This is a genomic window from Microbacterium sp. AC026 (assembly GCF_979258475.1).
Window position 1 is genome coordinate 1,711,223 of the sequence record NZ_OZ409857.1, and the last position, 115,343, is coordinate 1,826,565.

A 115,343-nucleotide genomic window follows, 5' to 3' on the forward strand; every position below is an offset into this window, starting at 1 on the left:
CCCGGCACGCGGCGCGGCGGCGCAGGGTGTGCACGACGGAGAGCTGCTCACTCTCGTCCGCGGCGGCCTCATGCAGGAGCCGCGCGTCTACGACGACGTCGTCGAAGCGGTGATCGATGCGACGGCAGAGCAGCACGGCTCCTGGACGCCCGCGGACAGCTCGCGCACAGCGCTCTTCGTCAGCCTCACCTTCCTCGCCCTCTGCGCGCTGCTGCTCGTCGCCACACCGCCGACGTCCCTCCTGCCCGCAATCATCGCGGGCTCGGGAGCCATCGTCCTCAGCGTCGCGGCCGCCGTGCTCATGCGTCTCCGTCAGCCGGAAGCCGGACACGCCCTGGGACTCACCGCCGCAGCCTACGGAGGGCTCGCGGGTTTCCTCGCCGTTCCCGTGCAGAGCATCTGGGGCTGGCCGCTCGCGGCCATGGGACTGGGTCTCGTCATCGTCGGCGGCCTCGGCCTCGCCGTCACCCAGGAGAAGCCCGAGATCCATCTCGTGCCGATCGCGCTCGGCGCCTCGATCGGCATCACCGCGACGACTGCCGCGATCTTCGGCGATGCGCTCGCTCCCTACGCGATCATGCTCGCCACGACCGCACTGCTCGCGAACGGCATCCCGTGGCTCGCTCTCAGCTCGACGCGCATCAGAGTCATCTCCCCTCAGAGCGACGCCGACATGTTCGCCGCACCCGAGCCCATCGATGCCGACGAGGTCAAGCGCCGCGCCGCCGCGGGGACGCGCACTCTCATCGCACTGCGCGCTGCGCTGGGCCTCGCGGCGCTGATCGCGACGCCTCTGGTCGCCGGGAGCGGCGTCTTCGGCGCTCTGCTCTGCGTGCTCGCGTTCGTGGGCATGATGTTCCAGTCGCGTCAGATCCACGCGCGCCTCGGCGTGCTCGTCCTCATGGCCATCGGCGCGATCGGGCTCGCCGTCACCGGTGTGACGGTGGCACTCGCTCTGCCCGACGTCCGCACCTGGATGCTTCTCATCCTCGTCGTGGCCACCGTGATCCTGGTCGGTCTCACGCTGCTCACGCCGAAAGCGCGTCTGCGGCTCACGAGGCTGGGCGACACGGTCGAGGTCATCGCACTCGCTCTGCTGCTGCCGCTCGGCGTCACGACGGCCGGACTCATCTGACCCATGGCGACCAAGAAGGATCTGATCGAGGCCCAGGGCTTCAGCAGGCGCCGCCTCCTCTCGGCGTTCACCGGCGGAGCCCCCGGGGGCAAAGAGCTCGACCCCGCGAAGCCCCTGCGCGCGGTCGTCGCCGGAGTCGCACTCACGGTCGGCGTGATCCTCGTCGGGGTGTTCTGGGGAATCATGCAGCCCGGGCTCCCCGGCGACTGGCAGAACAACCGCCTGATCGTCGCCACCGACACCGGTGCCCGCTACGTCTCCGTCGAGGGCACGCTGTACCCGGTGATCAACACGGCCAGCGCGCGGCTTCTGATCCCCGCCGGAGAGTTCAAGGTGGTGCGCACGGATCAGGCGGCGCTCGACGGGATCCCGGTCGGCCCCTCGATCGGCATCCTCGGTGCGCCCGATGATCTGCCCGCGCCCGCGGCACTGATCAACTCCTCCTGGACAGCGTGCATCGACGACACGGCCGGCGCCGCCGTGTCACTGTCGAGCGCGCCGATCGCCGAGGTGTCGACGGGAACCGGTGCCGTCGTCCAGCGCGGCGACGAGCTGTTCGTGATCGCAGACGGCAAACGCCACGCAGTGCCCGCCGACGATGCCAACGCCGTGCTCCGCGCCGTCGGACTCGGCACCAGCGACGTCCTCGAGGTCGACGGACGATGGCTCAACCTCTTCGAGTCCGGTGACGAGCTCGAGCCGATCCGCATCAACGGCGTCGGCGCATCGGTCCCCGGAACGGATCTGAGAGCCGGCACGATCGTGCACACACAGGGCAGCCCTGCCGACGAGCGCTACGTGGCGCTCGGCACCGGCGAGCTCGCCAGACTCAGTCCCCTCGCGTATCAGCTCTACCTCCTCGGCAGCGGCCAGGAGGTCGGTGCTCAGCAGGAGGTCTCCCCCGCCGAGGTCGCCGACGTGGAGACCCGCCCGTACATCGGGGGCGAGGACTGGCCGACGCTGCCGTTGACCACGCTCGCCGCCGGCGAGACGCCCTGCGCGATGCTCACCGATGACGCGCACACGGTGCTCGCGGCGACGACCACCGAGTTGCCCGAGCAGCGCTCCGGCGTCGATGTGAAGGTCGGTGGCGGCGCCCTCGTCGAGGTCACGGGTGGGTCCGAGGACGCGGCGGGTCTGGCCGTGCTCATCGACGAATCCGGCACCGCGTTCGCGATCCCCGGTGCTGCAGTAGCGCAGAGCGCCGAGGAGTCCGCAAGCGGCCCCATCGCTCAGCTCGGGTACTCCCCGATGACGTCGGACAGGTGTCGGACGCGTGGATCGAGTTCTTCGCCGCCGGCCCCGCGCTGACCTCCGATGCTGCGAGAGAGTCGCCCGGCTCGGGGACCGACTGATGCGCGGCCGCACAGCCGCTCTCACGGCCGTCGTCCTCGGCGCCACGCTGCTCGGCGCACCGGCATCCGCTCTGGCATCGCCTGCCGTCCCGACGTCGATCGCATCGATGGCGACGTCCGGCGATGCCTGCACACCCGGCAACGTGGTGTTCACGCCCGAGGTGCCGCCCGCCCTGGCACTGCTCGGTGCTGACGAGGCCCACCGCGTCGCCACGGGCCGAGGGGTCGTCGTCGCCGTCGTCGACTCGGGCATCGATGCCGGCAATCCGCATCTCGCCGGAGCCGTGATCGGCGGTGTCGATCTCGTCGGCGACGGCGAGCGGGCTGATGGTCTGACCGACACGACCGGGCATGGCACGGCGATCGCCGGGCAGATCGCCGCACAACCGGTCGCGGACTCCGGCGTCGTCGGACTCGCGCCCGACGCCCGGCTGCTCTCCGTGCGAGTGTTCCGCAGCGAGCAGCAGCAGGACAAGGACAAGGGGTACGGGCCCACCTCGCAGCGCATCGCGGACGGCATCCACTGGGCGGCCGATAACGGCGCGGACATCATCAACGTCTCGATCTCGCAGACAGCCGACTCCCCCGATCTCCGGGCGGCGGTCGAACACGCGTCCGCCGTCGGCGCCCTGGTCGTGGCGAGCGCCGGGAACAGGGCGTCAGATCCGGACGCGGAAGACGGCGCTCGCTACCCCGCGGCCTATGAGCAGGTTCTCGGGGTCAGCGCGGCCGACGCCACCGGACGCGCGACCGATGACTCGATCCACGGACCCCAGGTCGGCGTGACAGCCCCCGGAAGCACGGTGCTGAGCGCAGCGGTGGGCGGGGGCGACTGCGTCTTCGCCGCCGATGCCCCTGCCTCGAGCTTCGCGACCGGATACGCGAGCGCGGCTGCCGCACTGGTGGCGCAAGCGCACCCCGAGGATCCGCCCGCCGGCTGGGCGTATCGGCTCACCGCCACCGCCCTGCGAGCCGACGCCGACAATCGGGACGATATCGACGGCTGGGGCTTCATCCAGCCGCTCGCCGCCATCGAGCTGCTCCCGGATGAGACGACGCGCGGGCCCGTGAGCCCATACTTCGACACCTCGGAGAGCGCCGTGCGACCGCCCGCAGCCACCGCCGACCCCGACCATGGAGCGTCGCCGTTCCTGCTCACACGGGAGGCCGCGCTGTTCACCGCGATCGGCGGAGCGACTCTGCTCGGTGTGCTCGGCATCCTCATCGTGCTGCGTCGCCGCAGAGAGCAGCCGGTCGTGGATCCGGTCGAGGTCGAACGCGAAGGCGGACTGCTCAACATCCCCGGTCCGGCATCGGGTGACCCGAGCACGTTTCACTGAGACGCGCGGCGCGATGGTCCGCAGCGACACGGCGCGGCCGCTTCAGGGCACCCAGGCGGCCCGACGGCCGGTGGGAGTGCGCGGACGCTGAGCACGGCTCCGTCAGGGTGAGGGCGTCACCCGAAGACGAAGAAGCCCAGACCCACCAGACCCGCGACGGAGACGACGCAGGCTGCTGCGAACGTGATGAGGGCCGCCCGGCTCCAGCGCAGTCCCTGCTTCGCGACCGACGGGAGATCCGGGTCCACCGTGCGCGTGGGCGCCGCGGCGCCGATCACGACGGGCGGGGCAGAAGGGCCGAGCGGGGCCGGACGCGGCCGGTAGATCTCCGGTGCCGGCGCATCCGTCGGCGCCTCGAACGAGGCGGGCACGTCAGCCTCTGCGCGGTCGGCAGAGTCGTCGCTGTCGGCGGGCTGTTCCGATCTCTTGCGTCGCACACGACGCGGCGTCCGGGAGACGAGCACCGTCGACTCGTCGACAGGGTCGTCCTCCCGATCGGCACCTGGCTCCTCAGCCTCCGCGGGTCTCCGGTCGACGACGACCGTCGCCTCGTCCACGTCATCCGCTGGCTCAGCGGGTTCGGCGACTTCGGCGGGCTCGGCAGGCTCGACGGGCTCAGCGGGTTCGGCGACTTCGGCAGACTCGGCAGGCTCGACGCGCTCAGCGGGCTCGGCGACTTCGCCGGGCTCGGCGACCGATCTCCCCGGCGCCGATCGCGTCGGGTCAGCATGACGGTCTCTTCGACCTCGGTCTCGTCGTCCGTCATCTGGCTCGAACCGGGATCGTCGTGCCCTCGAGCATCGAATCGGTCAGCGAGGCGGATGCGGCATCGCGGCCCGCAGTGAGGTCGTCCGGGCGCCCGTTCGCGCCTCCCGAGATCACGTCGATCACGACGACCGACACGTTGTCGCGACCACCCGCTTTGAGCGCCCGGCTCACGAGAGCCGCTGCCGCGGTCTCCGGTCGCCCGTTCATCGTCAGGGTCGCTCGGATCGCCTCGTCGCTCACCTCGCCGCTCAGGCCGTCGGAGCAGATCAGCAGTCGCTCGCCGTCGACCACGGGCAGCAGCCAGCTGTCCGCGGTGCTGTCGGGAGCACCGATCGCCCTCGTGATGACGTTGCGCTGCGAGAACGTCGAGAGATCCTCGGCGCGGAGCTCACCGGCATCCACCAGTTCCTGCCCCAGCGAATGATCGATCGTCAGCTGTGTCAGCTCGTTGCCGTGGTGCCGGTAGACACGGGAATCGCCGACGTTGAAGACGAGCCAGTGCGGCACGCCGTCGTGATCGACGAGAGCGACACCGGTCACGGTGCTTCCTGCGCCGCGCTTGTGCTCGGCGGAGATGTCATCGACCACAGCCGAAGCGCGACTCAATGCCTGTCCGATGTCGGCGACGTCGACCGTCGCCCCGCGAAGCGGCTCGAACGCCTCCACCACCGCAGCGCTCGCACGATCCCCCGCCTCATGCCCGCCCATGCCGTCCGCGACGAGGAAGACCGGAGACGCCACCAGCACCGAGTCCTCATTCGCCGAGCGCGTGAGACCGGTGTCGGTGAGTGACGCGACGCTGAGGACGACCGAGGAGAGCGTCATGAATCGCGCTCCGCGATCACATGCATCCCCACTTCACCGAGGATGAAGCGGCCGTTGCCGGTGACGCTCTCTCCGGGATCGAGCAGGGTCTCGGTGCCGTTCTCCTCGACCACGACGACGCCGTTCGTGGCGTGCAGATCGGTGAGACGCCACTCGTCGTCGTGCACGACGAGACGAGCGTGCGTCTTCGACAGCGTGCGGGTCGTATCGGAGATGGCGAGTCGCTGCTCGCCCGGCTCGCCGATCGGATTGCGGCCGATCACGACGCTCGCGCCGGACAGCGAGAACTTCCGTCCGTCATCGAGCACGAGCGATCGGCGGACTCCGCGCTTGCGGGCGACGACGACGGTGGCGTCGAGGTCCTCGTCGACATCGTGCGTCGGACGCGGTGTGACGACCGTCTTGTCGACGTCGGCCGCGAGGCCTCCGAACGGCATCGCGAGGGGCGCCGGGACGGGTTCCTCGACCGCGGGTGCGGGCGCTGCATCGGCCGGGGGCACCACGGCGGCCGCAGGCACATCCGCGGTGGTCCCCGCAGCCGCCGGGGACGACGGGACAGGACGGATCACCGGCGCCTGCGGCTGTTCATCCGAGAAGCCGCCATCCCGGAACGAGGGCGGAGCGGGCCGCACCATCCGCTGCGCCTCTTCGGCGGGCGCCGCGGCAGGCGCGTTCTCCGTCGGCCGCTCGAACTCGGGCACTGAAGCGGATGCCGCGGCCGGCGCCGGTGTCGGTGTCTGTGCCGGTTGCTGAGGCACGACGTCGTCGGATACCGGTACCGGCGGCGCGGGTGGCTGCGGCGCCGCCGGAGCCACAGGCGCGCCACCCATTGCGGCCATGATGCCGGTGGTCGGGTGCGCCTCGGTCGGAGCCGGCGGGTTCGCGGCGGGTGCCCGCTCCGCTGCAGGGGGCTCAGGTGCGCGCACCGGCGCGGGCGGCGCAGGAGGCTGCAAAGCCGGCGCCTGAGGAGCAGGAGGCTGAGGCGCAGGAGGCTGAGGAGCAGGAGGCTGCTGCGCGAAGGACGAGGTGGGCGGCTGCGGCGGAGCGAATGATGCCGCCGGCGCACCCTGCATCGGGGGCTGTCCGGCGACGGGAACCGGCGGGGCGCCCGGGACGGGAGGCGCGCCCCACCCTGAACCCGCGGGACCACCGCTCGCCGCGGCTGCGGTCGCATTCCGGTCGGGCTGCACGGCCGGACGGCTCGGTGCGGCGTAGTCGGGGAACACGGGCGCGGGGGCGTCAGGCTGGCTCTGGGTATGCGGAGCCAGGGACGGGATCGTGTATCCCGATGCGTCCCTCGCCGGGGTGGCCGTGGGCTGCGAGCTTCGGCGCGGGCCGGGCTGCAGAGCGGCCAGCCGTTCGCCCTCGGGATACGGCGGGGCGCCCCAGGCGAGAACCGTCGCCCAGACCGGAGGTAGAAGGATCGCGAGCACCGTCATTCCCGCACCGCGACCGAACCTCCGATTGATGCGGTGGGTCGCGACGACCTTGAGGTAGATGCCGTACAGCTGCACGATCGGGATGAAGTAGAACACCACCGACCACGCCGCCACTCCGCCGCGCGCCAGGATCTCCGCCTCGTTGAGGATGGGGACCCAGCCCTTCCACCCCTCTCCGTCGATGCGCGGGAAGAGGCGCGACAGCGCCAGCGCGTACCAGACGTAGACGGCGAGGCCGATGAGCACGCCGACGCCGCCGACGATGGCGAGCATCGTGACGTAGCCGGTATCCACGGGCGCGATCATGAGTTCCCCTTCTTCCGGTCGCCGGGCGACCAGGTCAATCCGAGCGTAGCGAGCACAGGCACGGCGGCCGTGAATCCACGACCGTTCGCGCCCCGTATGCGACCGACGAACGACGTCGGTCGCACGCGCATGACGATGCGATGCCACCATCTGCCTGCCGCTGCGAGCTCCGTCCGCTCGGCGTCGACGATCTCCCAGGCGGCGCGCGCATCCTCGTCCGTCGGAGGATGCTCGGCGAACACGGCGCGATCGACGATCTCTGCCAGGCGGTCCGCTGCCTCTCGGTCGGTCGAGAGCGCGCGCTGGATGCGGGTGCCTTCGGCATCCATCGGCACATCGTGGTCGGCATACACGTCGACCAGCTCCTCCCACGCCCCGGCGAGACGCACCTCGGGATCTTCGGCGGTTCGGCGGGCCCTGGCTCGCTGCCGTTTGGCCAGCAGCAGCACGAGGAAGGGCAGCGCGAGCAATGCCAGCGCGAGCATGCCGAGCCCCACAGCGCGGAGGATCGGCAGCAGGACGGCGAGCACCTCTGACTGCGGCGACTCGAGCGGAGGCGCGTCATTGTTGGAATCGCTCTGCGCCTGAGGCGGATCCAACGCCTCCGACCGGGGCTGCTCGGGCACCGTGGGATGCTCGGGCAGCTGCTCGCCCTCGGTGATGGAACTCGGAAGCATCGCGTACTGCGGTGTGGTGTCGACCGGCATCCACTCGCCGCCCGATCCTCTCACCTCGACCCAGGCGCTCATGTTCGCGCCCGTGCAGGTCTCCGTGCAGGCGGGAATGCCGGGCACCTCTTCTGCGGCCGCAAGGCGCGCACCGATCACGACTCGGGACTCGAGCCCCCAGTGCTCGGCGAGAAGCGCCGCTGCCACTGAGAACTGCTCATCGTCGCCGACCGCCGACACGAGCAGCTCGGGCGCGGCATCCGAGCCTGCCCTGCGCTCCTGTTCGAGCAGGTCGGTGAACAGCTCCTCGATGCGGGCCGCGGAGTGTCCCGCATAGCTGGGTGCGAAAGCGTATCCCTCGGACTCCTTCAACGAGGCGATCCATCCCGCCGCCGCCTCATCGTCGATCAGCGCGTGGCTGAGGTAACCGCGGGAGCGCAGGCGGTCGATGATCTCGAGATACCCGGCCCCGGTGCGGGGCTGCTCCTGCATCTCGGCCCACTCGGTGAGCGCGGGATACAGGTCGGTGTCGAGGTTCGAGGCACCGCCCTGCACGGCGGTGATGTCGCCGGGGCTCGCCGGGGCGTCCACGAGCACTCTGTAGCGATCGCCCGGAACGAGCCCTTCTCCCCCGCCGGGCGCCTCTGCCACGGTGATCGCCGTGTCGCCGCCCGAGTTGACGTGGAACCCGTCGGCGAGCGCTTCGGCGCGCGCACCCGAGAAGTCCGGCGCCTCGGCGAGACCGGCCGGCGAGGGGACCCAGATGCCTCGATAGGCGTCGCCGATCGTGATCCCGAGCGACACGCGGCCCTCGCCGGGCATCGCACTGCGGGGCAGCCGGCTGAACCGGTCGTCCGGCGCGATGTGGAAGTCCTCGCCGTCGTACGAGTCGAGGGTGACGAGCCGGAGGCGCTCCAGCGCTCCAGGATCGCCCTCCACCTGCACGACCGTGTCATCGAGAGTGCTGCCGGCGAACCACGATCGGTAGGCGCTGAGGGGGCTCGCCTGCTGCTGCACGACGATCATCGGCTCGACCTCGTCGCGCAGAACGGAGCGGTCGCTCCACCCTGCCGCGGCGGGAGCCACCGCGAAACCGGCGACGAGGGCGATCACCGCGAGACCGGCCGACAGGAGATGCCGACGGATCGTGAGCCACACCGGGGCCGCCCGGCGCGAGATGTTCGCCGCCGCGACGGTGCGCAGCGCCTGTGCCCGCTGAAGCCGCGAGCGTCCGACCAACCAGACGAGAGAGACCACGAAGAGCGCGACGCCGATCAGCCATTCCCGAGGAGCGGGAAGCGCGACGCCGAGCACCGAGACCGGAGCCGTCGTGCCGCTCACACCGAAGGCGATGCCGAAGACGCTCATCGCGGTCACGACGGGAACCGCTATGGTCGCCCGACGTCCGCCTTCGAGCACGAGCAGAGTGGCGATGAAGGAACCGAACAGCATGACCACGAGGAGCGGGATCAGCACTGCCTGGTACTCACCGAGGGGCGGGTTCAGCGTCAGCATCTGCTTCCAGCCGAGCACCACCCCCAGCACCGCGTCGCGGATTCCGCCCAGGAATGCGGGAAGCGACGAGAGCGCCGAGGGGATGGCGAGCGGAACCGAGACGACCAGATAGACGCCGGTCACCGCGAGAGCACCGATCAGCAGCCCCCACCGCAGCAGCCGGGTCAGCACGGCGACGACCATGCCCAGCAGGCCGCCGATCAGGCCGACCGCCAGCGCCCGGGGGGACTCGTACACCGGCCATGCAGCCGCCGTGGCGAGACCGATGCCGACCAGCACATATCCGAGAGACCAGAGGGTCAGAGCCGAGAGCGCGAACGTCCGGCGCGACCTCGCGACGCCGCGCCGCGGACCCGCGGCGCTCATCGCAGTGCTCCGCGGGCGAGCATCTGCGGAAGGTCGCCGAGTGCGCCCAGTGTCATCACGGCGAGTTCGCGCGCCGTGCGCAGGGTGGGCTGCTCGCCGAGTTCGCTGCGCACCGCGACCGCCTCGACCGCCGCCGGCAGCGTGATGGCGGCGTGGCGCAGACGCTCGAGCGGCATGCGCGAGCCCGTCATCAGGAATCCGATCGACAGGTCGGGGTAGGACTGGGCGGTGAGCGCGGCGACCGCCTCGAGCCGCATCACGCGGTCGGCCGGATCGATGGTCGAGGTGGCATCGAGGAGGGCCTTGGGAGTCACCGTGGGAAGAGTGCGTATCGACAGCAACTCGGCGCGGCTGTGCTCGGGGATCTCGTTGCTCACCGAGAAGAGCACGTCACGACCGTCGCGCACACCCTGCAGGGCGAGGGATGCGGCGGCGCTGACCGTGTTCTCGAACTCGTCGTCGCTCTCGTACGACTCGCTGTCGAGGTCGAGGATGATGGCGATGCGAGCGTGCCGCGACTCCTCGTACTGACGCACCATGAGCTTGCCGGTCTTGGCGGTCGACTTCCAGTGCACGTGCCGCTGCGAATCGCCCACGACGTACTCGCGCACCGCGTGGAACGAGAGGTCGGCATCGACGAGGGTCGAACTCGGCGTGCCCTCGAGATCGCGGATGAGACCGGCGCTGGTGCTGGGCAGGCGCACCGTGACCGGATGCACGTGGATGCGCTGGACATCGGGCCAGCGCAGCTCACGGCGGAGGATGCCGATCGGATCACCGCGGGTGATGGTCATGGGGCCGACGTCGATGACACCGCGGCGGTGGGCGGCGATCGTCAGCTGCTCGCGATGGTGGGCGGCGGGGCGCAACAGGGGGACGTGCGCTTCGACGAGCCCCTCCCCCACGGGAACGTCGACGATGCCGGGCAGCGACAGACGCTCGCTGTTGTTGCGCACGTCGAGCGTCGCACCGATCTCGGCACCGGCGACCACGCGGTCGCGGTCGAGGGTCAGCTCGATGCGATAGTCGTGGGTGCCGAGGATGAAGGGGATGCAGGCGATCAGCAGCACGAGCGCGATCGCCGCCACCGCCCACGCCTCGACCCAGCCGAACAGCAGCCCGGCGGTGACGCACAGGACCAGCGCCGCGACGACCAGCATCCCGGCGGATGTGACCGTCTCACGCACCCACGCGACAGCCGCTCGGGTTGCGCGCTCCGTGCTGCGAGCGGCCCGACGCACGCCGAAGACGGCGCCGCGGACGGGGCCGCGGCGCGTGCGGTCGTAGCGCGTGACCGTCGACGTGCGCGTCGACGTGCTGGTGCCCGCCGTGGTTCGCGTCAGACGGGACTCGGTGCTGAAGCTCACGCAGTGCCGTTCTCGCGCGGCGGCTCGACGTCGAGCAGGATCTGCCCCACCACGGCGACCGCGGTGACGCCGTCGAACTCGGCCTCCGGCTCGAGCACCAGGCGGTGCGCGAGGGCGACGACGGCGAGCTCTCGGACGTCGTCGGGGGTGACGAAGGTGCGACCGTTCTTGGCAGCCCACGTCATCACGAGACGTGACAGGGCGAGGGCTCCTCGCACACTGGCACCGAGGCGGACCTCGGACGCTCGACGCGTCGCATCGACGATGCGCATGATGTAGTCGGAGACCAGCGGGTTCACGTACACGCCGCGGGTCATCTCGGCCATCGTGAGGATGGTGTCGACGCCGACGATGCCGTCGAGCACGTGCTTCGGCTGGGCTGCTCCCTGGAGGATGCGCATGGTCGCGGCTTCGTCGGGGTATCCGATCGACGTCTTGATCATGAAGCGGTCGAGCTGCGCCTCGGGCAGACGGTAGGTGCCGCCCTGCTCGATCGGGTTCTGCGTCGCCATCACGAGGAACGGCGATCCGACCGGCCGCGTGACGCCGTCGACCGTGACCGTGCCCTCTTCCATGACCTCCAGCAGCGCCGACTGCGTCTTCGGGCTCGCCCGGTTGATCTCGTCGGCGAGCACGATGTTCGCGAAGACGGGACCGGCGTGGAACTCGAAGGCGCCCTCCTTCTGGTCGTAGACGGTGATGCCCGTGACATCGCCGGGGAGCAGGTCGGGCGTGAACTGGATCCGGGTGCTCGTTCCCGTCACGGTCTGCGCGATCGCCCGCGCGAGAGCCGTCTTGCCTGTGCCGGGGAAGTCCTCGAGCAGCACGTGGCCGCCGCTGACCGCGGCGGCGAGCACGAGCTCGATCACGTGCCGCTTGCCGAGGATCGCCTGTTCGACGTTGGCGGTGAGGATCGAGAACGTCTCGGCGAACCAGGCGGCCTGTTCGGCGGCGATGGTCACGGGAGCAGCGGAGGGAGCAGGCATAGGGCAACCGTATTCGTCTCTGGCACCTGCGCTGTGCAGGGCGGTGGGGAGGAGGGAGTCGTCATCGCGGCGGGTTCATCCGGCAGGATCGGCGGGGTCGGCGGGCTTGTCGGAGTCCTTCGGATCCTCCGGCTCCGGCTCCGGTTGGGTGCACAGCGTCACGCGGTGCGTGATCGGCTTGAGCGAACTGAAAGCGCCCGTCCACGTGATCTTCATGTCGACCATGGAGATGCCGTCGACGATCCTCGGAGTCACGGCGAGGGAGTACGACCCGCGGGCGGCAGGGCTGACGACGAACGCGTCATCCGGGTTGGCGGGCACGCACTCGCGGAACTCGACCGCCACCGTCGTCGGCGCCGTCCGGGGCGAGATCTCGACCGAATCGGAGCAGTACTCCCGCAGCACCGCGTGGCAGGAGCGCGCCCCGACCGGCAACGGTGATGAGTCGGTGCTCAGCTGGAAGTCCGACCGCCAGGACCCGTACATGTAGTACTGCGGAACGAAGCCGTCTCGCACGGCGATGTCGGGCGCCGACTCGAGCCGGTAGGAATAGCGGTTGTCCTGGACCGACGGCTGGGTGGCGATCGTGTAGCTCGTGTTGCCCTTCGGGCCTTCCACGAAGGTGAACGTGAAGACCTGGGTGGTCGCCGACTCGGCGACGCCGAAGCCGTTCGATGCGCACGCCTTCACGTTGTAGGTCGAGTACTCGGCGAGCTTGGTGAGGGTGGGTGACGACGACTGCGCCTCCGCACCCGAGACCTGCAGACGACCGTCGCCGTCAGCGGTGCAGCTCGCGTTGCCCGATCGCCAGGCGAGGTACACGACGTCGATGCCGAGGGCGCTGCCGTTCGGCTGCGCTGCCACTCCCGAGACGTCGATCGAGGTGTTCGACGTCGCGGTCGCGCGTGCTCCGGAGGGGTCGAAGTAGACGGTTCCCGCAGCGGTGACGGACGTGCGGAAGGCTCCGCCCTCGTTTCCACCATCGCCCGTCGGCGGCTGGAACTGGCTGATCGGGACGATCGTGATGTTCTGCGGGCCCGGCGCCAGCGCGATGTCGGCCGTCGTCGTCGCGCCGGTGCGGTTGATGACCTGCCCGGTCTCCTCGATGCGGAACGCGAGGGAGTCGTCCGACGCATCGACCGCGAGAGCGACGATGCCGCGCCCGCGCTCCGTGCTGCCGGGGCGATAGACGGGTGTGGCGTTCGCCTTCGACACCACAGGGGCGGCGTACGCCCAGCTGGTGTGCGGTGACGTCGCAGCCGATGTGCCGACCGCGTTGACGGCCGCCGCGGTGAAGACGTGCGGCGCTCCGTTGACGAGTCCGTTCACCGTGCACCGGTAGGCACCTGCCGCCGGGCTGCACGACGCGTTCGCCGGCGCTCCGTCCTGCAGGATCTCGACCCCCGTGACGCCGGGGTGCGCGCGACCGGCCTCGCCGAGGGGCACGTCGAGCACCACGGTCGAGCGGGTGAATCCGACCGTCGTGACGCTGGCGGGTGCCTGCGGGAAGCCCTGCAGATCGAGGGTCAGGGTTCCGGTGCCGGTGCGCCCCTGCGCATCCTGCACGACGAAGGGGATGATGCACTGTCCACCCGGTGCCTGCCCTCCGCCGGGCCAGCTCGCCGTGATCGCCTTGCTTCCCGAAGTCGAGATCGACGCGACATCGCATCGTGTGCCCCCGCCGAGGGACATCAGTCGGAGGCCCGATCCGGGCTTCCCGGCGAACGGGTCGTACTCGCCGGCGACGTCGACGACGTCGATGGTGCAGCTGGGGTTCGTCACGATGCACTGCTTCGTGAAGGTCGCGCCGCGCGGCGCATCCGGTGGCGCGGCTCCGACGACGAGGCGGACGGATGCCGACGGCTCGCCGTACTGGGGCACCGTGACGCTGACGTTCTCGGCGTTGCCGGGTCGCGCGTCTGCGCGTGCCTCGATGGTCAGCTGAGGCCCGTTTCGGGTGACGATGAAGGCCGAGCCCGAATAGACGATCCGGTACTCGAGGGATCCCGCGTCACCCTCACGTCCGCCCTCCCACGCGGCCATGTTCGCGTACATGTCGACCGTCTCGGTGGTTCCGGGGGCGATCGTGTGCGAGATCGACGACAGCAGCAGCTGCGGCTCGGCAGGACGGATGCTGATCGGCACGTCGATGAACGACCAGCGCTCCTGCCCCTGCAACCGCACCTGGACCAGGCAGGTGTCCGACCATGGCGCTTCACGGCCGGCGCGATACGTCACGCTGCCTGAGCCCTCGGCGGAGCACGATGCGGCCGCCCGCTGCGCGGTGAACTGCCCGGATCCCACTTCGAGGGCATCTGAGGAGGTCAGGTCGACATAGTCGGCCGCATCGAACGAGACCGAGGCGTCCTCGTCGACCACGACAGGAGTCGAGCCAGGCTTGAGCTGGACCTGCATGTCGTCGAAGGCGGGTATGCGCAGGAACCCGTAGGCGACCACTGCTCTGCCGCCCGATCCCTCGCCCTTCAGCTGGAACGGAACGAGCGCGCCGTCTTCGGGGGCGGCGCCCACGATGCGGTTCCCCTGAACAGTGAACCCGGGCTGGTCGCCCCACAGGCTCAAGGTGAGGGAGGAGGCGTCACCCGAGGGCCAGCTGACACGATCGGTCACGACGTCGATGCCGCGATCCGGGAGCTCCTCCCGATCGCGCGCAGTGAGCACCGTGTCGGCGACGCTCGGCTGGTCGGCGACCGCACCGTCGGTCACGGTCACGACGATGAGACCCTGCGACGTGCTGGATGTGCGAGTGGACCTGACCGTGTAGAAGTAGGAGTTCGTGCCGGCGGTGTCTCCCGCGCGGAGCACGACACGGCCGTCTTCGAGAGAGGTGTCGGGATCGATCAGCGCGTTCAGGCGGTCGTAGAGCGGATTCCCCTTGACCGGTGGCGCGTTCGGGACGAGTTCGGTGATCTCGAGCTCGCTCTGCGCCGGATCGAGGTCGTTGAGACGCGGGTCGAGGACGATCGGTGTCGTCGACCCGGCCTCGACGCGCACGTAATCGCTGAAGGTCACGGGCGCTGCGTCGTCGATGTCCGCGTCGAGCACGCCGACGCGGACGGTGCCCGTCCCCTGCTCGCCCTGCGGGTCGCGCACCGTGTATCCGAAGCTGACCTGACCGCCGTCGACACCGCCCGCGGGTGCCCGGTAGACGATCGCGTCGCCGTCGGCCGAGATCGTCGCCGTGCCCGCACCCTTCTGGGGCTGGTCGACGCCCGCGAGCACGACTCGATCGCCGTCGCTGTCCATGCCGGTCGAAGGCACGGGCAGCGACACGGTCTGACCGCTGAGGACTCGGCCGGTCACGGTCGACGGCGTCGGGGCACGGTTGGTGCCCGGAGGCACGACCGTGACCGTCACGACACCGTTGTCGGCGAGAGCGGGGTTGCGCTCGAGTGACACCGAGTACGACAGACGGTAGGTGCCGGGCGTCGTGGGTGCGAGGTAGCGCAGCGCGTTGCGGTCGGCGAAGACGAGCTCACCCGATTCGCCCGAGCCGGTCACCTCGGGAAGAACGACCAGAGGCTCCCCTCGCGGCGCCACGTCGTTGGCCGTGACAGCGATGCGCGTGAGCGAACCTGCGCGCACGGTGATCGCGTCGGGGAAGACGATCGGACGCGTCACCGTCGACGGCGGCGTGAGGAAGACCGTGACGGTTCCCTGCACTGCGGCGCCGGTGCCGTCGGCGATCGTCACGGTGGCCTTGCCGATCACCCCGGGCTCGCCGTCCTCCGTGGTGCCGTTCACCCGGATGCTCTCGTTGCCGACCACACGCACGCCGAGCTGCGGCGTCGAGCTCACCGCATCGGCCAGCATCAGCACCCGACCACTGGTGTTCTGCACGGCGCGGATGACGTCGACCGTCGTGTCCTCGCCCTCGCGGACGAACGCGGTCAGCGGTGCCATCGCGAGGCCCGCGGATCCGTCGACCGCGGTGATGCGGATGACGGCCGACTGCTCGGCCTGGGTGGTGACGTCCTGAGCCGTGTAGGTGACGACGTACTGCCCCGGTTCGGCCACCGTCATCTCGACGGTGCCGGATGCCGCGTTCGGGTTGACCTCGAGTCCCTGCGCGGTCGCCGCAGTCTGCACGGCGTCGACGAGACGATACGAACCGGAGCCGCCGGACAGATGATCTGAGATGCGCACCGATTGGAGCTCCCCGACACGCGCGGTCAGCGCGACCGGCGAGGCGACGAGAGCGGGGCTCCCTGTGACCTGCACATCGAGGGTCTTCTCCGCGGTCGCACCGTGCACGTCCTCGACCACCACGGTGACCGAGATCACGGCATCCGCGGCATTCGGGTCGGTGTGGCGGATGGCCACCCGCCCGTCGGCCATCGGCACGACCATGACGGGCGACGAGGAATCGGTCTCGTAGGCATCGCTGAGCACGAACGGATCGCCCTCGGGATCGACCCAGCCCGACAACGCCGAGACGACCGTGCTGCCGCCCGGAAGGAGCTGGGGCGTCGGCCACTCCTGCTGGCAGGCGTCGACTCCGCACCACACGGGCGCGGAGTTCGCTCCCGGATCGACGACGGTCAGGGTCACGGTCGCCGGAGCCGACACCGCGGCGCCGTCGGTGACCGCATATGTGAAGCTCGCCTGCCCCGAGCCCGCCTTGACGTCGACCACCAGCGACTGCCCGTTCGCGACGAGGGTCAGGTCACCGAACGCCGGGTCGCCGAGCCCGCCCGAGACCGATTCGGGATCGATCGACAGCACGTCCTTCTTGTTCGGATCGTGGTCGTTGAGGAGCACCGGCAGGATCACCTGCTCGCCCGCACGGACACCGAATGCGTCGTCGACGGCGACGGGCGGCATCTGCTCGGCCACGTCCTCGACGATGATCGTGCCCTCCTGCTGCTCGGTGTCGTCTTCGATCGCCCACTGCTCGAGCGGGATGAGCACGCCGTCGGGGGCCGTCCAGATGAGTCCGGTGCCGATCTCGCTCAGCACCGCTCGATCGCCGTTCTCCTGGAAGACCGGTTCGATCGTCGAAGAGTCGAGGGCCTCGTCCGGAACACGCAGCGGAACGGTCTCGCCACCTGCCCACAGAGTGCCCGCACCCGTGTCGAGCCAGGCGGCATAGACCTCGCCGTCGACGACGACCGGCGTCGCCGGCACGCCCGACGCGTCAGCGACCCGCTCCGACTCTCCGGAATCCAGATCGACCGACACGAGTCCGTCGGAGTCGGCGATCGACACGTTCTCGCCCGACTCAGCGCCCTCCTGGAGACGCGCGTCCTCAGCGACGTCCAGCTCCACGGGTTCGTCGCGCCCCTGCAGCCACAGCTCGCCGGTGCCCGCCTGGAGCATCGCCCAGCGGTCGCCCACGACCGTGACGAGGAGGCCCTCTGCGGCATCCGGAGCCTGCGAGACGGACTCAGGATCGCCGAGGAAGCGGTGCTCGTCGATGTCGAACCGGCGGATCGCGCCCTCGTCTGCGGAGAAGAGCACCAGCAGGCCCGCGGGAGACAGCCCGATCGCATCCGCCGTGTACGTCGGAGGGTCCTCGCCCTCCTCGACCTCGACGCCCGCGAACGGGTCGACGAGAGCAGTGGCGGCACCCGCCTCGAGAGTGGTGACCGATACCTGGCCGGTGTCGGTGCGATACGCCACATAGCCACCGGCCGACAGGATCTCCCGCGTGCCCGCCGGCGTCGGCTCGGAAGCGATCGGCGTGCCTTCATCCGACGCGTCGGAGAGCAGGTCGGCGGGATTCGCGGGGTCGAGATCCCACCGCTGCCTGTTGCCCTGGGCGTAGATGACGGCCGCCGAGCCGCTCTGCCAGACGGCCTCGGGATCGTCGACGTTGCGCACGGTGTCGATCTCGGCGAGCTCGGTGTTCACGCGGGCGTACTGGCCGCTGTCGCGCATGACCCAGACGGACGACTCGAGGCGGGGCACCTCCTGCGACTGGTATCCCTGGGCCGTGATGGCGAGCGTGAGCACCACCGCCAGGGCGGCGACACCCGAGATCGCCGCGATCAGGCGTCCGCGCGATCGGGGTTCGCCTCCGCGCGAGCGCGGTCGCCGATGGCCATCACAGGACCCCGGTCAGGTAGAGCACGCCGACGCCGACGCCACCGAGGACTGCCGCTCCGATCAACGCGCCGATCACGCCGGCGACGAGGGGCGAGCGGGTCTTCGCACGCGCGGCGGGCAGTTCGTCGCGGTCGCGCGGCATCGCCTGCTGCTTCGCGGCGCGCACTGCACGTCGCGAGTCGGGGGCGACGGTGGTGATCACCGGGCCGCGGGCGCTGGAGTCGGAGAAGCTGACGGGCGCTGCTGCGGCCCATTCAGCGGACGCCGCCTCGAAGGCCGTCGGGTGCAGACCCAGCTCGAACTGCGCCCAGCGCAGGCGTTCCGCGAAGTCGGCCATGCTCGCGAACCGTCTGGCCGGATCACGGTGCATCGCGGTCGCGAAGATCTCGTCGATGATCGGCGGGATGCCGGGTATCGGCACCGCGGTATAGCGCGCCTTGATGATGCGCTCGGTGAGCTGGTCGCGGGAGTTGGAGCCTCGGTCGGCGCGTTCGAACGGGCTTCTTCCCGCGAGGAGCGTGTACAGGGTGGCTCCGAGGCTCCAGATCTCGCTCGGGACGGATCCGGAGACGCGCTCCTGCAGCACCTCCGGCGAGCTCCACGGCACCGACATCGCGATGGTCTCTCCGTCGCCCTCGTCGATCACGGCGGCCGCGATGCCGAAGTCGGCCAGCACGGGGGCGCCGAGGGAGTTGATGAGCACGTTGGACGGCTTGATGTCGCGATGCAGGAGTCCGGCCCTGTGCACGGTCTCGAGGGCGCCTGCCATGCGCACGCCCGTGTCGAGCACCTCGGCGAGCGCCAGCGGCGCCTTCTTGTACCGGGCGCTCATGGTGTCGGGGCAGTACTCCATCGCGAAGTACGGCCGACCGTCTGCAGAGATGGACGCCTGATAGATGGTGACGATCGAGGGGTGGGCGCTGAGCCGCGCGGAGATGTCGGCCTCGACGTTGAAGGTGCGGAGAACCTCGCGGTTCACGGCATCCGCCAGCAGCACCTTCACAGCGGCGACGCGTCGCGGCATGTCCTGTTCGTAGAGGAAGACATCTGCGAACCCGCCGGATCCGAGCGGACGCACATAGCTGTACCCCGCCAGCGTCGGCGGTGTCGATGCCATGCGCGTGGCCACCCATGCTCCTCACGGTCGGTCGGGAGACCGCGCTCTGCATGATCCCTGCGCGCCGCGCTGGGCGATCCCCCCGACCACGAGTATATCGAGGGTGTGGACGATCCCGAAGGCGGGCGGTCGCCCCTGCACTCGCCCCGACACGGCGGGCGCGCCCAGCACACCTCGGCGGTCAGGCGCGCCAGCACCCGACGACGTGATCGTCGACCATGCCCGCGGACTGCATGAGCGCGTACATCGTCGTCGGACCCACGAATCGGAAGCCGCGACGACGCAGTTCCTTGCTCATCGCCGTAGACTCCGGCGTCACCGCCGGAACATCCGCGAACGATGCGGGCCGCGGTCCCGATGCCGGCGCGAACGACCACATCAGCTCATCCAGCTCGCCGTCTGCCATCGAGCGCACGATTCGGGCGTTGCCGATGGTGGCCTCGATCTTCGCCCGGTTGCGGATGATCCCCGCATCCGCCATGAGCCGCTCGACGTCGGATCGGTCGAACTCGGCGACCCGCTCGGGCTCGAAGCCGGCGAAGACCTCGCGGAACCGGGGGCGCTTGCGCAGGATGGTGATCCACGAGAGCCCCGCCTGAAACCCCTCGAGGGCCATCTTCTCGAACAGCGCCCGGTCGCCGTGGAGCGGGGTGCCCCATTCCTCGTCGTGATACCGGCGGTATTCGGCGTCGTCGCCCACCCACCCGCATCGGTCGCGGAGGTCGGGGCCGGCGATCAGAGACGTCATGAGCCCACGCTAGCCGCCGCCACCGACACGGCGGGTGATCCCGGCTCTCCTGCCGGGACTACGCAGCGGCCTCTGCGGGGCCGGATCCGAGCGCGTCGATGAACGACGTCGAGAACCCGTCGAGAGCTTCGCGCGCCGCGGCAGCATCCTGTCGTTCGATGGCGGCGAGGGCGGCGGAGAGGAGACGGCGGCGGGAGGCCCGATCCGTGTCGAGATCGATGCCGTGGTGGCGGGCCGTCTGCGGATCCACGAACAGCCGCAGCGGGTCGATGTGGTCGCGGGCGAGGCGGGGGCCCAGACGGCCGAGCTCCCGCGAGATGAGGATCTCGGAGAGCTCGAGGTAGCCGAGCAGCTCGCAGGTCTCGTCCGCCAGTCGCGTCGACTGCTGGTGCGTGCGCACGGGCGGGCCGATGCAGCTCTTCTCGACGATCAGGCGACCGACGACGTGGGCGCGCTCGATCATGTCAGCGCGCGACCACTCCGCCACACGAGTTCCGGCGCTCGGAGACACCTGGACGAACCGCATCTCGACAAGCCGTTGCAGCGCCTCGCGCACCGGCGTCCGGGAGACGGCCCACGCGTGGGCGAGCAGATCGAGCCGCAGTCGCTGGCCGGGCGGGATGCGGCCGCTCACGATCTCGGCGAGCAGGCGCTCGTATGCGAGACCGCTGAGAAGCTGCGGGCGCAGTTGGTCCTCGAGGGAGCCCATGGGCATGATCACATCGCTCTCATCAACTAACATATTGGATGATTAGAGGATGACATAAGTTAGCCGCGGACACAAATCATCTGATATTTCAATGCTCGGGCACCCTGCCTGAAGTCGTCGCCTCATCCACCGAGAGCCAGGGCATGGGTATATATTGCGGGCGATTGATATATCAGGTACCCAGATGATTCCGACTAGCATTGACCCATGCCTGTGCCCAAGACCCCGGCGCAAATGCCCCGAAAGCTGCTGCGCGACCAGATCTTCGACACGCTTCTGGATGCCATCGTCGCCGGTGACCTGGCCGCAGGGGAGCCGATCTCCGACAAGCAGCTCGAGAGCTGGTTGGGCGCCTCGCGCACGCCGATCCGGGAGGCGGTGAACCGGCTCGCCGGCATGGGGCTGATCGAAGTGCTTCCGCAGCGGGGCACCCGCATCGCACCTCTCGATCCCACGAGGTTCGCAGAGGAGATGGAGATGCTCGGCGTCGTGTACTCGGCGACGGTGCGCGAGGCTGTCCCGCTCCTCACCGACGCGGACCGGACGCAGATCGCCGACCTGCACACGACGGTGAGCCGGACCTCGAACGCCCTCGAACGCGCACGGATCGTGAACAACCTGATGAACGTGTTCGTCGACCGCTACCGCAACACCCTCGTTCAGCGCATCCGCGAGAAGTCGGTGCCGCACGTCACCCGGATGATCACCGCTCGACCCGGCGCACTCGACGCGACCGACACATCGGCCGCGCTCGACGCACTTGCCTCCGCCGCCGCCGCAGGGAACGCGGATGCCGCAGCCCTGGCCGCACAGGCGTACTTCACTGCAGGGGCCGCAAGCGTGCAGGCACGAGATGCGGCCGAATCGAGCCCGCAGGTCGCTGCTGGCGCCGATACAGCTGAGCCGCGCGGAAGCGAGGACGCGTGATGCCCACGAGGGACACACCTCCGCCGCGACGGCTGCTTCGCGACGAGGTCTACGACACGATCCTCGGCGCGATCCTCGACGGGACGCTGGAACCCGGGGAAGTTCTCCACGACGAGGAGCTCATGACGTGGCTCGGGTCGTCCAGAACCCCGATCCGCGAGGCGCTCAATCGACTCGCCGAGGAGGACGTCGTCGAGTTGGTGCCGCACCGTCACACCCGGGTGGCCCCGGTGAACGTCGCGGCGATCAACGAGAGCCTGTTCGTGATCGGAGTGATCCACGAGCACCTTGCCCGCACCACCACCGCCGACCTCGCGGATGCGCATATCGCCGACCTGCGTCGCGAGCTGGCGCATGTCGAGGATGCGGTGGATGCAGATGACGCGGCCGCTCTCGGACGAGCGATCCGCCGGTATTTCCTCGTCGTCGTCCGCGCCGCGACGAACTCCGTGCTGCGAGCGAAGGCCGAGACCCTGTCGCTGCAGCTGGTGCGCTTCCTCACGCCTCGCGAGAACCTCGTCACGCCTCTCCAGGCGCGCGATTTCATCCGCGCGATCACTGCAGCGGCCGAAGGCCGTGACGGCGAACGAGCCGGAGATCTGATCCACGAGCTGCACGCCGCGACGCGCAGCAACTTCCTCGAGTACTACCGCGAGCCGGATCCCGCGAACTGAGCGCGGCTACGGCTACGGCTACGGCTGCCGCGCCGCCCCGCCGCACAGGCCCAGCACCACCCCGACCCACACCGCCGCACCGACTGCGCGAACGGTCCCAGGGGAGCAACCGACGGGGGTCCCCTGGGGCGTACCCCGAGGACCCCCTCCGGAACTCAGTCGGCGATGGTCGCGGCGTCGATCACGAAGCGATAGCGCACGTCAGAGGCGAGCACGCGCTCGTACGCCTCGTTGATCTGCGATGCGCTGATGATCTCGATCTCGGCTGCGATGCCGTGTTCGGCGCAGAAATCGAGCATCTCCTGGGTCTCCTGGATGCCGCCGATGTTGGACCCCGCGAGCGATCGACGCCCGCCGATCAGAGACGAGACGTTCACTGAGAGCGGTTCTGCGGGGGCTCCCACGCAGACCATCGACCCGCCCACGTCGAGCAGACCGAGGTAAGCGCGGAGGTCGACGACCGCGCTGACCGTGTTGAGGATGACGTCGAACGACCCGCGCAGCGAGCGGAACGTCTCGGGATCGCTCGTCGCATAGTAGTGATCGGCACCGAGACGGAGGCCGTCATCCTTCTTGCTGAGCGTCTGCGACAGCACGGTGACCTCTGCTCCGAGAGCGTGCGCGATCTGCACGCCCATGTGGCCGAGTCCGCCGAGGCCGACGACCGCCACGCGCGTGCCGGGTCCGACGTTCCAGTGCCGCAGCGGGGAGTACGTGGTGATTCCTGCGCAGAGCAGGGGTGCCGCGACGTCGAGCCCGAGCGCGTCGGGGATGCGCACGGCGAAGGACTCGGTCACCACGACCTGCTCGGAGTATCCGCCCTGAGTGACGCTGCCGTCACGGTCGGTGCTGCCGTAGGTGAAGATCGCACCGTTGGAGCAGAACTGCTCGTCGCCGCGCAGGCAGTTGCGGCATTCTCCGCACGAGTTCACGAGACAGCCGACGCCGACCCGATCGCCGACGGCGTGCTTGGTGACATCCGATCCGATGGCCGCGACGGTTCCGGCGATCTCGTGTCCGGGTGCGAGCGGGTACTGCTGCGGCCCCCAGTCTCCGCGCACCGTGTGGATGTCGGAGTGGCAGATACCGGCGAACGCGATGTCGATCAGGATGTCGTTCGGGCCGAGCTCGCGGCGCTCGATGACGGTCTTCTCGAGCGGTGCGGCCTCGCTGGGTGCGGCATAGGCGGTGACACGGGTCATCTCGGACTCCTCTGATCGGTGCGGATGGGCCAGATCGACACTACTCGCGCCCTCCTCTGCGGCACCTGACCGCCCACGACGGAGGCCGGGACCACTGATCCCGGCCTTCGTCAGCGGAGCGAGGAGGAAACCTCAGCGCTTCGCGTTCTTCTTGAGCGCCTTCTCCAGCACAGGGGCGTCACCGGATGCCGCGAGCGCCGCGTAGTACTCCCGAGCCTCGTCCTGCCGCACGCGCTCGGCGCCGGAGGCGATGGGCGCCCGGACGTGCTCCGGCTCGTAGCCGAACGCGTCGACCAGGTCGAGTGCGTACGGACGGAGCCTGGCGCACAGACGGTCGATGTATCGCGAGACCGCGGCGGCGCGCTGCGTCGAGAGACGCCCGTGGATGAGGTGCCAGGCGAGGTGCTTCTCGATGAGCTGCAGACCGAAGAGGTCGCGCAGCCACGTGAGCACCTTCTTGGTGTCGGCGTCGTCGACGCGGTGGACGGCATCCGTGAACGCCTCCCACTGCAGCAGCTCACCGTGCGCACGGGCCGCGTCGATCAGCTCGGCCTGATTCTCGTTGAACAGCTTCGCGCCGAGGGCCTTGTCCTTGCCCGCCGGACGCAGCCGGCCGGCGATGTCGGCGACCATCTGCTGCACGCGCTCGGCGAGCAGCTGGTGCTGCTGCTCCTCGCGCAGACCGTTCTCGACCGAACGCGAGACCTGACCGAGGTCGACGACCGACTGGCCGAACTGACGAAGGCCTGCGCCGTGGAACAGCTTGCCGGCGGTCATGCCTACGGCGAACTTGGCCAGGGCCGCAGCATCCTTGCCGGTGAACTGCTTGGCGTAGTCGGTGAGCAGCCGCTTGCCGACCAGCTGGAGGAGCACATTGTTGTCGCCCTCGAAAGTGACATAGATGTCGAGGTCGGCGCGAAGTCCCACGAGACGGTTCTCGAACATGAAGCCCGCTCCGCCGCAGGCCTCGCGAGCCTCCTGGAGAGTGTCGAGCGCGTGCCAGGTCGACAGCGGCTTGAGGGCTGCCGCCAGGGTCTCGAGGTCCTCACGGTCATCAGGGGTGTCGATGCGGCCGGAGAACACGCCGTCGAACTTCTGCAGGAACTCGTCGTGCGCGAAGATCTGCGCGTAGGTCGTCGCCAGGCGCGGCAGCAGGCGGCGCTGGTGCTTGCCGTAGTCCATGAGCACGACCTCCTGGCCGTCCGCTCCGTCGAACTGGCGGCGCTGCGTCGCGTAGGTGATCGCGATCTTCAGCCCGAGAGCCGAAGCCCACGACGCGGCGCCGTCGAGCGAGACCCGTCCCTGCACCAGCGTGCCGAGCATCGTGAAGAAGCGGCGACCGGGGCTGTCGATCGCGCTCGAGTACGTGCCGTCGGCCGCCACATCGCCGTACTTGTTCAGCAGGTTCGTGCGGGGGATGCGGATGTGGTCGAAGCTGAGGCGGCCGTTGTCGATGCCGTTGAGCCCGCCCTTGAGTCCGTCATCCTCACGACCGATGCCGGGAAGATCGACGCCGTCTTCGCCGCGCAGCGGCACGTAGAAGCAGTGCACCCCGTGGTTCACGCCGTTCGTGATCAGCTGAGCGAACACCGTCGCCGCCACGCCGTGCAGCGCCGCGTTGCCGAGGTACTCCTTCGTCGCGCCGCGGAACGGCGTGTTGATCACGAACTCCTCGGTGCTCGGGTCGTACGTGGCGGTGGTGCCGACCGCTGCCACGTCGGAGCCGTGCCCGATCTCGGTCATCGCGAAGGCACCGGGGATCGAGAGATCCATGACACCGGGCAGCCACTTCTCGTGGTGCTCGGCGGTGCCGAGCTGCAGGATGGCGGAGCCGAACAGCCCCCACTGCACTCCCGACTTGATCTGCAGACTCGGATCGGCGACGACGAGCTCCTCGAAGCCGGCGATGTTGCCGCCGTTGTTGTCTTCTCCGCCGAGTGCGGTCGGGAACGCCCGGTGCACTGCCTTGTTCTCGACGAGCAGGTGCAGCTGGCTGAGCACACGCTCGCGGTGCTCGTCCTTGCTCAGCGCGTCATCGCGCCAGAACGCCGAATCCTTGATCAGCTCGCGCGCCTCGCGGCGCGTGTCGGCCCAGGTGCCCATCAGCAGATCGGTGACCCGGGCGACATCGAACCTCAGGTTCGCATCTGCGCTGTCGGTGTGCGGGCGAGTCGTCTTCGGACGGACGGCGGCGTCGACCATGAGCGTTCCTCTCAGAGGGAAGTAGGGATACTCCCATGGTAGGTCTGCCACAACCAGGAGCGAACTGCTGTGTGCGCATCCTCCAACAAGCTCCCGGGACGGCGCCCGGTCGGATTGTCGTCAGACCACAGTCTCAGCCCAGCCGCAGTCTCAGGCCTCGACGCGTGCGGGCGTGGGAGGCGCGGTCTGCGCCTGCTCCCACCGCCGTCTCGTCCCTTCGCTCAACCGCGCCCACGTCCGATCGCGGATGAAGATCGAGTCGATCGCGATCATCGTCAGCGAGAACCACGGCAGCCCCATCAGCACGCCGATGCCGATATGGAAGGAGAGGATGCCGATGAGGCCGATCAGCCGAGTGGGCCGCGTGAGCAGCATCAGCGGGAACGCCACCTGCAGGATGATCGAACCCCAGGTCGCCGCGACGACCATCGGGCCCCAGGTCGTGACCAGGTCGCTCAGCACCGGCCACGTGCCGAACCGAGCGGTCTGCAGCGGGTTGTACACCGCGTAACCCTCTTCCCAGGGCGCACCTCCCGCCTTGTAGAGAGCACCCGATGCGTACACGAAGCACACCTGCGCGGTCAGCGCCACGAGTGCCAGATTGTGGAAGACCGTTCCCAGGAGGGCGGGCTGGCTTCCCGGAGCGAACCACTCCCCCTTCTTGGCGCGACGTCTGGCATCGATCGACCAGCGAGCGGCCGGGTCGGCGAAGAACAGCAGGAGCAGCGCGATGCGGAACATGTTGTCGCCCTGATCGCCCACCGTGTCGTTCGCCTCGATGAACCCGACCCAGAGGCAGAAGAACACCGGGAGGACGATCCGGAAACGCCAGCCGAGGACGAACAGCACCGCCAGCACGCCGAGCAGCAGATAGAGGGCGGTGTAGAGCGCGTCATTGCCCATCGCGGCATGGAACGCGCTGAAGATCCAGATCTTCGGGAACTCGCTGACGGGTTCGGCGAGTTCGCCGTTCCACGCCGACCCCGAGCCGAACGTATAGAGACGAGTGCTGAAGTTCGACGCGAGCAGGCCGATCGCCGTGACGCCGAAGAGGATGCGGGTGACCGCGAGACCGTAGAGGGCCTTCTTGCCGTTGAAGAGCCAGTCCCCCACGAACGCGGAGATCCGGTCGATCGCCGAGAGGACCATCGACCACAGTCCGCCGATCATCGACGAGGCGAAGCTCAGCAGGCGGGTCACGAAAGACCGGGGAGGCGGGGCGGCAGGCGCACCCGAAGGCGCGGGCATGCGCGGCGGCGAAGGCTCGGGGGCAGAGGCGGGAGGAGCGGATGCCGGAGCGGGCGCCGTCACGGTCGACCGCCCGGCAGCATCCTTCTTCCGGTTCCGGTTCCGGTTCGCGGCGCCGTTCGTCTGGGGCGCGGTCTTGGTGGGCGCGCTCACGGCTGGATCCTCTCGAACTGGGCGCGGAAGGTGTTCGCGAAGTTCTCGCGACTCTGCCCTTCCTCTTCTATAGGCAGGCGCCACCCAGTGGTCGAGAACGTGGGGTCGGGGCGCTGCGCGCTCGGATCGTTGCGATCCGCATAGGGCACCACGTTCTGGCGGCTCACGCGGTACTGGACCTTGATGACGGAGTCGGCGCCCCAGATCGCATAGGCCACCTGGGTAGCGTAGGCGGTGGAGAGGTGCTCTTCCGCCATGTACGCGTCGGTCGACGGGTTGTCGCCCTCGAGTTCGTCGAAGGAGCGCACCATCCACTCCTCCCAGCCATCCTCGGCGAAGTCGAGCCCGACGACGGCCTTCTGGTCGTCGTCCAGCTTGTTGTAGGCGTTCATCTGGCCGCTCGCGACCTCGCTCGACTGGATCCCCGCTCGGGGCGGGAAGAGGTTGTAGCGGATCATCGAGAGCTCGACGTCGGTGGCGCTCACCCACCCGGTCTCGATCTCCTCACCGTCCTTCTCGATGACGGCACGCACGTTGAAGTGGTAGTCGCCGCTGATGGGCTCGGGCGCGAAGACGCTCCACGACTGACCGAACATCGGCAGCATGTACCCGGCGAGGACTTCTTGCGTGGGGATCTCGCGGAGCGCCGAGTACGGAGCGATCCACAGGAACGACGCCCCCACGTGCCACAGGGTGAGCAGACACGCGGCGAACGCGATGAGCTTCACCCACCAGGTCGGGCGCGGTCGAGGGGCGGTCGCGGCGACCGCCGCATCCTGCACTTCGGGTGAGGTCTCAGTCATCGTGCCCATCCACATCCTTCTCACCGCTGAAGGTCGGGGCCGCCGCAGCGACGGCCCCGACCTCTCAGCGTTCCTGCACTGCGTTACTCCGTCTGGACGAGCGGCCGTCTGGAACGCGCGACCCTTGTCATCCCGAGTCCGAGCATCAGCAGCAGAGCCGCCAGCGCGATCCACCCGCCCTGGATCTCACCACCGGTGGTGGCGAGGCCCGTGGCCACGACCTGGAACGAGGCCGACACGCTGCCGGAGGTCGCTCCGGTCAGTGTCACGGCGTGGGTTCCGAGGTCGGTGCCGGAGGGGATCGTCCAGGTGAAGGTGACCGTGCCCTGCGCATCGGCGACCTGGGTGCCCAGTGCGATCGGCTCGGACGTCATCACACCGGTGACGGACTCGCCGGGCTGGAACCCGGTGCCGACCGCCGTCTGCTTCTCACCGCGCTCCAGAACCGGGACCTTGATCGTGATGGCGATCGGTCCGGTCGGGTCGGCTGCCGCGTCTGCAGACGCCGAGGCCTCAGCAGTCGCCGAGGCGGATGCCTCGGCGGCAGCCTCAGCGGAGGCATCAGCCGCCGCCGACGCGGACGCCGTGGCCGACGACGAGGCGTTGGCCGCCGCGGCCGCCGACGCGGTCGGATCAGCATCTGCCGCCGCGGACGCGTCAGCCGCACTCGTCGAGGTCGCATCGTTCTGCGCCGCCGCCTGAGCGGCCGCTGCAGCAGACGCGTCCGCATCCGTCGTGGCCGTGGCCGAGGCATCCGTGGATGCGTCGTCCGTCGCCGCCGCAGACGCGGCCGCATCAGCCGTCACGTCAGCCGCCGCCGAAGCGGAACTCGTCGCATCGGCCAGAGCCGCAGCGACAGCCGCCGCCTGCGCCGCCGCGTTGCTGTCGTCATCAGCCTGAGCCGACGCCGCAGCGGATGCCGAGGCGTTGGTGTCGACCTCAGCCGACGGGTCGGCCGCAGCCGAGGCATCAGCCGTAGCCGCAGCGTCAGCCGTGGTCGCAGCGGAAGCCTCGACCTCTGCCTCAGCGGAAGCGTCAGCCGCCGCCGTCGCGGACGCCGTGGCCGACGACGAGGCGTTGGCCGCCGCGGCCGCCGACGCGTTCGGGTCGGCATCTGCCGCCGCGGACGCGTCAGCCGCACTCGTCGAGGTCGCATCGTTCTGCGCCGCCGCCTGAGCGGCCGCTGCAGCAGACGCGTCCGCATCCGTCGTGGCCGTGGTCGAGGCATCCGTGGATGCGTCGTCCGTCGCCGCCGCAGACGCGGCCGCATCAGCCGTCACGTCAGCCGCCGCCGAAGCGGAACTCGTCGCATCGGCCAGAGCCGCAGCGACAGCCGCCGCCTGCGCCGCCGCGTTGCTGTCGTCATCAGCCTGAGCCGACGCCGCAGCGGATGCCGAGGCGTTGGTGTCGACCTCAGCGGACGGGTCGGCCGCAGCCGAGGCATCGGCCGTGGCGACTGCATCGGAAGATGCGTCGGTCGATGCACTGGCGATCGCCGCCGCGCTCGAGTTCGATGCTGCGCTCGTCGAGGCGTCCGATGTCGCCGAGGCCTCAGCCGCGGTATCCGTCGTCGCGTCGGCCAGCGCCGCAGCCTGAGCCGCTACCGCCGCACCGGCGTTCGCCTCCGAGGTGGCGTCCGCCGTCGCTGCCGTGGACGATGTCGCCGTCGCCGCCGACTCCGCCGCAGCCTCAGCCGTCGGGTCAGCCGCAGCCGATCCCTCTGCCGTGGCATCCGCGAACGCCGCCGCCTGCGCGGCCGCTTCAGCGATCGCGTCGGTCGATGCATCCGCGTTCGCCGACGCGGATGCCGACGCCGCCGCGTTCGTGTTGGCCGCAGCCTCGGACGAGGCATCCGTCGACGAGTCGGCGATGGCCGCCGACTCCGACGACGCCGCCGAGTTCGACTCCGCCGCCGTCGATGCATCCGCGTTCACGTCATCCGACGCGTCGGCCTGAGCCGCCGCCTGCGCAGCAACTGCCGCCGAGGCGTTGGCCGTCGACGTGACATCGGTCGTCGCGGCCGACGAGGCATCCGGCGTCGCCGCCGCATCCGCCGCCGAGGTGGCGTCCGAGGTCGCCGCCGCTGAGGCCGCCGACGTCGCGTCTGCGAGGGCCGCGGCCTCAGCCGCCGCCTGCGCCGACGGGTCGCCGTCTGCGGTCGCGTCAGCCGAAGCGGATGCCGATGCAGCCGCGTTGGTGTTGACGTCACCCGGGTCGCCTGCGGTCACCTCGGTGGTGTCCGTGTCGCTGGACGCGCCGGATGTCGCGGTGAGCAGGTAGCCCGCGCCGGGCTCGGCATCAGCCGGAACCGGGTAGTTCTCCGTGAACGCACCGAACTCGTCAGTGGTCGCGATGACCGGGCCTCCGATGTCCGCTCCCCGCCTGGCGCGGTGAGCTGCAGCGACACGGTGGAGTTCACCGGCCAACCCGTGCCGGTGACGGCGAGGTTGGTGCCTGCCGGAACCGACGCGGCCGCGTCGACGACGACAGGAGCAGCCGTCACCTCGGTCGTGTCGGTGGCTGTCTGCGTGCCCGCGCTCGCGGTGACCGTGTATCCCGTGCCCGCGGGAGTTCCCGCCGGCACCGGATAGTCGATCGCGAAGCCGCCGAGAGCACCGGTCGTCACCGTCTGGGGCGTGCCGATGACCGCACCACCGGGCGCTGTCAGCTGCACGGTGACCTCGGTGTCAGCCGGCCACTCCGCACCGGTGATCGCCAGGTCCGTGCCGGCCTCGACGGTCGCGGCCGCGTCGACGGTCGCCGCTGCGGTCACCTCCGTCGTGTCGGTCGCCGTCTGCGTGCCGACGGTCGCGGTGATCGTGTAGCCCGTGCCCGGCGTCGCCGAGGCGGGAACCGGGTAGTCGAGCGTGAACCCGCCGTCGCCATCGGTCGTGACCGTCTCAGGACCGCCGACGGTCGCTCCGCCCGGAGCGGTCAGCTGCACCGAGACCTCGGTGTTCGCCGGCCAGCCGGTGCCGGTGACGGGAAGGCTCGTGCCCGCCTGCACCGTGTCCGCGGCATCCACCGCTGCCGCGGCGGTCACCTCGGTCGTGTCCTCAGCCGTCTGGCCGCCGACCGTCGCGGTCACGGTGTACCCCGTGCCCGGGGTCGCCGACGCGGGAACCGGGTAGTTCAGCGTGAACCCGCCGTCGCCATCGGTCGTGACCGTCTCGGGACCCCCGACGTCAGCGCCGTCCGGGTCCGTCAGCTGCACCTCGACGACGGTGTTGGCCGGCCAGTTCGCACCGGTGATGGGGAGAGAGGTTCCCGCCTGCACCGTGTCGGCCGCATCCACCGCAGCGGCGGCCGTCACCTCGGTGGTGTCGATCGCCGTCTCGGCGCCAGCGGTCGCGGTGACCGTGTAGGCCGTGCCGGGCGTCGCCGATGCGGGCACCGGGTAGGAGAGCGTGAACTCACCGTCGCCGTTCGTCGTGACCGTCTCGGGGCCACCGACGTCCGCGCCTCCGCCCGGAGCCGTCAGCTGCACCGAGATCTCGGTGTTCGCCGGCCAGTTGGAGCCGGAGACCGCGAGATCGGTGCCTGCCTGAACGGTCGGCGCCGCATCGATCGAGGCGACCGGAGCGTTCGTCACCTCGGTGGTGTCCGTCGCCGTCTGCGCGCCCAGCGTCGCGGTGACCGTGTAGCCGGTTCCCGCAGGAGTTCCGGCCGGAACGGGGTAGCCGAGCACGAAGGCACCCGACCCGTCCGTCGTGACGAGCTCGGGGCCGCCGATGTTCGCGCCGCCGCCGGGAGCGGTCAGCTGCACCGAGATCTGTGTGTTCGCGGGCCAGTTGGTGCCCGAGACGCCGAGGTCGGTTCCGTCCTGCACGGCAGGTGCCGCATCGATCGCTGCCGCGGCGGTCACCTCGGTGGTGTCCGTCGCCGTGCTGGTGCCGTCGGTCGCCGTGACGATGTAGCCGGTGCCGGGCACGGTCGAGGCCGGGATGAAGACCGTGCCGGTGAAGTTGCCCGACGCGTCGGTGGTCACCGGCGCTGATTCGTTGACCGGAGTTCCGTCCGGTGCTGCCACCTGGATCGTCACCTGGGTGTTGGCCGGCCAGCCGGAGCCGGTGACCGGAAGATCGGTTCCGGCCTGCACGGTGGTTGCGGCGTCGATAGCCGCGACTGCCGCCGCCGCTGCCTTGACGGTCGACGACGCGAGATCGAGTTCGACCCCTCCGCCCACGGCCGGGAGCAGATCGATGGCGAGCGCCCGCACGGTGAAGCTGTCACCGGGGATGTCTCCCGGCTCGGACTGCTCGTTGATCGTGATGGTCGCGATGCCGGACAGCACGCCCTGCAGCACGGGGTCCAGCGTCGAGAGCACGGGGCCGGTGACCGCTGCGAGGGCCGGCTGGACGAGCGGGATGACGCTGGTCAGCGCGGTGTTCACCAGAGGGCCGGTGGTCGTGGTGACCGCCGTGGTCACAGCGCTCACCACCGGGTTGAGCAGCGCACCGATGTTGAGCCCGGCGAGCGAGATGTCGGTGGTCACCGTCGGAACCGGCGTGGCCGTGCCCGCGAACTGAGCGAGCGAGCCGGCGATCGTGACATCGCCGGAGACCAGGTCGATCCCGGTGAGCGGGTTGGTGAGATCCACCCCGACGGTGAGCGTGACCGCCAGCGAGTCGAGGGTGGAGTCGAGGATGGTCGCGACCTTGCCGTTGAGGCTGTTCGGGTGCGTTCCGGTCAGAGCAGAGGTGATCCCCTGCTGGATGGCGGCGATCGTCGTCGCAGACAGCACAGGGGTGTTCGCGGGAAGCGAGTTGAGGTCGGCTCCTGCGCCCGTCTCCACGAGGATCTGAGCGAGGTCGACCGAGATCGTCCCGTCGCTCAGGTCGACGAGCACCGAGCCCGTGGTGTTCTCGAGCGGCTCCGTCAGGAGCTCCGTGACGACCGTCGCCCCGACTGTGTCGAGGCCGGCGATAGCGACCGTTCCGCCCGTCGCCTCGAAGGCGGCGACGAGGGGCACATCCGGAATCGCGTTGATCGTGTTGACCACGGTCGTGACGAGCCCGGTGAGCGCTCCGCCGGGACCGGCGAGGTCGCTGACCGGGGTCACCGTGCCCTGGATGGCCGTGCCCAGAGTGGTCGCGAGCCCCGCGACCAGGTTGCTGTGCAGGTCGAGGTCCAGGCCCGCGATGCGGTATTCGGAGCCGGCGACGCCGGCGTTCGACTCCGCCCGCGATGCGAGGGCTCCGATGCCGACCGACGCTTCGTCGAGGACGGCGTCGGTGAGACCGGCGACGCTGAGCTGGTCGAAGAGATCGGTGAGTTCGAGGGTGGCGGGGTTGACGCTTCCGTCGATCGCCCCCGCATCGATCGCACCACCGGAGGTGATCGCGCCGGAGGACGCGATCGACTGGGTCTGCGTGGGTGAGGAGCTGAAGCTCTGCGCGCCCCCCAGATCGCCCAGCTGCAGCAGACCGGGCGACGTGCCGTCGGTCAGCAGCGGCACGTTGAGCGTGCCCACGTCGATGCTGAGCGCCTCGAGCACGTCGAGGTCGAGACCGCCGAGCTCAGGGCCGACCGCGGCCGGGTTGCTCGTCAGCGTGTGCCCGAGTGCGGCGACGTCCAATCCGCCGAGCAGGTCGGCCGGCAACTGGATGATCTGTCCCTGCGCGACCGACGGATCGTTCGGATTCGCGTCATCGAGCGCATTCGCCGCCGTCGGTACCAGTGCACCCGCAAGGATCATCGCGCCGACGGTCACGCCGGCGATGCCTCCCCCGATGGCTCTGCGTCGCCGCAGAGTCTTCCCTCCAAGAATTCCATTCGCCTCTCCCGTGATGCAGATGTTCCGCGTCACAAGGCCCTCCCCAGGCGTCGACAGGTGCCGACCGAGCGCATGTCCAGACAGTATTGCCGGATCGAGAATGTTAAGTCCAGCGATTGTCCAGTGATCTTTCAGGAAACGTCATCAGATGAGACATTTCGTCATCGGTCATTGAGACCTGCCCACAGGTCTGTCGGCGAGGACGTCTTTTCCAGGACGAATAGGAGGGGTCCAGCGCACTCCGCGCAGGCGCGACACGCACTCCGGCCACACGACGAAACCGCCCCGCAGACCGAGGTCTGCGGGGCGGTTCAGGGCGCGAAGCGAGGGCTACAGAGCGAGCCCGTCGCCGAATCGGAAGAGCGGATCAGCGGTGTCGAACGGCACATCGGGTCGCGAGGCGACGACCGCGGCCATCGACCTCGGCAGGTCGAACGGGAGCCTGCCCTGCGCGCTCGCGACGCCGCTCAGCACATCGAGCAGCGCCGCCCCTGAGACCCCCCAGTTGACGGTGACGGCCGCCGCACCGGCCACGATCGGTTCGAGAATGGGCGGTCGATCGGCGAGCACATCGACCACGGTCGGCACGGCTCCGGCGATGGCGCCGACATGCGCGAGCACCTCGTCGGAGAACTCGAGCGACCCCGCATGGAAGAAGTTCTCGAAGGTCGTGTCGCGCTGCTCGAACGGCGCCTGGAGACGGAGGATCGCCAGGTCGGCCTCGTCGACGGTCGCCACGACGTCGCCGTACGCGGCTGCGACGGATGGTTCGATCCCCTCGACGTAGAGCTTGATCCCGGGGGCGAAGGGCAGCGAGCCATCGTTCGTCAGCACGGTCACGGAGGCGCGCTGGGCCGCCTCTCCCGCGGCGCGGAACTCCGCGCTGCCGACGATCTCGTCCGCCGCGTCCTCGTCGACGAACGGGTTCTCGAAGAGCCCGAGCTCGAACTTCTCCCGCAGGATCCGTCGCGCGGAGAGGTCGAGCCTCTCCTCCGAGACCGAGCCCTCGGCGACCAGCCCGAGCAGCAGTTCGGGGCAGTCCTCGCCACCGAACTGATCGACACCCGCATCGAGCACCTTGAGCATCCGCTCTCGCGGCGTCAGATCCTCCACGCCCCAGGCGCGGGCAGGGAACGGCTGGCCGAAGATCTCCGCATCGTTGATCAGACCCCAATCGGTGCACACCAGGCCGTCGAACCCGAATCGCTCGCGCAGCAGCCCGGTGATCACCGACCTGTTGAAGCCGAACCCGACCTCCTCGTACTCGGTGCCGACGGGCATGCCGTAGTACGGCATCATCTGACGCGTGCCGGCGGCCAGTGCATCCTCGAAGGGCTTGAGGTGCAGGTCGAACGCACCCCCGGGATACACCTGCTCCCGCCCGTACGGGAAGTGCGGGTCCTCGCCGTCGAGCTGCGGCCCGCCGCCGGGGAAGTGCTTGGTCATGGTCGAGACCGATCCGGGACCGAACGAGTCGCCCTGGAACCCGCGGATATATGCCGCTCCCAGAATGCCCGTCAATTCGGGGTCCTCTCCGAACGTCGCCGTCTGCCGCGCCCACCTCGGTTCGGTGGCGAGGTCGACCTGCGGGTGAAGGGCGACCCGCAGGCCGACAGCCGTATATTCCTGACGAGCGATATCTGCGAACCGTTCGACCAGCTCGGGGTCACGGGTGGCTGCGAGACCCAGGGTCTCCGGCCACTGCGAGAACGGTCCGGCGAGAATCGACGCCCCGGGATTCTCGCTGAACGAATGCCGCGGGTCGGTCGACAGCGTGACCGGGATGCCGAGCCGGCTCGAGGCCGCCAGCCGCTGCAGCTCGTTCTGCCAGGCGGCTATCTCTCGCCCGGTGGGCGCCGCCCCCAGCAGGTTGAAGTGCGTCATGTTCTTGAGGTCGATGAACTCGCGGGCGCTCGGTGTGCCGAAGATCGGGTTCGCCTCATCGAGGTCTCCGATCGCGATCATCGTGTGGAAGAACAGTCCGGCCTTCTCCTCGACGGTCATCTCGTCGAGGAGGAGCTGCACTCTCTCATCGACCGGCAGGGCCGCGTCGAGCCACGGTCGGGCAGTGGTCACGTCGGTGTCGGTCATGGTCACTTGACTCCCTTGATGCGGTAGACGAGAACGGCGCCGGCGAGTGCGACGAGCGCTCCGAAGAGGTACCAGGTCGTGTAGCCGCCCAGCGGCGTCGCGGCGCCGAGAGCGATGATGCTCGGCGCGATGGCCGGGGCGATCGACTGGGGAAGGGCGTTGGCGATGTTGAGCACGCCGAGGTCCTTCGCCACGTCGTCGGGGTTGGGCAGCACTTCGGTCGCCAGCGCGAGATCGACCGACAGGAACGACCCGGCACCGAGTCCGATGATGGCCTGAGCGACGATGACGACGGCGATCGACGGAGCGATCGCGAGGATGACGAGGCCCACGACCATGATGACGCCGGCGATCGCGACGAACGGCCGGCGCTTGCCGATCTTGTCGGAGAGGAATCCGCCGAGCGGCGCGGAGATAGCCATCGCGGCCATGGAGGCGAGGTTGGCGATCAGGATCGTGCCGACTGCGCCCTGCTCGTCGAGCTGGAACTTGGTCACCAGGTAGAGCGGCAGGAAGGTGGCGATGCCCGCGTAGCCGAACATCACGAAGAACTTCGTGAGCCAGGTCCATCCGAAGTCGGGGTGCTTGCGGGGGTTGAACACGAACGAGCCGAAGAACGTGCCGACCGTGAAGCGCGTGGCGGGCTTCTCGGTGAGACGACGGTCCTTGAGGGTGAGCACGAACACGATGACGAGGATCAGCGCGATGGCACCGGGGACGAAGAAGCGCTCGAAGTCGCCGGGGAGGAAGTTGACGATGAAGCTGCCGGCGAGGATGCCGATGGGGGTCGTGATGCCGATGATGCCCGACACCTTGCCACGGCTCGAGACCGGCACCTGATCGGGCAGGGTCGCGTTGGCCGCCGCGAGCACGGCGTTCATGGATGCCTGCACGAGGCACCACGCGAGAAGAACGACGAGCACCGAGGTCGCGGCGCCGATGATCGCGAAGCCGCCGAGGCCGACGATCGCACCGCCGAGGATCCAGGGGCGACGCATGCCCCACCGCGAGGTCGTGCGGTCGGAGAGGCGACCGACGAGGGGATTCGCGATGAGCGCGAAGGCCGCACCGACACCCATCACCAGTCCGAGGCTCGCCTCGGTGTTGGTGGGGTCGAGCCGCTGGATCTTGAAGGCCATCGACACCATCACCGGGGTGAGCAGGGCGAGGTAGACGCCGAAGTTCACGGCGGCGAGTCCGGGGGTGTAGCCACGGGGCGTCTTCAGCGGGGTGGTGCCGGGAACTTTGAAACCGGTCGTTCCTACGGCGGCCGCGGTGGCGGCCGATGACAGCTCTGTCACGGGTGGATCCTTTCGGGCAAGGTGCGCCGGTCATCTGCGACACGACGTGAGGATGACAATACCGGAATATCGACCGATTGGTAAGTGAATGTCTACCGATTGGTAATGAGAGAGAATGAGAGGGAAGGGTGGACGGGATGACGACAGCAGCCACGACGGGCTCGCGCCAGGCGCGCGCCGCGGCCACGCGTCAGCGGATCGTGGACGCGGCCCGAGAGCTCTTCGTCTCGAACGGATACCGTTCGACGTCCCTGCGCGACATCGCCGCCGCGGCATCCGTGAGCCATCCGGGGCTGCTCGGACACTTCGCGTCGAAGGACGACCTGCTCGCCGAGGTCGTCGCCGGTTTCGAGGACGACAACGAACGGGCATTCGACCTGCTCGCTGCGGCATCCGATTCCGGTGAACTGATCTTCGCGGACGTGGCTCGACGCAACGCGCGCACCCCCGGCTACCTCGAGCTCTTCGCCGCACTCACCGGGGAAGCATCCGCCTCCGGACACCCGGCGCACGAGCGGATGCGCCAGCGGTATGCACGCCTGCACCGCCTCAGCACGGATGTCCTCGAAGATGCGGCGCTGCATGGGACGATCGGCGCCGACCGCGACGTCGCGGACGAGTCCGTGCGTCACAGCGCGGGCTGGGACGGGCTGCAGCTGATCTCTCAGTATCTGCCTGAGCGGGTCGACGTCGTGCAGATGCTCGAGGAGCGCGAAGCCCTGTGGGCACTGCCCTACGGGTGGCGGGATGCCGACAGCCCCGACCCTTCTCCGACCGCTGCCGGCCCCCTGCCGCCTGTGTTCGGAGAGCCCGCCGTCGACGACTCCCCGGGATACGAGGTGGGACGGCGCCGCCGCGCGCAGATCCTCGCCGACGCCTCACGCCTGTTCTCCCAGGACGGCTACGGGGACACCAGTCTTCGGGACATCGCTCAGGCTGTCGGCGTCTCGAAGTCCACTCTGCTCCACCACTACCCGTCGAAGGAACTGCTGCTCAGCGCGGTGCTCTCCGAGCGCGACAGCGCGATCCGTGTGCGCAGCGAGTCCACCCATGCCGAGCGAGCCGCCGACGCGCTGCGCGCGATCCCGCTCGGAGCACGGGTGAGCGCACTCGACGAGCCCGGCCTCATCGAGGTCTACGCGGTGCTCTCCTGCGAAGCGGTGCCGGCCATGCACCCTGCGCACGACTACTTCGCCACGCGGTTCTCCCAGGCGATCGACTACTTCACCGAGCTGTTCCGTCTCGCCCGCATCGACGGCGATCTGCCCGAGCACCGCGACCCCGAGCACGAGGCGATCTGGCTGATCGCCCTGTGGGACGGCCTGCAGTACCAGTGGCTCTACGACCGCGGGGCCGTCGACGTCGGCGCCCACCTGCGCGCGCATCTCGAAGACGTGCTGCCGAGCTGAACGGCGCCCTGCGTCAGCCGGCCGCGATGACGGTGAGCACTCCCTCGCCGTAGGCATCCCGCTTCTTGGCGCCGATCCCCGTGATCCCGTCGAGGTCGGCCAGCGAAGCCGGACGATGCTCGGCGAGCGCACGCAGCGTCGCATCGCCGAAGACGATGTACGCCGGAACGCCCTGCTCGCGCGCCGTCTCGGCGCGCCACGCCCGCAGCGCCTCGAAGAGCGGGCGGTCGGACTGATCGAGCGCGTCCGCCGCACTCGCCTTGCGTGCCCGCGGCGACGAAGCGGGGCGTCCGATCGTGTCCTTGCGCAACGGCACCGGGGTCTCGCCCTTCAGCACGCCGGCCGACTGCTCGCCCGGAGCGAGCGTGCCGTAGTCGCCCTGCGCCACGATGATCCCCCGTGCGAGCAGCTGGCGGACGACGCTGCGCCAGTCCTGGTCGGAGAGGTCGGCGCCGATTCCATAGGTCGCGAGCTTCTCGTGCCCCTGCTGACGGATGCGCTCGGTCGAGGCTCCGCGGAGGATGTCGATCAGATGCCCGGCTCCGAAGGCCTGATTGCGCTCGCGCTTGAGCCGCACGATCGTCGAGAGCAGCTTCTGTGCCGGGATCAGGCCGTCGAAGGTCTCGGTCTCGTCGAGGCACGTGTCGCAGTTGCCGCACGGCTGCGAGTCCTGCCCGAAGTAGCCGAGAAGGTTCTGGCGGCGGCACTCGACCGTCTCGCACAGCGCGAGCATCGCGTCGAGGTGCTGCCCCAGGCGCATCTTGAACGTGCGATCGCCCGGGCTCTGGTCGATCATGCGGCGCTGCTGCACCACGTCGCCCAGGCCGTACGCCATCCAGGCGATCGACGGCTCGCCGTCACGGCCCGCGCGACCGGTCTCCTGGTAGTAGCCCTCGACGGACTTCGGCAGGTCGATGTGAGCGACGAAGCGCACATCGGGCTTGTCGATTCCCATGCCGAAGGCGATCGTCGCGACCATCACGACGCCGTCCTCGCGCAGGAACCGGGACTGGTTCTTCGCCCGCACCTCGGCCGGAAGACCGGCGTGATACGGCAGCGCGTCGAAGCCCTGAGCGGCGAGATAGGTCGCGGTCTGCTCGACGGACTTCCGGCTCAGCGCGTAGACGATGCCGACTGAGCCCTCCGGCTGCGCGCGGATGAACGAGACGAGCTGCTTGCGCGGATCGACCTTGGGCACGATCCGATACTGGATGTTGGGCCGGTCGAAGCTGGCCACGTAGTGCTGGGCGGCGTCGAGACGCAGTCGCTCGGTGAGCTCCTTGTGCGTCGCCCGGGTGGCAGTGGCCGTGAGCGCCATGCGCGGAACACCGGGGAACCGCTCGCCCAGATCGCCGAGTGCGAGGTAGTCGGGGCGGAAGTCATGACCCCACTGCGACACGCAGTGCGCCTCGTCGATCGCGATGACGCTGAGCGTGCCGCGCTGCAGCAGGGCGGTCGTCTGCGGCGAGGACAGCCGCTCGGGGGCGACGTAGATGAGGTCGAGCTCGCCGGCGACGTACGCCCGTTCGACCTCGCGCCGCTCTTCGATCGCCTGGGTCGAGTTGAGATAGGCGGCGTTGACGCCGTTGGCCCGGAGCGCGTCGACCTGGTCGTGCATGAGAGCGATGAGCGGGCTGATCACGAGGCCAGTGCCCTCGCGCACGAGTGCGGGCACCTGATAGGTGACGCTCTTGCCGCCGCCGGTGGGCATGAGCACGACAGCGTCACCGCCCGAGATGACCTGATCGACGATCGCGGCCTGATCGCCGCGGAACTCGTCGTAGCCGAAGACCGTGTGCAGCGCCTCGGCCGCAGTCGCGTATCGGCTGGGGGCCGCCTGTCGCGCGGCCGTCGCCGTCACCCCGGGAGCAGACGAGCGTGCGGATGACCGCGCGGACGCCGATCCGACCGGTGTCACGGGGCCCTGGCCCCAGTCGAGCGGCGGCTCGTACCCGGCGCCCTGCGGCTCCCAGTCCATCGGCTCGGGCGGCTCGGAGGGCTCCCACCCTGCGCCGTCCCACGGCTCGTCGGCGTAGGGCAGATCCTCGTACGGGTCACGGGGAGTCTGCGGCATCCCTCCAGCGTAACGACCCCCGCCGACGTCGGCCGCGCCTGTGGACGCTCAGCGGGCGTAGGTTTGTGGCAGACGCCCGAAGGAGCCCCGATGACCGACATCACCGTCACCCGCAACGACGACGCCTCCCGCTACGAGATCCACTCGGATGAGACGCTCGCGGGCTTCGCCGAGTTCGAGCTGCGTCCGGGCGCGATCCGCTTCATCCACACCGAGATCGACCCCGCGTTCCAGGGTCAGGGACTCGCGGGGATCCTCGCTGAGCGCGCCCTGACGGATGCCGCGGCATCCCGCGACGCGATCGTGCCGCTCTGCCCGTACATCGCGAAGTACCTGACGACGCATGAGATCCCGGGCGCCGAGATCCGCTGGCCCAAGCGGCCCGGCGCTGCTCCGACGGAGGCGTGATGATCGGCGAACGACGCATCGTGCTCGAGCCACGCGAGGTGCCGCTCGGCGGGGTGCGCGGGATGAACGTGCTGCGCGTGCTGCCGCATCGCAACCTCCCGACCATCGGGGCGTGGTGCTTCCTCGACCGGTTCGGCCCCGCCGACACCAGGATGCGGGTCGAACCGCATCCGCACATCGGGCTGCAGACCGTGACCTGGCCGCTGGTCGGAGAGATCCGTCACCGGGACTCGGTCGGCAGCGACGCCGACCTCCGCAGGGGCCAGCTGAACCTCATGACCGCCGGCAACGGCATCTCGCATTCGGAGTACTCGATCGGCGATGATCCGATCCCCCTCGACGCCCTGCAGTTCTGGGTGGTGCTGCCCGAGAGCGCACGGCACGGTGCTGCCGGTTTCGAACGGCACACCGAGCTGCCACAGCTGCCGCTCCCTGCCGACGAGGGTCAGGACGCCACCGCTACCGTCGTCCTCGGCGAGTTCGCCGGCACCTCATCGCCGGCCACCGTGCACACTCCGATCGTCGGCGCGGAGATCCGGATCCCCGCGGGCGCTCGTCTGCACCTGCCCTTGCGTTCGGGATGGGAGCACGGCCTCATGCTCGTCGAGGGTGATGCCGTCGTCGCCACGCACGGGATGTCGTCGAACGACATGCTGTACCTCGGCGACTCGAGGGACTCGGTCGAGGTGTCCAGCACACACGGAGCGCTGCTGTTCCTCATCGGCGGCGAGCCCTTCGAGGACGAGATCGTCATGTGGTGGAACTTCGCCGGACGCACGCACGAGGAGATCGTCGAGGCTCGCACCGAATGGGAGGCGGCCTCCGCGCGGTTCGGTGTCGTCGAAGGGCACGACGTCCGCATCCCCGCTCCGCCTCTTCCCGACGTGCGGCTGATGCCGCGCGGCCGCAAGATCTGACGGCTCTGACTGCGACACCGCGCCCCGCGCGCGACGCGACGCGGCCTCGACGCGGCCTCGACGATGCGGCGACCGCACGCGCCGGCGCCCCGCGCTCCGAAGAGCACGGGGCGCCGGCGCTGATCGCTACTGCGCGTCGACCGTCACGATCGTGCGCACGGCGGACTCGCCGTACTGCACGAGGCCGAGGTACCGGGTGCCGGCGGTGAGGCCGGTCCAGCTCAGCTCGTAGCTCGTCGCCTGGCCGCGGACGGCCTCGATCGGGTTCGGGGTCGCGGTGAACGCCCCTTCGCCCTCGGGCTGCACGTTGGCGTAGGTCATGTCCCACGTCATCGGGGCCGAGGTCGAGTAGACGTTCGCGACCACCAGGTAGGTGCCCGCCGTCGGAGCCGGGAGTGTGACCTGCTCATCCGCCGAACCGGTCGCCGACTGCCAGCGCTCGTAGTAGCGCAGGTCGTCGGCGCTCACGACCCGGTAGACGGTCAGGTCGAGGTCGCTGCCCGCGTCATCCGACGAGTCGAGATCGAAGCGCGAGAGCGTCGTGCCCGCCGGCACGTCGACGATCCACGACACGTCCTTGTTCTCGTCGCCCGACGCCTCATCGCCCGAGTGTCCGACGACACGGCCGTCGGGGTCCTCCAGCAGGCTGAACGGCGTGAGTCCCGAGAGCCCGAGCGCCAGAGCGCCGTCGACGCCGGGGGTGATCTCGACCGTGGTCGCCCCCTCGACTCCGGTGCCCTCGACCTCGGCCGGCGCGTCGGCCGTCACGGGGAAGACCGCGATCGGCGAGCGCACCGAGTTGCTCTTGCTCGTCCAGGTCAGCGACCCGGTCGCCCACTGCTCGACGGGAGCGCTCTGGTTGTCGAACGTGACCGTGTAGGTCGCGGTCTGGCCGGGCTTGGTGAACTTCAGCGTCGAGGGCTCGACGGTCACGTCGACGCCGGGCAGATCGACGGATGCCGTGAACGTGCCCTTCTCGGTCGCCGTGACCGTGCGGGTGACGCTCTGCGCGCTCGCGAGCGATCCGATCGAGAACGATGCGATGTTCACGTCGCTGCCGTCGATCGGCTCGACGCCGTCGAACTCCGCCAGACCCTTGCCCTCGAGGAACGCGGCCCAGTCGGGCACGTCGTTCAGGTAGAGCAGGCCCGGGTTGAAGTAGCGCTTCGGGTCGACCTGGCCCGCACCCTGCTGGAACGGGTCCTTGTTGGCCGAGCCGTCGGGGTTCACCGTGTCGTAGGCGGTCGTCATCATGGCCGACTTGACCTCAGCCGGCTTCGCGTTGGGACGCTCGCCGAGATACAGCGCCGCGAGACCGGCGATGTGCGGTGACGCCATCGACGTGCCCGACAGGATGCCGAAGGTCGGCGCCTCTCCGGGCCCGTTCTGCGTGGCCGCGAGGATCGCGACGCCGGGGGCTGCGATGTCGGGCTTCATGATGTCGCTGCCGTCGGCGAGCATCGGGCCACGGCTCGAGAAGCCGGCGATCTGCGGCACCGGGGTCACGACACCAGTCGTGTTCTCGCCGACGAGCGTGATCGGGCGATCGGCGCCGCCCTGCACATAGGCGAGCACGGCTGCGCGATGCACGGACGAGAGGTGCACGGTGGGCACCGCGTGGAAGTCGTTGTCGAGCGAGTCCGCACCACCGGGCACGTTCACGAGCACGACGCCCATGCCACCGGCATCCTTCACGACCTGCGACTTCTCGGCGCGGGCGTTGCCCCCGCGGTCGCAGACCACGATGTGACCCGTGACCTTCGCCGCATCCAGCGTGCCCGGAAGGCACAGCGCGGCATCGGCGGCAGCCTGTCCGGCAGCCGGCGCGTCACCCGCGTAGATCGACGGCCCGGTGACGGTCGTGCCGAACGGCACGCTCACCGATGCGCCGGCCTGGGCGAAGCCGTCGAACTGCACGGTGCCCTCCCACGTCGGGATCGTCGATGCCGCGACCGTGGTGTACCAGGGGGAGGCGTGGTCGGCGGTGACGGAGTCGGGACCGTCGTTGCCGGCGCTCGTGGCGACGAAGACGCCGGCTGCCGCCGCGTTGAAGAACGCGATGTCCTCGGGGGCGAGCACGGTGGATGCCGCTCCGCCGCCGATCGAGTAGTTGATCACGTCGACGCCGTCGGCGACCGCCTGGTCGATTGCGGCGATCAGGTCGCTGCCCGCGCAGATGTCATCGGTGGTGACGGCCTCATCGGGCCCGACGTAGCAGGCCTTGTAGGCGGCGACCTTGGCTCCGGGGGCGACCCCCGAGATCTTGCCGAAGTCGACGTCCTCGATCGAGGCCTTCACGCCGAAGTTGCCGGCCGCCGTGCTCGCGGTGTGCGAACCGTGGCCGTCGCCGTCGCGCGGCGAGAGGTAGTCGTACTGGAAGTCGAATCCGGCCGCCTCGGCGCCGGTGTAGAAGTACTGGGCTCCGATGAGCTTCGACGAGTAGTCGCCCTTGTCCCACTCCTGAGCCTCGACCATCGTGCTCTGGAACTGGCCGCCGTCGGACTTGTCGAAGTAGACGAAGGTGCCGTCGGTGTACGGCTGACCGCCCTTGTGGCGCTTGTCGTTCTTCGGCTGCTTCTTGAGCTTCTTGCCCTCGAAGGAGGGGTGCTCGGGAGCGATGCCCGTGTCGATGACACCCACGACCACGCCCTCGCCGGCCTTGTCGACGCCGCCGGTCTGCTGCCAGACGCCGCCACGCCCCTTCTTGTCATCGCCGAGACCGAGGAAGTCCGTCGAGGTCTGCGCGTCGGGGTGACGGATGAAGTCGGGGTAGACGTCGTACACGTCCTTCGACGCACGCAGCTTGTCGACCTGCGCGCCCGTGAGCTCGGCGCTGAAGCCGTTGAGCACGACCTGGTAGCTGATCTCGGGAGTGACTCCCGCCTCCTGCGCGACCGTCTGCTGCTCGGCCTCGAGGTGCTGCACGTAGCGCTGCGAATCCTGCGACTGCGTCTCGAGCTGCTCGCCTTCGGCGGGCTTGGTGGCCTTGAGCCCGTTGACGTCGCCGGTGTAGCTCGCGAGCGGATCGGACTTCAGCACGACGATGTAGTGACCGGGCGTGCCGTCGACCGGAGTGGGGTTTGTCACCTCCTCCGTGCCTGCGTAGCCTGCGGTTGCCGTCGATGCGATGAACAGCGTTGCCAGGGTGGTGGCCGCTGCCATCCGGAGGGGTGTTCGACCCATGTGCTTCTCCCGATGATCACGGTGCGACTGCGGTGCCGCACCGCCGTTCAAGCTACGCCCGGCTTCCGTCCACACACCAGGGTCGGGGATTATTCCTGGACGAACGGCCAGCCGTGTCGCCAATGGTCGACAGTAGGCTGGAGGGGTGGCCCCCTCCCCGTTCTGACGACCCGCGTGCTGCTGGTCTGCGCCGCGATCGGCGTCGCCACGGGCATCCTCGGGGGGATCGCGGGGCTCATCACGCCGGTCGTCATCGTGGGCGCTCCGTATCTCTACGGACTCGTGCTCGGCTCGCACGTGCTGCCGGGGATCATCGCTCAGGAGGTGCTGCGCCGCCCCTTCGTGGCCCTCGTCACGCACGTGTTCGCCGCCCTCATCTCGAGCGCGTTCAATCCCGCCTGGACGCTGCGCTTCATCGGCACCGCGCTGCTGTTCGGGGCGATCCAGGAGGGCATCGCCGCGCTCACCCGCTACCGCTCCTGGGGCCCTTGGCGCTTCTTCATCTCCGCAGCGATCATCGGGGTCATCGTGGCCGTCGTGGTGTTCTTCGCCGTCGACCTCGCGACCTTCCCGCTGTGGGCGGAGATCTCCTACCTCGTGATCGCGGTGCTCGGTCCGATCGCGTGGACCGCAGCAGGACTCGCGATCGGATCTTCTCTCAGCCGCGCAGGCGTCGCTCGGCGCTGATCACGGCGTCCGACCCTTCCGAGCCGTCCGGCCTGTGCAGATCAGGTAAGGCTCAGCTAAGTTAGAACGGTACCGATCCGCTGAAACCGGGGTTATGCCGTGCGCTCATCTGCGCCTCTCCTCCGCGTGCGTGACCTCTCGATCACCCACGCCGATGCTGTGCACCCCTCGCCGCGGGACGTCACCTTCGACATCGATGCCGGCGAGGTGGTGCTGCTGCTCGGCCCTTCGGGTTCGGGCAAGTCGACGCTCACGCTCGCGCTCAACGGGCTGATCCCGCACGCCGTGCCCGCGACCATGACGGGATCGGTCGAGGCCGGCGGAGTCAGCACGGCGGATGCCGACACCGCATCGCTGAGCACCCACGTCGCGATGGTCTTCCAGGACCCGGACGCCCAGATCGTCACCGGCACGGTCTACGACGAGGTCGCCTTCGGCCCCGAGAACCTGCTGCTGTCGCTCGACGAGGTGCGCACGAGGACCGAAGACGCACTGCGCCGTGTCGGCCTGTGGGAGCGGCGCGATGAGAACCCCGATCGCCTGTCCGGCGGCGGGCGTCAGCGTCTCGCGATCGCGTGCGCGCTGGCGATGGGGTCGCCCCTGATCGTGCTCGACGAACCGACCGCGAACCTCGATCCGCAGGGCATCGACGACGTCTACGCCGCACTGACCGACGTCATCGCAGCGGGCGACCGCGGCATCCTGCTCGTCGAGCACAATCTCGACGCCGCGATGGGGTTCCTGACCCGCACGATCGTGCTCGACCGCGCAGGGCGGGTCGTCTTCGACGGACCGCCGGCCCGGATCATCCGGGAGCACGCGGCGGAGCTCGTCGAGATGGGTGTCTGGCTGCCTGCGGCGACACTCGCGGCGCTGCGGATGCGGGATGCCGGAACACTGCATCTCGACGACCTTCCATTGACACCCGAGGAGCTCGCCGCGGCACTGGCGGCGGCATCCGCCACTCCTGATCCGTCCGGTGTGCAGGACCACGGCACGGATGCAGGACCGGATACCGCTGTCTCCTCCGGCATCCGTGCGTCGGTCCTGCAGACGCACGAGGGAATGACGGATGCGGCAGACCGTGCATCCACTCCGATCGTCCGCGCCCGCGGGCTGACGGTTCGTCGTCACCGCACCGAGATCCTGCACGGCATCGACCTCGACATCGAGGCGGGAACCCTGACGGCGATCGTCGGGACCAACGGCGCCGGAAAGACCACCCTTCTGCAGGCGCTCGCCGGTGTCGTCCCGCCGCCCCGGCGGCAGGTCACGGTCGACGGCATGGACCCCGGGTCGGCCTCGCCGCGCGAGCTCTCGAGCCGCATCGGGTTCGTGTTCCAGAACCCGGAGCACCAGTTCATCGCGCACACCGTGTTCGACGAGCTCGCGCACGGACTTCGGCTGCGGCACACCCCGGATGCCGAGACGCGCGAGCGCGTCGACGCCATGCTGATGCGCTTCGGCCTCGAGGCCAAGGCCGATGTGCATCCGTTCCTGCTCTCGGGCGGCGAGAAGCGCCGCCTCTCGGTCGGCACGGCCCTGATCACCCGCCCGCGGGTGCTCGCCCTCGACGAACCGACCTTCGGCCAGGATCGTGCACGGGCGTCCGAGCTCCTCACTCTGCTGCACGACCTGCGTGACGAGGGGACGACGATCGTCATCGTGACCCATGACCTGCAGCTCGTCGCCGAGCACACGTCGCACACGGTGATCCTGAAAGACGGTCGCGTGCACGCCGCCGATCGCACCGACGCGCTCTTCGCCGACGAGACGCCGTTCGTCGAGGCAGGGCTCCGCCTTCCGGCGCTGCAGCGCGTGCTCGCCGCAGCGGGACGGGCGATCGCATGACCGCCCACGCCTTCGACCCGTATGCCGCGATGTCGGCATCGTCTCGGCGCCAGTTCCTGTATGCGCTCAATCCGCTGGCGAAGGTCGCGGGAGTCGCCCCGGCCATGGTGCTGCTGATCTTCGTGCGCGACCTCGCCACGCCCGCCGCCTTCCTGGCGCTGTCCCTCGCGGTGATCGTCCTCGGATCGCGGGTGACCTGGCGCATCGCCGCAGTGCTGTTCCTCGCACTCCCACTCGGCATGATCGCCATCGGGCTCGGGTTCTCGCTGTGGGTCGACGCCGAGATCGTGCGCGACACCGCTGCCGTGGTGCAGCTCGGCGACTGGACGCTGCGCCAGGGCGCCCTCGCGATCGGCTTCGCCACGGCTCTGCGGCTCGGCGCGATCGTCTCCCTCGCACTCATCGGCGGCCTGACCACCACCGGCCCCGATCTCGTGCGCGCCAGCGTGCAGCAGCTGCGGGTGCCCTACCGCATCGGCTACACGGCCCTGGCCGCGTTCCGCTTCGTGCCGCGCTTCGGGCACGAGCTCGCGGTGATCAGAGCCGCGCATCGCGTGCGAGGGCACCATGGGGGCAGCAGTCCCTTCGCGCGCATCGCTCGCGGCTGGGGATACATCGTTCCGCTGCTCGCGGGTGCGATCCGCCACGCCGAGCGCGTGGCCCTGGCCATGGACTCGCGGGCCTTCGGCGCGCACTCGACGCGCACCGAGAGGCACCTCGTGCCGTTCCGCATCCGAGACACCGTCTTCATCGTCGCCTCGATCGCCGCATCCGCCGCGATCTTCATGCTCTTCTTCCCCTGGCAGCTGCCCTGAAAGGCGCCCGCATGGCATACAGCAGACTGGTCAAGCCCGAGACCGCCGAACTCCTCCATCTCAGCGTGCTGCGCACCGAGCGCCTCTCCGAGCACTGGATGAGGGTCACGCTCGGAGGCGGTGAGATCGAGAAGTTCCGCCCGATGGGCTTCGACCAGTGGTTCCGCCTGTTCCTGCCGATCGGCGGCGATGCGGGGCTCGACCGCGTTCCCGCGAAGGCGAACAAGATGTTCGGATACCTCAGGTTCCTGCGGATCCCCGACGGCGAGCGCCCGGTCATGCGCAACTACAGCGTGCGCGCGTACCGGGGGGCCACCGCCGAGTCGGGCGCCGAGATCGACATCGACTTCGTGCTGCACGGGTCTGCGGCCGACGGCACGGCCGGCCCCGCGTCGCGCTGGGCGGAGACCTGCGAACCCGGCGAGCACGTGCTCATCATCGACGAGGGCCTCACGTTCAACCCGCAGCGCGGAACGGATCGCGTGGTGCTGGTCGGCGATGAGACGGCGCTCCCCGCGATCGCCTCGATCTGCGCGTCACTGCCTGCGGACGCGACGGGAACGGCGATCATCGAGGTGCCGTCCGAGGCCGACGCTCTGGAGTTCCCGCACCCCGCCGGCGTCGAGATCATCTGGCTCGCGCGGCCGCACGAGTTCGACCCGGGGTCGTTCGCCCTCGCCCGGCTGCGCGAGCTGACGCTGCCGGCAGCGCCGTTCCACGCGTACGCCGCGGGCGAGCAGTCGCTGGCCTCGGGTGCACGCAAGCATCTCGTCGGCGAGCGCGGTGTCGACAAGAACGACGTGAGCTTCTGCGGCTACTGGAAGATCGGCGCGGCCTCGCCCACCTCGAAGGCGGCCCGCGAGGCTGCGGCGGAGCCCCTCGCATGAGCGGGACGGACGCTGAGAACGGTGCGGATGCCGTGAGCTCGAACCCCTACGCGGAAGCGTCGGCCACTGCGGGGTCAGAAACGCACCGCGAATCGGCTTCCGAGTTGCAGAATCGACCCCGCACCGGCGGCGGACGCTCGCGATTCCGCATCCCGACGGCGATCCTGCTGACGTGCGCGGCACTCGGAGTCGCCGGTGGCGCGCTCCTCGCCCCGGCGAACTGGATCTCGACGATCCTCTTCCCCGGGCTGCCCTTCGTGAGCGTGGCGCTGGCCGGCCTCTGGCTGCTCCCCTCGGTGATCGCCCTCCGCCTGCTGCGGCGCCCACTCGTCGGCCTGCTGGTGGGCCTGCTGGCCGGTCTCGTGATCGTGCCGTTCTCGGGCTACGGCTTCAGCAGCGTGGCCACCAACCTCTGGTGGGCGGCGTTCACCGAGCTGCCGTTCCTGTTCGTCCTCTGGCGCTACTGGGGAACCTGGCTGCACTACCTCGGGGCACTGATCGTCGGCATCGTCTACCCGATCCTCGCCTGGGCCTCGTTCGATCTCGGCAGCTTCGGGCTTCCCCTTCAGATCACCTTCTTCGCCGTGACCCTCGGCAGCTGCCTCGGCGCCACCGCACTCGGCATCCTCATCGCCGATCGGCTGCGCAAGGCCGGCGTCGGTGGCCGACTACCCCGCTGACCCGCGCTGGCTCGTGTCCGCCTGCGCGCCTGCAGGCCCGTTTCCTGCGGGCAGCCGTGCCATCGACAGGAGAAGGGCCCCGGATGCCGGCATCCGGGGCCCTTCTCTGAGAGGTTCGTCAGCGCTTGCCGACGATCTGGCGGCCGACGAGGTCGCGCATGATCTCGTTCGTGCCGCCGTAGATGCGGTGCACGCGGGCGTCGGTGAAGGCGCGGGCGATCGGGTACTCCATGATGTAGCCGTAGCCGCCGTGCAGCTGCACACCCGTGTCGAGCACCTCCCACTCGCGCTCGGTCGCCCAGAACTTGACCTTCGCAGCGTCCTCGGCGGTGAGGGTGCTGTTCTTGTAGGCGAGCAGCGCACGGTCGATGTACGCCCACATCGCGTCGGTGGTCGCCGCCATGTCGGCGAGCCGGAAGCGGGTGTTCTGGAAGTCGGCGATGCGCTCGCCGAACGCCTCACGATCCTTCGTGTAGGCGACGGTCCAGTCGAGGGCGGCCTGGGCGGCAGCGGCCGCGGCCACGCCGATCGACAGCCGCTCGAGCGGCAGGTTCAGCATCAGCTGGATGAAGCCCTGCCCCTCCTTGCCGCTGATGAGGTTCTCGTCGGGGATGAACACGTCGGTGAAGCTGAGCTCGGCCGTGTCCCAGCCGTGGAAGCCCATCTTGCTGAGCTTCTTGCCCTGATCGAAGCCCTCCATGCCCTTCTCGACGAGCAGCAGGCTGAACGCGTCGGGACGGTTGCCCTCACCGGTCTTGACGAAGGTCACCACGACGTCGGCCGTCGAGCCCGATGAGATGAACGTCTTGGCGCCGTTGAGGATGTAGCCCCCGTCGACCTTCTTCGCGTTGGTCTTGATGCCGCGCAGGTCAGAGCCCGCGCCGGGGTCGGTCATGGCGAGCGCACCGAGCACCTCGCCCGTGGCCATGCGGGGCAGCCACTTCTCCTTCTGCTCCTGCGTGCCCATGTGCACGAGGTAGGGCACGGCGAGGTCGTCCTGGATGCCGAAGGCACCCGCGAGCGACCCTGCTCCGGAAGCGATGACCTCCTCCATGACGATGGTGCGGAAGCGGTAGTCCTGCAGCATGCCGGCACCGCCGAACTCCTCGGGGACGGACAGTCCGATCAGACCGGCCTCGCCCGCGGCCAGCATCGTCGCCCGGTCGATCTCACCCGCGGCATCCCACCGCTCGATGGCCTCGTTGTTCACGTGGCGCTTGACGAAGTCCTTGACGAGGTCGCGGAAGGCCTCGTGATCCTCTTCGTAGATGTCGCGTTCCATTGCGTCCTCCCGAACGTTCGTGCGTCATTGCTCCGGCGATTCTATGCCGGGTCGCCGACACCGCGACAGCTCGTTGTGAGAATGCATCCCACAATCCGTGAGACTCGGTACCGCGATTGTCGGATGCCGCAATGCGGTCGCACACGCGCCGCTGTCACTGCGCTCAGTGGGCGTAATCAGGGGCCGCGGGGAGCCCGAAGAACTCCTCCAGCGTGTGATACCCGCCGTGGTGATACGCCGCCGCGAGCTCGCGTCCGAGATATCGCAGGTGCCAGGGCTCGGGCTTGTATCCGGTGATGCCGGAGCCGACCTGCTCGTAGCGCACGATGAAGCCGTACTCCCAGGCGTTCGTCGCGATCCACTGCCCCTGCACCGTCGCGCCGAACGACTCGATGGCTCCGCACGACGAATCGCACGCCACGAGATCGAGCGCCAGCCCCGTCTGATGTTCGCTGTGACCGGCACGCGCCGACGAGGCGTCCGCACCCGCCTGCCCGCTGTTGCGCACATGGGAGGCGTGGGTCACGACTTGCAGCTCATACGATCGGTAGCCGTTGTTCGCTCCGATGCGCCCCGCGCCCTCGGCGGCCGCCGCATCCGCCATCTCTCCGACCGCCGCAGCGACGTCCGTCCGCGCCTGACCGGAGCGGGTGGTCATCTGCAGCGGAAGGTCGGCGAGCGACGACGGCGCGAAGGAGACCGGAGCGAGCGGACGCGCCTTGTTGACGACGACCCAGACGTGAGCCGGGTCGTCGAGCGCGATGCAGGGTGCGTTGCCCGCCACGACAGCGGAACGGAAGCTCTCGCCACCCCCGAAGCCGGCGATGATCGCCGCATCGTCGGCGACGGCTATCGCCTCGAGCACGCTCGGCTCCGAACACGGATCGGCAGCGGTGGTCGCACCGACCTCGACCGCCGGCACCTCCTGCACGACGGACGGCTGCGGCATCGCCAGCTCGTCGGTCGTCTCGGCCACCGGCGCACCGGCCAGCGACAGCAGCACGCCGATCGCCGTCGCCGCGAGACCGATGGGCAGCGCGGGACCGCGGATCGGGAGCGCGGCGCCGCATGCTGAGGCTGCGGCGGGAAGAACATGCTTCCATTGTCCCTCATGTCCATTCGAACAGAATTCACACGCTCGGTTGACGGAGTATCGTCTTCATGTTCGAATGGAGGACATGCGGTGGCAAGGACAGAAACTCGGTGACGTCGACGCCGCTGCGCTGCCCGGCCTCGAAGATCGCTCCAGTGTGCTCCGCACGGTGACCACGCCGGAGTTCGCAGGCATGACGTTCCATGAGGTGCTGTCGAAGTCGGCCCTCAACCATGTGCCCGGCGCATCGCGCATGCCGTTCGCCTGGACCATCAACCCGTACCGCGGGTGCAGCCATGCCTGCGTCTACTGCTTCGCGCGGGGAACGCACGAGTATCTCGATCTCGACGGCGGATCGGACTTCGATTCGCAGATCGTCGTGAAGGTCAACGTCGTCGAGGTGCTGCAGAAGGAGCTGCGTCGCGGCAGCTGGGAGCACGAGACGGTCGCTCTGGGCACGAACACCGATCCGTATCAGCGCGCCGAGGGTCGGTACAAGCTGATGCCGGGGATCATCGATGCCCTCGCGATGTCGGGCACACCGATGTCGATCCTCACCAAAGGCACCCTGATCAGGCGCGACATCCCGCTGCTGGTGCGGGCGGCGCAGCGCGTTCCCGTCGACATCCAGATGTCCATCGCGATGTACGACGACGATCTGCAGAAGGCGATCGAACCCGGGACTCCGACGACCCAGGCACGGCTCGACACGGTACGCGCACTGCGGGATGCCGGCTTCCGCGTCACCGTCTTCCTGATGCCGATCATGCCCCACATGACCGACTCGGTCGAGGCGATCGACACCGCCCTGCGGCGCATCAAGGAGGCCGGAGCGAGCCGCGTGATCTACGGCGCCCTGCACCTGCGCGCCGGAGTGAAGCCCTGGTTCATGCAGTGGCTCGAGGGTTTCCGCCCCGACCTCGTGTCGTCGTATCGCGGGTTGTACCCCGGAGTCTCCGCCGAGGCGCCGAAGGGCTACCGCCAATGGCTCGCGAAGCGCGCACGGCCGCTGATCAGACTGCACGGACTCGATGGGCAGCACGAGGACGACTACCCCGTGCGCGGCATCCGGGCTTCTGCACCGCACGGGAGGCCGGCGCCCGCATTCACGCCAGCGCCCGCCCCCGCACAGCCGATGCTGTTCTGAACGCCGGTCCGGTGGAGCGTCGGAGGTCGGGAAGCCACCCCCGGGGCGCGTAGGCTCGAGCGTTATGGCTACCGGCTCCACGATGCACACGTTCGACGTCCAGTTGGCCGACATGGATCGCGGTGTCTACGACGACTACTCGCTGCGCGTGGCGCGGCATCCGTCCGAGACCGACGCCTACATGCTGACCCGCGTGCTCGCCTATGGACTCGAGTTCACCGAGGGCATCGCATTCGGCGGCGGCATCTCGCAGACCGATGAGCCCGCCGTGCTGGTGCGCGACCTCACCGGAAAGACGACGGCGTGGATCGAAGTCGGCGCGCCCGATGCAGAGCGCCTCCACTACGGCAGCCGCCTCGCCGAGCGCACCGTCGTCTATACGCACCGCGACCCCGCGAAGGTCATGGCGCCGTGGGCCGACAAGCGCATCCACCGCTCCGAGGACCTCCGGGTCTACAGCTTCGACCCCGGCTTCATCGACTCCGCGGCACCGCTCATCGCACGCCGCAACACGATGACGCTCACCGTGACCGAGCAGGTGCTCTACCTCGACCTCAACGGCACGACACTGACCACGGCCATCCACGAGCACCAGCTCGGCTGAGCCGCCGCTCGGAAGGAGATCACGCGCTCCGTAGGAGCGATCCGACGCGTCAGCCCTTCGGAGTGAGAGATCTCCTTCGCTGGGCGCGCACACGACCGCACCGCGCATCCCTGTGCCGCAGATCGGCCGAGCAAACGACGAAGGCCCCGCCGCCGCGAATGCGGGAGCGAGGCCTTCGAACGTGACGGATCAGGCCGTGAGGTCGGCGGCGGTCGGCACGCGACCGGCGATCTCCTCGATCAGGTCGTCGTCGATGCGCGCGTTCTCGAATGGCGCGTCGATCTCCGCACGCTCCAGCAGCTCGGTCATGCGACGCTGGCGCTGACGCGTGATGAGCGTGACGACGCGTCCCGAGCGACCGGCGCGGCCGGTGCGGCCTGAACGGTGCAGGTACGTCTTGTACTCGTCAGGAGCGTCGGCCTGCACGACCAGGTCGATGTCGTCGACGTGGATTCCGCGGGCGGCGACGTCGGTGGCGACGAGCACGTTCACGCGACCCGACGTCAGGCGCTCCAGGTTGCGCGTGCGCTTGGCCTGGTTGAGGTCACCGTGCAGCGAGACCGCGGGGATGCCGGCGTCGTCGAACTGCTCGGCGAGCATGTCGGCGTAGGCGCGGGTGCGGGCGAAGACCAGGGTCTTGCCGTCGCGGTCGACGAGCGAGGTGAGGATCTCGGCCTTGTCGCGGTGCTCGATCACGAGCACACGGTGCTCGATGGTGCTCGAGTCCTGATCTTCACCGGCGACCTCGTAGACGGCCGGGTCGACGAGGAACTCGTCGACGAGTGCCGCGACCTCACGGTCGAGCGTGGCCGAGAAGAGGAGCTTCTGGCTGCCGTCGGCCGTGTGACGCAGGATGCGCTGCACGGGCTCGACGAATCCGAGCTCGCACATGTGGTCAGCCTCGTCGAGCACCGCGATGCGGCAGTCGGAGAGGTCGAGCTTGCCCTGGTTGATGAGGTCCTCGACACGACCGGGGGTGCCGATGACGATGTCGACGCCCTTCTTCAGCGCACCCACCTGACGGCCCTGCGGGACGCCACCGTAGATCTGCGTGGTGAACAGGCCGACGCTGCGGGCGATCGGCTGGATGGTCCGGTCGATCTGCAGTGCGAGCTCGCGCGTGGGAGCGAGGATGATCGCGCGCGGCGAGCGGCCGAACTCACGGCGCTTGCCCGCCTGCGACTGCAGCACGCGCTCGACGAGCGGTGCGCCGAAGGCGATGGTCTTGCCTGAGCCGGTGCGGCCACGGGCGAGGACGTCGCGCCCCTCGAGCACGGCCGGGATGCTGGCCGCCTGGATGGGGAACGGAGTCGCCGCACCCATGCCGACGAGGGTCTCGACGATGTTGGATCCGAGACCCAGGTCGCCGAAGGTCACACCGTCGACCTCGACCGCCGCGACGGACTTGGCCTCGAGGCGCTCGTGCACGACGTCGTCCGTCGGCTCGAACTTCTTGGCGGGTGCCGCGCTCGATGTGGCGTTCCAGTCGTTACGGCTGGGTCGCTCATTGCGCGACGGCCGCCCGCGGGTGTCCGACGTCAGCGGGCGGGGACGATCGGTGCGGTACGCGCCACCGGTCGAGGGACGCGAACGCTCGTCACGCCCACCCTCGATCGACCGCTGCGTGCGGTCGCGGTCGAAGGCACGGCGTGCGCGGTCGGCGTCGTAGGAACGCTCGGCGCCGCGGTCATCGCGACGCGGGCCCGCGCCACGGTCGTCACGACGCGGGCGGTCGTCACGGTCGAAGCGGGGACGCTCGGATGCCGCGCGGTCGAAGCGCGGACGCTCGGTGCGGTCGCCCGAACGCGGCGAGCGGTCGTCGCGGTTGAAGCGCGGACGCTCGGATGCGCCGCGGTCGTCGCGCTGCGGGCGCTCGTCACGGGAGAAGCGCTGACCACCGCGATCGTCGCGGAAGCCGCCGGAGCGCTGGTCACGGCCCGGACGTCCGCCATCGCGGTGATCGTTGTCGCGGAAGCCCTGGCGCTGCGTGCCCGCACCGCGGTCGTCGCGGCGCGGACGCTCGTCGCGCTGGCCGCCGCGCTCATCGCGGTACGTACCGGGACCGGTCGGACGCTGGCCGCCGCGGTCATCGCGACGCGGACGGTCGAAGCCTGTGGAGGAACGGTCGTTGTAGCGGGGGCGCTCGGCACGATCGTCGAAGCGCGGACGCTCGGAACCGCCGCGGTGCGGTGCCTCGCGGCGACCCGACTCCGCACGGTTGCGGATGCCACGGGCCTCATCGCGACCCGCGCGCTCCTGCGAGGACCAGCGCTGCTTGGGTGCGCCCTCTTCTGCGGGACGGTAGCCGCGGTGGCTGGCGCTGCGGCTGCCGGGACGACGGTCGACGCCGGCCGCCGGGGTGCGCCGCTCGCCGGCATCCGCTCGTCCGCCGCGCACGTCGCGGGAATCGCGGGTGTCGCGAGCGCTGTCGCGCCCACCGGCGTGGCGGTCGTGGAACGAGGTCTTGTTCGCGCCGTAGCGCGGCTCGAAGTTGGCGGAGGGGCGTCCGCCGCGGGGCTTCTTGTTCTTGGGCATGGGTGTGTCCTTCTGAGTTCTCGCACGAGAACAGCGCCGCGCACACGCGCGAGCACCCAGCGCCGGATCGGATGCGATCGGACGGGGTTCCGGACTGTCAGCGGCCGGGGCCATTCATGTGATGGTTGATTAGCGTCGAGCGACGCTCACCATCGGCCCCTGGACTCACACTTCTTACACAAAAACGTCCGCGCCATGCGCGGGTGTCCGAAGCCGACCCATCAAGTGTAGCGGTCGCACCTGAAAAACCGCCCAGCCCCATCGCGGATGCTGCTCGCCATACGATTGCGGAGTGAACTCCGCATCCCCCACCGGCACACAGGTGCACCTCCAGCTCGGCGACGTCAGCGCTCAGATCGCGCAGGTCGGCGCATCCCTCCGCTCGCTCCGCATCGGATCCGTCGATCTGATCGCCCCGTATCCACTCGACTCGCCGACCCCTTCCTGCTCGGGCGTCGTGCTCACGCCCTGGCCGAATCGCGTCAGGGATGGAGCCTGGAACGACGAGGGCACCGAGCGGCAGCTCGCGATCACCGAGCCGAAGTTCATGAACGCCAGCCACGGGCTGCTGCGATTCACGGCCTACGCGATCGAGGAGACGGCGTCGGCGACGACGCTGAGCGCCACGATCGTGCCGCAGACGGGCTACCCCTATCTCGTCGAGACCAGTGTCACCTACGTGCTGCGTGCCGACGGGATCGACGTCACGCACGCGCTGACCAACCGTTCCGCCACTGCGGCACCGGTGGCGCTCGGCACGCATCCGTTCGTGACGATCGGCGACGTCGACCCGCACGAGCTCGTGCTGCGGGTGCCGGCGCAGACCGCGTTCGACACCGACGAGCGCATGCTCCCCACGGGCACGCACCCGGCGGATGCCGCGCTGCGCGACGGAGTGCGCATCGGCGATGTGAGCCTCGACACCGGCTTCACCGACCTCGACCGTGATGCCGACGGGCTGGTCCGGCACTCGCTGACCGCCCCCGACGGTCGGCGACTCACGCTCTGGCAGGGCGCCGGGTTCGACTTCGTGCAGGTCTACACGACCGACAAGTACCCGGGCCAGTCCCTCGCGGTGGCGATCGAGCCCATGACCGCGCCCGCCGATGCACTGAACAGCGGTGTCGGCCTGCGCCGCCTCGCCCCCGGTGAGACCTGGATCCTCGACTGGGGCATCACGCTCGACTGAGCTCGGCGGCGCCCGCTCCACAACTCCGCCGGAAACGGCTGACGCCCGCCCGGAATGAAGTTCCGGGCGGGCGTCAGACTCCGTCGTGCGGAGGACGGACGGCGAGGGCGACTACTCGCCGCGCTCGCGCAGCTCCCGGCGCGTCAGCTGATTCGCGTGCGGCAGCGACGAACCCGATTCCGCCGAGCCCGATTCCGACGTGCCCGCGCCGGCCAGCGCCAGATCGCCCGAAGGACGAGGGCCGTCCGAGGGGTCCGAGTCGCCGTTCGGTGCAGAGCCGTCGTCGCCCGACCCCGCCTTGCGGGCGCGTCGACGCTCCTTCGCACCCTCGACCAGGTTGTAGAGCGTGGGCAGAACGATCAGCGTCAGAACGGTCGATGAGATGAGTCCACCGATCACGACGATGGCGAGCGGCTGCGAGATGAACCCGCCGTGCCCGGTGATGCCGAGTGCCATCGGGGTGAGCGCGAAGATCGTCGCCAGCGCCGTCATGAGGATCGGACGCAGACGCTTCTCGCCACCGGCCTTCACCGCATCGATCGTCGACAGCCCCTTCTCGCGATACTGGTTGACGAGGTCGATGAGCACGATCGCGTTCGTCACCACGATGCCGATGAGCATCAGCACACCGATCAGCGAGGCGACGCCGAGCGGCACACCCGTGACGATCTGCAGCAGGATCGCGCCCGTGGCCGCGAACGGCACAGAGACGAGCAGCAGCAGCGGCTGACGCAGCGACTTGAACGTCGCGACCATCACGACGTAGACGATCAGGATCGCGGCGAGCATGGCGAGCCCGAGCTGCGAGAACGAGTCGGCCTGCTGCGAGGCGACACCGCCCACCTCGGCCGACGCGCCGTCAGGCAGCTCGACCGCGGCCAGCGCCTCGGTGACCGACTGGGTCGCCACGGCGAGGTTGTCGGATGCCGGGGGCACCGTGATCGTGGCGGTGCGGCGTCCCTGCTCGGTGGTGATGGAGGTCGGGCCGTTGCGCTCCTCGACGGTCGCGATGTCCTGCAGCTGCACCACACCGGTGGCACTCGGGATGGTGAGCTCACGAAGCGCCTGCGCGGTGGCGGGCGGCTCGGATGCGGCGAGGTAGATCGTCAGCGCGGTGTCGTCGATCTCGACCGTGCCCACCTGCTGGGGGCGCATCGTGTTCGAGACGATGGATCCGACGGCGACCTCCGACAGTCCACGCTGCGCGGCGGCGTCGCGGTCGACGACCACGGCCAGGTACGGCAGAGCCGCGGCGAGGTTGTCGGTGACCTGTCCGATGCCGTCCCGACCGTCGAGCTCGTCCACCACGGCGGTGGTGGCGGTCTGCAGGTCTTCGGAGTCGGATGCCGAGACGGTGATCTCGATGTCGCTCGAGCCGAGTCCGGCGGAGGCGGCGACCGACACCTCGCCGACGTCGGTCAGCCCCTCGATCGCGTCCTGGACGTCGGCTCGGAGCTTCTCCTGGTCGGCATCCGCGTCGGTGAGCACCGAGTAGGTCACGCCCGCTCCGCCCGAGAACGCGTCACGCAGGGCGGATCCGCTCGAGCCGATCGAGGCCTGCACGTGGGTGATGCCGTCGATGTCGAGCAGTGCGTCCTCGACGGCGATCGCTGCCTCCGACTTGGTCTCCAGGCTCGCGGTCGGGCCGAGGTCCTGCGTCACCGTCATGGTGTTCTGACCGGAGTCGCTGAGGAAGTTGATCTTCATGAGCGGTGCGGCGGCGAGCGTCGCACCGAGCACCACGACGGCGAGCACGACGGTCAGGCCGGAGTGCTTCAGCGTCCAGCCGAGGATCGGACGGTAGCCCTTCTGCAATCGCGTCGGCGGAGCGTCCGGGTCCTCCGGGTCGATCTGCACGCCGTTCTCATCGAGCAGCGGCTTGCCCGGGCGGAGGAACCAGTACGCGAGCACCGGCACGATGGTCAGCGAGACCAGCAGCGACGCGACCATCGCGATCGACACGGTCATGGCGAACGGCCGGAACAGCTCGCCGACCATGTCGCCGACGAACACGATGGGCAGGAAGACGGCGACCGTCGTGATGGTCGAGGATGTGACTGCCATCGCCACCTCGCGCACCGCCAGACGGATGGCGTCTCCCTTGTCGGCATCCCCCACGTAATGGCGTTTGATGTTCTCGATCACGACGATCGAGTCGTCGACCACACGGCCGATCGCGATCGTGAGCGCGCCGAGGGTGAGGATGTTCAGCGAGTATCCGAACGCCTGCAGCCCGATGAAGGTGATGAGCACGCTGGTGGGGATCGAGATCGCCGTGACGAGCGTCGAGCGGATCGACAGCAGGAACACGAGGATGACGATCACGGCGAAGACGAGTCCGAGCAGGCCTTCGGTGGCGAGCGTCTCGATGGACTGCTGGATGAACGGAGCCTGGTCGAAGATGATCGTGAACTCGGCGTCGGGGAAGGCCTCGCCGATCGTGTCGAGCGCGGCGATGACACCCTGCGACACCTCGACGGTGTTCGCGGCCGGCAGCTTGGTGATCGAGATCGAGAGGGCGTCCTTGCCGTCGACGCGCGAGATCGACGAGATGGGGTCGCTCTCCTGCACCACCGTGGCGACGTCGCCGATGCTCTCGGTGGTGCCGACGAGCGGCAGCGCCGCGAGTTCATCGACCGAGGTGATCTTCGCGCCGGTCTGGACGGTGAGCGTCTGGCCGTTCTCGGTGATGTCTCCGCCGGGGAACAGCGTGCCGTTCTGCTGCAGTGCCGTGGTGATGGCCTGCGTGCTCTGACCGATCGCCGCCAGCTTCGCGACGTCGGGTGTGATCGTGATGCGCTGGCCGACGCCGCCGATGATCTCCGCGGCGTTGACCCCGTCGACGTCTTCGAGTTCGGGGATCGCGACGCTCTGCAGTTCGGCCTGCGCGTTCTCGGCGTCCTCGAAGCCGGTCACGGCGACCTGGATCACCGGGAAGTCATCGATCGACACCGTCAGCACCTGCGGACTCACGTCTTCCGGCAGCTGCCCCGAGATGCGGTTGATCGCCTGCTGGATCTTCTGCTCGGCGGTCGCGAGGTTGGTGCCGTAGGCGAAGGTGGCCTGCACGATCGAGGCGTTCGTCGTGCTCGTGGCGGTCGTGCCCTCGAGGCCGGGGACACCCTGGATCGCCGACTCGATGGGGGTCGAGACGTCGTTCTCGACGACCTCGGGCGAGGCGCCGGGGTAGGTCGTCATGACCATCAGGTTGGGCAGCTCGAGCGACGGGATGAGCTCCTGCTTGAGGTTCGTCAGCGCGAGCCCGCCGAACACGGCGGCGACGATCGTGATCAACGCGATCAGTGCGCGGTTCTTCAGACTCAGGACGGCGAGGTTCGACAAGGCGGATTCTCTCTCTGCGGGTCAGGCGGATGCTGCGGCGGTGGGTGCGGAGGCGGACGCCTGAGGAGTGAGGATCCCGGCGAGGGCGTCGCGGATGAGCTCTTCGTCGAGCGGCTCGTCGTGGATCTGAGAGTGCCAGAGTACGCCGTCGATGAAGACGGCTGCGGCCCTGGCTCTGTCGACTCCGTGAACGGGCGCGATGAAGCCGACGATCTCGTCGGACCACAGTCGCGCGAACTGCCGGACGCGCGGGTCATGCACCGCGGCGGTCACGACGGCGCGGTCGGCCTGGACGGCGCGCGCGTCCTCGAGCCCGCGGCGCACGAGGCGCGCGAGCCCCTCTGGCGTCACTCCCTCGATCACGACGGCCCGTCGTGTCGCGTCGATGCGCGCCTCGATCTCGGCGGCCAGCGCTCCGATCGCCGCTTCACGCAGATCGTCGAGCGTGGCGAAGTACTGCGTCGTCGATCCCAGCGGCACTCCGGCCCGGGCTGCGACCTTGCGGTGGGTGAGTGCGTCGACGCCGATCTCGACGATCAGCTCGGCTGCCGCGGTGATGATCTCGCGACGGCGCGCTTCAGGATCGCGGCGGCGGCGCGTGCCATCGCTCATCCTGACCCCCAGCGCGATCACCCCTGTACGGGCGTACATGTACGTTTGTACATTCTGCATCGCGAAGCTGTGGGTTCGCCCGGGTCCCGGCGTCGACGGTCAGAGCGTCGACCCGAGCGCCAGCCCGAGACCAGCGGCGATCAGCCCGAGCAGCAGCATCCCGATGGCGTTGACAGCGGATGCTCTGCGCTGACCGTCTCGCCACAGCACGACGGTGTCGAGCATGGCGGTGCTGAACGTCGTGTATCCGCCGAGAAGACCGGCCCCGACCACGAACGACTCGGACGGCAGTGCCGTGGTCAGCAGGCCCAACGCGAACGATCCGGTGAGATTGACGACGAGGATGCCCCAAGGGAGGCGGCGTCCGAGGGCCTTCGAGACACCGAGGTCGATGACGTACCGGAGGAGGGCTCCGACCCCTCCGGCGAGCGCGGCCGCGACGAACAGCAGCGGAGTCATGCCCTCCCTCCCGCAGGGAGCGTCGGTCGACGCGGCCGTCCGAGTCGCAGGCCCGCCGCGGCGGCGGCGAGTCCCAGGACCAGACTGGCGGCCGCATACGCGAATGCGAGCACCGGGGCGTCGCCCCAGAGCGCGACCGTTCCGGTCATGAACGCGCTGTAGGTCGTGAAGCCGCCGAGCACGCCCGTGCCGAGCAGCAGTCTGAGCTCCGTGGCGCCGGGCAGGCGCGCGGCGAGAACGCCGATCAGGAGCGATCCGAGCACGTTCACGACGATGGTCGCGAGAGGCACGCCCCCGACATCCGGCATCAGCAGACCGATCGCGAGCCGAGCGGCGGTGCCGATGCTCCCGCCGACGAAGACGAGGAGCAGGCGGCGAAAGGTCACGCGGCAACTCTATCCGCGCCGTTGCAACGCATCCCTCGAATGTCAACCCGTTGGGCGAAGGTGGTCGGCAGGCGAAGACTGAGGCCATGAAGCCACTGTGGAAGCTCGACCGGACCCCGCCCATCGGCACACCGTTCGACCCCGGCGCACGACACGACGTGATCATCGTGGGTGCAGGCCTCACCGGCCTCAGCACGGCGGTCATGCTCACGCGCGCCGGTCTCGACGTCGCCGTGATCGAGGCGGGATCCGTCGCCGAGCTCGCGACCGGCGGCAACACCGGCAAGCTCACCCTGCTGCAGGGGAAGCGTCTCGCCGAGATCCGCAAGCACCACTCCGCGGCGCTCGTGCAGGCCTACGTCGAGGGAAATCGCGAGGGCATGGACTGGCTGGTCGGCTTCGCCGATCATGCGGGAGTCAGCTACGAGCGACGGATCGACCACTCGTACGCGCAGGACGCCGGCGGCATCGACTCGGTGCGCGAAGTGCACGAGGCGGCGCGGGAGGCGGGCCTCGAGACCAGGATGCTCACGCGAGGAGAGCTGGCCGGTGCGGCCTTCCCCGCAGCGGGAGCCGTGGCGCTCGACGACCAGGTGACCATCGATCCGGCACTCGTCACCCACGCGCTCGCGGACGAGCTTCTCTCCGCCGGAGGAACCCTGCACACCGGCGTCCGGGTCACGGCGACGCATGCGCTGCCCGACCCTCGAGTCGAGACGCCGCTCGGCCCGATGTTCGCCGATCACATCGTGATCGCGACCGGGTACCCGATCCTCGACCGGGGACTCTACTTCGCGAAGATGCGCGCCTTCCGCTCGTACTGCGTCTCGTTCCGCCTCCCCGGCGGCGTGCCGGACAGCACGTTCATCTCGGTCGACAGCCCCACGCGCTCGATCCGCCCGGTGTCGGATGCGGACGGCCCCGGCGGTCCTGCGCGACTGGTGGTCGGCGGAAACGGCCATTCCGTCGGACGCTCGGACGGCGAGACCGCCGCGATCGACGACCTGGTCGAGTGGACGAGGCGGTACTTCCCGGATGCCGAGGAGACCCACCGCTGGTCTGCCCAGGACTATCAGTCGAACAACCAGATTCCCTTCGTCGGCGCCATGCCCCGGGGTCTCGGCCGCATCCGCTTCGCGACAGGGTACGCCAAGTGGGGCCTGTCGAACGCCCCCGCCGCCGCTCTGCGTCTCACCGCGGAGATCCTCGGTGCGAACTGGCACGACCGACCGTCGTGGATGGTCAAGATCGGCACGAGGCTCACCGTGCCGGCCGATCTTGCCCGCGGGGCCATCGAGGGCGCCAAGGTCGCCGCCGCAGCGACGACCGGGTGGGTCGACGCCGAGCGTCGGCCCGTGCCGGTCCCGAAGCCGGCAGAGGGCGAGGGCGTGGTCGCGAACCGCAGCGGTCGACCCGTGGGCATCTCGACGGTCGACGGCGTCACTCGGGCCGTCTCGGCCGTGTGCCCGCACCTCGGAGGCGTGCTCGACTGGAACGACGCCGAGTGCACGTGGGACTGCCCGCTGCACGCCTCGCGCTTCACGGCGGACGGCACGCGCATCGAGGGGCCGGCGCTGCAGGACCTCAAGCCCCTGCCCCGCAAGGTCGGCGGCTGAGGCTCAGCCCGCCGTCGGCGCTCCGGCGCCCGGCGGCGGCGCGTCCCATCCCTGCTGCGGCTGGTCGCAGTTCTCGCGGAACACGTACTGCGAGGCGAGCTTGCGCTGATGGCTCGACCAGTCGATGGCCGGGCGGCGCTGCTCGGGCGGCAGATAGCCGAGGCGGTACACCGCCATGAGCTCGAGGTCGTCCGGCACGCGCAGCAGCTTCACGATCTCGTCCCACTGCCCAGGGACCTCCATCGGGAACGAGATGAACTGGATGCCCATGCCGAGCTCGACCGTGGTGAGCCAGACGTTCTCCATCGCCGCGCCCATGCTGAACACCGAGTAGAACGACGACAGCTGGCCCGGTCGGTACTCGCTGCGATCGAGCATCACGCCGAGCAGCAGTGGCGATCCCGCGACGAGCTTGTGATTCTCCTCCCCGAGGGTCTTCGGCACCCCGAACGTGTTCATCAGCTTCTGGCCGCGCTTGGTGAACACCTGACTCGTGAACGGGCGGAGGGCCGCGGGGAGCTTGTCGAACAGCATCCCGCTGCGCTTCTCCTCCATCTCGGCCTGGCTGAAGCGGAAGTACGGCTTGTAGCGTTCGAAGAACGTGCCGTTCGACATCGCCTCGGTCATGCTGTCGCCCGAGATGCGGGCGATCTTGTCGATCGTGTCGCGGTTCTCGACGACCACGAACCGCCACGGCTGGCTGTTCAGCTGCGACGGCGCCCGACCTGCCGCCTCCAGCAGGATGCGCTGATGCTCCTCCGATACCGGGTCGGGCAGGAAGGGCCCGTTCGTGGTCTTGCGGCGGCGGATGGCGTCGAGCAGTTCCATGCGTTCACTTCCGGTCGGTGGCGAGGCGCGAGCAGACGAGGCCCGCGACGATGAAGGGGGCTGCGGCGAGCGCGACGAGCGGATGCCGTCGGCTGTGCGTGCCGAGATACGGGATGGCGGCGAGCGGTGCGGCGGCGGGCGCGAGCGCCAGGGCCGCGCGACGGCTCGCGCGCTTCGGCCGGCCCCAGAGGATCGCCGAGAACGCGGCGGCCGAAGTGGCGCACGTCGCGATGTAGATCGCATGGTGCAGCCAGCGGAAGCTGCTCGTGTCGATGAGTCTCGCGGCGACGGCCGAACCGAGGGCGACGTTCGCGGTGTAGGCGACGGCCGCCGCCGCGAACAGCGGCGCGGCATCCGTGCGTCTGCGTCGGTGACCCATGCCTTGACCCTACGCCCACCTCCGGCATCCGCTCCCGGCCTTGATCCGGTGTCCGCACCTGTGCAATGCCGTGACTCCCGTGCGGGGACCGGCGAAGGCGGTGCAGCGGGTCACAGGTTGCCGTCCGCGTAGATGCGGAGCGCGTCGCGGACGAACTCGGCGCCCTGCGTTCCGCCGGCGGACGTGGCGTAGTTCGCGCCGAAGCGCGGGTCCGCGACGTACATCTCGCCGAGGCCGATGACGTACGCCTTGACGTCGCCGCCGGGCACGGCCGCGGGAGTGCCCGGGATGCCGGTCAGCCACTCGACGTGACGGCGGGCGATGTCCTGAGCCTCGGCGGATGCCGGATCGATGCCGCTCTCGGCGGCAGCTGTCCAGTCCCGGCCGAGGTCGGAGACGCGCTGCTGCCAGTCGGCGCGCTCGGCGTCGGTCATCCCGCGCCACCAGCGGTCGCTGTCGGCGTAGGCCTTCCGACCCCAGCGCTGCTCGACCTCCTCCTTGTAACGGGTGTGGTCGAAACCGTCGAACATGTTCTCTGCCATGAGTTCTTCACCTCCTCTCAATGCGTTGATGGTGTCCTCGACCGACGCGATCTGCCGCGCCAGTCGGTTCTGTTCCTCGCGCAGCAGCTCGAGGTGCGTCTCCAGCGCGGATTCCTCGCTCTGCCGTGCGTTCACCGGGTCGAGCACCTCGGCGATCTGCGGCAGACCGAGTCCGAGCTCGCGCAGCAGCAGAATGCGCTGCAGGCGCACGAGGGCCGCCTCGTCGTAGTGCCGGTAGCCGTTGTGCGCGATGCGCGAGGGCGGCAGTAGGCCCACGTCGCCGTAGTGACGCAGCGTTCTGCTCGTGGTGCCCGCGAGACGGGCGATGTCCTGGATCGACCATTCGCGACCGGCCATCTCGTCCTCCTTCCCTGGAAGTGGTGATGACTCCACGGTAGAAGTTGACGCTGCGTCAATGTCAAGTGAATCCACGCATGTCAGCATTCTGCACTCGAATGACTAGCTTTCGTGGCGCAGCGATGACAGCCTCCGTGTGTAACGACAAAACGGAGGTGGACAGATGTCCCTAATGGCGGCAATGGAGCCGACGCTGATGAAGCGCCGCGCACAGGACGCACTGGATGAGGCGATCATGCGTCTCGATGCCTGGTGGCTGGTGGTGATCGCGGCGATTCTCGTGTTCGGCGTCGCGTTCCTGGCAGCGCTGGCGCTGTGGTGCTTCTTCAAGGCGGGTGGCAGGCGCTTCACCGGCAACTGGCAGTGGGGCAAGAGCGGCGTCTCAGTGTGGATCGAATGCGTCTAACCCCTCGTCGCTTCCGGACATCGACCCCGATGTCCGGAAGCGGCGGCTTCGCACCGGACCCGCACGTCCTCCTCGACGTCTCATCGGTCTCGTTCGCCTACTCGAAGCGCGCTCCGGCGCTCCGTGATGTGTCGTTCGCGATCGAGCGCGGCGAGAAAGTGGGTCTCGTCGGACCCAACGGATCAGGCAAGTCGACGCTCATCCGCCTCACCGCCGATCTGCTGCAGCTCGGCCAGGGGAGCATCCGCATCACCGGGCGCCCTCATCAGGACCGCGCATCGCGCGAGCAGCTGGCTTTCATCGCGAGCAACGACTACCTGCCGCAGTTCCTGACCGGGCGCGAGTACCTCGATCTGATGCTCCGCCTCTATCGCCACCGTGCCGACCCGACCAGGGCCGACGAACTCCTCAGCCGCTATCAGATGGAGGCGCGTCAGTTCGACCTCATCGAGGACTACTCGCACGGCATGCGCAAGAAGATCCAGCTCATCTCGACGCTTCTGCTCGAGCGCCCGCTCACGATCATCGACGAGACGCTCAACGGCGTCGACGTCGATGCGCTCTTCGAATTCGAGACGGATGCATCCCGGATCGGAGGGGCGAAGGGGCTGCTGCTGTGCAGCCATGACTTCCGTCTTCTCGAGGCCGTGTGCGACCGCATCATCGTGCTGCGTCGCGGAGAGATCGCCTTCGACCTCCCACTCCCCCGCATCCTGCGCGAATTCGGCTCGGTCGACTCCCTCGTCAAGACCGCGATCGCGCAGCCGTCGAGGGCGGTGGAATGACTCCCGCCCTGCAGCTCGCCGGCTTCCTCTCGGTGTTCCTCGTGAGGCGCATCGCTCGTCGGGGCGTGCTGCGCCTGCCGTCCGTGCGCTGGACGATCGCTCTCGCCGGTCTCGCCGCTTTCGTCGGCTTCTGCGCGTTCGGGGTGGTGATCCTCCGCCAGCTGATCAGCGAGCCCGAGCAGCTCTCCCCGCTTCTGCGCGTCGTCGGCGTGTCCACCCCGCTGTGGATCCTGACGGTCTTCACGGTCGTGCGCGTGCTCTTCATGAAGGCGAGCGATCTGGTCGAGCTCACGTTCTCGTTCCCCCTGACCAATCGGGCGCGAACGCTGGGATTCATGCTCTTCGAGTCGCTGGTCGTGGGCCTCGGCGTGGTGCTCATGCTCGGCGCATTGGTCACCGGCACGATCTCGATCGGCGGATTCGGGATCCTCGATCAGGTCATCACCTGCCTGGTCATGCCCTCGACCGTCGCCTATCTCGTCGCGAGCGTCTACTACCTGGGCCTCGAGCGACTGCTGCTGCGTCTGCGGCTGGCGAGGCTCCGGGCGTTCCTCGTGCCGGTGGCGCTGGCGGCCACGCTTGTCGCCCTCTACCTCGGCGTGTCGACGCAGTCGGATTCCGTGCTCTTCGCGGCGGTCGGCCAGGGCGACGACTACTTCGCGGTGCAGCTGCTCTTCGCCGACATCGCCGCGAGTCACGGGATCATGGCGGCCACGGGCATCTGGCTGGCCATGCTGGCGCTGCTGGTCTGCGCCGTCTTCGCGATCGCGCCGCGACAGTTCGATCCGACCCGTCGCTTCGCGATCGTGCCCCGCCTGTTCGGCCCCACGGAGTTCGGCGCGTACTTCGCCGCCCACATCAGGGGAATCGAGACGGTGACGGTCTGCGGCATCTCCCTCGCAGGCTCCTACGCGCTCTTCCTCGCCGACATCCGACTCCCGCCGATCCTGCTGCTGGCCGTCACCGTGCAGTCCGTGTACGCCTACGTCTCGACGGAGCCCCTGCGGGCGTGCGGTCCGCGCCGCCACGGTCCAGGCATGCGGTACGTGCTCGTGATCGGACCCCAGCTGGCGACCCTCGCGATCATCGCACCTCCGATCAGCATCCTGTCCGCTCTCACCGGGGCGAGGCTCGACGAGATCCTCTCCGTCGTCGGCTTCGCGGTGTCGAACGTCATCGTGCTCACCCTCGCCGGCATCGCCTTCCCGCCCGAGAAGGGCAACCCCTTCTCGGTCATCGCGGGAGCCGCCGTCGCCGGCCTCGTGACGGGCACGATCATGCTCGGCACCAACCTCCTGGGTCTTCCCCCACAGTTCACGGTCGGAGTGATGCTCGCGCTCACCCTGATCGCCGCCGCACTCTCCATCGCAGGGATGGACAGGATAGAAAGGACCTCTCGTCATGAAGTGGTTGTTTAGGGCCGCCATCAGCGTCGTCGGAGCGCTCGTCGTCATCGCAGGATCCGCCGTCACCGCCGCGATCTGGCTGATGTTCACCGGAGGATCCGCCGAGGGTCGACGCCTGGGGTTCTTCGACTCGGTCTTCGTCGACGTCCGGCAGAGCGCAGAGGGCGCGGTCCAGCTCGGCACCGGCATCAACGATCCCCTTCCGCTGATCCTCGGCGTGATCGTGGTCGCCGTGTTCATCCTCGCCGTGTTCGTCGTGCATGACGGCCTTCTCGAACGGAAGAGGCAGCTCCTCGCCGAGGCCGACTGACATGTGGTCGGTCAGTGCGTCGCGCATCGATGGGGTTCTGGTCTGCCGATGGCTGCTGCTCGCCGCCTGGCCGATGAACACCGTGTTCGCGGTTCTGCTCACCGCGACCGTCGCTCTGGGCGCGATCACCGGGCAGTCCGCGATCGTCGGGGCTGCACTGATGATCGCGGTCCACTACGCCGCCGGCCTCGGCGGGGCGTTCGCGCTGCATGAACTCGGGCACCTCGCCGTGCTGTCCCGGGCGACCGGCGTCACGGCGATCACGCTCGAGCGCTCGCTGTGGAGGACGTCGATCAGTCCGCACGGCCGGGTCGGCGACCGGGACGCCGTGCTCGCCGCCCTCGCGGGTCCTGGCGCGTGCGTCGTCGTCGGAGCCGCCCTGTGGCTGCTCGCGCCGGGACTCCAGCTGCACGGGTGGTACCTGGCGCATGCCGTGTTCCTCATTCCGGTCTTCAACGACGGCCGGATCCTGTGGTCCGTCAGTCGGGCTCGCCGCACCGCCGCTTCGCGGGCGATCGAGTGATGCCAACCGATATTCTTCATCCGCTCGTCACACGTTGTGGCCCCACCATCGCTACGGTCGACACGTGCCCGAATCACACTCCGCCATGCATCCGCTCGCCCTCGCTCCGGTGATCGCTCCCCGAGCACCGTCGACGAGTTCGTGAAGCGATTTCTGCACAACCTCAATCTCGAGCGCGGTGTCGCGCTGTCGGCATCGAGCGCGAACGACCGCTATCTCGCGCTCGCGCACACGGTGCGCGACTACCTGATGGCTCGCTGGCTCGAGGATCTGCGTCACCAGAAGGAGACGCAGGCGAAGGGCGTCTGCTATCTCTCGGCGGAGTACCTGCTCGGTCGCCAGCTCGACAACAATCTGCTCGCGGCCGGCCTCACCGACATCACCGACGAGGCCCTCGCCGCGTGCGGCGTCTCGCTCGACGACCTGCGCGCGCACGAGGTCGAGCCCGGTCTCGGCAACGGCGGGCTCGGGCGCCTCGCGGCCTGCTTCGTCGACTCGCTCGCCACGATGGGCGTGCCCAGCATCGGATACGGCATCCGCTACGAGTACGGGATCTTCCGACAGACGTTCGTCGACGGCCAGCAGGTCGAACAGCCCGACTCCTGGCTCACGCTCGGTTCGCCGTGGGAGTTCGCCCGTCCCGAAGACGCACAGACCATCGCGTTCGGCGGCCACACCGAGAAGTACGACGACGACGGCATCACGCGCAGCCGCTGGGTGCCGGCGTGGAACGTGCAGGCGGTGCCGTACAACTACATGGTCCCTGGGTTCCGCAACGGGCGGGTCAACACCCTGCGCCTGTGGAGCGCCGTCGCCACCAGCGCGTTCGACCTGCGCATCTTCAACTCCGGCGACTACGAAGAGGCGGTGCGCGCGCAGACCTACGCCGAGACCATCTCGAAGGTGCTCTACCCCGAGGACTCCACGCCGCAGGGCAAGGAACTGCGTCTGCAGCAGCAGTACTTCTTCGTCGCCGCGTCGATCCACGACTTCCTCGACAACATGCTCGCCGACGGCTTCGAGCTCGCGAACCTCCCCGACCGCGTGATCTTCCAGCTCAACGACACGCACCCGGTGATCGCTGTGCCCGAGTTCATGCGGGTGCTCGTCGACGAGAGGCATCTCGAGTGGGATGCCGCGTGGGCCATCACGCAGCAGTGCTTCGCCTACACGTGCCACACACTGCTTCCGGAGGCGCTCGAGGTGTGGCCGGTCGAGCTGCTCGGACGCCTGCTGCCCCGCCACCTCGAGATCATCTATCGCATCAACGACGAGTTCCTCGTCGCGGTGCGCGAGCGGTTCGGCGATGACGAGATGCTCGTGCGCAACATGTCGATCATCGCGGAGCACCCGGTCCGCTCGGTGCGCATGGCATACCTGGCGACCGTCGCGGGCGCCAAGGTCAACGGCGTCGCCGAACTGCACTCGCAGCTGCTGCGCGACAAGGTGCTCAGCGACTTCGATGCGTTCTTCCCCGACAAGTTCACGAACGTGACCAACGGCGTGACGCCGCGGCGCTTCCTCCGCCTCGCCAATCCCGAGCTCTCGTCGCTCATCACCGCGGCGATCGGCGAGGGCTGGACCACCGATCTGGAACGCCTGCGCGAACTCGAGCCCTTCGCCGATGATGCCGAGTTCCGCGCCGCGTTCGCCTCGGTGAAGGCCGCCAACAAGCGCCGCCTGAGCGACGTGCTGCGCGAACGCGACGGTGTCGAGATCAGCGACGGCCACATGCTGGATGTGATGGTCAAGCGCCTGCACGAGTACAAGCGTCAGCTGCTCAAGGTGCTGCACATCGTCACCACCTACGAGGGGGTGATCTCCGGACGCCTCGCAGTGTCGGATGTCGTGCCGCGCACCGCGATCTTCGGGGCGAAGGCGGCTCCCGGCTACGCGATGGCGAAGCGCATCATCCACCTCATCAACGCGGTCGGCGAGGTCGTGAACACCGACCCTCGGCTGGAAGGCCGCCTCACGGTCGTCTTCCCTCCGAACTACAACGTGACGCTGGCCGAGCGGGTCATCCCCGCCGCCGACCTGTCGGAGCAGATCTCGCTCGCAGGCAAGGAGGCGTCGGGCACCGGCAACATGAAGTTCGCGCTGAACGGCGCGCTCACGATCGGGACGGACGACGGGGCGAACGTCGAGATCCGCGAGCTCGTCGGAGACGACCATTTCTATCTGTTCGGCATGAGCGAGCCCGAGGTCGAGGCGCTCAGCATCCGCGGTTACCGGCCGCAGGAGTTCTACCAGCACGACGAGGGACTCCGCCGGGCGATCGACCTGATCGCATCCGGGGCCTTCTCCCGCGGCGACCGCTCGGTGTTCGAGCCGGTCGTCTCGAATCTCCTCTACGAAGACCGCTTCATGGTGCTCGCCGACTATGCGTCGTACATCGAGGCACAGAGCAGAGTGGATGCCGCGTACGCCGACCAGGACGCGTGGAACCGCTCAGCGATCCTCAACGTCGCCCGCACCGGCTTCTTCTCGTCCGACCGTTCGATCCGCGATTACATCGACCGGATCTGGCACACCCCGCCTCTCGTCTGAGGCGTCCTCCCGGGCTGTCTCCTGTGTTTCAGGCCCGGTCGTCCAGACCGTGTGCAGGCCGGATCGTCCAGACCGTCTGCAGGCCCGGTCATCCAGACCGTGTGCAGGCCCGATCGTCCAGACCGTGTGCAGGACCGAAGCACGTCTGCAGGAACATCCCACGCGGATTCTCCTGCAGACGTGCCACGATCCTGCAGAAGGGATGCTCCGGCCACACCCCCCTTGACAGAGTCGAGATATATCGTGTTACTCTGTGCGGACACGATATATCGTGATCCCTCGAACCAGGAGAAGCAGACATGACCGAGAAGTGGCTCATCGCCCCCGGCGAAGAACGCGTCATCGACATCGAGAACGTCACCCGACTGAAGATCGGCCTGGTCGGCGGTCAGGTCGATGTCATCGCACACGACGAACCCGGCATCCGCATCGAGGTGCACGGCGTCACGACCAAGGACCTCCGCATCGAGGCGAACAACGGCGAGGTCGAGATCGACCACCCGCAGCTCGGCTGGGACAACTTCCTCGAGGTGTTCCGCAACTTCGGATCGGGCGGCCCCAAGGCCGAGGTGAGCGTCGCCGTCCCCCGCTCGATCGCCCTCAACCTCGGCGTCGTGAGCGCCGGAGCGCTTGTCTCGGGGATCCGCAACGACGCCCGCCTCAACACCGTCTCGGGCGACCTCATCGTCGACACCCTCATCGGCGACCTGACCGTCAACTCGGTCTCCGGCGACGTGCAGGTGCGCGGACTCACGGGATCGATCAGCGCGAACAGCGTCTCGGGCGATGTCGCAGTCACGGGCACCATCCGTCGCGCGACCGTCGACATCGTCTCGGGCTCGACACTGGTCGACGCCGCAGGCGACGTGAACACGATCAACGTCAACTCGGTCTCGGGCGGCACCACGGTGCGCCTCGACGAGTCGCTCGCTGCGAACTACGTCATCCGCTCGCTGAGCGGGCGACTGCTGATCGACGGCGTCGAACGCGGCTCCTCCGGCATCAACAACTACACCGGCTCGACGGGCGAGCTCGCAGGACGCTTCGTCGATCTGCGCGCCAACTCGGTCTCCGGCGGCGTGACCGTGCTGCGGCGCACGCCCGAGTCGATCACCGACGATGCGGAGTGGGAAGCATGAGCCCCGCAGTCTTCTCGCACGGCGACCTCAGGCTCTACCTGCTCTCGCTGCTCGCCGAGGCACCGCAGCACGGCTACGGGATCATCCAGGCACTGACCGATCGCACGGGCGGCACCTACACGCCGAGCGCCGGCACCATCTACCCTCGGCTCGCGAAGCTCGAGGAAGAGGGGCTGGTCACCAAGACGGTCGACGGTCGCACCACGATCTACGCGATCACGGATGCGGGACGCGCCGAGCTGGCATCTCGCGAGGGCGACCTCGCCGGAATCGAGGCCGGCCTGACCGACTCGGTGCGACTGATCGCCAACGAGGTGCGGCAGAGCGTCAAGGAGGCCATGAAGAGCCTCCGGGCTGACCTCGCCACGGCGGAGAAGGACGACCGCGCCGCATCCAAGTCCCGTCCGCGGACGGCAGGCGACGACGAGCGCATCGTCACCCGTGAGGAGCTGCACCGAGCGGATGCCGTCATCAACGCCTTCCGCGCACGCGTGCGCACCGACCTCCGCACGCATGTGGCGAAGGGCGGCACGCTGCCGGCATCCGTCGTCTCGCAGCTGGAGGACGGCCTGGACGCCGCGGCGCGAGGCATCACCACCGCGCTGGCGTCACTCGGCCGCTGAGCTCAGCGGCCGACGCCTGCCGAGACGCTCGAAGCCCCTCCCGTCACACGACGAGAGGGGCTTCGGCCGTTCGCATCCCCAGGAACTCAGCGAGGGATGCCGAGACCTACTCGGTCCAGATCTCGGGCTGCTCGTCGGGCACGGGCTCCTGCAGCGGCACGACGAGCACCGACCGGTGCTGGCGGTGCGCGAGGCGGGCAGCGACGGACCCCGTGAAGAACTCGCGGATCGACTCTCCGATGCCGCGCTTGCGTGTGCCGACCACGATCAGCTGGGCGTCGAGCTTGTTCGCCAGCTGTTTGATGGCGAGCGCCGGATCGCCCACGAGCTGCCGGGCCGTCCATGTCAGGCCCGTTCCGTCGAGGGCCGCAGCCGCCTCCGCCTGCACGGCCTCGAACTCGGCCGTACCGGCATCGAAGTTGATGTCGATGGGCGCCGAGTGCACGTAGCCGTCGGGGTCCTCATAAGTGACGAAGCGCGTGACGTCGACGTGTGCGACCACCAGCGGCACGCGGAGGAGCCGTGCGAATCGCGCCGCCTCTTCGATCACCCGTTTCGGCTGACCCGGCTGCATCCCGACGATCACGGCCTTCTGCAGTGTCGCGTTCTGCGCGGCCTCGTCGGAGGGCGTCGAGGTGTTGTCGGTCATGAGGATCGCTCCCTTCACCAGCTGCCAACGGGCCAGTGCGGTCTGGCCGCGTGCTATTCTGAATGCTACTCTTACCGGCCCTCAGCCGGTGTCGTGAATGACTCGGGCCAGTCGTTGCCCGCAGCTTAACTCGTGAGGGGGTCTCAGGCATGGGCCGTGGCCGTCAAAAGGCGAAACACACCAAGATCGCCCGCGAACTGAAGTCGTTCAGTCCGTCGGTGAACTACTCGGCGCTCGAGCGCGAACTCGCGCACCCGAGCGACGCTGAAGACGCATACGTCGACAAGTGGGCCGACGAGTATGCAGACGAAGACGAGGACGAACTCGAAAAGGCCTGACCGCCTCTTCGCTCGTCATCGATTCCCCCGTGCACCGCACGGGGGTTTCGTCGTGTCCGAAATCCCGGAACTCTCGGCATCCACGCCCGGCTCGTGACGGACGGACACCGCGTGCCCTGAGAGGATCGACCCATGGCCCGCGTCGTCTCCCTCTTCCGTCATCCGATCAAGGGCTTCACGCCCGAGTCGGTCGAGTCCCTCACCGTGCAGCCTGATGGGCGCGTCGCCGGCGATCGGGTGCTGGCGTTCCGCTTCGCCGACGCGATCGCGCCGGAGTCTCGGGACGGACTCGACCACTGGCCGAAGGCGAAGGGACTCTCCCTGCAGGACTTCCCGGGCCTCGCGGCATTGCGCACCGACTACGACGACGATCGGCAGCGCGTGCGGATCGAGCACGAGGGTTCCGTGCTCGTCGAGGCGGGACTCGATGACTCCGGTCGTGGCGAGCTCGCGGACGCGGTGACCGAGTTCGTGCTCGCGAGCCCGGAGGGCCGGCGGATCCGGCGCCCCGGACGACTGCCGCTCGTACTCGTCGGCGACGGTGTGACGTCGAGGTTCCAGGATCGTGAGCGCGGCTACGTGTCCGTGCACAGTCGTGGCAGTGTCGACGCACTGAGCGACTCTCTCGGCTTCGGCATCGATGACCGCCGCTTCCGCTCCAACGTCGTCATCGACGACGTCGCCCCCTGGTCGGAGCTCGACTGGGCCGGCGAGCTGAGCATCGGCGAGGTGACGTTCCGCACCGCGGGGCCGATCGTGCGCTGCCTCGCGACACACGCCAACCCCGACACGGGCGTTCGCGACGCGAAGGTGCTGACGACCCTCACGAGCGCCCACGGTCAGGACGAGCCGACTCTCGGCCGACTCCTTCTGCCGCCGCAGGACCCGGCCGATGCGTCAGCGCCGTGGGCCGGCGGCACGATCAGCGTCGGCGACGAGGTGCGAGCGCACTGACGGGCCTCGGGCCCACGCCGATCCACCGGCGCCCCTTCACCGCCGCGAGTCACCAGCGACCGTGGCGACGCTCCCAGTCCTCTTCGATGGTGCGACGTCGACCGGCGATCCATCCGGCGGGGATCACCGCGATCAGAACCCCCACGAGCACCCACAGGGGAATCTCCCAGCTGTCGGTCATGTCGTGCAGCAGGCCGATCAGCAGCGGGAACACCGCGGCGACCGCGTAGCCGATGCTCTGCACGAAACCGCTGAGGGCCACCGCGCTCTCGGGCGTGCGGGCCCGGATGCTGAGCAGCACGAGGGCGAGCGGGAAGAGCCCGGGTGCGAGGCCGAAGAAGACCACCCACAGCGGCAGCGCCACCGTGGGCAGGAACAGGAATCCGAACAGCCCGATGAGCCCGCACGCGATCGAGATGAAGAACACAGGACGGGTCGCCTGGAACCGGACGATGAGAATGGGCACGAGCAGAGAGCACGGCAGGCCCATCAGACCGAACAGCGAGAGCAGCAGCCCCGCATTCGCCGGCGAGACCCCGCCCACGTCGATCATGATCGACGGCAGCCATGCGAAGGAGACGTAGGCCAGCGTCGACGACGACGCGAACACCAGCGCGATCGACCAGGCCATGGGCAGCCGCCACAGCCGACCGAAGACCTGCGGATTGGCTGGCGTCGTCGCGATCGGTCCGGTCGCCACGGATGCTGCGTCGTAGCCGTCGCGCTCGATCTCGGTCGCGGCGGACTCCGTACGCGCGGGAGCCGAGGCGACGGCATCCGCCCGGCTCGTGACGAGCATCGCCACCCAGGGCACGAGCGCGATCGCGGCGAACACGCCCCACAGCCCCAGCGACACCCGCCACCCGGCCGAGTCGGCGAGCGGCACTGCGACCAGCGGCGGCACGAACGTCGACACCGCCATGGTGGTCGAGTAGACCGTCATCATCAGGCCGAGGCGATCGGGGAAGTACTTCTTCACCAGCGGCGGCAGCAGCACATTGCCCGAACCGACGCCCGCGAACACCACTGCCGTCGCGGCGAGCAGCGATGTCGAGTCGACGGCGAGGCTGCGCAGCAGCAGTCCGGCGGCGATCAGGGCGATCGCCACGACAGCCACGCGCTCGAGTCCGAATCTCCGCTCGAACAGCGGCGTCAACAGCCCGAACACCGCGAAGCACACCGGCGGCGCGGCTCCGATCAGGCCGACGACGACCGACGAGACCGGGAAGTCGTCGGCGACGTGGTCGAGCACGGGCGACAGCGACGCCACGGCCGAGCGCAACGAGAACGCGACCAGCACGATGCCGACCAGCGCGAGCGCACGGCCACGCCAGAGCGGCTGCGCACCCGAGGTCACGAGGTCTGCGACCCCTCCACCCAGGCCAGGTACTCGTCGGAGACCGTGCCGGTGACGTACCGGCCGTCGAAGCAGCTCATGTCGAGGTCGCTCAGCACGGATCCCTCGGTGATCGCAGCCTTGAGGTCCTCGACCTCCTGATAGACCAGGTGGTCGCAGCCCAGCTCGGCGGCGATCTCGGGGATCGTCCGGCCGTGGGCGATGAGCTCGTGACGCGACGGCATGTTGATGCCGTAGACATGCGGGTGACGCACCGGCGGAGCCGCGGAGGCGAACGTCACAGAGGTGGCACCGGCATCCCGGGCCATCTGGATGATCTCCTTCGACGTGGTCCCGCGCACGATCGAGTCGTCGATCAGCAGCACGTTCTTGCCCTGGAACTCGGTCGACATCGCGTTCAGCTTCTGACGCACGCTCTTCTTGCGCACGGCCTGCCCGGGCATGATGAAGGTGCGGCCGACGTAGCGGTTCTTGTAGAAGCCCTCGCGGTACTCGATGCCGAGCTTGCGGGCGACCTCCATGGCGGCGGGCCGAGAGGAGTCGGGGATCGGCATGACGACGTCGATCTTGTCCATCGGCACGTGCTTCGCGATCGTGTCGGCGAGACGGTCGCCCATGCGCAGGCGCGACTCGTAGACCGAGACGCCGTTCATGACCGAGTCGGGTCGGGCGAGGTAGACGTACTCGAACGCGCAGGGCGCGAGAGTGGTCTCCTTCGCACACTGCCGGCTGTGCAGCTCTCCCTCGTTGGTGATGAAGATCGCCTCACCGGGCTCGACCTCGCGCACGACCTCGTAGTCGGCGTTCTCGAGCACCAGCGACTCGCTCGCCACCACCCATTCGTCGCGGCCCTCTGCGCCGGGGACGGTCGAAGGACGACGACCGAGGATCAGGGGACGGATGCCGAACGGGTCGCGGAACGCGAGCAGACCGTAGCCCGCGATCACCGCGATCACGGCGTACGCGCCCTCGATGCGCTCGTGCGTGCGCTCGACGGCCTCGAAGACGCGCTCGGCGTCGAGGTCGACCGTCGACGTCGTGTTCTGCAGCTCGCCGGCGAGGACGTTGAGCAGCAGCTCGGTGTCGCTCGACGAGTTGAGGTGACGGCGGTCGCGCTTGGCCATGTCGGCCGTGAGCTCGCGCGTGTTCGTCAGGTTGCCGTTGTGGATGAGGATGATGCCGTAGGGCGCGTTCACGTAGAACGGCTGCATCTCCTCTTCGTTCGACGCGGTGCCCTTGGTCGCGTAGCGCACATGACCGAGGCCGACGTTGCCGAGGAGTCCGCGCATGTCACGAGTGCGGAACGCCTCGCGGACCATGCCCTGCGCCTTGGCGTTATGCATCACGCCGTTCGCCTCGGCGGTCGCGATTCCCGTTGCATCCTGACCGCGGTGCTGCAACAGCAGGAGTGCGTCGTAGATGTCCTGATTGACCGGGGCAGAGCCCACCATTCCGACGATGCCGCACATGGACTCTTACTTCGCTCCGTCCGCGTAGGCGCCGATCAGGCGCACCGCTCCACCGTCGACGCCCTTGGCGCCCTGTTCGAACTCTCCTGCCGGCCGCGCGCCGAAGCCCACGGTTCCGACCTGCCACGCGGGCATGCCGTCGGCCGCGAGCGCTGCGATCGCGGCATCCTTCTTGTCGGCTGCGACGATCGCGAGGAACCCGATTCCGAGGTTCCAGGTGCCCTCGGCGGACTCCAGCGTGGACCCGGCGATGTCGCTGAGCACGCGGAAGACCGGGCTCGGCGACCAGGTGCTGCGGTCGACCTCGGCCCAGCTGCCCTGCGGGAGCACGCGCGCGAGGTTCGCCGCGATGCCGCCGCCGGTGACGTGGCTGAGCGAGTGGACCCCGCCCGAGCCTGTGCCGCCGCCGAGCTGCTCGATGAGGCGCAGCAGCGGGAGCGTGTAGAGACGAGTCGGCTCGAGCAGCGCCTCGCCCCACGTCTTGCCGAAGTCGGCGGCGTTGTCGCCGTAGCCGATGCCCGCGTTCGTGACGATGTGGCGCACGAGCGAATAGCCGTTGGAGTGCAGTCCGCTGGACTCGACGGCGATGACGACGTCGCCGTCCTGCACGCGGTCGGCCCCGAGGATGCCGTCGGCCTCGACGACTCCGGTCGCGGCTCCTGCGACGTCGTAGTCGCGCGGGCCGAGAAGACCGGGGTGCTCGGCGGTCTCGCCGCCGATGAGCGCGGTGCCCGTCGCGGTGCACGCCTCGGCGATGCCGCGCACGATGTCGGCGATCCGCTGCGGGAAGACCTTGCCGCACGCGATGTAGTCGGTCATGAAGAGCGGCTTGGCGCCCACCACGACGATGTCGTCGACGACCATGCCGACCAGGTCCTGGCCGATCGTGTCGTGCTTGTCGATGGCCTGCGCGATGGCGACCTTCGTGCCGACGCCGTCTGTGCTCGTGGCGAGCAGCGGACGACGGAAGTCGCGCAGCGCACTCGCGTCGAACAGTCCGGCGAATCCGCCGACACCGCCGAGCACTTCAGGGCCGTGCGTCGCGCGCACGGAGGACTTCATCAGCTCGACGGCGAGATCGCCTGCAGCGGTATCGACGCCGGCTTCGGAATAGGGATTGGTGGGGGAGGCAGCCACACCTCCAGCCTACCGCCCGCGGAGACCTCCTCTCCCCTCCCTCCATCTCCTACGATGGGGCCATGGCCGACAAGCCGCAGTGGTTGATCCGCGAGGACGCGAGCGTTCCGGTGCTCGTCGCGCTCGCGCTACGGCAATCGCTCGGCATCCGCGCACCGGAAGATCTTCCGAGCCTGCGCGATCTGCCCGTCCGGGCACCGGATGCCGCCGAGGTGACGCCCGAGCTCGAGAAGCAGTGGCGCGACTACTGGGACATGACCGTCGAGCCCCGAGCGCATCCGTCCGGCGTGCCGCTCGAGCTCGTCGACGGGTTCGACACGCTGGTGGCGCTGCCGGCGACCGGTGCCGAACAGCTCGCCGAGGCGATCGCGCCGCATGCCGCATCGGCGATGCACTACGCCCGCGTCGCACACGATCGCTACGTGTCGTCGATCCACAGCTCGATCGCCAACCGGTCGGGTGGCGGGACGATCGGGGGCGAGTCGTATCGCGCCTATGCCAGCGCGATCGCCGAGTTCGAGCGCGAGATCGGTCGCCGTGCGCACTCGTTCGAGCTCAACGTGCAGGTGCTGCCGTTCTCGCAGCGGGGGATCTGGTGGATCGGCGCGCTCACTGTCGCGGTGACCGACGGCCTGCGCCGCGACGTGGTCTCGTTCGACGCGGCGATCCGGCCCATCATCGCCGAACTGGCGTGACGCCCCGGGGCGTGATCAGTCGTTCGCGATGATCGTCTCGTGCTCGACCCTGACGACGTGGTCGTGGCGACGCGCGACGCGTTCGAGGATCAGCGCGACGACGCTCGCGAGGGCGAAGCCGATCGGCACCGTCCACAGCAGCAGGAATCCGAACACCTGCCCTGGCGGGTAGACGACGTTGACCGCTTCGGACGGCTCGTAGCTGCCCATCATCGTCAGGATGCCGGCGGCGATGATGCCGAGCACGACGCCGATGCCCATGAACACGCCGAAGCGCGGCACGCGGCGGACGGTCGCCTCGACCGTCTGGGAGGAATCGTGGGAGGACATGCATCCATTGTCCCACCGTTGGCTGTGGGTCGCTCCCCACGTGCGCAGAGAGCATCGCCCTCCCCGCGTGCGCTGCGGGGACGGCGATGCGGCTCTGCGGAGGATCAGACCTCGGTCGGGACCTCGGAGTCGGTCGGCTTCGCCACAGTGCGGCGCCCGATCAGCACGCCTCCGCCGACGGCGAGCACGACGATCACCAGGCCTCCGACGATCCACGGCCACACCGGGGCGCTGTCGGTGTCCGTGGCAGCCGTGACGGATGCGGCGGCTGCCGTGCCCTGGGACTCGGCGGGCTCGTCCTCTTCCGGAGCCACGACACCGCACTCGGCCGCGACAGGGATCCGCGCGGTCACCGGGTCGAGCTCCTCGCCGGCGGCATAGGTGCCGAAGGCGGCGGCCCCTGCCTCGGTGAGGGAGGTGGGAACCCCGTCGAGCGACAGCATTCCGTCGACGACGGTCGTGTCTCCGAGCGCGAACTCGGCGAGACGGACATCCTTCTGGTCGACGCTCTGTCCGTCCTGCGTGGTGCCGAGCACGTCGAACACGAGATAGCCGGTATCGCCGGCGAGCTCGAGGCGGGCGTTGGCCAGAGTCGTGTTCAGCGCGCCATCATGACCCGTGAAGTTGATGCTGCCACCGAACCCGACGAGCCCCACGAGGGTCTCGTCGTCGAACGAACCCGCGCCGCTCGACCACACGAAATCGGGGTACTCGTAGACCACATCGGTCAACGTCCAGCCCCCGGCCGCGATGCCCTCGATGTAGGTGCGGAACGATTCCTTGTATCCCCATTCGAGAGTGGCGCCGTCGACCGTGCACGCCCCGATCACCGCAGCCTCCCGCGTCAGGGTGAACTCGAGACCGCGAACCACCGACCCCTGCAGGGTCAGCGTGTGCGGACCATCCTCGAGACTGGCCGGCAGCGAGCCTGACCAGGTCGCGATGCCCGACGCATCCGCCGAGATCGTATCGAGCAGCACCGGGGTCGAGTACACGACGACCTTGATGCCGGTCTCGTTCGGCTGGAATCCCGATGCCGAGAACGTCGCCGACTTTCCTGACTGCAACGCCGCGAGCTCCTCGTCGGTGATCTCGATGCCCGTCGTCGCCGGCGGTGTGCTGGGGAGCGTGGCCTTCGGCTGCACCACGGCAGCCGCAACCGTTCCGGTGGAGCCGGTCGGAGCCGCCGCAACCGAGCCGATCGTGAACGACACGGGATCCAGATTGGTCGAGAAGCCCGCAAGCACGCGGTCACGCCCCTCGGCCGTCAGCGACGCGGGCACGCCCGAGTAACTCACCGCGCCGTTCGCCGTCGTGATGGCGGCTCGGGACAGGTCGAGCGTCGCAAAGGGCACCTGGGCGCCGCCATGCGTCACGGACAGCGTCGCCGCGCCTGCGGAGGTGACGGTGACCTGCGGGTTCGACACCGTGACATCGAGGACGCCGCTGTGACCGGTGAAGCGCACCGAGCCGCGATAGATCACACTGCCGAGACCGGTCGCCGCGTTGTAGTCACCGCCGACCGTCTGGCCGAACTGGAACACGCCGTTCGAACGGGTCGCCCCGCCGGATACGTCGATCGCCCCCTTGGCGATACCGCCGACGACATACTCCGTGAAGGACGTCGAGATGCCCCACCGCAGCGAGCCGCCAGGCACCGAGACCGCCGGCGAGGTCGGAGTCGTCGGGTTCGGAGGCGTCGGCGGGGTCTCGGGCTTCTCGCCGAACAGGCCCTTCCACTGTGCATCCGTGATCTTGACGGTCGAGCGTGCGTGGATCGTCTCCGCGGTCGGGAGGGTGTGCTGCCGCCACGCGACGACCTCATAGGTCTTCGTGCGGTCAAGGCTCTCGGCCGAAGCGTTGAGGTCGACGGAGAACGCGCCCCACTCGATGCCCTGCACGAACTTCATCGCGAGGAAGCCACCTTCGGCGGTGACCTGCGCCTCCGTGCCCTTCTCGATCAGCGCGACGTACGCACCCGTCGCGTCGCCGAGTCTCGAACCGGTGGCAGTGACGGTGAGACCGTCAGCCGCGCTCGCGGACTTCACCGCGGTGGTGAGAGCCGGAGCATCCGGAGCACCCAACAGCGCGTTCCACTGTGCATCCGTGATCTTGACGGTCGAGCGTGCATGGATCGTGTCCGCGGTCGGGAGGGTGTGCTGCTGCCACGCGATGACCTCATAGGTCTTCGAACGGTCGAGGGTCTGCGCGGCCGCAGTCAGATCGACGGCGAACGCGCCACCCGTGATGTTCCGCACGTACTCCATTGCGAGGAAGCCACCACCAGCCGTGACGTCGGCTTCGGTGCCCTTCTCGATCAGAGCCACATACGCACCCGTCGCGTCGCCGAGTCTCGAACCGGTGGCAGTGACGGTGAGACCGTCAGCCGCGCTCGCGGACTTCACCGCGGTCGTGAGAGCCGGAGCATCCGGAGCACCCAACAGCGCGTTCCACTGCGCATCGGTGATCTTCACCGTCGAGCGGGCGTAGATCGTGTCCGAGGTGGGGAGGAGTGCTGCTGCCACGCGATGACCTCATAGGTCTTCGAACGATCGAGGGTCTCAGCAGCTGCAGTCAGATCGACGCTGAACGCGCCACCCGTGATGCCGCGAACGTACTGCATCCCCAGGAAGCCACCCCCGGCGGTGACATCCGCCTCCGTGCCCTTCTCGATCAAAGCCACGTACGCACCGGTGACATCACCCAGCTGCGAACCGGATGCCGTGACAGTGAGACCGTCCGCTGCCGTCGCGGACTTCACGGTCGATGTGAGCGAGGCCGAGGCGGTGTCGTAGTTGAGGGCGACGCTCTTCTCCTGCGTCGCATTGGTGACGCCGCCGGCGCCATAGGTGTACACGCCATAAGAGCCCGGCGTCGCCGGAGCATCCTTCAGCGTCAGGGTCGCCTGGAAGGTGCCGTCGGCGGCGATGTCGACCCACTGTGCGCGGATCGCGGCCTGGAACTGCGCGGGAACCTGATTCAACACGCTCTCTGCGAGCGCCCACGCCTGCGAGCCGACCGAACGCGTCGAGCCGGCCGCGCCCGTCGAGGGCTGCCAGGTCGAGGCGAAGTTGCCGAACACGACGTACGTGCCCTGCGGGAGATTCGCGGGGATCGGCATGCCGCGACCACCGACGTTCGCAGTCGGGTCATACCCCGAGCCCTTCACGACGACCTTGTCACCTGCCTTCAGCGCGTTGGCACCGGCCGGAGTCGTGCCGTCAGCGAGGAACACCTGGATCGCAGGCTCGGCCGGAGTCGTCGGCTCGATGGCATCCCAGTCCGCGTCGCTGACCGTGACCGCCGCGCGAGCGAGGATCGTCTGGGCGTTCGGCAGCGTGTGCTGCGTCCAGACGATCACCTCGTAGCTCTTGGTGCGATCGAGATCTGCCGCCTTCGCCGTGAGATCGACCGAGAACGCACCACCCGTGATGCCGCGAACGTAGTGCATGGCGGCGAACCCGCCGCCTGCAGTCACGTTCGCCTCGGTGCCCTTCTCGATGACCGCCGCATAGACGCCCGTCGCCGAGCCGAACGAGGAGCCGGTCACGGTCGTGGTGATGCCGGGGTCACCCGTCGCGACCGCCGAAGCGACAGTGATCTTGGGTGCGCCCGAGTAGTTGAGGGCGACGCTCTTCTCCTGAGCGGCGTTGGTGACGCCACCGGCGCCGTAGGTGTAGATGCCGTAGGCGCCGGGGGCGGCCGCGGCGTCCTTCAGCGTCACCGTCGCCTCGAACGTGCCGTCGGCTGTGATGTTCACCCACTGGGCGCGGATCGCGCCCTGGAACTGCGCCGGAACCTGATTCAGAACCGCCTCGGCCAGCGCCCACGCCTGAGCCCCGACGGAGCGCGTTGCTCCCGCGGCGCCCGCGGAGGGCTGCCAGGTCGAAGCGAAGTTGCCGAACACGACATACGTGCCCTGCGGGAGGTTCGCCGGAATCGGCACGCCGCGGCCCCCGACGTTCGCGGTCGGGTCGTAACCCGAACCCTTCACGACGACCTTGTCGCCCGCCTTCAGTGCGGTCGTGCCGGCCGGCGTCGTGCCGTCAGCCAGGAACACTTCGATCGCTGGTGCAGCGGGGTTCGTTCCGGGGTCGGTTCCGGGGTCCGTGCCCGGATCGGTTCCGGGGTCCGTGCCCGGATCGGTTCCGGGGTCCGTGCCCGGATCGGTTCCGGGGTCCGTGCCCGGATCGGTTCCGGGGTCCGTGCCCGGATCGGTTCCGGGGTCCGTGCCCGGATCGGTACCCGGGTCAGTACCCGGGTCCGTACCCGGATCGGTCGTCTCCACACCGAAGACCGCATCCCACTGCGCACCCGAGATGGCGACGTCGCCCCGGGCATAGATGGTCTGAGCGTTCGGCACCGAGTGCTGCTGCCAGATGAGCACCTCGTACATCTGAGTGCGGTCGAGCCCAGCTGCGGCGGCGGTCAGAGTGAAGGCACTCGCGCCGGCGGTCACCGTGGGGAACGGCTGCGCGAACGCCGCGTACCCGCCGCCGGGGCCTGAGAGCCCGGCTTCGGTGCCCTTCACGATGAGCGCTGCATAGATGCGCGTGACGTCGGGCAAGCCCGAGGCGTCGACCTGCACCGTGATGCCAGCCGTGTCGACAGAGGTCACGGACGTCGCGACAGTCCCGCTCGCTGCGTGCGCGGGGGAACGATCACCGCACCGGCCGCTATCAGAAGGAGGGAGACGAAGGCGGCGACCAGCACGCGTATGCGGCTGCTCCCCGTGGATGCTGTGGCTGTGGCGTTCACGATTCTCCAGGCTCCGAGGCGCGCGAAATCGGTGCGCGCCGGCGGTGCCGCTGTGCGGTCGGGCGAGAGGGTGATTGTTGGTTAGGCTTAGCTAAGTAAGCTCCATTCCTGAGAATAGAGGCGGCCGTGAGGTCGAGTCAAGTTTTAGGATAGCCTTGCCTAATGCGACGCGCCTCAGCCCTTCTCCTCGCTGCCGCTCTAGCCGTCGGTCTGGCCGCGTGCGCAGACCCGGGAGCCTCCGCCGCACCGCAGCAGAGCGAGACCGCGTACGCGTGCCCCCAGGCATCCGCTCCCCTCGCCGAGCTGGATCTCGTCGACGACGTGCGCGGCGCGACCGGTGGATCCACGGCCTGTCTCTCGAACCATGCGATCGAGCCGGCCGCCGACGACACCGCCCCGGAACTCCCCGTGACCGTCACCGACAGCGAAGGTCGCGAGGTCGAGATCACGGACGTCGACCGCATCCTGCCGATCGACATCTCGGGCACGATCGCCTCGACCGTCTTCGCCCTGGGCCTCGGCGATCAGGTCGTCGGCCGCGACTCGTCGACGATGTTCGCCGGCACCGAAGAACTCCCCGTGGTCACCAAGACCGGCCACACGCTCAATGCCGAGGCGATCCTCGAACTCGCTCCGACGGTCATCCTCACCGACACCACGATCGGCCCGAAGGAGATCCGCCAGCAGCTGCGCGACGCCGGCATTGCGGTCGTGGTGATCTCGAGCGACCGGCGACTCGACACGACCGACGAGCTGGTCACCGAGATCGCCGCGGCGCTCGGCGTGCCTTCGCGCGGGGCCGCGCTGATCGAGCGCCTCGACGCCGACCTCGACGATGCGCTGGCCGAGATCGCCGAGGTCGCGCCGTCCGACGTCGACGACCGGGCGCGGATGCTGTTCCTCTACGTGCGCGGCAACGCGAACATCTACTACATCTTCGGCGAGGACTCTGGTGCCGATTCTCTGATCGACGCCGTCGGCGGGGTCGATGTCGCGGCCGAGATCGGATGGACCGGCATGAAGCCGATGACCGCCGAAGCGCTCGTCGCCGCGAAGCCCGACGTGCTCGTGATGATGACCGACGGACTCGAATCGGTCGACGGCATCGACGGCCTGATCGAGCGCATCCCGGCGATCGCCGAGACTCCCGCAGGAGCGAACCGGCGCGTGATCGACATGGCCGACAGTGAGATCCTCAGCTTCGGCCCTCGATCGGCCGACGTGATCGGCGCACTCGCTCGAGCACTCTACGCACCCGAGTCCGCGACCGCCGAGTCCGCGAAGTGACCGGCGAGGTCGTCACCCGCACGCCGTCGCGTCATCTCGGGCTGCGCTTCACGCTCGTCATCATCGGCCTAGCCGCCGCCCTCCTCGTGACCTGCATCGCGTCGATCACGAGCGGCCAGTACTCGCTCTCCCCCACCGACCTCATCGGGGTGCTGCTGCGCGGCATCGGCATCGACACCGCCTGGGCACCCACCCAGGCGGCCGACTACGGCGTGATCTACAACCTGCGTCTCCCCCGCCTTGCGCTCGGCCTGCTCGTCGGTGCCGCCCTCGCGGTGTCAGGCGTGCTCATGCAGGCGATCTTCGGAAACCCGCTGGCGGATGCCGGGGTCGTCGGCGTCTCGTCCGGTGCTGCCCTCGGCGCGGCGGCGAGCATCACGCTGGGGCTCGCGTCGTTCGGCATGTGGACCACCCCCGCGTTCGCCTTCCTCGGCGGGCTCGCGGCCGTGCTCGCCGTCTACTTCATCAGCCGGTCCGGCGGCCGCACCGAGGTCGTGACGCTGCTGCTGACGGGCATCGCGATCAATGCGATCGCGGGCGCCGGCATGGCCTTCCTCACCTTTCTCGGCACGACGTCGACGCGGGAGCAGATCGTGTTCTGGCAGCTCGGTTCGCTGAACGGCGCCCTCTGGTCGAACGTGGCGCTGGTCGCTCCGCTCGTCGCGATCGGTGTCGTCGTCGCGCTGATCGTGTCGCAGCAGCTCGACCTCTTCGCCCTCGGCGAGCGCACCGCCCGACACCTCGGCGTCAACGTCGAGCTGCTGCGGATGGTCGTCATCGTCACCGTCGCGATCCTCGTATGCGCGGCGGTCGCGTTCGCCGGCATCATCGGATTCGCCGGCCTCGTGGTGCCCCACCTGATGCGCATGATCATCGGCCCCGCGCACCTTCCGCTCATGATCGCCTCGGCGTTCGGCGGAGCGCTGCTCATCGCGGTCGCCGACCTCGTCGCCCGCACGGCCGTCCCGCTCGCCGACCTGCCGATCGGCATGATCACCTCGCTCGTCGGCGGACCGTTCTTCCTGTGGCTGCTCGTGCGCACGCGGCGGCGCTCGGGAGGATGGGCATGAGTGCCGTCGACACCGCCACCCGACTGCAGGCCACCGGCGTCACCGTGCTCGTCGGCGGCGAGCGCGCGATCCTCGACGACGCGTCGATCGAGGTCAGAGCGGGCGAGATCCACGCGCTGGTCGGGCCCAACGGCGCGGGCAAGTCGACTCTCTTCGGAGTTCTCGCCGGCGATGTGACCCCGAGCGCGGGCGCGGTTCTGCTCGACGGCTCGCCGATCACCGGCATCCGCGCGCAGGACATGGCACGAGCGCGAGCGGTGCTGCTGCAGGAGAACGCGGTGTCGTTCCCGTTCAGCGCCGAGCAGGTCGTGCGCATGGGCCGGGCGCCGTGGGCACGCACCGGTGCGGCCGAAGAGGACGACGAGATCGTCGCCGCGGCTATGGCTTCGACCGAGGTGCTGTCGCTGTCCACGCGTGCGGTGACCTCACTCTCGGGAGGTGAGCGCGCCCGCGTGGCGCTGGCCCGCGTGATCGCGCAGAGCACCGGCATCCTGCTGCTCGACGAGCCGACCGCCGCACTCGACCTGAAGCATCACGAAGACGTGATGCGCCTGATCCGCTCTCAGGCGGATGCCGGCATCGCCGTCGCGATCGTGCTGCACGACCTCAACGCCGCTCTCGCTCACGCGGATCGCGTGACGCTGCTCTCGGAGGGTCGGGTCGCCGCAACGGGTGCGGCCGCCGACGTGCTCACGGCCGAGAGGATCGAAGCGGTCTACGGTCAGCCGGTCGACGTGTTCCCGCATCCCGTCACCGGTGTGCCGCTGGTGGTCGCGCGCCGCGGCCTCTGACGCCGCCGCAGCCGCCACAGTTGCCGCAGGTCAGGGACGAAGCGGCAGCACGTCCGAGAGATCGGCGCGGGTGCCCGATGCGCTGACACGACCGGATGCCGCGGCATCCGACCAGTGCTCCGTGCCCGTGGCGACGGCGATCCACGTCGCTGCATCCATCTCGACAACGTTCGGCGGGGTCCCCCGCGTGTGCCGGGGCCCCTGGATGACCTGCACCGCACCGAACGGAGGCACTCGCACCTCGACGCTGTTGCCGGGCGCCTTCTCGTCGAGCAGCTGCAGCAGGTACCGCACGGCCGTAGCGAGATCGGTGCGCTGCGGCTTCTCGCCCGCGGCATCCGCTCGCCGCACCGCATCGAGCGCCGCGCGCCCGTCGATGATGTCGATCTTCCTGGAGGGCATGGTGACCAGGCTACGCCGGGCTCGTTCACCGTGGACGCCCACGCGCTCCCCGTGCGCGTGAGAAGGAGATCTGCGCTTGGGAAGGACGGATTCCCCGAATTCGGCCTTCCGAGGCGCGAATCTCCCTCGCTGGCGCACACGCCACTCGCCCTGCCCCGCCGCACACAGGCATAGGCTCGAGGCGATGAGCCAGAATCCCGATACCTTGCACGGCGCACGGGCCGAGCTGCTCGCTGCGACGCAACGGCGCGAGAGCTGGTCGAGGCCGTTTCCGCCGATCGTCGGCGACGCCCATCCGGCATCCGTGCTCGTGCTCTTCGGTCGGCTCGACACCATCCCGGCGCAGACCGACGAGGTGACCGTCGCAGCCGACCTCGACGTGCTGCTGCAGCGTCGGGCCGCGACGCTGTCATCGCATCCCGGGCAGGTCTCGTTCCCCGGCGGCCGGCGCGAGGAACAGGATGCGGATGCCGTCGCCACCGCCCTGCGCGAGGCGGAGGAGGAGACAGGGCTCGACCCGGCCGGTGTCGAGATCCTCGCCACACTGCCCGAACTGCCCCTCGCCGCGAGCAACCATGTCGTCACCCCCGTGCTCGCCTGGTGGCGCTCGCCGTCGCGCGTCGCCGCCGTCGACCACGCCGAGACGGTCGACGTCTTCCGGGTGCCGGTCGCACAGCTGCTCGACCCGGCCACCCGGTTCACCTCGACCATCCACCGCCTGGGTCGCACCTGGCGGGGACCCGCCTTCGACGTCGACGGCACCATCGTCTGGGGTTTCACCGCGATGGTGCTCGATGCGCTGTTCGACGCCGCCGGCTGGACGCGGGACTGGGACCCGTCGATCGAGCGCCCCGTCGAACTCTGAACTGTCTCGCCGGTCGCGCGTTCACGATTCAGCACGGATGTGGCCCGGGGCCCCTACAGCGCCCGATACCGGCACCGGGCGCGGTTCTGTGCTGAGACGCGCACACCGCTGAAACCCGCGCGCCCGCCTCGGTAGTCTGGACAGGTGAAGATTCTCGTCCTCGGTTCCGGTGCCCGTGAGCACGCGATCATCCTCGCTCTGCGAGCAGAGAAGGCGGAGCACGAGATCTTCGTCGCCCCCGGCAACGCCGGCATCGCGCAGGACGCGACCCCCGTCTCGGTCGACATGCTCGACGGCGCCGCGGTGACCTCGTTCGCGAACGAGCGCGCCATCGATCTCGTGATCGTCGGTCCCGAGGCTCCGCTGGTCGCCGGCGTCGCCGATGTGCTGCGCGCGCACGGAATCCCCGTGTTCGGCCCCGGCAAGGCGGCGGCGCAGCTCGAGGGCTCCAAATCGTTCGCGAAGCGGATCATGGACGCCGCGGGCGTGCCCACCGGTCGCGCGGTGCGCGCCATCACCACCGCCGAGGTCGAGGCCGCGTTCGACGAGCTGGGTGCCCCGTACGTCGTGAAGGCCGACGGCCTGGCAGCGGGCAAGGGCGTCATCGTCACGGCCGACCGCGCTGACGCGCTCGCCCACGCCGAGCACTACCTGCCGTCCGGCCCCGTGCTGATCGAAGAATTCCTCTCAGGGCCCGAGGTCTCGCTTTTCTTCCTGAGCGACGGCGACACGGTTCGCGCGCTCAGCCCGGCGCAGGACTTCAAGCGTGCACTCGACGGCGACGAGGGACCCAACACCGGCGGCATGGGCGCGTACTCGCCGCTGCCGTGGCTCGCCGACCAGTTCGGCAGCGAGCAGGCCTTCGTCGAGGAGGTCACGCGGGACGTCGCTCTCCCCGTCATCCGCCAGCTCGACAGCGAGGGCACCCCGTTCATCGGCCTGCTCTACGCCGGGCTCATCCTCACGCCCGCCGGCGTGCGCGTCATCGAGTTCAACGCCCGCTTCGGCGACCCCGAGACGCAGATCGTGCTGCCGCGCCTCGTGACGCCGCTGTCGGAGCTGCTGCTCGCCGCGGCATCCGGCACCCTCGAAGACCAGCCGGAGCCCGTCTTCAGCGACGACGTCGCGATCACCGTGGTCCTCGCCAGCGAGGGATACCCCGAGGCGCCGCAGACCGGTCGCCCGATCGAGGGCCTCGCCGACGCAGCGGCCGTCGAGGGCGTCCGCCTCGTGCACGCCGCGACCGCCAGCCCGGACGCCCCGGGAGGCTCGCTCGTCGCGACCGGTGGACGCGTGCTGAACGTCGTCGCGGTCGCGTCGGATTTCCGCACCGCCCGCGACCGCGCGTACGAGGCCATCGGCCGCATCCGCCTCGAGGGTTCGCACTTCCGCACCGACATCGCCGCCCGCGTCGCGGAGTAGTCCGACGCGCGCCCGTTGCGGCGCCGACGTCCGACGCTTCTCTGCCGAGTTGCGACCGGAACCCGCCATCCTCTGCACGCCTCTTGACACCGCTCACTTTCTTCAAGAAAGTGAGCGGATGCCGCTCCGCTCCGACTGGTCGACCGCCACGTGTCCGATCGCACGCTCCGCCGATGTGCTCGCCGACCCGTGGGTGCTGCTGATCCTGCGCGAGATGTTCTCGGGGCGCACGCGCTTCGATCAGCTTCGCGATGCCACCGGAGCCGCCGACTCGGTGCTTGCTCGGCGCCTCGCGTCGATGGCCGACGCCGGCCTCGTCGCGCAGGACGACCCCGGCTACCGACTCACCGACGCCGGGCGCGAGACCCTGCCGATCCTGCACGCGTACGCACGGTTCTCGCGCATGACCGATCCGGACGGGCCCTGGGGACTGACGGTCAGCTGCGCGCGCTGCGGCGAGGTCGCGGCCTCGTCCGACTGGTGCGCGCGCTGCTCCGCGCCGCTGGACGCCGACAGCACTCGCTGGGCGCGGCGCAGCATGGGCGGCGAGCCGTTCGCTCTGACCACGGGCACCGCGGCATGACCGCCGAATCGGTCGATGAGCCCACCGAGACGCCCGCACCCGCGACCACTCCGCAGCAGCGGCAGCGCCGCATCCACCCGGCCTGGATCGTCGCGCTCGTCGCCCTGATCGCGCTGATCGGCGCCGCCGGATTCCGTGCCGCCCCCGGCGTGCTGATGCTGCCCCTGCAAGAGGAGTTCGGCTGGACCACCGCCGAGCTCTCCCTCGCCGTCACCGTCAACCTGCTGCTGTTCGGTCTGACGGCACCGTTCGCGGCGGCCCTGATGCAGCGCTTCGGCATCCGCGCCGTCACCGTCACCGCGCTGTTCGTGATCGGGGCGGGCGCCGCCCTGAGCGTCTTCGTCGCCACTCCCGCGCAGCTGATCCTGACGTGGGGCGTGCTGATCGGTCTCGGCACGGGCTCCATGGCACTGGTGTTCGCGGCGACCATCACCGACACCTGGTTCGCTACCAGGCGAGGTCTGGTCTCCGGCGTGCTCACGGCCGGAAGCGCCACCGGGCAGCTCATCTTCCTGCCGGTGATCGCGGTCGCCGCCGAGGATGTCGGCTGGAGAGGAGCGTCGCTCATCATCGCCGGAGGCGCGCTCGCGGTCGTGCCCCTGGCCTGGATCTTCCTGCGCAACCGCCCGAGCGACCTCGGCGTCACGCGGTACGGCGACACGGGTCCGTTCGTGGCGACACCGCGTCCGAAGGGCAGCGCCTGGGGAGCAGCGCGTCTCGCGATCACGACCCTGCGCGACGCCGCGCGCACCAAGACCTTCTGGGCACTGGCGATCGGCTTCGCGATCTGCGGCGCGACGACGAACGGACTGATCGGCACGCATTTCATCCCCAGCGCGCACGACCACGGGATGCCGACCACCACTGCCGCAGGCCTGCTCGCCGTCGTGGGGATCTTCGACATCGCCGGCACCGTGTTCTCCGGCTGGCTGACCGACCGGGTGAATCCCCGTATCCTGCTCGCCGCGTACTACGCGCTGCGCGGCGTGAGCCTGCTGTTCCTGCCGAGCCTGCTGTCGGCCGAGGTGCAGCCGAGCATCGTCGTCTTCATCGTGATCTACGGCCTCGACTGGGTCGCCACCGTGCCACCCACCATCGCGCTCTGCCGCGAGGTCTTCGGCGACCGCGGGCCGCTCGTGTTCGGCTGGGTGTTCGCGTCGCACCAGATCGGCGCGGGAATCGCCTCGGTGCTCGCCGGGCTGGTGCGCGACCACACCGGCCAGTACACGGTGGCGTGGTTCGCCGCCGCCGGCCTCTGCGCGGTCGCGGCTCTCGTCAGCGCGACGATCCGTCGGCATCCGGCTCCGGTGCAGTCCCCGGTCACCTCCGACTGACTCTCGCCCCTCCCCACCCCATCCCCGTCATCCACCTGCCCCGCGGGCATAGCTTCGGATGCCTCGCACGGCGGGCCGAAGCATCCGCCCTCGATCCCGGCATGCCAGACCCCGCCTCCGAAGTCGTGCCCGGGTCTCCGAAGTTGTGCCCGGGTGTCTGACGAGCGCCGGGCTGCTGCACACGACGAAGGCCCCCGTCCGGAACCGGATGGGGGCCTTCGTCATGGAGTACCGCTCAGAGGACCTTCGAGAGGAAGTCCTTCAGCCGCTCGTTCTTCGGCGCGCCGAACAGCTCGGCGGGCGGCGCCTCCTCGACGACGACTCCGGCGTCCATGAACACCGTGCGGCCCGAGACCTCGCGGGCGAAGCCCATCTCGTGCGTCACGAGCACCATCGTCATGCCGCCGGACGCCAGGTCGCGGATGACCTGCAGCACCTCGCCCACCATCTCGGGGTCGAGGGCGCTGGTCGCCTCGTCGAACAGCATGATCTCGGGGTCCATCGCGAGCGCGCGGGCGATCGCCACGCGCTGCTTCTGACCGCCCGACAGGGATGCCGGCTTGGCATCGGCCTTCTCGGCCAGGCCCACGCGGTCGAGCAGAGCCAGAGCGCGCTCCTTCGCCTGGGCCTTCGAGAGCTTGCCGAGCTCGACGGGAGCGAGAGTGATGTTCTCGAGCACCGTCATGTGCGGGAACAGGTTGAAGTGCTGGAACACCATGCCGATGCGCTGGCGCACCTCGTCGAGCTTGACGCTCTTGTCGGTCAGGTCGACGCCGTCGACGATGACATGGCCCGACGTCGGCTCCTCGAGCTTGTTGAGGCAGCGCAGCAGGGTCGACTTCCCCGACCCCGACGGGCCGATGACCGCGACGACTTCGCCGTCCTCGACCGTGAGGTCGATGCCCTTGAGCACGTGGTTGTCGCCGAAGGACTTGTGCAGGTCTCTGACCTCGATCTTGCTCATGCGGTGAACTTCCTCTCCAGGCGGTTCGCGAGCAGCGTCAGAAGCGTGATCACGACGAAGTAGATGATGGCGACGATCGTCAGCACCTGCGCCGACAGGTACGTCGAGGCGATGATCTGACGCGACACGAAGGTCAGCTCTGCGAGGCCGATGACGCTGATGAGCGACGTGTCCTTGAGGGTGATGATGCCCTGGTTGACGAACGAGGGGACCATGATGCGGAACGCCTGCGGCAGCACGACCTTCTGCATCGTCTTCCAGTGTCCGAGACCGAGCGAACGCGACGCTTCGGCCTGGCCCGGGTCGACGGCCTGGATGCCACCGCGGATGATCTCCGTCATGTACGCGCCCGTGTTGAGCGAGAGCGTGATGGCTCCGGCGACGAAGGGGTTGAACGTGAGCCCGGGGAAGAGCTGCGGGATGGCGAAGAACACGAAGAACGCCTGCACGAGGATCGGTGTGCCGCGGAAGACGTAGACGTAGGCCGTGGCCACCCAGCGGAACGGCGCGAAGGCCGAGACGCGGCCGAAGCCGAAGATGAGGCCGAGGATGAACGCGGCCACGATCGCGACGAGCGTCGCGAGGATCGTGAGCCAGAGGCCCTCCATGAGAGCGGGCCAGTACTTCACGGCGACGGAGAAGATGTCGGTCGCCTGCGTGGTCTCCTCGCCGCCGGCGAGGTAGCTGTCGACGATCTCGTCGTACTCTCCGGAGGCCTGGAGATTCGCGAGACCCTCGTTGAACATCTCGATCAGCTCGGGGTTCTGCCCCTTGTTGACGGCGAACCCGTACTCGCCGCCGAGCTCGGGCTCACCGATCAGGCGGAAGCCCGACCCCTGCTGGATCCCGTAGGCGAGCACCGGGAAGTCCTCGAAGTAGCCGACGGCCTGGCCTGCCTTGACAGCGTCGACCATGTCGGTGGTGTCCTGGTAGGGCGTGATGCGGAAGCCGTACTCGTCCTGGTTCTCCTCCGCGAAGGTCTGGCCCTGCGTGCCGGTCTTGACCGCCACGGCCTCGCCGTCGAGGTCGTCGAGCGACTGGATGTCGCTCGACTCGAGCACTCCGAGCTGGATGCCGCTGGTGAAGTACGGCTCGCTGAAGTCGAACGTCTCCTGGCGCTCCTCGGTGATCGACATCCCGGCCATGACCGCGTCGACCTGGTTCGCCTGCAAGGCCTGCACGGCGGCGTCGAATCCGAGCTGACGGATCTCGACCTCGAAGCCCTGGTCCTTCGCGATCGCACGCAGCAGGTCCATGTCGATGCCGACGAGCTCACCGTCGGGAGAGGTGAACTCGAACGGCGCGAACGTGGTGTCCGTGCCGATGACGTAGGTCTCGGAGTCATCGGCCGCGGTCGCGGCGGACGCTCCGCCGAGCAGGGCTCCGACGGCGACGAACGCCGTGAGCGCCATCGCCCCGGCGGTGCGTCCGAGCGCGCGCAGGCGCGCGGATGCAGAGGTGGGATTTCGGATCACGACGGATGCTCCTCAGAGGGGACGGGCGGCAGGATGCTGCCACCGGAATGGTCGTCGACCATCAACCCTAACCGGCGACGACCGGCACCCCTGTCCCGGAGGCGCTTCGCGGATCGGCGTCAGAGCGTGATCCAGTAGCGCCGGAGCATGGCGTGTCCACGCTCCGACTGGTCGCTGACGTCCTGCAGCACGCCACCGGCGCCCTCGATCGTTCGGTAGGAGCCGACGTTGTCGTCGTCGCACGTGACCAGCACGCGCTCGAGTCCGATCTCGCGGGCACGCTCGAGTCCGAGCCGCAGCGCGGCCGATGCGTAGCCCTGGCGACGACGGGAGGCGCGCACCGAGTAGCCGATGTGACCACCCGCCTCACGCAGCCATTCGTTGAGCTCGTGCCGGAAGGACAGGAACCCGACGACCTCGCCGTCATCCACGATCCAGTACAGATCGTTGTGCACGGCATCCTCGGGCAGCTGCGCGGACGTGTCGGAGAGAACCGCCGACTTCTCGATCAGCGCGTCCAGCGTCGCCCGATCCGGGGTGACCGGCGCCTGCAGACCCGACCCGTCGACGTGCCCGTCACCGAACTCGGCGACCGCAGCCGCCCAGGAGTCGAACAGGTCGGTGGTGGGCCTCGTGAGCTCGATCGTCATCGCCCGATGAGATCACATCCGCGGTCACGGCCGCAAACCGGGAGAGCCGGGCCCGCTGCACGATCGCGCAGTCGACCCGGCTCGCCGACGGACCGGTCACGCTGCGGGGGCGGGCGCCTCCGCAGGGGCGGATGCCGCGGCATCCGCCTTGTCGTAGCGGCCGAGGAAGAGCGACGCCACGAGAGCGATGACCATCACGCAGGCCGGCAGCAGGATCGCCTGCGACATGCCGGCGGCGAATCCCTCGGCGACCTGCGGCGGAAGCGATCCTCCGCCTTCGATCCCCGCGGGTGCGTCGGCGAGACCCGGCAGGTTCGCTTCGAGACGCGACTGCATGAACGCGGCGATGGATGCCGAGCCGATGACCGATCCGATGGTGCGGGTCGTGTTGTAGATGCCCGCGCCGGCACCGGCCTGGCGGGGAGGCAGCTTGCGCGTCGCGGTGGTGGCGAGCGGTCCCCACATTCCGGCGTTGCCGACGCCCATGAGCGCCGAGGGCAGCAGGAACATCCAGATCTCGGTGTCCATGTTGATCAGGGCCGAGTACCAGACGAGCGCGACGACCACGCAGAGCAGACCGGGGATGAGGATGATCCGCGGGTCGATGCGGTCGAGCAGCTTGCCGGCGAACGGGGCGAGCACGCCCGACAGCACGGCCATCGGGATCAGCAGCAGCGCGGCCTGCGTCGGGGTGAGCCCTCGCGCCGTCTGCAGGAAGAACATCATCGGCAGCGACATGCTCGTCACGGTGAAGCCGACCGCGGCGATCGCGACGTTCGCCCCCGAGAAGTTGCGGTCGCGGAACAGTGCGAGAGGCACCAGGGCCTCGCTGCGCGTGCGCGCCTGCTGCACGATGAAGAGCGCGAGCACGACGAGGCCGGTGATGATGATGCTCCACACCGAGATCGGTCCCCAGATCACGCCCCAATCGAACTTCTCGCCCTCCTGCAGTCCGAAGACGATGAGGAACAGCGCCACCGCGCTGAGGATGACGCCCAGGATGTCGAACCGGTGCGCACTGGTCTGCAGCTTCGGGACGAGCCTCCACGCGAGCACGAAGGCGACGATCCCGACGGGGATGTTCACGAAGAAGATCCACTCCCAGCCGAAGCCATCGACGAGCAGTCCCCCGACGAGCGGTCCCACGAGGGTCGCGACGCCGGCCGTCGCACCCCACAGCCCCATGGCGGCGCCGCGGCGCTCGGGCGGGAACGTGCGGGTGATCACGGCCATGGTCTGCGGCGTCATGAAGGCGGCGCCGAGCCCCTGCACGGCGCGAGCGGCGATCAGCATCTCGAGCGAGTTCGACAGCCCGCACCAGAGCGAGGCGAGCGTGAAGATCGCGAGGCCGATGAGGTAGATGTTCTTCGGGCCGAACCGATCGCCGAGACGGCCCGTGATCAGCAGCGGCACCGCGTAGGCGAGCAGGTAGGCGCTGGTGACCCACACGACGTTGTCGAGGTTGTTGGTGGTCGGGTCGAGCGCCGCCTTGATCGCGGGGTTCGCGACCGAGACGATCGTCGTGTCGACGAGGATCATGAAGAAGCCGATGACGAGCGCCCAGAGCGCGGGCCAGGGGCTCGCGGGTCGATGCCCGGCGGCGAAGGTGCCGGTCGAGGGACCGGATGACCCGGATGCCGTGGGCCGGCCTCCGGTCGAGGGGGAATCGGTCATTGCTGTGCAGCCTTTCGCTCAGCGAGGTAGCGGTCGGTGTTCTCGAAAGCCGTGGGCCCCCAGGGGAACTCCTCGGCCTCGAGACGATCGAGGAGCGAGTCGAGCCAGCGCAGCTCGGCGTCGAGCAGCACCTCCTGGCGCTCGAACTCGACGAGCACCTGCTCGGGGGCGCCCTTCTGCGAGCACCGACCAGCCCGTCACGGTGCAGCGCGTGGCCTTCGGCGAGCGCGGAGCGGCGCTCGCGGAGGCGGTCGATGACGTCGGGACGCTCGAGATTGTGAGCCTCGGCGAGTGCGATGCGGAACTCGGCCGGGCGCTCGATGATCGACAGCTCGCGACGCAGCCAGGCGATCAGCGCGTCCCGTCCGGCATCCGTGAGCGTGTAGGTGGTGCGCTCGGGGCGGTTGCCCTCTCGGTCGATGCCCACCTCGTCGATGAGACCGGCCCGCTGGAGTCGGCCGACCGTGTGATAGAGCGTCCCGTTCGTGACGGCGAGCAGCCGTTCGTCGCGGCGCACGCGCATCAGGCGCACCATCTCGTAGGGGTGCATGTCGCTTTCGCGCAGCAGCGCCAGCACCATGACGCCCATCGGGGTCAATCGCTGCATCGGCCCCTCCCCAGATGGTTCCGCTTGAAATAGTCCATGTGGACTATACGCCTGGCACGCGTCATCGACAAGACGGCGCCCGCGAGCATCAGCTGCTCAGCTTGCGCAGAGCCGATCCCTTGTGCGCCGCGGTGTCGCCGCTCTTCTCCGACTTCACGATGTAGGCGGGATCATCGTCGCAGGCGGTGAAGCTCTGCCCGGCGAACCGGAAGTCCTTCGTCCGCTTCTCCTCGACGGTGCCGTGCGTGCGCCCCTGCGACGTGTTCCAGCTCACCCGGTCCCCCGTGGAGAGATCCTTCGTCATGACTCCTCCGTTCGTCTTCCGTCGAGCCTCGCCGATGCATCGGAGGTCGCACCAGGGCTTGACACGACACCGGCGACGTCGACCCGGGATAATGGGCGGGTGAGCACACCTTCGGACAGCAACGCGCAGACCATCCCCGGCTGGCGCCACATCTACTCGGGCAAGGTCCGTGACCTGTACGCCTCGGACGACGCCGCCGACACCCGCATCCTCGTGGTCGCGTCCGATCGCGTGAGCGCGTTCGACTTCGTGCTCTCGCCCGGCATCCCCGAGAAGGGCGCGCTGCTCACGCGTCTCAGCCGCTGGTGGTTCAGCGAGCTCGACGATGTGCCCAACCACCTCGCCGAGGGTGAGATCCCCGCGAGCGTCGCCGACCGCGCCATGCTCGCGCAGTCGCTGGAGATGCTGCCGGTCGAATGCGTCGTGCGCGGCTACATCACCGGATCCGGATGGGCCGAGTACACCGAGAGCGGCACCGTCTGCGGCATCCCGCTGCCCGCCGGCCTGCAGAACGGCGACCGCCTGCCCGAACCGCTGTTCACCCCGGCCTACAAGGCGCCCATGGGCGAGCACGACGAGAACATCACCTTCGAGCAGACCGTCGAGCTCGTCGGAGCAGAGCGCGCGGCCGAGCTGCGCGACGTCTCGATCTCGCTCTACACACGTGCCGCCGCGATCGCCGAGGAGAAGGGCCTGATCCTCGCCGACACCAAGTTCGAGTTCGGGACGGATGCCGACGGCGTCCTGCACCTGGCCGACGAGGTGCTCACGAGCGACTCGTCCCGGTTCTGGGATGCCGAGGCCTGGCGCACCGGAACCACGCCGAGCGAGCGCATGGCGAGCTTCGACAAGCAGATCGTGCGCGACTGGCTGGCCGCGAACTGGGACAAGCAGGGTGAACCGCCCGTGCTGCCCGACGACATCGTCGAGCGCACCGCCGCCCGGTATCGCGAGCTCATCGAGCGCCTCGGGGCCTGAGGCCCGGTACCGCCCCCGTCCCTCACTCCGTTTCCCACTCGCTGCTAAGGAGATCTCACCCAGCGAAGGGGCGATCTGCGGATGCGGCCCTTCATTGCGCGAGTTCTCCTTCGTAGCGCGCGGCGACCCCGCCGCTCCTCCGTCCCCCGCGCACCCAGCCAACACTCAGGAATCGGTAGTGTTGCTCCAGCACTCCCACTCCCCCGATCCTGAGGAGCCCGCATGCCCCTGTGGAAGACCCACGGAAACGGACGCACCGTCGAACCCGGTGCCGTCGTCAAGCCCGAAGAGCGCCTGAACTGGCCGGCCACGATCGCGATCGGCGCCCAGCACGTCGTCGCCATGTTCGGAGCCACGTTCCTGGTGCCGACGCTGACCGGCTTCCCGGTCTCGACGACGCTGCTGTTCAGCGGCCTCGGCACCCTGATCTTCCTGCTGATCACGAAGAACCAGCTGCCCAGCTACCTCGGCTCGTCGTTCGCGTTCATCGCGCCGATCACCGCCGCGGTCGCAGCCGGCGGCACCGGATCCGCCCTCGCGGGCGTGGTCGCGGTCGGCATCCTGCTCACGGTCGTCGGCCTGGTCGTGCAGTTCGCCGGCCTCCGCTGGGTCGACGCTCTGATGCCCCCGGTGGTCGCCGGCGCGATCGTCGCCCTGATCGGCTTCAACCTCGCCCCCACCGCGTGGAACAACTTCCGGATCGACCCCGTGACCGCGACCATCACGCTCGTCGCGATCATCCTGTTCGCGGTGCTGTTCCGCGGATTCCTCGGACGCATCTCGATCTTCCTCGGCGTCGCCGTCGGCTTCATCTACGCCGCCTTCACGGGCTCCTTCGAGGTCCCCAACGCGCTGCGCGGGGGCAAGACGCCGGCGGAGCTCATCGCCGACGCCCCCTGGGTCGGTCTGCCCGAGTTCCAGCTTCCCGACTTCGTCGCTCCCGGCACCTGGTCGACCATCGCGATGTTCCTGCCGGTCGTCCTGGTGCTCGTCGCTGAGAACGTCGGGCACGTGCGCGGCGTCGCGACGATGACCGAAGACCCCGCGATCAACAAGCACACCGGTCGCGCGCTGATCGCCGACGGGGTCGCCACGACCATCGCCGGTGGTTTCGGCGGCTCGGGCACGACGACGTACGGCGAGAACATCGGCGTCATGGCCGCGACCCGCGTCTACTCGACCGCCGTCTACTGGGTCGCCGGTCTCTTCGCCATCCTGCTGGCGTTCTCCCCGAAGGTCGGCGAGGTCTTCAACTCGATCCCCGCCGGTGTGCTCGGCGGTGCGACCACCGCGCTCTACGGTCTCATCGGCATCATCGGCATCAAGATCTGGGTCGACAGCAAGGTCGACTTCTCACGACCGGTCAACCAGTACACCGCGGCCGTCTCGCTCGTGATCGGCGTCGCCGGCTTCTCGATGCAGCTCGGCGACTTCGCCTTCGGCGGCATCGTGCTCGGCACGGTCGCGGCTCTGCTGATCTACCACGTGGGCAACCTCATCGCCCGCGCCCGCAAGACCGGCGCCGACGACCCTCGCCCCCTCGAGGCCGTGGGGCCGCTGGGCGGAGACCCCGCGTAATCACGCTCGACTCGCGAACGCGAAGATCCCGGATGCCGCTGCGGCGGCATCCGGGATCTCTGGGTCAGGGCGCGGTAGCTCTCAGGCGATGACGGCGAGCACCGCGTCGGGCGCGACCGAGGCCGAGAGCTCCACGCGGTGCGACAGCGTGCCGGCACGATGGGCGGTGACCGCGGTCTCCATCTTCATGGCGTCGAGCACCGCGATCGGATCGCCCTCGGCGACGCTCGCCCCGTCGTCTGCGAGCCACCGCACGAGCGTTCCCGGTGCCGGAGCACGCAGCTCGGTCGGATCGGATGCGGGCGGCGCACCTCCGGCATCCGCCAGGCCGCCGAGCCCCGTGAGCAGCGCCATCGGGAGCCCGAGCACGACACGGCGCCCGTCGATCTCGACGGGGAAGCGCTGGAGAGCGGCGTCCGGTGCGGGGGCGGGACGCAGTTGCGGCTCGAGGCGCGGCAGCAGGGTGCTCTCGATCCACTGGGTGTGCACCGCGAAGGTCTCGGTGGCGAACGCCTCGTCGTCGAGCGCCAGCAGATCGAACGGGATGACCGTGGCCGGCCCCTCGACGACCAGCTCGCGCAGCGCCCGACGCGCCCGCACGAGGGCCGCGTCGCGGTTGTCGGCATGCACGACGAGCTTCGCGATCATCGAGTCGAAGGCGGGCTGAACGACGTCGCCCGCCTCGATGCCGCTGTCCCAGCGCACACCGGGCCCGCCGGGGATCCGCAGCACCTCGACACGACCGGGGCTGGGCAGGAATCCGCGACCCGGGTCTTCGGCGTTGATGCGGAACTCGAAGGCGTGCCCGGTCGGCACGGGCGTCTCGGTGAACGAGATCCCCTCGCCGAAGGCGATGCGGAACTGCTCGCGCACGAGATCCGTGCCGGTGACCTCTTCGGTGACGGGGTGCTCCACCTGGAGTCGGGTGTTCACCTCGAGGAAGGAGATCGTGCCGTCGGCAGCGAGGAGGAACTCGACGGTCCCTGCGCCGCGGTACTGCACCTCGGCGCAGATCGCCCTGGCCGCGTCGTGGAACCGCGTGCGCTGATCCTCGACAGGCCCGGCGCGGGTGCCTCTTCGATGAGCTTCTGATTGCGTCGCTGCATCGAGCAGTCTCGATCGCCGACGACCACGACGCCGCCGAGTCCGTCACCGAGCACCTGGACCTCGATGTGGCGCGGGCTCTCGAGGAAGCGCTCGACGAAGCACTCCCCCGCCCGAAGGCGGCGATGGCCTCGCGCGTCGCGGCCTCGAAGGCATCCGCGACCTTCGACAGCTCATGCACCACCTTCAGCCCCCGGCCGCCTCCGCCGAACGCCGCCTTGATCGCGATCGGAAGCCCGTGCTCCTCTGCGAAGGCCACGGCCTCCTCGGGGCCGGCGAGCGGCTGGTCGGTGCCGGCGGCCAGGGGTGCCCCGACCCGCTGCGCGATCCGGCGCGCGGTCATCTTGTCGCCGAGCGCATCGATGCTGTCGGGCGACGGGCCGATCCAGATGAGGCCCGCACCCTCGACGGCCCGCGCGAACTCTGCGCTCTCCGAGAGGAATCCGTAACCCGGGTGCACAGCATCCGCTCCGCTCGTGCGGGCCGCGTCCAGCAGCGCATCGATCGAGAGATAGGTCGTCGCAGCGGTGTCTCCCCCAGTCCGACGGCCTCATCGGCGAGCCGCACGTGCAGCGCATCGGCATCCTGGTCGGCGTAGACCGCGATCGACGTGTACCCGGCTTCGGCGCAGGCGCGGATGACGCGCACGGCGATCTCTCCGCGATTCGCGATCAGCACCTTGGTCATGAGGTCTCCTTGACGATGAAACGGATGCGCACGCCGGGCGGCAGCTGCGCGGCGAGGTCGAGACTGCGATCGCTGAGGGCGCCGATGATCGGATACCCGCCGGTGAGCGGGTGATCCGGGAGGAACAGCACGGGCTGACCGTCAGGCGGCACCTGGATCGCCCCGGTGACCGCCCCTTCGCTGGGCAGCTCGCCTCCGACGGAGCGCGCGAGGGGCCTGTCGCCCTCGAGCCGGATGCCGACGCGGTCGGACCGCGGGGTCACGGTCCACTCCTGGCCGGCGAGCGTCGAGAGCGCTGCGGGGTGAACCAGTCGTCCCGAGGGCCGAGGGTGATCTCGAGGTCGACGACGTCACCGGATGCCGGCAGCGTCCGCGGGGTGACATCCGGCTCGACGGGATGCCGTGCGGAATCGCCGATGCGCAGCACGTCTCCGGCAGCCAGCGGATCGGGCCCGAGCCCGGCGAGGGTGTCGCTCGCGCGGCTGTCGAGCGCCGTGTCGACGGCCACTCCGCCACGGACCGCGATGACGTAGCGCAGCCCGCTGGTCGGATGCCCCAGCGTGAGCTCGTCGCCCTCGACGGTGGCGAAGGGCGCGCCATGGGCGATGCGACGCGCCACACCGTCCGCGTCGATCAGGTCGAGCGTCCCGACAGCGCCCGTGACAGCGGCGACCCCGGCGCCCCGGAATCGCAGCACGGCACCGCCGACGCTCTCGAGCACCGCCGCGCCGCTCGCATTGCCCACTGCGCGGTTCGCCTCGCGCATGGCGCGGCGATCGGCGACACCGGACGCTGAGACGCCGAGCGCCGCGAATCCCGGACGACCGGCATCCTGCACCAGCAGCTGCATCGACGGACGCACGACCTCGACGGCCGGGGACGCCGGAGAACCCGGGTCCGTCGCGCTCGCGGCGGCGTCTCGCTCGGTGACGCGCCGCGCGTCGGCACGATCGTCTGCGTTGTCCGACATCACGGCCTGCGCCCGCACCTGCTCGAACCGCACCGTCGTGCCGGGCGACAGCAGCGCAGGAGGGTCGCGATCGATGTCCCACATCAGGGCGTCCGTGCGTCCGATGAGCTGCCATCCGCCGGGGCTCTCGCGCGGGTACACGCCGGTGAACTGGCCAGCCAGGGCCACGGATCCGGCCGGCACACGGGTGCGGGGCGACGAGCGGCGGGGCACATCGAACAGCGGATCACTGCTCACCACATACCCGAAGCCGGGGGCGAAGCCCGAGAAGGCGACCGTCCACTCGGCGGCGAGGTGGCGGTTCACGAGCTCGGATGCCGAGACACCCAGCAGGGATGCCGCCTCGTCGAGGTCCTCTCCGTCGTACCGCACCGGAACGGTGACCTCACCCGTGGCCGGCAGATGAGCGGTGTCGATCTCGGTCGCGGCGAGCGCGCCGGCGAGATCGGCGGCCGACACCGCCAGCGGATCGAACCGCACGAGCACCGTGCGAGCGCCGGGGATGCGCTCGACCACGCCGTGCACGCCGTCCCACGCGAGGTTCAGACGCATCGCCTCGTCGAGGTCGGCCGCCTCGACGAGAAGCGCGTGGTCGGATGCCGTGAGGATGCGCATCAGACCAGGTACTCCGCATCGGGGACATCGGTGATGAACATGTAGCCGGGCGCGTGGGTGATGGCGAACGGCGGCTTCGAGGCCATGATGGCGGCCTGCGGCGTGACGCCGCACGCCCAGAACACCGGCACCTCGCCCTCGCGCACCTCAGGGGCATCGCCGAAGTCGGGGCGGGCGAGGTCTGCGATGCCGAGCGATACGGGGTCGCCGATGTGCACCGGGGCTCCGTGCACGGCGGGGGTGCGGCCGGAGATCTGCACGGCATCGGCCACGCGGTCCGCGGGGATCGGTCGCATCGACACGACCATCTCGCCGCTCAGCCTGCCCGCGGGGGTGCAGGGCACTGCGGTGCGGTACATCGGAACGTTGCGTCCGAGTTCCTGATGGCGGATCGGGATGCCCGCCTGCACGAGCCCGGACTCGAACGTGAAGCTGCATCCGATCAGGAACGAGACGAGGTCGGGTTGCTCCTCCCACGCCTCGGTCGCATCGGAGACCTCGTCGACCAGTTCGCCGTCGCGCCAGACGCGGTACCGGCCGATGTCCGTGCGGATGTCGCTGCCCGGGGCGAGCCGCGATTCCACCTCGCCCTGTTCGATGACCTCGAGCACGGGGCACGGTTTCGGGTTGCGCTGCGCGAAGAGCAGCGTCTCGAAGGCCCAGTCCGCGGGCACCGAGATGAGGTTCGCCTGCGTCAGTCCGACGGCGACGCCGCTGGTCGGCGCGGCGTGCCCCGCCCGGATGGCGGCTCGCGCTGCCCGCGCGGCGGCGAGCTGGTCGGGGGTGGCGAGAACGGTCATCTCAGACTCCCGCGAACGGTGCGATCGTGATGCCGGCGTCCTGCAGCATCCGCTTGGTCTCGGCGGCCATGGCCACCGAGCCGGGGCTGTCGCCGTGCACGCAGATCGACTGCGCGCTGACGGGCACGTCGGTGCCGTCGATCGCGCGGATCACTCCTTCGCCGGCGAGGCGCACCATGCGCTCGGCGACCGCGACGGGGTCGTGCAGCACCGAGCCCGCCTCGGTTCGTGAGACGAGCTGGCCGTCGGGCTGATACGCCCGATCGGCGAAGGCCTCGGCCGCGATCTGCAGGCCCGCACGCTCGGCGACGTCGAGCACGACGCCTCCGGCCAGACCCAGCAGCACGAGGTTCGGGTCGATCGCGCGGATCGCCGCCACCACGTCCTTCGACTGCCGCTCGTCGCGGGCGATCGTGTTGTAGAGCGCTCCGTGCGGCTTGACGTAGGCGACCGTGCCACCGACGGCTGCGGCAAGACCGATCACGGCACCGAGCTGGTACTCGACGTGCGCCTGCAGGGTGGCCGAGTCGATCTCGACCTTCGTGCGGCCGAAGTTCTCGTAGTCGCGGTAGCCGGGGTGCGCGCCGATCACGACGCCTCCGGCCACGGCGCTCTCGAGAGTCGATCGGATGCCCTCGGGGCTGCCCGCGTGGAACCCGCACGCCACGTTCGCGCTCGTCACGAGGCGCAGCATGCTCTCGTCGTCGCTGACCACCCGGTCGGGGACGTTCTCGCCGAGGTCGGAGTTCAGGTCGATCGATGTCATGGGGTCACGCTCCGATTCCGAGGAAGGCGAAGATGGGGCCGACCGAGACGATGCCCATGTACCAGGTCAGCAGCGTCACGAGCGTGCCGGCGATGAGCAGCCACAGCGGGTACTTCTTCGAGCCGAGCAGGTCACGGCGGAACCAGCCGATGTACATGAACACCGTGAGGCCGATGGGGAGGATGAGCCCGTTGAAGCCGCCGACGAAGACGAGGATCGCGGCCGGCGCGGTGCCGATCGAGAGGTAGACGATCAGCGACACGACGATGAAGGCGACGGTGGCCAGCTGCAGCGGCCATCCGCCCCGGAGCTTCTTCGTGAAGGTCGAGAGGAAGGTCGCTGACGTGTATGCCGCGCCGATCACCGAGCTGATCGCGGCGGCCCAGAAGATCGCGCCGAAGATGCGGAGTCCCGCGTCGCCGAGCACGGCGCCGAAGGCCTGTCCCGCGGGGTTCGCGGCCTGGCTCGACAGGTCGAGCGAGACGCCCGAGGCGACCACGCCGAGGACCGCGAGGAACAGCACGTAGCGCATGATGCCGGTGACGAGGATGCCGTTCGCCGCGGCGCGCATGACAGGACCCGCCTGCTCGGGACCGGTGTGACCCGAGTCGAGGTAGCGGTGGGCACCCGAGTAGGTGATGTATCCGCCGACCGTTCCGCCGACGATCGTGGTGATCGTGGCGAAGTTGAGCTCGTCCGGCGCGAACGTCTGGCGCAGCGCCTCGCCGATGGGCGGCTGGGCGATCACCGCGACGATCACGGTCATCACGATCATGCCGATGCCGAGCACGACGAGCACGATGTCCATCACCGGACCGGCCTTCTTGATGAGGAAGATGATGATCGCGAGGGCGGCGGTCAGCGCTCCGCCGAGCTTGGGATCGATGCCGAGCAGCGCGTTCATGCCCAGGCCGCCACCCGCGATGTTGCCGATGTTGAACGCGAGGCCGCCGATGACGACGAGCACGGCGATCACGTGCCCGGAGAACGGGATTGCCCTGTTGGCGAGTTCCCCGGCGCGCATGCCGGAGGAGGTGATCATGCGCCACACGTTCAGCTGCACGGCGATGTCGACGAGGATCGAGACGAGGATCGCGAACGCGAAGGCCGCCCCCATCGTCGCGGTGAAGGTGGCCGTCTGGGTGATGAACCCGGGACCGATGGCGCTGGTGGCCATCAGGAAGATGGCGCCGATCACGGCGCTGCGGCCGGCGCGTCTCTTGGCGGCGGAGAGCCGGACTTCGTCTTCGGCGGACAGCGGGGCTGCGGTGTTCTCTGACATTGCGGGGGATTCCCATCGTCGTTGGTGGGTGTCGAGTGACACCCAGTGTAGAACGGATCGAGCAATATTGTTCAACAACTTTGTTTCCGCTGTGCTACGGCGGAGTTGCATTCGCGTGATGGCGCGGACGCTTCCTCGAACGATCCGCTCCGGCCGCCGCCTACGATGAAGGCATGAACCAGCAGGGCATGCTCGCCGATGCGCTCCGACAGCAGATCATCGACGGCGCCTTCGCACCCGGTTCCCGACTGTCGGAATCGGCCATCGCGGAGCACTTCGGCGTGGCACGCAACACGCTGCGCGAGGCGTTCCGCGCCCTCTCCGAGCAGGGTCTGCTCGAGCACGTGCCGCACCGGGGCGTCTCCGTCGCCTCGCCGTCGATCGCCGACGTGATCGACATCTATCGCGCACGTCGCATCATCGAGTGCACCGCGCTCCTGCACTCCGAGCCGGAGCATCCGGCGGTCCAGCAGATGCAGGAGGCCGTGCTCGCCGCCGAGGCCGCGGCGCACGACGCACTCCTCGACGACGCCGAGACGTGGCGCGCGGTGGGCAGCGCCAACATGGCGTTCCATGTCGCCCTGGTGTCGCTCGCGGACAGCCCCCGCCTGGCCCGCACCTACCGTGACCTCGCGGCAGAGCTGAGACTCGCGTTCCTGAAGATCGACGATCCTCGCTCGCTGCACGAGCCGTTCGTGCGCAAGAACCGCGCGGTGCTCGACACCTTCCTCGCCCGCGGTGCGGCGGCCGGCGCGGCCGAGCTCGAGCGCTACCTCGTGCAGTCCGAGCGCGTGGTGCTCGGGGCCTTCGCCCGGATGCAGCTGGGCTGACGCCGTCCGCGGTGGAGGGTCGGCCGCAGCTCGGTCACTCCTCGTCCCGCAGAGCCCCCGCCGCCCTGGTCCTCGCGTCCGGATCCCGGGGCGCGAGTTGCAGCGGAAGCGGCGCCTCGGGCTCGGGCAGGCCGTAGAGACGCCGCACCCAGCGTCGGGCGTCTTCGAGCGGGTAGGTGTCGCCGTAGACGGCGTACTTCATGAAGACGCCCTCGAGGGTGGTGCGCAGCATGATCTCCTCGAGCGGAGGATCGGCGGCACCCTCTCGCGGAAGATCTCGCGGACGGCGTTCTCCGATGCGATCGCCTGCTCCGCGAACCGGGTCTCGGCCTCGGCGAACATGCGGTGGGTGCTGGGCTGCTGCTGCATCGCGAACACCGCTCGCTGCACCGGGAGGGCGAAACCGGTGGCGGCGAGAGCACCGTCGATGATCCCGGCGAGCCGGACGTCGGCGGGCCCCTCGACCTGCGGGATCGCGAAGAGCGCCTCGTACCAGCGGTCGATCACGGCGGCCACGAGCTGGTCCTTGCCGCCGAAGTGGTAGCTCACGAGTCCCTGCGCGACCCCGGCGCGGCGGGTGATCTCGGCGATGCTCGCGCCGGAGACCCCACGTTCGGCGAACAGGATGATGGCCGATTCGAGAATGGCTTCGCGGGCGCGCTCCCGCGCGGCCCGGTTGTGTTCGTCTGAACGTGCCATCGGTGTCCCGCTCCCCAGCATCGGACGACTTCGGATTTCCCCCGGAGGCTATATATTAGCGACTGAATAGCTGTTCAAGCTATGAGCGGCCCCAGGCCCCACCCTCAGGAGTGTGATGAGCCCGACATCATGGTTCACGCGTCCCCAGAGGCTCGCGCCATCCGAGCGGTTCTCCACCACCGACACCGAGGCGAACGAGATCGCGCTGGGCCTGCTGCAGATCAGCTCCCTCCCGTCCGGGCCCTGGAACGACCCGACGGCCCCCTCGCTGGGACCTGACGACAGGGCGCTCGTCGCCGAGACGTGGGGCATCCACTCCCGTGACGACTGGCTCGGCATGATCGACCACCTCAGCACCGTGCGACGTCGACGCCAGGCCTGGGTGCTCCGTCTGGCTGTCCGCAACGACCTGGACACCGCCCTCGGGCGTGTGCCGACCACGCGGGAGTGGCTCGCGGGGATCGTCGCCGAAGGCGGAGATGCGCGCGACGCGTTGCCGTTCGTGGCCGGCATCGAGCGCATCGAGCGCGAGGTGCGCAGACGAGTCGGGAAAGATGTCGTGACGCCCGATGTGTATGTGCGCACTCTCGACGCGTATGCGCTCGGTCAGGCCGTGGCGATGACGACGTGGGGTGTCGCGCTCGGATACGCCGACGTCGCAGAGGCCCGCCGCATCATCCATCGGATCAACGTCGACACCCGCCCGTCGTTCGTGTCATGGGTCGATTTCGGCCTGAGCTACATCGCCGGACGGGTCATGCACTGGAGCGACGGGAACCTCGACGCGGAGTCGTTCGAGAAGTACGGCGAAGTGTGGACGGATTTCGCGACGGCAGTGATGCCCAAGCGCAACGGCCCGTGGGCGACGCTGCCGTGGCCCGCGACGATCGATCAGCGGTCACGGGACCGGATCGGCTGATCGCCCGAAGACCCACGGATGCGGACCGACCTGGAGGGGCGTATGGTCCGCATCCGTGTTCTTCGGTCGCACCCGTTCGATCCGGCCCGCGCGAGGTCACGACGAGGCGCGCACCACGAGTTCGGTCGGCAGGATCGTCGTGTGCGCCGGGTCGCGTCCGGCCAGGCGCGAGAGCAGCACTCCGGCCATGGCCTCGCCCTGCGCGTACATGGGCTGCCGCATGGTGGTCAGCGGCGGGTCGGTGCTCAGCGCGACCGACGAGTCGTCGAACCCGACGAGCGCCACGTCCTCGGGAACACGGATGCCGGCCGAGCGCAGCGCCGTGAGCGCGCCACGGGCCATGAGGTCGCTGGCGACGAAGATCGCATCCGGACGCCCCGCCGCGAGGATGCGGCGCGCGGCATCCGCTCCGCTGGCTTCGCTGTAGTCACCGGCCTCCTCGGCGAACGGCGAGAGCCCTGCATCGGCCAGTGCCCCGCGGAAGCCCTGCACACGGTCGACGGAGGAGACCATCGTGATGGGCCCCGAGATCGTGGCGATCCGCGTGCGACCGGTCTCGATCAGGTGCTGGGTGGCGGTGCGGGCGCCGGCGACGTTGTCGACGTCGACCACGTAGTCGCCCTCGCGGATGCGCACCGGCCTGCCGCCCCAGACCACGGGCACGGCATCGGCGACCCGGTCGATGAACGCGTCGCTCGTGTGGTGCGAGACGATGAGCGCGCCGTCCACACCGCCGTTGCGCACGAAGCTCGTCATCTTGTCGCCGGGGTCGTCGCTCGCGATCAGCAGGTTGAGCAGGTAGTCAGAGCCGCGGAGCGCCCCGTGATGCCCGCGACGATCGCCGCGAAGAAGGGATCTCCGAAGAACCGCGTGGTGTCCTCGGGCACGATCAGGGCGATCGCGTGGGTCTGTCGGGACGCGAGTGAGCGAGCCGCGCGGTTGGGCACGTAGCTGAGCTCCTCGATGGCCCGCTTCACCGACTCGAGGGCTTCAGGACTCACCGCCGTCGACCCGTTGACGACGCGTGACACCGTCGACCGTGAGACTCCGGCGGCCGATGCCACCTCTTCGATGGTCGCTCGTGACGACACGACTCTCCCTCCGTCCGGCGGCGAGGCCGGATGCTCCCTGGTGACGCCGCCCGGCGTCAGAGAGCGCGAGCGGCGATGATGCGAGCGTACTCCCGACCGGAGTCCTTCAGACTCCGCTCCTGGGTGTCGTAGTCGACGCGCACGATGCCGAACCGCTTGTCGTAGCCCCAGGCCCACTCGAAGTTGTCGAACATCGACCAGTAGAAGTAGCCGCGCACGTCGACGCCGGCATCCGCCGCATCGAGCACGGCGGCCAGGTGCAGGCGCAGGAACTCGGTGCGGTCCTCGTCGTGCACGCGGGTCTCACCGTCTTCGACGACCGCGACGTCGTCATAGGCGGCACCGTTCTCGGTCATGTACAGCACGGTTCCGGCGGGCTCGGCGTACTCGGTCCACACGCGCTGCAGCAGACGGGTGAGCCCCTCGGGCTGCACCTCCCAGTTCTGCGCCGTGCGCGGGAGTCCGCGTTCGACGGGGTGGATGCCCTCGCTCGACGGATACGGGCTTCGACCGACCCGGTCGGTCGCGGGTCCGCCGCTGAGCGGGGTCCGCTCAGGGGCGGGAGCCGTGCCCGAGACGAAGTCGCCGTGGTAGTAGTTGACACCCTGCGTGTCGATGCGCTGAGAGATGACGTCGAGGTCGCCGTCGTGCACGGCATCCGTGAAGCGGGCGACGGCATCGGCATCCACCGACCGGATGTCCCGGATGATGTCGTCCGGGTACACGCCCCGGTAGATCGGGTCGAGGAACCAGCGGTTGAACTGGCCGTCGACGCGACGCGCGGCGTCGATGTCTGCGGGGTTGGTCGGATCGGCGGGGTCTGCGACCGTGTGGTTCAGCGTGATGCCGAGATTCAGGCTCGCATCCCGGCCACGCAACTCACGGACCGTCTCGCCGTGGGCGAGCAGCAGGTGGTGCGCCGAGAGCAGACCCTCGGCGACGCTCGTGTGACCCGGAGCGTGCTCGCCGCCGGTATAAGAGAGGAACGACGAGCACCACGGCTCGTTCAGGGTCGTCCACACGTTCACCCGATCGCCCAGGGCGTCGTGCATCGTGCCGGCGTACTCGAGGAAGCGTCCGACGGTGTCACGGTTGGTCCACCCGCCGGTCTCCTGCAGCGCCTGCGGCATGTCCCAGTGATAGAGCGTCAGCCAGGGCAGGATGTCGTTCGCGAGCAGCTCGTCGACCAGGCGCTCGTAGAAGTCGACGCCCTTCGCGTTGACCGCGCCGCCGTCGGGCCGGACGCGCGACCACGAGGTCGAGAAGCGGTAGGTCTGCAGCCCGAGCTCCTTCATGAGAGCGACGTCCTGCGGATAGCGGTGGTAGTGGTCGCACGCCACATCGCCGTTGTCGCCGCCGATCACGGCGCCGGGCTCCCTGCTGAAGGCATCCCAGATCGACGCGGTGCGCCCGTCTTCGAAAGCCGCCCCTTCGATCTGGTACGCCGCTGTCGCGGCGCCGAACAGGAAGTTCTCGGGAAAGGCACGGGTCATAGGGGTCATCCTTTCACCGCGCCCGCCATGATGCCACTGACCAGCTGCCGGCCCGCCACGACGAACAGGACGAGCAGCGGAAGGGTCGCGAGCACCGCACCGGCGAGCACGATGGAGTAGTCGATGTAGTAGCCGGACTGCAGCTGGCTGAGGGCCGTCTGCAGTGTCGGGTTCTGCGGGGAGAGCACGATCAGCGGCCAGAGGTAGTCGGTCCACGCAGTCATGAAGGTGAAGAGGCCGAGGATCGCCATGGCAGGGCGAGCGGCCGGGATGCCGACGGTGAGGAACGTGCGGAACTGGTTCGCGCCGTCCATCCGCGCCGCCTCGATCAGCTCGTCCGGGATCACGTCGACCAGGTACTGCCGCATGAAGAAGACGCCGAAGGCGGTGACCAGTGTCGGCACGATGACCGCGCCGATCGATCCGGTCCAGCCGAGCTCCCGCATCAGCATGAACAGCGGGATGATGCCGAGCTGCGTCGGGATCGCCATGGTCGCGATCACGAAGATCATCAGTCCGTCGCGGCCCTTGAAGCGCAGCTTGGCGAAGGCATAGCCGGCCAGCGTCGAGAACGTGACGACCGAGACCGTGATGATCGCCGAGATGAGGAACGAGTTGCCCAGAGCGAGCCAGAACGGGATCGCGTCGAACACCTTGGCGGCGTTGGTGAAGAAGTTGCCGCCGGGGATCAGCGGCAGGGTTTCGCCACGCGTGGCGTTCGTGCCGCTCGCCACGACGACCGACCACCACAGCGGGTAGACGCTGCCGATGATGAACGCGGCGAGCAGGCCGTAGGTGAGGAAGCCGGGGCGGCTGCCGATCCCGGCGTTGCCGCCCACGGCGCCTCGACGGCGGCGGATCTTCTCGGGGACGCTCAGCGCCTGGGTGGCGGTCATCGCGCATTCTCCTCGGTCGTGGTGGCGATCGTCGTGCCGGCGGCGGCCGTCGCGGCTGCGGCGGCAGCGGCGGTGCGGGCTCGTCGGCGCGCGGCGCGGCTCTTCGGAGCATCCCCGGTCGAGATGCGTCGGGAGATCAGGAAGTTGATGACGCCGATGCCGACGATGAGCAGGAACAGCAGGATGGCGACGGCGGATGCTTCGCCGAGGTCCCGGCGGAAGAAGGCGAGCTCCCACAGGAACAGCACGGTCGTCTGGAACTGCCGGTCGCTGCCGCCGATGCCGCCCGCGGTCGAGACGTCGAACAGCCGGGGCTCGGCGAAGATCTGCAGACCGCCGATCGTCGCCGTGATGATCACGAAGATCAGCGTCGGGCGGATCGTGGGGATCGTGATCGAGAAGAACCGGCGAGCAGCGCCGGCTCCGTCGAGGGCTGCCGACTCGTAGAGATCGCGCGGCACCGCCTGCATGGCGGCGAGGAGGATGAGGGCGTTGTAGCCGGTCCAGCGGAAGTTCACCATCACGGCGATCGCGAGGTGCGACAGGGCCGTGTTGTGCTTCCACTCCTGGTCGGCGATGCCGATCAGATTGAGCAGGTTGTTGGCGAGGCCGTCGGCCTCGTTGAAGATGCTCGAGAAGATGATGGCGACGGCGACGGGGGTGACGACGAACGGGATGAGAACGCTCATGCGCCAGAACGTCGGGGCACGCAGGCCGCGGTCGAGGAGGTAGGCGATCACCAGGGCGACCGCGAGCTGCGGGATCGCCGACAGCAGGAAGATGCTCAGGGTGTTGAAGATCGAGTTCCAGAACATCGGGTCGCCGAGGATCTCGACGAAGTTCCCGGCGCCGATGAACTCGCCCTGCCCCTTGAGCAGGTCCCACTCGTGCACGGCCACCCACACCGTGTAGAGCAGCGGGAAGAGTCCGACCAGCCCGAAGAGCAGGAAGAACGGCGAGATGTAGAAGTACGGGGAGGCGTTCTGGTCGAACCGCGAGACGCGGTGCCGCCAGGGACGCCGAGCCGCGGCATCCGTCTTCGGGCTCTTCGCGTCGTTCGACGACGCGGATGCCGTCTCCGAGCGCTCATGCGTGAGGGTCATGACTCTTCCTTGGTCCTGTTCCGGGCTTCCGTGGTGCTCCGGTCGCAGCCCGTGCCGCCCCGGTGAAGGCGGCGCGGCACGAACTGCGACCGGAACGGATGCGGTGGCTGGGTCAGTCGACCAGCTCGTTCAGGAGCTCGACCGCGGCATCCCAGGCGCCCTGGGTGTCGGTCTCGCCACGGTCGAGGCCGCTGAGGGCCGGACCGAAGACGTTCTCCTGGATCACCGAGTCATCGGCGCCCTTGAACTGGGCGACGACGCCCTTGGCACGCTCGGCGAGGATGGCACCGGTGGGTGCGTCGTTGA

91 protein-coding genes and 5 pseudogenes (2 of these 96 running past the window's edge) are annotated in these 115,343 nt (G+C 69.2%); 39 read left to right on the top strand and 57 right to left on the bottom strand.

Features of this window, described 5'->3' with window-relative positions; all coding sequences use genetic code 11:
- The 3 genes in view from eccD to ACZZ93_RS08570 are tightly spaced (at most 43 nt apart) and all read left to right on the top strand, a layout consistent with a single transcriptional unit that may run on beyond the window.
- Positions 1 to 1,135, top strand: the 3' portion of a protein-coding gene (gene eccD, locus ACZZ93_RS08560; RefSeq protein ID WP_056276643.1) for a type VII secretion integral membrane protein EccD. Its footprint begins 200 nt before the window's first position; 1,135 of the gene's 1,335 nt are visible here — the last part of the coding sequence; the start codon falls outside the window, past its left edge; it ends in the stop codon at positions 1,133 to 1,135.
- 3 nt (positions 1,136 to 1,138) lie between these two features.
- Positions 1,139 to 2,446, top strand: a complete 1,308-nt coding sequence (eccB, locus tag ACZZ93_RS08565; RefSeq protein ID WP_463510869.1) for a type VII secretion protein EccB — start codon at positions 1,139 to 1,141, stop codon at positions 2,444 to 2,446.
- A gap of 43 nt (positions 2,447 to 2,489) precedes the next feature.
- Complete coding sequence (locus ACZZ93_RS08570; protein WP_463510870.1) at positions 2,490 to 3,830, top strand: S8 family serine peptidase; 1,341 nt, start codon at positions 2,490 to 2,492, stop codon at positions 3,828 to 3,830.
- Positions 3,831 to 3,946: 116 nt separating this feature from the next.
- Here the strand turns inward: ACZZ93_RS08570 and ACZZ93_RS08575 are convergent, their stop codons facing one another.
- From ACZZ93_RS08575 to ACZZ93_RS08620, 10 genes are all read right to left on the bottom strand, one after another.
- On the bottom strand, positions 3,947 to 4,387 hold the full coding sequence (locus ACZZ93_RS08575) for a hypothetical protein (protein WP_463510871.1): 441 nt from the start codon (positions 4,385 to 4,387) through the stop codon (positions 3,947 to 3,949).
- A 205-nt stretch (positions 4,388 to 4,592) separates the two neighbouring features.
- The gene (locus ACZZ93_RS08580; RefSeq protein ID WP_187248886.1) at positions 4,593 to 5,423 is read right to left on the bottom strand and encodes a PP2C family protein-serine/threonine phosphatase; all 831 of its coding nucleotides are present in this window, start codon (positions 5,421 to 5,423) and stop codon (positions 4,593 to 4,595) included.
- Positions 5,420 to 7,168 (bottom strand): DUF5684 domain-containing protein, encoded by a 1,749-nt coding sequence (locus ACZZ93_RS08585; RefSeq protein ID WP_463510872.1) that lies wholly within the window; start codon positions 7,166 to 7,168, stop codon positions 5,420 to 5,422. Before ACZZ93_RS08585 ends, ACZZ93_RS08580 begins: the two co-directional genes overlap by 4 nt.
- Positions 7,165 to 9,717 carry a transglutaminase domain-containing protein gene (locus tag ACZZ93_RS08590; protein ID WP_463510873.1) on the bottom strand — a complete coding sequence of 851 codons (2,553 nt, stop codon included), beginning with the start codon at positions 9,715 to 9,717 and terminating at the stop codon, positions 7,165 to 7,167. Before ACZZ93_RS08590 ends, ACZZ93_RS08585 begins: the two co-directional genes overlap by 4 nt.
- Positions 9,714 to 11,084, bottom strand: a complete 1,371-nt coding sequence (locus ACZZ93_RS08595) for a DUF58 domain-containing protein (RefSeq protein ID WP_053098662.1) — start codon at positions 11,082 to 11,084, stop codon at positions 9,714 to 9,716. Before ACZZ93_RS08595 ends, ACZZ93_RS08590 begins: the two co-directional genes overlap by 4 nt.
- Positions 11,081 to 12,046 carry an AAA family ATPase gene (locus tag ACZZ93_RS08600; RefSeq protein ID WP_053099368.1) on the bottom strand — a complete coding sequence of 322 codons (966 nt, stop codon included), beginning with the start codon at positions 12,044 to 12,046 and terminating at the stop codon, positions 11,081 to 11,083. The genes ACZZ93_RS08595 and ACZZ93_RS08600 overlap by 4 nt, the downstream gene beginning before the upstream one ends.
- A gap of 99 nt (positions 12,047 to 12,145) precedes the next feature.
- Positions 12,146 to 18,046, bottom strand: coding sequence for an Ig-like domain-containing protein (locus tag ACZZ93_RS08605; RefSeq protein WP_463510874.1), 5,901 nt, complete (start codon positions 18,044 to 18,046; stop codon positions 12,146 to 12,148).
- A gap of 88 nt (positions 18,047 to 18,134) precedes the next feature.
- Positions 18,135 to 19,265, bottom strand: coding sequence for a serine/threonine-protein kinase (locus ACZZ93_RS08610; protein ID WP_230100873.1), 1,131 nt, complete (start codon positions 19,263 to 19,265; stop codon positions 18,135 to 18,137).
- A gap of 169 nt (positions 19,266 to 19,434) precedes the next feature.
- Positions 19,435 to 20,001 carry a DNA-3-methyladenine glycosylase I gene (locus tag ACZZ93_RS08615; RefSeq protein WP_053098659.1) on the bottom strand — a complete coding sequence of 189 codons (567 nt, stop codon included), beginning with the start codon at positions 19,999 to 20,001 and terminating at the stop codon, positions 19,435 to 19,437.
- A 58-nt stretch (positions 20,002 to 20,059) separates the two neighbouring features.
- A complete protein-coding gene (locus ACZZ93_RS08620) occupies positions 20,060 to 20,716 on the bottom strand; it encodes a GntR family transcriptional regulator (RefSeq protein ID WP_198032370.1) in 657 nt (218 codons plus the stop codon).
- Positions 20,717 to 20,917: 201 nt separating this feature from the next.
- Here ACZZ93_RS08620 and ACZZ93_RS08625 point away from each other — a divergent pair, with 201 nt between their 5' ends.
- Together ACZZ93_RS08625 and ACZZ93_RS08630 are read left to right on the top strand one after the other, a co-directional pair.
- Positions 20,918 to 21,637, top strand: coding sequence for a GntR family transcriptional regulator (locus ACZZ93_RS08625; RefSeq protein ID WP_463510875.1), 720 nt, complete (start codon positions 20,918 to 20,920; stop codon positions 21,635 to 21,637).
- Positions 21,637 to 22,311 carry a GntR family transcriptional regulator gene (locus tag ACZZ93_RS08630; RefSeq protein WP_463510876.1) on the top strand — a complete coding sequence of 225 codons (675 nt, stop codon included), beginning with the start codon at positions 21,637 to 21,639 and terminating at the stop codon, positions 22,309 to 22,311. Before ACZZ93_RS08625 ends, ACZZ93_RS08630 begins: the two co-directional genes overlap by 1 nt.
- 155 nt (positions 22,312 to 22,466) lie before the next feature.
- Here the strand turns inward: ACZZ93_RS08630 and ACZZ93_RS08635 are convergent, their stop codons facing one another.
- From ACZZ93_RS08635 to ACZZ93_RS08670, 8 genes are all read right to left on the bottom strand, one after another.
- Positions 22,467 to 23,513, bottom strand: a complete 1,047-nt coding sequence (locus ACZZ93_RS08635; RefSeq protein WP_053098655.1) for an NAD(P)-dependent alcohol dehydrogenase — start codon at positions 23,511 to 23,513, stop codon at positions 22,467 to 22,469.
- A gap of 132 nt (positions 23,514 to 23,645) precedes the next feature.
- Positions 23,646 to 25,715: an acyl-CoA dehydrogenase family protein gene (locus ACZZ93_RS08640; RefSeq protein ID WP_463510877.1), complete on the bottom strand. Its 2,070-nt coding sequence runs from the start codon at positions 25,713 to 25,715 to the stop codon at positions 23,646 to 23,648.
- A 150-nt stretch (positions 25,716 to 25,865) separates the two neighbouring features.
- Entirely contained in the window at positions 25,866 to 27,116 is a 1,251-nt protein-coding gene (locus ACZZ93_RS08645) for an HTTM domain-containing protein (RefSeq protein WP_463510878.1), read from the bottom strand.
- Positions 27,113 to 27,919, bottom strand: a complete 807-nt coding sequence (locus tag ACZZ93_RS08650; RefSeq protein ID WP_463510879.1) for a DUF5819 family protein — start codon at positions 27,917 to 27,919, stop codon at positions 27,113 to 27,115. Before ACZZ93_RS08650 ends, ACZZ93_RS08645 begins: the two co-directional genes overlap by 4 nt.
- 83 nt (positions 27,920 to 28,002) lie before the next feature.
- Positions 28,003 to 30,147, bottom strand: a complete 2,145-nt coding sequence (locus ACZZ93_RS08655) for a hypothetical protein (protein WP_463510880.1) — start codon at positions 30,145 to 30,147, stop codon at positions 28,003 to 28,005.
- Positions 30,144 to 33,632 (bottom strand): choice-of-anchor G family protein, encoded by a 3,489-nt coding sequence (locus tag ACZZ93_RS08660; RefSeq protein ID WP_463510881.1) that lies wholly within the window; start codon positions 33,630 to 33,632, stop codon positions 30,144 to 30,146. The genes ACZZ93_RS08655 and ACZZ93_RS08660 overlap by 4 nt, the downstream gene beginning before the upstream one ends.
- 393 nt (positions 33,633 to 34,025) lie before the next feature.
- Entirely contained in the window at positions 34,026 to 35,786 is a 1,761-nt protein-coding gene (locus ACZZ93_RS08665; RefSeq protein ID WP_463510882.1) for a glycoside hydrolase family 3 protein, read from the bottom strand.
- A gap of 2 nt (positions 35,787 to 35,788) precedes the next feature.
- Positions 35,789 to 37,087, bottom strand: coding sequence for an MFS transporter (locus ACZZ93_RS08670; protein ID WP_187248898.1), 1,299 nt, complete (start codon positions 37,085 to 37,087; stop codon positions 35,789 to 35,791).
- Positions 37,088 to 37,224: 137 nt separating this feature from the next.
- Between ACZZ93_RS08670 and ACZZ93_RS08675 the strand changes: the two genes are divergently transcribed.
- Complete coding sequence (locus ACZZ93_RS08675; RefSeq protein WP_320489722.1) at positions 37,225 to 38,496, top strand: TetR/AcrR family transcriptional regulator; 1,272 nt, start codon at positions 37,225 to 37,227, stop codon at positions 38,494 to 38,496.
- A 13-nt stretch (positions 38,497 to 38,509) separates the two neighbouring features.
- On the opposite strand, the gene recQ is transcribed toward ACZZ93_RS08675, so the two are convergent.
- Complete coding sequence (gene recQ / locus ACZZ93_RS08680) at positions 38,510 to 40,570, bottom strand: DNA helicase RecQ (RefSeq protein WP_053098647.1); 2,061 nt, start codon at positions 40,568 to 40,570, stop codon at positions 38,510 to 38,512.
- Between the two features lie 90 nt (positions 40,571 to 40,660).
- Between recQ and ACZZ93_RS08685 the strand changes: the two genes are divergently transcribed.
- Both ACZZ93_RS08685 and ACZZ93_RS08690 read left to right on the top strand, forming a co-directional pair.
- Entirely contained in the window at positions 40,661 to 40,978 is a 318-nt protein-coding gene (locus ACZZ93_RS08685) for a GNAT family N-acetyltransferase (RefSeq protein ID WP_187248901.1), read from the top strand.
- Complete coding sequence (locus tag ACZZ93_RS08690) at positions 40,978 to 41,895, top strand: pirin family protein (RefSeq protein ID WP_463507024.1); 918 nt, start codon at positions 40,978 to 40,980, stop codon at positions 41,893 to 41,895. Before ACZZ93_RS08685 ends, ACZZ93_RS08690 begins: the two co-directional genes overlap by 1 nt.
- 126 nt (positions 41,896 to 42,021) lie before the next feature.
- Here ACZZ93_RS08690 and ACZZ93_RS08695 read toward each other — a convergent pair whose 3' ends face one another.
- The gene (locus ACZZ93_RS08695; RefSeq protein WP_463510883.1) at positions 42,022 to 44,982 is read right to left on the bottom strand and encodes a S8 family peptidase; all 2,961 of its coding nucleotides are present in this window, start codon (positions 44,980 to 44,982) and stop codon (positions 42,022 to 42,024) included.
- A gap of 270 nt (positions 44,983 to 45,252) precedes the next feature.
- Between ACZZ93_RS08695 and ACZZ93_RS08700 the strand changes: the two genes are divergently transcribed.
- From ACZZ93_RS08700 to ACZZ93_RS08720, 5 genes are all read left to right on the top strand, one after another.
- Positions 45,253 to 45,765: an ECF transporter S component gene (locus ACZZ93_RS08700; protein ID WP_463498028.1), complete on the top strand. Its 513-nt coding sequence runs from the start codon at positions 45,253 to 45,255 to the stop codon at positions 45,763 to 45,765.
- A 99-nt stretch (positions 45,766 to 45,864) separates the two neighbouring features.
- Entirely contained in the window at positions 45,865 to 47,616 is a 1,752-nt protein-coding gene (locus tag ACZZ93_RS08705) for an ABC transporter ATP-binding protein (RefSeq protein WP_463510884.1), read from the top strand.
- On the top strand, positions 47,613 to 48,431 hold the full coding sequence (locus ACZZ93_RS08710; RefSeq protein WP_463498029.1) for an energy-coupling factor transporter transmembrane component T: 819 nt from the start codon (positions 47,613 to 47,615) through the stop codon (positions 48,429 to 48,431). Before ACZZ93_RS08705 ends, ACZZ93_RS08710 begins: the two co-directional genes overlap by 4 nt.
- An 11-nt stretch (positions 48,432 to 48,442) precedes the next feature.
- A complete protein-coding gene (locus ACZZ93_RS08715; RefSeq protein WP_056276571.1) occupies positions 48,443 to 49,318 on the top strand; it encodes a siderophore-interacting protein in 876 nt (291 codons plus the stop codon).
- Positions 49,315 to 49,998 (top strand): ECF transporter S component, encoded by a 684-nt coding sequence (locus ACZZ93_RS08720; protein WP_463510885.1) that lies wholly within the window; start codon positions 49,315 to 49,317, stop codon positions 49,996 to 49,998. Before ACZZ93_RS08715 ends, ACZZ93_RS08720 begins: the two co-directional genes overlap by 4 nt.
- A 118-nt stretch (positions 49,999 to 50,116) precedes the next feature.
- Here the strand turns inward: ACZZ93_RS08720 and ACZZ93_RS08725 are convergent, their stop codons facing one another.
- Positions 50,117 to 51,280 (bottom strand): acyl-CoA dehydrogenase family protein, encoded by a 1,164-nt coding sequence (locus ACZZ93_RS08725; RefSeq protein WP_053098639.1) that lies wholly within the window; start codon positions 51,278 to 51,280, stop codon positions 50,117 to 50,119.
- Between the two features lie 163 nt (positions 51,281 to 51,443).
- On the bottom strand, positions 51,444 to 52,283 hold the full coding sequence (locus ACZZ93_RS08730) for a M15 family metallopeptidase (protein WP_463510886.1): 840 nt from the start codon (positions 52,281 to 52,283) through the stop codon (positions 51,444 to 51,446).
- A 175-nt stretch (positions 52,284 to 52,458) separates the two neighbouring features.
- On the opposite strand from ACZZ93_RS08730, the gene ACZZ93_RS08735 reads away from it, so the two are divergent.
- The gene (locus tag ACZZ93_RS08735; protein ID WP_463510887.1) at positions 52,459 to 53,520 is read left to right on the top strand and encodes an Rv2578c family radical SAM protein; all 1,062 of its coding nucleotides are present in this window, start codon (positions 52,459 to 52,461) and stop codon (positions 53,518 to 53,520) included.
- A gap of 64 nt (positions 53,521 to 53,584) precedes the next feature.
- A complete protein-coding gene (locus tag ACZZ93_RS08740; RefSeq protein WP_053098637.1) occupies positions 53,585 to 54,124 on the top strand; it encodes a YaeQ family protein in 540 nt (179 codons plus the stop codon).
- Positions 54,125 to 54,313: 189 nt separating this feature from the next.
- Here ACZZ93_RS08740 and ACZZ93_RS08745 read toward each other — a convergent pair whose 3' ends face one another.
- The gene (locus ACZZ93_RS08745) at positions 54,314 to 56,659 is read right to left on the bottom strand and encodes a DEAD/DEAH box helicase (RefSeq protein WP_463510888.1); all 2,346 of its coding nucleotides are present in this window, start codon (positions 56,657 to 56,659) and stop codon (positions 54,314 to 54,316) included.
- A gap of 292 nt (positions 56,660 to 56,951) precedes the next feature.
- On the opposite strand from ACZZ93_RS08745, the gene ACZZ93_RS08750 reads away from it, so the two are divergent.
- Complete coding sequence (locus tag ACZZ93_RS08750; protein ID WP_463510889.1) at positions 56,952 to 57,848, top strand: aldose 1-epimerase family protein; 897 nt, start codon at positions 56,952 to 56,954, stop codon at positions 57,846 to 57,848.
- A 111-nt stretch (positions 57,849 to 57,959) separates the two neighbouring features.
- Here ACZZ93_RS08750 and ACZZ93_RS08755 read toward each other — a convergent pair whose 3' ends face one another.
- From ACZZ93_RS08755 to ACZZ93_RS08770, 4 genes are all read right to left on the bottom strand, one after another.
- On the bottom strand, positions 57,960 to 61,190 hold the full coding sequence (locus tag ACZZ93_RS08755) for an efflux RND transporter permease subunit (RefSeq protein ID WP_463510890.1): 3,231 nt from the start codon (positions 61,188 to 61,190) through the stop codon (positions 57,960 to 57,962).
- A gap of 21 nt (positions 61,191 to 61,211) precedes the next feature.
- Complete coding sequence (locus ACZZ93_RS08760; protein WP_463510891.1) at positions 61,212 to 61,802, bottom strand: TetR/AcrR family transcriptional regulator; 591 nt, start codon at positions 61,800 to 61,802, stop codon at positions 61,212 to 61,214.
- A gap of 99 nt (positions 61,803 to 61,901) precedes the next feature.
- Entirely contained in the window at positions 61,902 to 62,261 is a 360-nt protein-coding gene (locus tag ACZZ93_RS08765) for a fluoride efflux transporter FluC (RefSeq protein ID WP_400340090.1), read from the bottom strand.
- Positions 62,258 to 62,647, bottom strand: a complete 390-nt coding sequence (locus ACZZ93_RS08770; RefSeq protein ID WP_072590646.1) for a fluoride efflux transporter FluC — start codon at positions 62,645 to 62,647, stop codon at positions 62,258 to 62,260. The genes ACZZ93_RS08765 and ACZZ93_RS08770 overlap by 4 nt, the downstream gene beginning before the upstream one ends.
- A gap of 86 nt (positions 62,648 to 62,733) precedes the next feature.
- Between ACZZ93_RS08770 and ACZZ93_RS08775 the strand changes: the two genes are divergently transcribed.
- Positions 62,734 to 64,263 carry an FAD-dependent oxidoreductase gene (locus tag ACZZ93_RS08775; protein ID WP_463510892.1) on the top strand — a complete coding sequence of 510 codons (1,530 nt, stop codon included), beginning with the start codon at positions 62,734 to 62,736 and terminating at the stop codon, positions 64,261 to 64,263.
- Positions 64,264 to 64,266: 3 nt separating this feature from the next.
- Here ACZZ93_RS08775 and ACZZ93_RS08780 read toward each other — a convergent pair whose 3' ends face one another.
- From ACZZ93_RS08780 to ACZZ93_RS08790, 3 genes are all read right to left on the bottom strand, one after another.
- Positions 64,267 to 65,091 carry a nitroreductase family protein gene (locus ACZZ93_RS08780; protein WP_053098629.1) on the bottom strand — a complete coding sequence of 275 codons (825 nt, stop codon included), beginning with the start codon at positions 65,089 to 65,091 and terminating at the stop codon, positions 64,267 to 64,269.
- A 4-nt stretch (positions 65,092 to 65,095) separates the two neighbouring features.
- On the bottom strand, positions 65,096 to 65,470 hold the full coding sequence (locus tag ACZZ93_RS08785; protein ID WP_053098628.1) for a hypothetical protein: 375 nt from the start codon (positions 65,468 to 65,470) through the stop codon (positions 65,096 to 65,098).
- 110 nt (positions 65,471 to 65,580) lie between these two features.
- Complete coding sequence (locus ACZZ93_RS08790) at positions 65,581 to 66,369, bottom strand: MerR family transcriptional regulator (RefSeq protein ID WP_463510893.1); 789 nt, start codon at positions 66,367 to 66,369, stop codon at positions 65,581 to 65,583.
- Between the two features lie 196 nt (positions 66,370 to 66,565).
- Here ACZZ93_RS08790 and ACZZ93_RS08795 point away from each other — a divergent pair, with 196 nt between their 5' ends.
- From ACZZ93_RS08795 to ACZZ93_RS08830, 8 genes and pseudogenes are all read left to right on the top strand, one after another.
- On the top strand, positions 66,566 to 66,775 hold the full coding sequence (locus tag ACZZ93_RS08795; RefSeq protein WP_201778466.1) for a hypothetical protein: 210 nt from the start codon (positions 66,566 to 66,568) through the stop codon (positions 66,773 to 66,775).
- 29 nt (positions 66,776 to 66,804) lie between these two features.
- A complete protein-coding gene (locus tag ACZZ93_RS08800) occupies positions 66,805 to 67,560 on the top strand; it encodes an ATP-binding cassette domain-containing protein (RefSeq protein WP_053098625.1) in 756 nt (251 codons plus the stop codon).
- Positions 67,557 to 68,978: a hypothetical protein gene (locus ACZZ93_RS08805; RefSeq protein ID WP_463510894.1), complete on the top strand. Its 1,422-nt coding sequence runs from the start codon at positions 67,557 to 67,559 to the stop codon at positions 68,976 to 68,978. Before ACZZ93_RS08800 ends, ACZZ93_RS08805 begins: the two co-directional genes overlap by 4 nt.
- Positions 68,962 to 69,276 carry a hypothetical protein gene (locus tag ACZZ93_RS08810; protein WP_053098623.1) on the top strand — a complete coding sequence of 105 codons (315 nt, stop codon included), beginning with the start codon at positions 68,962 to 68,964 and terminating at the stop codon, positions 69,274 to 69,276. The genes ACZZ93_RS08805 and ACZZ93_RS08810 overlap by 17 nt, the downstream gene beginning before the upstream one ends.
- Before the next feature lies 1 nt (position 69,277).
- On the top strand, positions 69,278 to 69,799 hold the full coding sequence (locus tag ACZZ93_RS08815) for a hypothetical protein (RefSeq protein ID WP_463510895.1): 522 nt from the start codon (positions 69,278 to 69,280) through the stop codon (positions 69,797 to 69,799).
- A gap of 85 nt (positions 69,800 to 69,884) precedes the next feature.
- Positions 69,885 to 72,349, top strand: a pseudogene (locus tag ACZZ93_RS08820) (glycogen/starch/alpha-glucan phosphorylase).
- Positions 72,350 to 72,648: 299 nt separating this feature from the next.
- Entirely contained in the window at positions 72,649 to 73,488 is an 840-nt protein-coding gene (locus ACZZ93_RS08825) for a DUF4097 family beta strand repeat-containing protein (protein ID WP_053098620.1), read from the top strand.
- Positions 73,485 to 74,111, top strand: coding sequence for a PadR family transcriptional regulator (locus tag ACZZ93_RS08830; protein WP_053098619.1), 627 nt, complete (start codon positions 73,485 to 73,487; stop codon positions 74,109 to 74,111). Before ACZZ93_RS08825 ends, ACZZ93_RS08830 begins: the two co-directional genes overlap by 4 nt.
- A 106-nt stretch (positions 74,112 to 74,217) precedes the next feature.
- On the opposite strand, the gene ACZZ93_RS08835 is transcribed toward ACZZ93_RS08830, so the two are convergent.
- The gene (locus tag ACZZ93_RS08835) at positions 74,218 to 74,760 is read right to left on the bottom strand and encodes a universal stress protein (RefSeq protein WP_053098618.1); all 543 of its coding nucleotides are present in this window, start codon (positions 74,758 to 74,760) and stop codon (positions 74,218 to 74,220) included.
- A 149-nt stretch (positions 74,761 to 74,909) separates the two neighbouring features.
- On the opposite strand from ACZZ93_RS08835, the gene ACZZ93_RS08840 reads away from it, so the two are divergent.
- Both ACZZ93_RS08840 and ACZZ93_RS08845 read left to right on the top strand, forming a co-directional pair.
- On the top strand, positions 74,910 to 75,098 hold the full coding sequence (locus ACZZ93_RS08840; RefSeq protein WP_042537993.1) for a DUF3073 domain-containing protein: 189 nt from the start codon (positions 74,910 to 74,912) through the stop codon (positions 75,096 to 75,098).
- A gap of 132 nt (positions 75,099 to 75,230) precedes the next feature.
- The gene (locus ACZZ93_RS08845; protein ID WP_463510896.1) at positions 75,231 to 76,052 is read left to right on the top strand and encodes an MOSC domain-containing protein; all 822 of its coding nucleotides are present in this window, start codon (positions 75,231 to 75,233) and stop codon (positions 76,050 to 76,052) included.
- 49 nt (positions 76,053 to 76,101) lie between these two features.
- Here the strand turns inward: ACZZ93_RS08845 and ACZZ93_RS08850 are convergent, their stop codons facing one another.
- Genes ACZZ93_RS08850 through purM form a run of 3 tightly spaced genes read right to left on the bottom strand, consistent with a single transcriptional unit; the run spans position 76,102 to position 80,015 of the window.
- A complete protein-coding gene (locus ACZZ93_RS08850) occupies positions 76,102 to 77,409 on the bottom strand; it encodes an MFS transporter (protein ID WP_463510897.1) in 1,308 nt (435 codons plus the stop codon).
- Complete coding sequence (gene purF, locus ACZZ93_RS08855) at positions 77,406 to 78,878, bottom strand: amidophosphoribosyltransferase (RefSeq protein WP_053098615.1); 1,473 nt, start codon at positions 78,876 to 78,878, stop codon at positions 77,406 to 77,408. Before purF ends, ACZZ93_RS08850 begins: the two co-directional genes overlap by 4 nt.
- 6 nt (positions 78,879 to 78,884) lie before the next feature.
- A complete protein-coding gene (gene purM / locus ACZZ93_RS08860; protein WP_053098614.1) occupies positions 78,885 to 80,015 on the bottom strand; it encodes a phosphoribosylformylglycinamidine cyclo-ligase in 1,131 nt (376 codons plus the stop codon).
- Positions 80,016 to 80,077: 62 nt separating this feature from the next.
- On the opposite strand from purM, the gene ACZZ93_RS08865 reads away from it, so the two are divergent.
- Positions 80,078 to 80,710, top strand: coding sequence for a hypothetical protein (locus ACZZ93_RS08865; RefSeq protein WP_053098613.1), 633 nt, complete (start codon positions 80,078 to 80,080; stop codon positions 80,708 to 80,710).
- A gap of 15 nt (positions 80,711 to 80,725) precedes the next feature.
- Here the strand turns inward: ACZZ93_RS08865 and ACZZ93_RS08870 are convergent, their stop codons facing one another.
- The 3 genes from ACZZ93_RS08870 to ACZZ93_RS08880 all read right to left on the bottom strand — a co-directional run bounded on the left by ACZZ93_RS08870 (position 80,726) and on the right by ACZZ93_RS08880 (position 85,658).
- A complete protein-coding gene (locus tag ACZZ93_RS08870) occupies positions 80,726 to 81,040 on the bottom strand; it encodes a hypothetical protein (RefSeq protein WP_053098612.1) in 315 nt (104 codons plus the stop codon).
- Between the two features lie 104 nt (positions 81,041 to 81,144).
- Positions 81,145 to 83,565 (bottom strand): HtaA domain-containing protein, encoded by a 2,421-nt coding sequence (locus ACZZ93_RS08875; protein WP_463510898.1) that lies wholly within the window; start codon positions 83,563 to 83,565, stop codon positions 81,145 to 81,147.
- The gene (locus ACZZ93_RS08880) at positions 83,511 to 85,658 is read right to left on the bottom strand and encodes a hypothetical protein (RefSeq protein ID WP_463510899.1); all 2,148 of its coding nucleotides are present in this window, start codon (positions 85,656 to 85,658) and stop codon (positions 83,511 to 83,513) included. Before ACZZ93_RS08880 ends, ACZZ93_RS08875 begins: the two co-directional genes overlap by 55 nt.
- Positions 85,659 to 85,960: 302 nt before the next feature.
- On the opposite strand from ACZZ93_RS08880, the gene ACZZ93_RS08885 reads away from it, so the two are divergent.
- Genes ACZZ93_RS08885 through ACZZ93_RS08895 form a run of 3 tightly spaced genes read left to right on the top strand, consistent with a single transcriptional unit; the run spans position 85,961 to position 88,946 of the window.
- On the top strand, positions 85,961 to 87,085 hold the full coding sequence (locus ACZZ93_RS08885; RefSeq protein WP_463510900.1) for a heme/hemin ABC transporter substrate-binding protein: 1,125 nt from the start codon (positions 85,961 to 85,963) through the stop codon (positions 87,083 to 87,085).
- Positions 87,082 to 88,155 carry a FecCD family ABC transporter permease gene (locus tag ACZZ93_RS08890; RefSeq protein WP_463510901.1) on the top strand — a complete coding sequence of 358 codons (1,074 nt, stop codon included), beginning with the start codon at positions 87,082 to 87,084 and terminating at the stop codon, positions 88,153 to 88,155. Before ACZZ93_RS08885 ends, ACZZ93_RS08890 begins: the two co-directional genes overlap by 4 nt.
- Positions 88,152 to 88,946, top strand: coding sequence for a heme ABC transporter ATP-binding protein (locus ACZZ93_RS08895; protein ID WP_463510902.1), 795 nt, complete (start codon positions 88,152 to 88,154; stop codon positions 88,944 to 88,946). The genes ACZZ93_RS08890 and ACZZ93_RS08895 overlap by 4 nt, the downstream gene beginning before the upstream one ends.
- A 30-nt stretch (positions 88,947 to 88,976) precedes the next feature.
- Here the strand turns inward: ACZZ93_RS08895 and ACZZ93_RS08900 are convergent, their stop codons facing one another.
- Positions 88,977 to 89,348 carry a sterol carrier family protein gene (locus tag ACZZ93_RS08900; RefSeq protein WP_400340048.1) on the bottom strand — a complete coding sequence of 124 codons (372 nt, stop codon included), beginning with the start codon at positions 89,346 to 89,348 and terminating at the stop codon, positions 88,977 to 88,979.
- Between the two features lie 184 nt (positions 89,349 to 89,532).
- Between ACZZ93_RS08900 and ACZZ93_RS08905 the strand changes: the two genes are divergently transcribed.
- The 4 genes from ACZZ93_RS08905 (at position 89,533) to ACZZ93_RS08920 (ending at position 93,552) form a co-directional block, all read left to right on the top strand.
- Positions 89,533 to 90,213 (top strand): NUDIX hydrolase, encoded by a 681-nt coding sequence (locus ACZZ93_RS08905; protein ID WP_400340045.1) that lies wholly within the window; start codon positions 89,533 to 89,535, stop codon positions 90,211 to 90,213.
- A gap of 144 nt (positions 90,214 to 90,357) precedes the next feature.
- Complete coding sequence (gene purD / locus ACZZ93_RS08910; protein ID WP_400340042.1) at positions 90,358 to 91,635, top strand: phosphoribosylamine--glycine ligase; 1,278 nt, start codon at positions 90,358 to 90,360, stop codon at positions 91,633 to 91,635.
- A 118-nt stretch (positions 91,636 to 91,753) separates the two neighbouring features.
- On the top strand, positions 91,754 to 92,218 hold the full coding sequence (locus tag ACZZ93_RS08915) for a winged helix-turn-helix transcriptional regulator (RefSeq protein WP_463510903.1): 465 nt from the start codon (positions 91,754 to 91,756) through the stop codon (positions 92,216 to 92,218).
- Positions 92,215 to 93,552, top strand: coding sequence for an MFS transporter (locus ACZZ93_RS08920; RefSeq protein ID WP_463510904.1), 1,338 nt, complete (start codon positions 92,215 to 92,217; stop codon positions 93,550 to 93,552). The genes ACZZ93_RS08915 and ACZZ93_RS08920 overlap by 4 nt, the downstream gene beginning before the upstream one ends.
- 235 nt (positions 93,553 to 93,787) lie before the next feature.
- Here ACZZ93_RS08920 and ACZZ93_RS08925 read toward each other — a convergent pair whose 3' ends face one another.
- From ACZZ93_RS08925 to ACZZ93_RS08955, 7 genes and pseudogenes are all read right to left on the bottom strand, one after another.
- On the bottom strand, positions 93,788 to 94,516 hold the full coding sequence (locus tag ACZZ93_RS08925) for an amino acid ABC transporter ATP-binding protein (protein ID WP_056276496.1): 729 nt from the start codon (positions 94,514 to 94,516) through the stop codon (positions 93,788 to 93,790).
- Positions 94,513 to 95,991, bottom strand: coding sequence for an amino acid ABC transporter substrate-binding protein/permease (locus ACZZ93_RS08930; RefSeq protein ID WP_072590633.1), 1,479 nt, complete (start codon positions 95,989 to 95,991; stop codon positions 94,513 to 94,515). Before ACZZ93_RS08930 ends, ACZZ93_RS08925 begins: the two co-directional genes overlap by 4 nt.
- Before the next feature lie 119 nt (positions 95,992 to 96,110).
- Positions 96,111 to 96,641, bottom strand: coding sequence for a GNAT family N-acetyltransferase (locus ACZZ93_RS08935; RefSeq protein WP_072590632.1), 531 nt, complete (start codon positions 96,639 to 96,641; stop codon positions 96,111 to 96,113).
- A gap of 96 nt (positions 96,642 to 96,737) precedes the next feature.
- On the bottom strand, positions 96,738 to 98,315 hold the full coding sequence (locus ACZZ93_RS08940; RefSeq protein ID WP_056276494.1) for a DHA2 family efflux MFS transporter permease subunit: 1,578 nt from the start codon (positions 98,313 to 98,315) through the stop codon (positions 96,738 to 96,740).
- A complete protein-coding gene (locus tag ACZZ93_RS08945; protein WP_463510905.1) occupies positions 98,312 to 98,473 on the bottom strand; it encodes a hypothetical protein in 162 nt (53 codons plus the stop codon). The genes ACZZ93_RS08940 and ACZZ93_RS08945 overlap by 4 nt, the downstream gene beginning before the upstream one ends.
- A 254-nt stretch (positions 98,474 to 98,727) precedes the next feature.
- Positions 98,728 to 98,922: pseudogene (locus ACZZ93_RS08950) on the bottom strand (PadR family transcriptional regulator); the annotation flags it as partial.
- An 88-nt stretch (positions 98,923 to 99,010) separates the two neighbouring features.
- Positions 99,011 to 99,226, bottom strand: coding sequence for a hypervirulence associated TUDOR domain-containing protein (locus ACZZ93_RS08955; protein WP_463510906.1), 216 nt, complete (start codon positions 99,224 to 99,226; stop codon positions 99,011 to 99,013).
- A 99-nt stretch (positions 99,227 to 99,325) separates the two neighbouring features.
- On the opposite strand from ACZZ93_RS08955, the gene ACZZ93_RS08960 reads away from it, so the two are divergent.
- Positions 99,326 to 100,204: a phosphoribosylaminoimidazolesuccinocarboxamide synthase gene (locus ACZZ93_RS08960; RefSeq protein ID WP_463510907.1), complete on the top strand. Its 879-nt coding sequence runs from the start codon at positions 99,326 to 99,328 to the stop codon at positions 100,202 to 100,204.
- Positions 100,205 to 100,426: 222 nt separating this feature from the next.
- Positions 100,427 to 101,782 carry a uracil-xanthine permease family protein gene (locus ACZZ93_RS08965; protein WP_056276489.1) on the top strand — a complete coding sequence of 452 codons (1,356 nt, stop codon included), beginning with the start codon at positions 100,427 to 100,429 and terminating at the stop codon, positions 101,780 to 101,782.
- Between the two features lie 81 nt (positions 101,783 to 101,863).
- Here the strand turns inward: ACZZ93_RS08965 and ACZZ93_RS08970 are convergent.
- From ACZZ93_RS08970 to ACZZ93_RS08990, 5 genes and pseudogenes are all read right to left on the bottom strand, one after another.
- Positions 101,864 to 103,573: pseudogene (locus ACZZ93_RS08970) on the bottom strand (acetyl/propionyl/methylcrotonyl-CoA carboxylase subunit alpha).
- Positions 103,570 to 105,158 (bottom strand): annotated as a pseudogene (locus ACZZ93_RS08975) (5-oxoprolinase subunit B/C family protein). The pseudogenes ACZZ93_RS08970 and ACZZ93_RS08975 overlap by 4 nt, the downstream one beginning before the upstream one ends.
- Positions 105,158 to 105,958 (bottom strand): putative hydro-lyase, encoded by an 801-nt coding sequence (locus ACZZ93_RS08980; RefSeq protein WP_363519352.1) that lies wholly within the window; start codon positions 105,956 to 105,958, stop codon positions 105,158 to 105,160. Before ACZZ93_RS08980 ends, ACZZ93_RS08975 begins: the two are co-directional and overlap by 1 nt.
- Position 105,959: 1 nt before the next feature.
- Positions 105,960 to 106,724, bottom strand: a complete 765-nt coding sequence (locus tag ACZZ93_RS08985; RefSeq protein WP_394194858.1) for a LamB/YcsF family protein — start codon at positions 106,722 to 106,724, stop codon at positions 105,960 to 105,962.
- Between the two features lie 4 nt (positions 106,725 to 106,728).
- Complete coding sequence (locus ACZZ93_RS08990; protein ID WP_056276475.1) at positions 106,729 to 108,006, bottom strand: NRAMP family divalent metal transporter; 1,278 nt, start codon at positions 108,004 to 108,006, stop codon at positions 106,729 to 106,731.
- Positions 108,007 to 108,179: 173 nt separating this feature from the next.
- On the opposite strand from ACZZ93_RS08990, the gene ACZZ93_RS08995 reads away from it, so the two are divergent.
- Complete coding sequence (locus ACZZ93_RS08995; protein WP_053098594.1) at positions 108,180 to 108,836, top strand: GntR family transcriptional regulator; 657 nt, start codon at positions 108,180 to 108,182, stop codon at positions 108,834 to 108,836.
- Between the two features lie 34 nt (positions 108,837 to 108,870).
- Here ACZZ93_RS08995 and ACZZ93_RS09000 read toward each other — a convergent pair whose 3' ends face one another.
- On the bottom strand, positions 108,871 to 109,068 hold the full coding sequence (locus tag ACZZ93_RS09000; protein ID WP_463510908.1) for a hypothetical protein: 198 nt from the start codon (positions 109,066 to 109,068) through the stop codon (positions 108,871 to 108,873).
- The gene (locus ACZZ93_RS09005) at positions 109,035 to 109,535 is read right to left on the bottom strand and encodes a TetR/AcrR family transcriptional regulator (protein WP_463510909.1); all 501 of its coding nucleotides are present in this window, start codon (positions 109,533 to 109,535) and stop codon (positions 109,035 to 109,037) included. The genes ACZZ93_RS09000 and ACZZ93_RS09005 overlap by 34 nt, the downstream gene beginning before the upstream one ends.
- A gap of 115 nt (positions 109,536 to 109,650) precedes the next feature.
- Here ACZZ93_RS09005 and ACZZ93_RS09010 point away from each other — a divergent pair, with 115 nt between their 5' ends.
- Positions 109,651 to 110,454: a DUF1266 domain-containing protein gene (locus ACZZ93_RS09010; protein ID WP_463510910.1), complete on the top strand. Its 804-nt coding sequence runs from the start codon at positions 109,651 to 109,653 to the stop codon at positions 110,452 to 110,454.
- Between the two features lie 96 nt (positions 110,455 to 110,550).
- Here the strand turns inward: ACZZ93_RS09010 and ACZZ93_RS09015 are convergent.
- From ACZZ93_RS09015 to ACZZ93_RS09035, 5 genes and pseudogenes are all read right to left on the bottom strand, one after another.
- Positions 110,551 to 111,545, bottom strand: a pseudogene (locus ACZZ93_RS09015) (LacI family DNA-binding transcriptional regulator).
- A 56-nt stretch (positions 111,546 to 111,601) separates the two neighbouring features.
- On the bottom strand, positions 111,602 to 113,038 hold the full coding sequence (locus tag ACZZ93_RS09020; RefSeq protein WP_295103424.1) for a GH1 family beta-glucosidase: 1,437 nt from the start codon (positions 113,036 to 113,038) through the stop codon (positions 111,602 to 111,604).
- 5 nt (positions 113,039 to 113,043) lie between these two features.
- A complete protein-coding gene (locus tag ACZZ93_RS09025) occupies positions 113,044 to 113,934 on the bottom strand; it encodes a carbohydrate ABC transporter permease (RefSeq protein WP_053098590.1) in 891 nt (296 codons plus the stop codon).
- Positions 113,931 to 115,037 (bottom strand): carbohydrate ABC transporter permease, encoded by a 1,107-nt coding sequence (locus tag ACZZ93_RS09030; protein WP_285363808.1) that lies wholly within the window; start codon positions 115,035 to 115,037, stop codon positions 113,931 to 113,933. The genes ACZZ93_RS09025 and ACZZ93_RS09030 overlap by 4 nt, the downstream gene beginning before the upstream one ends.
- A gap of 112 nt (positions 115,038 to 115,149) precedes the next feature.
- Positions 115,150 to 115,343 carry the 3' portion of an ABC transporter substrate-binding protein gene (locus ACZZ93_RS09035; protein WP_053098588.1) on the bottom strand. 1,114 nt of this gene lie beyond the right edge of the window, so the window shows 194 of its 1,308 coding nt (coding positions 1,115-1,308); its start codon lies off the right edge, out of view — the gene reads right to left on this strand; its stop codon occupies positions 115,150 to 115,152.

Excerpts from the sequence above, each read along its gene's own strand:
- ACZZ93_RS08665 (WP_463510882.1), bottom strand. The coding sequence starts at position 35,786 with ATGACCGACACCGACGTGACCACTGCCCGACCGTGGCTCGACGCGGCC.
- ACZZ93_RS08725 (WP_053098639.1), bottom strand. The coding sequence starts at position 51,280 with ATGGAACGCGACATCTACGAAGAGGATCACGAGGCCTTCCGCGACCTC.
- ACZZ93_RS08715 (WP_056276571.1), top strand. The coding sequence starts at position 48,443 with ATGGCATACAGCAGACTGGTCAAGCCCGAGACCGCCGAACTCCTCCAT.
- recQ (WP_053098647.1), bottom strand. The coding sequence starts at position 40,570 with ATGCCGCAGACTCCCCGTGACCCGTACGAGGATCTGCCCTACGCCGAC.
- ACZZ93_RS08745 (WP_463510888.1), bottom strand. The coding sequence starts at position 56,659 with ATGCCCAAGAACAAGAAGCCCCGCGGCGGACGCCCCTCCGCCAACTTC.
- ACZZ93_RS08840 (WP_042537993.1), top strand. The coding sequence starts at position 74,910 with ATGGGCCGTGGCCGTCAAAAGGCGAAACACACCAAGATCGCCCGCGAA.
- ACZZ93_RS08690 (WP_463507024.1), top strand. The coding sequence starts at position 40,978 with ATGATCGGCGAACGACGCATCGTGCTCGAGCCACGCGAGGTGCCGCTC.
- ACZZ93_RS08630 (WP_463510876.1), top strand. The coding sequence starts at position 21,637 with ATGCCCACGAGGGACACACCTCCGCCGCGACGGCTGCTTCGCGACGAG.
- ACZZ93_RS08720 (WP_463510885.1), top strand. The coding sequence starts at position 49,315 with ATGAGCGGGACGGACGCTGAGAACGGTGCGGATGCCGTGAGCTCGAAC.
- ACZZ93_RS08915 (WP_463510903.1), top strand. The coding sequence starts at position 91,754 with ATGCCGCTCCGCTCCGACTGGTCGACCGCCACGTGTCCGATCGCACGC.
- ACZZ93_RS08830 (WP_053098619.1), top strand. The coding sequence starts at position 73,485 with ATGAGCCCCGCAGTCTTCTCGCACGGCGACCTCAGGCTCTACCTGCTC.
- ACZZ93_RS08710 (WP_463498029.1), top strand. The coding sequence starts at position 47,613 with ATGACCGCCCACGCCTTCGACCCGTATGCCGCGATGTCGGCATCGTCT.
- ACZZ93_RS08635 (WP_053098655.1), bottom strand. The coding sequence starts at position 23,513 with ATGACCCGTGTCACCGCCTATGCCGCACCCAGCGAGGCCGCACCGCTC.
- ACZZ93_RS08615 (WP_053098659.1), bottom strand. The coding sequence starts at position 20,001 with ATGACGTCTCTGATCGCCGGCCCCGACCTCCGCGACCGATGCGGGTGG.
- ACZZ93_RS09025 (WP_053098590.1), bottom strand. The coding sequence starts at position 113,934 with ATGACCGCCACCCAGGCGCTGAGCGTCCCCGAGAAGATCCGCCGCCGT.
- ACZZ93_RS08795 (WP_201778466.1), top strand. The coding sequence starts at position 66,566 with ATGAAGCGCCGCGCACAGGACGCACTGGATGAGGCGATCATGCGTCTC.
- ACZZ93_RS09030 (WP_285363808.1), bottom strand. The coding sequence starts at position 115,037 with ATGACCCTCACGCATGAGCGCTCGGAGACGGCATCCGCGTCGTCGAAC.
- ACZZ93_RS08825 (WP_053098620.1), top strand. The coding sequence starts at position 72,649 with ATGACCGAGAAGTGGCTCATCGCCCCCGGCGAAGAACGCGTCATCGAC.
- purF (WP_053098615.1), bottom strand. The coding sequence starts at position 78,878 with ATGTGCGGCATCGTCGGAATGGTGGGCTCTGCCCCGGTCAATCAGGAC.
- ACZZ93_RS08590 (WP_463510873.1), bottom strand. The coding sequence starts at position 9,717 with ATGAGCGCCGCGGGTCCGCGGCGCGGCGTCGCGAGGTCGCGCCGGACG.
- ACZZ93_RS08815 (WP_463510895.1), top strand. The coding sequence starts at position 69,278 with ATGTGGTCGGTCAGTGCGTCGCGCATCGATGGGGTTCTGGTCTGCCGA.
- ACZZ93_RS08580 (WP_187248886.1), bottom strand. The coding sequence starts at position 5,423 with ATGACGCTCTCCTCGGTCGTCCTCAGCGTCGCGTCACTCACCGACACC.
- ACZZ93_RS08785 (WP_053098628.1), bottom strand. The coding sequence starts at position 65,470 with ATGGGTCACCGACGCAGACGCACGGATGCCGCGCCGCTGTTCGCGGCG.
- ACZZ93_RS08740 (WP_053098637.1), top strand. The coding sequence starts at position 53,585 with ATGGCTACCGGCTCCACGATGCACACGTTCGACGTCCAGTTGGCCGAC.
- ACZZ93_RS08985 (WP_394194858.1), bottom strand. The coding sequence starts at position 106,724 with ATGACATCGATCGACCTGAACTCCGACCTCGGCGAGAACGTCCCCGAC.
- ACZZ93_RS08965 (WP_056276489.1), top strand. The coding sequence starts at position 100,427 with ATGCCCCTGTGGAAGACCCACGGAAACGGACGCACCGTCGAACCCGGT.
- ACZZ93_RS08955 (WP_463510906.1), bottom strand. The coding sequence starts at position 99,226 with ATGACGAAGGATCTCTCCACGGGGGACCGGGTGAGCTGGAACACGTCG.
- ACZZ93_RS08675 (WP_320489722.1), top strand. The coding sequence starts at position 37,225 with ATGACGACAGCAGCCACGACGGGCTCGCGCCAGGCGCGCGCCGCGGCC.
- ACZZ93_RS08685 (WP_187248901.1), top strand. The coding sequence starts at position 40,661 with ATGACCGACATCACCGTCACCCGCAACGACGACGCCTCCCGCTACGAG.
- ACZZ93_RS08935 (WP_072590632.1), bottom strand. The coding sequence starts at position 96,641 with ATGACGATCGAGCTCACGAGGCCCACCACCGACCTGTTCGACTCCTGG.
- ACZZ93_RS09020 (WP_295103424.1), bottom strand. The coding sequence starts at position 113,038 with ATGACCCGTGCCTTTCCCGAGAACTTCCTGTTCGGCGCCGCGACAGCG.
- ACZZ93_RS08585 (WP_463510872.1), bottom strand. The coding sequence starts at position 7,168 with ATGATCGCGCCCGTGGATACCGGCTACGTCACGATGCTCGCCATCGTC.
- ACZZ93_RS08760 (WP_463510891.1), bottom strand. The coding sequence starts at position 61,802 with ATGAGCGATGGCACGCGCCGCCGCCGCGATCCTGAAGCGCGCCGTCGC.
- ACZZ93_RS08990 (WP_056276475.1), bottom strand. The coding sequence starts at position 108,006 with ATGTCAGAGAACACCGCAGCCCCGCTGTCCGCCGAAGACGAAGTCCGG.
- ACZZ93_RS08865 (WP_053098613.1), top strand. The coding sequence starts at position 80,078 with ATGGCCGACAAGCCGCAGTGGTTGATCCGCGAGGACGCGAGCGTTCCG.
- ACZZ93_RS08735 (WP_463510887.1), top strand. The coding sequence starts at position 52,459 with ATGCGGTGGCAAGGACAGAAACTCGGTGACGTCGACGCCGCTGCGCTG.
- ACZZ93_RS08905 (WP_400340045.1), top strand. The coding sequence starts at position 89,533 with ATGAGCCAGAATCCCGATACCTTGCACGGCGCACGGGCCGAGCTGCTC.
- ACZZ93_RS08780 (WP_053098629.1), bottom strand. The coding sequence starts at position 65,091 with ATGGAACTGCTCGACGCCATCCGCCGCCGCAAGACCACGAACGGGCCC.
- ACZZ93_RS08810 (WP_053098623.1), top strand. The coding sequence starts at position 68,962 with ATGAAGTGGTTGTTTAGGGCCGCCATCAGCGTCGTCGGAGCGCTCGTC.
- ACZZ93_RS08995 (WP_053098594.1), top strand. The coding sequence starts at position 108,180 with ATGAACCAGCAGGGCATGCTCGCCGATGCGCTCCGACAGCAGATCATC.
- eccB (WP_463510869.1), top strand. The coding sequence starts at position 1,139 with ATGGCGACCAAGAAGGATCTGATCGAGGCCCAGGGCTTCAGCAGGCGC.
- ACZZ93_RS08940 (WP_056276494.1), bottom strand. The coding sequence starts at position 98,315 with ATGACCGATTCCCCCTCGACCGGAGGCCGGCCCACGGCATCCGGGTCA.
- ACZZ93_RS08980 (WP_363519352.1), bottom strand. The coding sequence starts at position 105,958 with ATGACCGTTCTCGCCACCCCCGACCAGCTCGCCGCCGCGCGGGCAGCG.
- ACZZ93_RS09010 (WP_463510910.1), top strand. The coding sequence starts at position 109,651 with ATGAGCCCGACATCATGGTTCACGCGTCCCCAGAGGCTCGCGCCATCC.
- ACZZ93_RS08805 (WP_463510894.1), top strand. The coding sequence starts at position 67,557 with ATGACTCCCGCCCTGCAGCTCGCCGGCTTCCTCTCGGTGTTCCTCGTG.
- ACZZ93_RS09000 (WP_463510908.1), bottom strand. The coding sequence starts at position 109,068 with ATGCTGCGCACCACCCTCGAGGGCGTCTTCATGAAGTACGCCGTCTAC.
- ACZZ93_RS08925 (WP_056276496.1), bottom strand. The coding sequence starts at position 94,516 with ATGAGCAAGATCGAGGTCAGAGACCTGCACAAGTCCTTCGGCGACAAC.
- ACZZ93_RS08845 (WP_463510896.1), top strand. The coding sequence starts at position 75,231 with ATGGCCCGCGTCGTCTCCCTCTTCCGTCATCCGATCAAGGGCTTCACG.
- ACZZ93_RS08775 (WP_463510892.1), top strand. The coding sequence starts at position 62,734 with ATGAAGCCACTGTGGAAGCTCGACCGGACCCCGCCCATCGGCACACCG.
- ACZZ93_RS08790 (WP_463510893.1), bottom strand. The coding sequence starts at position 66,369 with ATGGCCGGTCGCGAATGGTCGATCCAGGACATCGCCCGTCTCGCGGGC.
- ACZZ93_RS08640 (WP_463510877.1), bottom strand. The coding sequence starts at position 25,715 with ATGGTCGACGCCGCCGTCCGTCCGAAGACGACTCGCCCGCACACCGAC.
- ACZZ93_RS08870 (WP_053098612.1), bottom strand. The coding sequence starts at position 81,040 with ATGTCCTCCCACGATTCCTCCCAGACGGTCGAGGCGACCGTCCGCCGC.
- ACZZ93_RS08765 (WP_400340090.1), bottom strand. The coding sequence starts at position 62,261 with ATGACTCCGCTGCTGTTCGTCGCGGCCGCGCTCGCCGGAGGGGTCGGA.
- ACZZ93_RS08920 (WP_463510904.1), top strand. The coding sequence starts at position 92,215 with ATGACCGCCGAATCGGTCGATGAGCCCACCGAGACGCCCGCACCCGCG.
- ACZZ93_RS08800 (WP_053098625.1), top strand. The coding sequence starts at position 66,805 with ATGTCCGGAAGCGGCGGCTTCGCACCGGACCCGCACGTCCTCCTCGAC.
- ACZZ93_RS08885 (WP_463510900.1), top strand. The coding sequence starts at position 85,961 with ATGCGACGCGCCTCAGCCCTTCTCCTCGCTGCCGCTCTAGCCGTCGGT.
- ACZZ93_RS08620 (WP_198032370.1), bottom strand. The coding sequence starts at position 20,716 with ATGCCCATGGGCTCCCTCGAGGACCAACTGCGCCCGCAGCTTCTCAGC.
- ACZZ93_RS09005 (WP_463510909.1), bottom strand. The coding sequence starts at position 109,535 with ATGGCACGTTCAGACGAACACAACCGGGCCGCGCGGGAGCGCGCCCGC.
- ACZZ93_RS08625 (WP_463510875.1), top strand. The coding sequence starts at position 20,918 with ATGCCTGTGCCCAAGACCCCGGCGCAAATGCCCCGAAAGCTGCTGCGC.
- ACZZ93_RS08900 (WP_400340048.1), bottom strand. The coding sequence starts at position 89,348 with ATGCCCTCCAGGAAGATCGACATCATCGACGGGCGCGCGGCGCTCGAT.
- ACZZ93_RS08650 (WP_463510879.1), bottom strand. The coding sequence starts at position 27,919 with ATGACTGAGACCTCACCCGAAGTGCAGGATGCGGCGGTCGCCGCGACC.
- ACZZ93_RS08570 (WP_463510870.1), top strand. The coding sequence starts at position 2,490 with ATGCGCGGCCGCACAGCCGCTCTCACGGCCGTCGTCCTCGGCGCCACG.
- ACZZ93_RS08895 (WP_463510902.1), top strand. The coding sequence starts at position 88,152 with ATGAGTGCCGTCGACACCGCCACCCGACTGCAGGCCACCGGCGTCACC.
- ACZZ93_RS08835 (WP_053098618.1), bottom strand. The coding sequence starts at position 74,760 with ATGACCGACAACACCTCGACGCCCTCCGACGAGGCCGCGCAGAACGCG.